A 115,343-nucleotide genomic window follows, 5' to 3' on the forward strand; every position below is an offset into this window, starting at 1 on the left:
TGGGTTATGGTAGATGGGAAACCATCAACTGATGCAAGTCTTACGGGTGGTTATGCTCCCGAGAAGTACACTTTGACTTTTGATGGAGCGCGTATTCCCAATCTAAGTATGACAACACTTGCCAAGCTGGCAAGCGGTGAAGAAGCAACTACACCGTTTGAGAAGAAAATCAAATCAGGTGTACCAGTACCTATGCTTGATGCAGCCAAGATTGTTTTGGATCAAAAGGATATCGTGTTCAATCAAATGTTTACCGGTGCACCTTCAATGACAATGCAGATGAACAATGACATTTTGACAAAGATGGAGAAAGACACCTTCTCTCAAATTGTATATGGCAAAACCTCTGTGGACGCGTTCGACTCATTTGTTGAGAAGTGGAAGTCTTCAGGTGGAGATCAGATTACGAAAGAAGTTAACGAGTGGTATGATTCCGTGAAAAGCGGAAAATAGGATGACAAAGGGCTGGCTGAATTGATTCATCCCGGCCACATAAGCACCAAAAAGGCATTGCCGGAGATCTTCTCCTGCAATGCCTTTTTGTATTCGATATGGGGAAGGGAAACCGGAGAGATTACCAGAATGTCAAGGCTGGCAAGAGTTATCTCTTAAACCGGCAGATTTTCCCGATATTCTTGCGGTGTAAGATCATAAAATTTCTTGAAAACTCGAATGAAATATGCGGTATTGTTGTAACCGACAAGTTCTGCAATCTCAAACACTTTGGCGGTTGATGTTCGCAAATGATAGGCTGCTTTCTCCATTCTTAACCGGTACACATAGGCAGTAAGTGCTTCACCTGTCTCCGCCTTGTATACCTTGGACAAGTAGACTGGGTGCAGATGCACATGGTCGGCAATTGCAGGCAGTGATACATCTCCAGCCAGATGAAGGTCGACAAAACTTTTGACGCTGCGCACAATGGTGCTGTGATTGTCTCTAAGCTCTTGTTCAGCATCATCTCGTATGTAATGAAGTGTACGCACGGACCAGTCCTGTAGCTGCTGCGCAGTGGAATAGCTGGGAGCTTGAAAGTAACGATAGGACTCTGCTGGTATCAAAGAAGAGATTTGTTTGCCATTTTTATGAATGATGTACGCAAACGCGCCCGCAATAGCAAAATACACCTCAAAAGTTGACTCAGCAATATCATGATGTTCATTGGAATGCAGCAGTTCCTCAAAAATGTGTTCGATTTTCTGTTCCACATCCTCAAAGCGACCAGCTTCGAGCAGGCTAATCAACGTTGGTGGCTGATAAAGCGACCTAATCGTATGTAGAGGATTGGCATCCGTTTCATCGGAAGCGGTGACAAACAAACCTTGCACCTGACCCATCCGTTTACGCATGGACATAACTGTTCGCTCATAGAGTTCTCCAATTTCGTGGGGAAACTTGCCCCAACTGGAGACGGAAATGGAGATTGCACCTTTCAGGTATAACTGAACATTGGTTTGAATCTGGGCAGCGTACTGCTCAAGCAATGTCTGAGGCGTCTCGCTCCTGCTGTAACTCATCGTTGGCGGATGCTTCATGCTAACCAGAACAACAATGTAATCGTGAAGGTCACGTGTATGCCAGATATGAAAATGATTATGCATCACTTCACTAATGATATTACATATTGCATATTCCATTAGGGCCAGGTCGCCGTGCGCCATCTCGGATAGATGTTTCTCCATACGGATAATCAGCATGCCGAGATCCTCTCCTACGGAGTAGGGGAGTTCCAGCAGATCAAGCTTGTCTGCCAGCGTCTTCTGATCATAGACTTTTCCAGTCAGCAACTCATGCAGCATCGTGGATTGAAGCAATGGCAGATGATCCTGAAAGGCGTGTAAGGCTCTTTGATGAGATGCTGCGGTTTCCCACTTTTCTTTAATTCGATGAACAAGACGTTGCACGGATTCGATCAGATCTTCATCGCTAACAGGTTTCAGCAAGTAATCAAAGCTTTCCTGCGCAATGGCCTGTTTCGCATATTCAAAGTCGGCGTGGCCTGATAACAGAATCGTCTGCACATGCGGCCACTTTTCATGAATCGCTGTAATCAGTGCAATGCCTGACATTTCGGGCATACGTATATCCGTAATTACAATGTCAATGTCGTGGTTGTCCATAATTTCCAGCGCTACTGCACCGGATAAGGCTTCATGAACTGTACCGATCCCGCAGCTTTCCCACGGAATGGTCTCTGCCAGCGTTTCCACGACGGAACGTTCATCGTCAACTAATAATATTTGCAGCATGGGTCGTTCACCTACTTGTCTGTATTGTCGTGCCACGTGATGTTAACTTTAATCCCACCCATTGAAGAATGATCATAAGATAGTCCAGATCCTTCACCGTACAGAAAAGATAAACGCTGATGGACATTCCATGTACCACATCCCATATTCTCATCCAGTGGTTTAAGAAGATTATCTCTCAGATGATCAAGCTGTTTCTCAGACATGCCAAGCCCGCTGTCCTCCACGATAATTGTGTACACATCATCCTCGCAGTCCGCATAGATTTTAATCTCACCATCTACCGATTTGGGCTCCAGACCATGAATAATAGCGTTCTCAATAATAGGCTGGAGGGTTAGTCTGGGAACTGTTTTATCTAAAATATCATGGGGCACGTCGATTGTAAAATGCATTCGTTCCAGACGAAGTGACTGGATTTCCAAATAATTTTTGACCATTGTCAGCTCTTCACGAAGCGTGGCTTGATCCTTTTCGGACCTGGTTATGTATCGGTAATACTCTCCCAGATTCAGTGCCATGGCTACTACGGCCTTTTCATTTTTCATTCGGGCCATGTTCTTGATATAGAACAGGCAGTTATATAGAAAATGCGGATTAATCTGCGATTGCAACTGTTTGAGCGTGGCTTCCCGACTTCGTAATTTCTCCTCATATACATTCTCGATTAACTCTTGAATTCGTTGAGCCATGATGTTGAAACGTGCAAATAACAGGCTGAACTCATTGCGTGCAGAATGATGAAGCCGAACGGAAAAGTCTCCGGTGGACAAGCGATTTGTCCCCTTAACCAACTGTAAAAGTGGAAGCTGCACACTTCGGTAGAGTGTATATAATACAACAACGCTCATCACGATCAGAACGGCAATTGAAGCGTAAAAAAGATTTCGGCTGCTCGTAATCGGTTTCAAAATTTGCTGCATAGGCACATAGTCAACATAATACCAGCCGAGGCTCTTGGATTGAATATAAGAGACGTAATATTCCGTTTTGTTCAACGTTGTACTGAACCCACCGCTGGCCTGCAGTTTTGCTTCTTTCAGGGAAGGCAGGATTGCGTTCAAGGTTTCCTTTCCAGAACTATTGCTAATTAATCCATAATCGGGATGGAACATGAACGGGTCACCTTTATTATTTAACTTGTTTTGATTAAGAAGTGCAGTTAAGTGATGAACTGGAAAACTGATTTTGGTAATCAATCTGGCTTTGCCAGGTCTCGCCATCGCTGTCGTTGGATCGGTGGTGTACCAGATAAACTGATTGTCGGCATAGGTCCAGGATTGCGAGAGAGGCTCCTTAAATTCATCATCCATGTACGGAATGTAAGCATAATAATCCGTTGATATCACTTTTTGCATCCTTGGGAAGTATAGTGTGATGGTCGAATGCCATTTGCTTGCTGCGTTGTACAGATTCATTTTCTCCAGAATGGCGCTTCCAACTTTCACACGTTCATAGGGAATGTCCTTGTAGTCGGGACGTTGATATTCCTGAATACTCGAATCTTGCCCAATAGACATCCCATACAATGACAATTGGTAAATATTGGATTCCACTGAATCAGCAAATGTTGAGAGATGATTCATCGTATTGTTCTGAATCTCGTGTTCGATAACACGCACGCTTTCCCGGTTCGAGTATGTATAGAGAAACAGCACCAGAATAAGCAGCATCACAAACAACAGTGTAATTTTGGTAAAGACATTCAAGCGTGTGAACAAAATCCAACCTCCTTAATCTTATTAAAATATTGATATCGTTGTTGCAATATTAGGATATAGATCACAAATTTCCATTGCTATAATTTTAATATACAAGTTCACGATGACTTGTAAAATACAAAATTTAGAACATGGGGGATGCAGGAGTGAAGGAACATACGTTAGAAACGCCGCATAAACGGCGCTCCACCAGGGTTAAACAGCGCTGGAATATGCAACGGAACTGGACCTTGCATATGATGCTCATTCCAGCTGTATTGCTGGCACTGGTGTTTCAGTACATACCGATGGGCGGCATTGTAATTGCTTTTCAGGATTTCAAACCATACTTGGGATTTTCTGAATCCAAATGGGTGGGTTGGGACAATTTCCGATATTTATTCTTATATCCGGACGTAGGTCAGGTGATCTGGAATACGCTGGTCATTGCATTTTTCAAAATCATCGCAGGACTATTCGCTCCATTCCTGTTTGCCATTTTGCTCAATGAAGTACGCTTGACGGCATTCAAGAGAGTAAGTCAAACGCTTGTGTATCTACCGCATTTCCTATCATGGGTTATTCTCGGTGGTATTCTGCTCGATATCCTGTCTCCACAGGGCGGCATGGTGAACCAACTTGTCGAAGCCTTTGGCGGAGAACCGATCTTTTTCCTTGGAGATGGTACATGGTTCCGGATAACACTGATCGTCAGTGATGTGTGGAAAGAATTTGGTTTTGGTACGATCGTATTTCTGGCTTCTCTCTCAGGGATCAATCCAGCGCTTTACGAGGCTGCGGAGGTGGATGGGGCCAACCGATTTAAACAGACGCTGCACATTACGATTCCGGCATTAATGCCGATTACAATCGTACTGATGACACTCTCTATCGGTAATATCCTGAACGCCGGTTTTGATCAGGTGTTCAACTTGTATAATCCACTTGTGTATGACAAAGGCGACATCATTGACACGTTTGTATATCGACTCGGGATTCTGAACGGGAAGATGAGTTTTGCCACAGCAGTAGGGTTGTTCAAATCTGTGGTTGCTACCATTTTGATTGTTATATCTTACAGAATGGCTTACAAACTAGCTAATTATCGAGTTTTCTAGAGAGGAGAAAAGGGCTTGTATTATAAAACAAAAGGATACCGCATATTCAGCATCGCTAACTATACTTTTCTTGGGATATTATCGATACTCTGCATTTTACCAATTATTCATATATTGGCTGTTTCATTCAGCAGTATGGCGCCAGCATCATCAAACCTGGTTACCTTCTGGCCCATCGGGTTCACAACCGACGCATATGTGAAAACATTCGGGAATTCAAACTTCATCAACTCCTTGATCGTATCACTTAAACGGACTGTAATTGCGACGATCATTGGTATAGTCATCATGCTCTTAACCGCATTTCCGTTGTCGAAGGAAGATATCAGTTTTAAAGGTCGCTCCTTATATACGTGGTTTTTCGTATTTACCATTTTGTTCAGCGGCGGTTTGATTCCAAGTTACATTCTGATCCAGAAGCTTGGCTTGATGAATACAATCTGGGCACTTATTCTGCCTGGCGCACTGTCCGTGTGGAACGTTATTCTCATGATGAACTTCTTCCGCGGACTGCCCAAAGAACTTGAGGAAGCAGCTTATTTGGATGGAGCAGGTCATATCAAAACGTTGATTCTGGTCTACGTACCACTGTCGCTTCCAGCTATCGCAACCTTGTCCTTATTTACGATGGTGTATCAGTGGAACTCCTGGTTCGACGGCATGATCTATATGTCTGATATTAAAAATTATCCACTTGCTTCTCTGCTACAAACTATTATCGTTCAGCAAGATCTCAGCAAAATCAACGTCGATCCTTCCATGTTGGAGAATATCTCGCAGCGAACTGTACGCGCAGCACAGATCTTTATCGGCGCGCTTCCGATCCTGATGGTATACCCGTTTTTACAACGTTTCTTCGTTAAGGGGATCGTTATTGGAGCAGTCAAGGAATAGGCTATGCAAATGCAAGGATAACTGAGCTGAGGGAGGAAGAAGGATGAGAAAAGGACTGGCCTGTATGATGGCATGGAGTTTAATGGCTTCTCTCGTTTATCCAGCAACTGCTGGAGCAGAAAGTGTACAGGGTCAAGCGGAGGTGGGAAATGTGCAGGCGAAAAGCCTGCACTTCTCTGTTCCCTATACAGACCTGACCGGGCATTGGTCACAATCTGCAGTTACACGTTTGCAAGACTTGAATCTATTGAAAGGTTATACGGACGGTACATTCAAGCCCAGTCAGGTCATTAGCCGAGCTGAATTCGTTATGATTCTGGATCGGGCCTTTGGTTTCACCGGTAATGCAGCGACTGGCCCATATGTGGATATGACTTCAGACGATTGGTACTATGACGTCATGGTACGAGCGAATGGTTCTGACATCATCGAAGGAACAGACCGTGAACATCTGTCACCACAACAACCGATTACACGTCAAGATGCAGCGGTTATGGTAGATCGAGCTTTTCAACTTTCAGCGGCTACCAATGAAGATAGTGAACAATTGAAATTTCAGGATGCAGATGAGATCTCCGGTTATGCAAAGAAAGCGCTTACCTATCTGGTGGACGAAAATATTCTTAAAGGTTTCCAAGGCAAATTAAATCCCAAAGCCCCGATTACACGAGCGGAGACGGCAACAATGTTGTCGGCGATGATTGCAGATGTGAAAAGTGCTCCTGGTATATATGAGTCCCGAGTGGATGGCAACTTGATTATTAATTCAACGGATGTCACGTTAAAAAATATGATTGTTAATGGAAATCTGCTGCTGGCCGAAGGCATTGGCGAGGGATCTGTTGTTCTTCAGGGCGTAACGGTTACAGGAAGTGTCATTATTAAAGGCGGAGGCAGCCATTCCATCAACATTAACAACTCCAAGCTAAATCGAGTAGTCGTTGACAAACGTGGGGAACCCGTCAGAATCTCCATTACGGAAGAAAGCAACATTCAGGAGATGCATGTAAAGCAAAAATCCATTCTGGAGATCTCTTCAAACAGCCTGATTGATTCCATGAATATTCATGCAGAAGCGAGTCAGACTCAAGTGGATACCAAAGGTACAATCCAAAAATTGAGTGTAGATGCCGATGATGTTGTGATCAACGGAGAGAAAGTAAAACAAGGATTGCGCACATCCATGGTGGGTGAAGCCCAACAACCTGTTTCTTCGCAGCCTGGCGGTTCAACAAATGTGACAAGCACATCCACACCATCTTCTCCAGACGGGCAATCACCGTCTACACCATCGACACCAAGTAATCCTGCGGGTGAAAAACCGGTTCCAGCAACAACAATTCCGCATGATCAATGGGAGCTGGTCTGGAATGATGAGTTTAACGGGCCTGCGATTGATTCTTCCAAATGGACCGTGCAGGATACAGGACTCGTTTATAACAATGAAATGCAATATTACAGCCCGGATAACACTCGCATTACGAAAGATCAGAATCGTAGCGTGTTGCAGATTGAAGCGAAAAAGGGGCCGAAAAATGGTAAGGATTACAGCTCTGGCAAACTGATCTCCATGGGAAAAGGCGACTGGACCTACGGTAAAGTGGTGGTACGTGCGAAGCTTCCTATAGAAAAAGGCATGTGGCCTGCCATATGGATGATGCCAACAGATGAAGCGCATTATGGAGGATGGCCTGCCTCTGGAGAAATCGATATTATGGAGCTAATTGGTGGCAAAGAGAGTAATAACAAGGTATATAGCACATTGCATTATGACAGTGTGAAGCCTGACGGTTCCCATGGACATGATCAGGGAAGCCTTACTCTTCAGAAAGGAGAAACTTTCGCTGACGATTATCATGATTTCCAGGTAGAATGGTTGCCGGGTATGATTCGTTTCTATGTGGACGGTAAATTACATCATGAAGTGACTAACTGGCAAACGAAGGCCGCGGGCCAACCCGAGTATTATACGTTCCCTGCACCATTTGATCGTCCATTCTATCTGATTCTGAATCTGGCAGTTGGAGGAGACTGGCCGGGGGCACCTGAAAGCAACTTCACTTCCGAAAAGATGAATGTTGATTTTGTGCGAGTATATTCTTACAAAAATCTAGACACATGGCCTGATGTAACAACAAATCCCATCGAGCCTGCGCAACAGCGTGACCCACAAGCCGATGGCAATCAAATCTACAATGATCGTTTTTCGGAAGGGTCTGCAGACAATGGAGTGCCTCTGCAGTGGAAATTCATCACAAATGCTGATGGAGCTGGCAGTGTCAAAGTTGTAACGGATGAGCAGAAAGGGAAAGCAGCAGAAGTTACCATTGATGCATCGGGTACTGAAAACTACTCGGTTCAACTCACTCAGATGCCGATGTACATTAAGAAAAACAAAAAGTACAAAATACAGTTTGATGCGAAGGCATCTGCTGACCGTACAATCATGTCCAAAGTGAACCAATTCGAAAAAAGCTGGACCAATTATTCGGGCGATAACACCTTTGCACTCACGACAGATTGGCAATCCTATGACTATACCTTCAATATGCGGGATGGCACGGATAACAATGCCAGATTCGAATTTAATCTGGGGTTGGATGATACAACCGTTTGGTTTGCCAATGTCAGACTGATCGAGGTGGGTGAAGCTGATCCGTTAACTGTCGAACGAAACGCGCTACCTGATGGCAACTTTATTTACAATGGCACATTCGATCAAGGCAAGGAGCGTCTGGGATTCTGGTCAAGCAGCATTCAGGACAGTGCGGCAGCCAATATAAGTGTAAATAACTTTTCGAAATTCCCAATTATGGAGCGTCAGCTGGTTGTTGATGTTACTCAAACGAATGGAGACCCACAGCAAGTTTCGGTGAACCAACCGGATTTGAAGCTGGAAGCGAATACAACGTATGGTTTCTCCTTAGATGCCAAGGCAGACACACCGCGAAGTATCGACATAGATGTTGTCAGCAGTAATGGGCATACGGTACAGGTTCATCAAGGGCAAAACCTCTCCTTGAACCAAGAAATGAAAACATTCACTGGAGAAATCATCATTGGAGATGGAGCATCAATCGCACAATCCGAGCTAAGACTGTTATTTGGCAGTTCTAAAGGTAAGGTATACGTGGACAATGTTCGTCTGACGAAACGCGGAAAACCTCTGTCAGTGAATGGCTACGCACATGTACCTGCAACCGAAGCCTGGATGATGCAGGGCTTACAACTGGAGGACTCCGTAGAAGGAGGAAAACATGTCAGTTACATGGACCAGGGAGATCTGCTGCAATATAAAATCGATGTAGCTCACGACGGAGTATATGTTCTGTCTGCCCGAATGGCCAGTGGAAAGAGTGATTCCAAGGTTCAGTTCAGCATTCAGGATGAACAAGGTACAACCGTTGCACAATCAGACCTGAGTCTTGGAGACACGGGTGGATGGCAAGCATATCAAACGGTGTATTTTCCAGGCGTCAACTTAACAGCAGGCAAACCCTATTATGTGAATTTTGAAGGAGCAGATTATAATACACGTTGGGTGGATATTTCACAAAACAAAATTCAGAACAGTGAGCTAACAGCTGATCTGAATCATTGGGAGCTAACTCCTAATGATCTGACAGCCTCACATGACGAGGGCGCAGGATTAACGATCCACTTGCCTGGTACAAGTGAACATTGGTGGGATGCTTTGTTACAACAAGGTCAGGTCAAACTGGATGCAAACAAAACGTACCGACTTACCTTCGAGGCATCTGCTTCAAGTCCTAAATCCATGCAAGCGGTTCTTTCTCAGAATGCAGGGGATTTTGTGAAGTATTTTGAAGAAGAAGTGGAATTAACCGCGGATCAAAAGTCGTATACTTATACCTTCACCATGGGAGATACCTCCGATTCGGCAGCCATGCTTGCATTTGGATTAGGATATCCGCTATCTACAGGTGAACACTCGATTCACATCAAAAACGTTCAATTATATGAAGTTAATCCAAATGCAGATCAAGGAGGGCAGCCAGCTCATGTTAATCTTATCCCCAATGGCGACTTCTCCAAAGGTGAGGAAGGTTGGTTTACCCACGCGGATGGTAATGCAGCGGACCTTGAGATGCAAGTTAACAATCAACAGCTTCAAGCCAAAATTGGTGATGCAGGACAGCATCCATGGGATCGTCAAGTCATCAATGAAGGATTTGGCATACAGCAAGGTTTTAAATATAAATTAACGTTTAAAGCCAAAGCGGAGAAGTCCAGGAAATTGGGATTGGGGATTGGATGGGTCGATGCAGCTGCCAACTATGAATGGCATGGTTTCTTTGGGGCACGAGTTGATTTGACTCCAGAAAAACAGGAGTTCACGTTTACATTTGATGCAACAGAAGACAGCTATGCGAATACTCGAATCTCATTTGATCTGGGTAACATTGATGGTGTGCAAGATGGCAACACAACCGTCTCATTATCCGAGGTCAGCTTGATTAATCTGGGTCCTGCCAATTAACTTCTGAATTCTCTATATTATTGAGGCTACAATAAATGAAGAATCCGATTCCGTGATGCCGGAATCGGATTTTTTGATCTCTCCGTGAAGAGAAAGGACTAGATTGTTATCGGATAGATGGGATTAAATATCTAGTTTGCGAGTACTAATCCATTTGACCATTTCAGGATCATTATGGGAGAAGAAAAGGCTCTGTTTGGTATCTAGCGCAGTAATCGACTCAATATCTGCTTGGCTTAATTCAAAATCAAAAATATTGAAGTTCTCAATAATTCTTTCTTTACGCACCGATTTTGGAATAACCACGACTTCACGTTGGGTCAACCAACGCAAAACCACTTGAGCAACCGATTTGTTGTACTTTTCACCTATAGATACCAATACCTCATTCTGGAACAAGTCATTTTTCCCTTCAGCAAAAGGTGCCCAAGATTCGATCTGAACATTATTTTCTTTCATGAATTGTCCAGTTAAGATCTGCTGGTTGAAAGGATGTGTTTCGACCTGGTTTACAGCAGGGGTTACTTCGTTTTGCAGAATCAAATCGATCAGACGATCCGGCTGGAAGTTACTTACTCCGATTGCACGTATTTTTCCTTCACGATACAACTCCTCCATTGCACGCCAAGAACCATGTACGTCTCCAAAAGGTTGATGAATTAAATATAGATCCAAATAGTCCAATTGCAATCGTTCCAAAGATTTTTCAAATGCTTGTTTGGTACGTTCATAACCCGTATCCTGAACCCAAAGTTTTGTCGTGACAAATAATTCTTCTCTGGCCACACCACTACGTTTGATCGCTCTGCCCACGGCTTCCTCGTTTAGATAAGAGGCAGCAGTATCAATGAGACGATACCCAGCCGATATGGCATCCATAACACTTTGTTCACATTCGTTTGCATCTGCAATCTGAAACACACCAAAGCCTAGAACAGGCATCTCAACACCATTATTTAAAATTACTTTTTGCATATATTAACCTCCAGTTGTGGCATGTCTATATTATTGCATTCCTGCTCTAAAAACCGATATCTAATTTGTCTTATATGCTTGCCTAATTCTCTTATTACCTATGCATGCAGAATAAAGTTGTCCAGAAATGACATCATAAAGAAGTAGTATACATCTCAGTTTCCAGAGGAGGATATCTTGTATGGCTGACCAGAAGAAACGCAAAGAAGCTGCCTGGAAGTCACGTAAGCAAGAACAGCATCCCCATGGCAAAATCAAATCGCTTAAAGAATTATCCAGCGAATATGAAGAGAAACCTACTACGAATTAAGCAAAAGACTGTCAGTGAATATTGCTGGCAGTCTTTCTTCATATATTGCAGACATTGAGCCATACGTCTATATACTCTATTCTAAAAACGAATGAACACAAGATATAATGTCTGAATAGTTCGTAAATAACTGTGAACAAATCGTTAATTCATTGACATTGCATGTGATTTTAATTAGAATACGAAATGGACTTCAGGTTGATAACAGATATGAGTATCTTTATGTTTAGTTTAGAGCTTAGCTGTTGAATCTTTAAATCCTAACAACGAATATAGGAGCGACAATATTACAATCCTATATGAAGATTAGGATTTTTTGTTTTTAGCTTTGGAGTATAATTTGAAAGTTGGAGGCTGGCTTTACCATGGACAAATGGTTCAAACTTAAAGAACGAGGCACGACCATCCCCACAGAAATTATCGCAGGGGTTACAACATTTTTCACAATGGTATACATAGTTATCGTAAACCCAGGAATCCTCAGCAGCACAGGCATGGACTTTAACGGAGTATTCATAGCAACGGTACTGGCAAGTATTGTGGGAACTCTGATTATGGGAATATGGTCCAATTATCCAATCGTCATCGCGCCGGGTATGGGCCTGAATGCATTCTTTGCCTATAGCGTAGTTGCCGGATATGGCGTGTCTTGGCAGGTTGCACTGGGAGCCGTATTTATAGCAGGGATTTTGTTTATTATTTTATCACTGACTTCATTCCGTTACATGTTGCTTGATGCAATTCCTGCTAGCTTAAAACATGCCATAACCGCAGGGATCGGATTGTTTATTACAACGGTAGGTTTGCAAAATGCCGGGATTATTGCCGATTCAGAATCGAATTTGATTACGATCGGAAACTTGGCTGAGCCAATGGCTTATCTGACCATTATCGGATTGATTATTACCGTTGTGCTGATGGCTTATAATGTGAAAGGTTATCTGTTCATCGGAATGGTGGTAACAGCGATACTTGCCTGGATCATGGGACTATTCCAAATGCCGGAATCGATTGTATCCATGCCGCAAGGTCTTACTTCAACGGCTTTGCAACTGGATCTGGCAGGTGTATTCTCGAATGGTTTGTATACGATCATATTTACGTTCCTGCTGATCACGCTGTTTGATACGACAGGCACGATGCTCGGCGTTGCTGAACAAGCAGGATTGCTTAAGGATGGTAAATTTCCACGCTCGCGTGGCGCATTATTGGCAGATGCCGTAGGAACAACCAGTGGCGCTTTGCTCGGAACAAGCCCAACATCAGCTTATATCGAGTCCAGCACAGGAGTCGCTGCAGGAGGAAGAACGGGACTGACAGCGGTAACGGTAAGTGTGCTGCTTGCGCTGACCTTGTTCTTCACACCGATCGTAAGTGTAATATCAAGCATTCCGGCGATCACTTCTCCGGCACTGATCATTGTTGGATACTTTATGATTAACGTCATCAGCAAAATCAAATGGGATGATCTCGAAGAAGCATTTCCTGCCTTCCTGATTATCATCCTTACTCCATTGACGCATAGTATTGCGACAGGCATCGGCGTAGGTTTCATCTTTTATCCGGTACTTAAGCTGCTTCGTGGAAAAGGAAAAGATGTTCATCCAATCTTCTACATTTTTGCGGTATTATTCTTCATTCAACTTGTGTTCCTGGACCACTAAAACTGTCTAATCAACAAGAGAACTGCCCTAACAAGCAGCTCTCTTTTTTTGCTTGTTCATACTCCGTTCATATTCCCGTCACGAAGGGGACATCTTCGATGGTTACACTAGACCTATGTCGCAAGAGCGGCTCTACAGATATAATGGACAGGAGAAGATGGATTTGGAAAAAACAGTGGAAGCAACAACAACGGGGACTAAGGGCCGTAAAAAACGGAACTTATGGTTAAAAATAATAGGTGGTATTGTCGGCGCGCTGGTGCTGTTCATGGGCATCACGTTTGTCGTTCATACGATAAGCAATGGGGCAGAGAAAAAGAAAATCGAATCGTACGGCCAATATGTCAATGTCGACGGAAAAAATATGAATGTATCCATTCAAGGCAGCGGCGAACAAACCATCGTGCTACTTCCCGGACAAGGGACCCCGTCGCCAGTGCTTGATTTCAAATTGTTAATCGATGAATTAACTTCTGATTACAAAGTTGTGGCGATTGAGCCTTTCGGTTATGGGTTAAGTGACCAAACCGAAACGGAGAGAACCACCGAGAATATTGTTAGTGAAATTCATGAAGCTGTAGAGCAGCTCGGTTTAGATCGTTATATTCTGATGGGGCATTCCATCACGGGACTGTACGCAGCGACGTATGTGAACACGTATCCGGATGAAGTTTCTGCTTTTGTCGGTATTGACAGCAGTGTTCCGAATCAACCTGGCATGGATGTTAAATTACCTTTGAACCTCATGAAATTCCTTCAAAAATCAGGCTTAATGAGAGTACTCAATAAAGTGAGTGGTGATTCATATGCATCACTTGACTATGATGAACATACCAAAGAACAGATGAAGTTGATTTCGAATCAAGTCTCGACAAATCCGACATTAGTAAATGAGCTTAAACACCTGGGTTCCAATTTCAAAAATGGAGAAAAACTCACGTATCCTCGTGATCTGCCAGTGCTTCTCTTTGTTCTTTCCAATAACGAGAAAAACCCGCAGTGGATTCCGCTGCATGAGGAGCAAGTGAAACAATCCGCGCAAGGAAAAATGATTCCAATGGAAGGTTCACATTACCTGCATCATACGAAATACAAAGAAATCGCCGAGGAATTCAAATCTTACATGAAACAAATCCAATAAGATGATCGATCATTGAACAGCGGTGTTGCAATAGTTGAAGGCAGGATTGAGGGGATACCCTTATCCTGCCTTCTTTCGTTTTTTTGGATAACTACTGTACCAAATGTTCCAGATCCGGCTGCAATTTGGTCCGCAAAGCATATAACATGATGGCCCCAACTAGGAACGCGACGGCATCAGCAATAACAAGTGACCAGATCACTCCATGAAAGCCGTTCATCTGATTAGCGACATACAACACAGGAATTAGTGTAATCCCTTGAATTATGGACATTACAAACGCGGCGGTTCCTTGGGCTGTTGCTTGGAAGATACCCATAAACAAAGAAGTCATTCCTGTAATGAACAAGGATAAAAAGGTTACATGAAGAATATAGCTACCCATTTCAATTAATTGCGGGTCAGTCGTAAATAAACCAATCAAGTGGTCAGAGATCAGATAAACGATAATACCGAACAGGACGGCTAAGCCCAAAATAGCTTTGATCGTAAATCCAATCGTTTGTTTCATGCGTAATTTGTTCGCTGTGAATGAGAAGGCAATCAACGGCACAACTCCCTCGCACAAGCCCATCAGAATAAACTCAGGAAATTGCAATAAACGTGATGAGATTCCATACCCCGCAACGGCCTGATCCCCATATTCGACAAGAAAAAGGTTAAGAATAAGCGACATTGCTCCCAAGAAGACACTCATAACAAAGACGGGAACACCAATTTTGAACACATTGCTCAGGATGTCCTTCGTCACCTTGAACCATTTGAGGGAGACGGTTAAGAATGGACTCTTATAACTCATATGGTAAGCGTAAAATGCACTCGCAACCAAGTTGGAGATGACGGTAGCAGATGCAACGCCAATCACACCCCAATGGAAGACAAAAATGAATAGTGCATCAAGGATAATATTTATAACAACACTGAGAATCATACCTGTCATAGAAGTGATTGCTGAACCTTCTGAGCGCACGATATTCTCCAGCGTGAAGAATAAGATGACGAAGGGTGAACCAATAAGCATAATCGTGACATACTCTTTCGTAAATCCGAAGGACTCTTTCGTTGCCCCCAGCCCATGAACGATTGGTTCAATCAGAGGGAGCCCAACGGCCATCACGATAATTCCGAGAACTAAACTACTGTAAAAGGCAAATGAAGATACATGCTTCAGATCATCTACTTTTTTCTCTCCCAGCAAACGAGAGATGAATGTACCGCTACCTATACCAATTAAATTACCAAGGGCCATGATGACCGCGAATAAAGGTAAAGTTAGTGCGAGTGCGGTTAACATTGCCGTATTACCCAGTGTGCCAAGGAAATAGGCATTCAAGAGGGAGTAAATAACACTCATTGACGTGCCTAGCATCATTGGGACAGCAAAATGAGCTACGGCTTTGGCGATTGGTGCTTTTTCAAAGTAATGGAGGTTTTCTGCATCCATGTGGGTCACTACTTTCTTCGTTAATATTGATCTAATCTAACACCGTTAGATTGAACCTTACAGTGTTAGATGTTATCATGAACGTATGAACCTGTAAAGCATAAACTTACACTGTTAGATAAAAGGGCGGATAGCGATGAAAAAACAACAGCCTCAGATTTCGGAAGATAAGATTTTGGAATTCTCGTGGGAGCTTCTCGGAGAAGAGGGCATCGAGAAATTCAGCATGAGACGCTTGGCAGACAAGTTGGGGATTCAGGCTCCATCTCTATACTGGTACTTTAAGAGCAAGCAGACGCTCTACCAGCGTCTGGCTAACCAGATATCGAAAATTATTCTGGACGAGTTTCACACTGAAGGGGACTGGAAGGAACAGATGGAGGGGCTTGCGGTGACGGTGCGAAGTGTACTCAGCCGGTACCCGTGCTCTACACAGCTCATGATGATGACGCTGCCCCATGAACCGGACATGATCCGCTTCACCAACCGCATGTTGCTCTGCATGGAATCAACACCACTAGAGCAAGAGCAGAAATTACAGGCCGTTCTTACACTGGTCAACTATGTATTCTATTTCGTACTGGACGATTATCAGCATCAGCGTAATATATCTGCTGCCATCAAAGAGCAGGAAGTACTTCAAGGTGAAGAGATGGTTAGCCTTCTGGATTCTATGAGCGAGAAGGAAGTTGGTCTGTTCAGCAGGATGTATAAAAACGGTATGTTTGAGGTGATGGGAACGGACAGTGCGTTTGAGTTCGGGTTGAAGATTATTTTGCTCGGGATCGAACAAGTGGTTAAGGAACATGAGAAGTAGAACGCCACGATCTGAGTAGATTAAACTCAACCATGTAGGAGAAACATTAGTTCTATGTAGAACTAATGTTTTAAAACGACAGATTGTAATATGAAGTGCGACACCCGCTGGAAATAAATAAAAAATGGCCCATGGCCGGATTCGTGTAGAATGAAGTCACCACAACAACCATTCACACAAGGAGAATCCACCATGAGCTACAGACATCTTAGCATAATCGAGCGCAGCAAGCTAGAAATCCTCCATCGGCAAGGTCAAAGTTCAAGAGGCATCGCAAAAGAATTAGGAAGACATCCTTCGACGATTTGTCGTGAATTGAATCGTGCTACTTCATCGCAAGCCTATCAGGCAGAACAGGCTCAGAGCGCGTATGAGGAGCGTCGTAAGGCTTCTGTCTCACCTGGTAAATGGTCCGAAGTCTTAGCTATTTCCTTGGAGGAAAAACTGCAGGCAACGTGGTCTCCGGAACAGATCACAGAACGTTTCCGCATCCAAGGTCTGCCGTCGGTCTCCTTTAAAACCATCTATCGTTGGCTCTATGCCGGACGTCTAGTTCGAGGCGTGTTACAGGTCCTTCGACACAAAGGGAAGCGTCAGAAACCCACAGAAACTCGCGGTAAATTCGCTATCGGCAGATCCATTTCGGATCGCCCCAATGAGGTTCGTTCCCGAGAAACGTTTGGGCACTGGGAACTGGATACCGTCGTATCAGGTCGTGGGAAAAGTAAAGGATGCGTAGCCACGCTCATTGAACGCAAAACCCGGCTGTATACCGCCATTCTCATGCCGGATCGTACCGCTTTGTCCATGGAAATTACGCTTGGTGTAGCCATCTCCCAGTACCCTAAAGGCACCTTCCTTACAGCCACGGCTGACAGAGGCAAGGAATTTGCTTGCTATGCAAACCTGGAAGACACACATGGCTTTCACGTCTATTTTGCTGACCCGTATTCTTCCTGGCAACGCGGTTCCAACGAAAATGGGAATGGACTACTGCGGGAGTTTCATCCCAAGGGCACCGACTTCGCTCAAGTAGAGGATGAAGATCTCGGCCACTCACTGGATCTGATTAACCACAGACCCCGAAAATGCTTGGGCTGGAGAACCGCTCACGAATCTTTCACAGAGGAACTGTCGCACTTGGTTTGACAATCTGTCAAACAAGAAACCCACCGAGTATAAAACTCCGGTGGGTTTCTTCTTATCATCCGATCGAAGTACCATTTGGTAGCTCGAAATCAGGTTTCAACAAAACAACATCTCCTTGTTCGGGCAGCCCGCCAAGCACCAACACTTCTGAATTGAATCCTGCTATACGACGCGGAGGGAAATTAACTACACCAATAATCTGCTTTCCGACAATAGATTCGGATGAATACCTTTTGGTGATTTGTGCACTGGATGTTTTTAATCCAATTTCGGGTCCAAAATCAATCTCAAGTTTGATAGCGGGTATTTTCGCTTTTGCAAAAAAAACGGCTTTGGTGACCGTGCCGACCCGCAGATCTAATTTTAAGAAATCATCAAAAGTTGCCATTTAAAATTCACTTCTTTCTTTATTATCCTAATTTCCTAAATCGATTAAAGCGCAGGAACTTGGACAGTTGAACATGGTAAGATTTCAGCCCAAAGTACATCAGCATGCCTAACAATGTAATTAATCCGCCTAGGAATTGAAAAGCAGAGATGGTTTCTCCCAACAGTAGATAAGCCAGCATAATGGCCAGAACGGGTTCACCGATAATGCCTACTGAAACCGTTGTTGCACCAATGGATTTGAGCAGCAGATTGAAAATATACTGACCAAAAATAGTGGGTATGATCGCAAGTAGGAGGAAATACAGCCAATCGGATGATTCGTAATTGGTCAACGAAAAGTTATTCAATAAACTGTAGACCAGCAGGACACTTCCGCCAATCATAAAAACAACAACACTGTATATATTCGCGTCGATTTTTCGACTTACTTTCTGTCCCACCAGCATATACGCCGACACCAGAATGGTTCCTACCAGTGACAGCGCGTCACCGATCAGAGCCTCTCTTGAAATGCCTATATCTCCCCAGGCGATAATCACCGAACCGAATAGGGCGGTAATTAAACATAGAATGGTAGGTATACTTACTCTTTCCTTAAACATAAAGTATGACCCGATCATCACAAACAAAGGTTGCAGCGCCAGAATGACCATGGAACTAGCGACTGAGGTGTATACCAGCGATTCCATCCAGAACAAGAAGTATAGACCCAGAAGCAGGCCAGCCAGAAAAACGGTGCTCCAATCCTTTGAATTCAGTTTTAAGAAACGAATCGTTTTCCAGGGGATAAAAGGAAGCATAATAATGGCCGATATATATAGCCTGTACATACCGGCTATAGCGGTCGGAGTATCCGAAGACTTGATCATGATTGAAGAGACGGATACCGACAAAATGGCGATAAAAAGTAGTACATAAGGATGAAAAAGTAGCGATGGTTTAGTTTCTTTCACATATAAGCCTCCAAAAGTTCTTATCCGGTCGTCTGTGCACAGGCTCTTGTGATAAGTCAAAGATTTGATATAATAATATCATTATTTTTGTGGATTTCGTGCAATTAAATCGCTGGATAATATAGATATATCGTCAAAGAAAGGAATATCATAACATGGCGAAGCAACTTTATGAGGATATTCTGTATTCCGATCATTCGTTTCCCTATATCATGTACACACATACACGTCATACAAGTATCCCCGAAGGCAGAGGGTTCAACGATCTGCATTGGCACGAAGAGCTACAGATCACTTTAGTCACAAAAGGCAAGCTGGTTATTCAGATTAACGGAATTGATTATACATTGGAAACAGGTCAAGCGATCCTGATCAACAAGAGAATTCTTCACATCGCAACTGAGCTGAGCCATGACGGTCAATATGTTAGTTTCAATTTTCCCGAAAAGCTATTAGCCTTTCATGTAGACAGTGCAATGGAAAAAAATTATGTATTGCCGTATACCAATTCTTCCTTGGTTTCGCTTGTGATTACAAAAGATTCGGAGTGGGAAACGCAGATATTAGACATGCTTTGGGGAATGAGGGAGACGTTTAATGCAGAGAAAACATGGGGATGGGAATATGAAATTTCAATTAAAACAGTACAACTATGGTTTGTATTAATATCCAACATTTCGATTCCTTCCGAGGAAACCCCGAGAAGCGAGAAGCGTCAGCAGGAAAGACTACAGTTAATGCTCAGCTTCATCCATCAAAATTACGCTCATCCGGTTACCCTTCGTGAGATTGCTGATGTCGCGCATTTGAGCATTTCAGAGTGCACGAGATGTTTTAAGAAAACGGCTCATATGACGCCATACGAGTATCTAATCAAATATCGGATTAAGAAGAGTAAAGATCTCTTAATATCAACAAATGATACAATAACCGAGATCGCTCAGAAAGTAGGGTTTAATCACGTAAATCACTTTATCCAGTCTTTCAAAAAGCACGAAGAAAGAACACCGAAAGAGTTTCGGTGCTCTCCATACCCTGTATAAATGCTAAACGAATGCTCTTTTACGTTTTTAGCGAATCTTAAAATTTAGCCTGAATTTCTTTTAAAAACAAATCCGCAGCGGTCGAAAAGACTTGATGTTTTTTCCAAACCATACTTAAACCAGATTCAAGTCTTGGCTCCAGGGGTCTGAAACAAAGGTCGCTTTCACTGGATGTATTCACTATTTTATCAAGTGTTAATGCATAACCAATGCCTTCTTCAACCATAATGGCAGCATTATATGCAAGATTGTATGTAGTAACGACGTTTAATTTGTCAAAATCTTCCCCAAACCAATCCGCAAACTCATTTTTCGAAAATGTCTGCTTCATCGACTGTCTTGAACAGATCAGTGGAACATGTAATAAGTCTATGGATTGAATCGTAGCTTTGGAGGCGAGTGGACTTTCTTTTCTCATAACCACTCCCCAAACATCCTTGTCGGAGAAATTGATATAGTTATATTTGGAGACATCCGCTGGCTGGATTAGAATACCGAAGTCAAGGAGTCCCTTGTCAAGCCGCTCAGTTACATCATCTTCGTTGCCGCTGTATAGGTGATAGCGTATATTGGGATATTTGTTCTGCACGTCTTTTGCCACTCTTGCAATCTGTTTCATGGCTTCTGTTTCTCCACCGCCTATATAAATATCTCCACTTATGGTTTCTTCCATGGATTCAAATTCTGCCTCTAATTTATCAACCATACCCACAATTTCTTCAGCCCTATTTCTTAAAAGCATACCTTCATCTGTGAGAATAATTCGGTAACTACTGCGAATAAATAATTTCTTTCCCAACTCTTGTTCAAGGTCTTTCAATTGTCTGGACAAGGTTGGCTGCGTAACATGCAGGAAATCAGCAGCACGTGTAATGCTTCCTTCTCTGGCGACCGTAAGAAAATAACGCAATACTCTAATCTCCATCGTAACTCCTCCTTTATCCTTTATATTCTACAATAAACCTTGCAGAAATGCCTTTCAAGCATAACTTGTTATAAGATATGAGTATTTGCTATGTGGTGTATAAACGCTAAACTAAAAAGCAAGGCAACTGGAGAAGAAATGGAAAGGAATGAATGATATGGATAAGACAAAAGTATGGTTTATCACTGGCTCTGGTCGAGGTATGGGCACAACTATTGCTAAGGCTGCTTTAAATGTTGGACACAAGGTTGTGGCTACCGGCCGGAATCCCGATGCAGTGGCTCGTGCGATCGGTGATTCCGAGAATGTAATGGTTGTCCCATTAGATGTTTGCGAGCCTGCTGATGCACATGCCGCAGTTAAGGCGGCAATTGAACGGTTCGGGGCGATCGATGTACTCGTAAATAATGCGGCACATTTCTGTGGAGGGTATTTTGAGGAACTGACCCCTGACCAGATTGAACATCAGCTACAGGTGGCGTTGGTGGGTTCCATGCACGTTACCCGGGCCATATTACCTGTGATGCGCAACCAACGTTCAGGACATGTGATCTCGATCTCTTCGGGTGCTGGCCTTTCAGGATTTGAGTTTAATTCGGCATACAGTGCTGCGAAGTTTGCGCTTGAGGGATGGATGGAGGCACTGGCTCCTGAGGTAGCTCCATTCGGTATTTATACGACTATAGTCAATCCCGGATTTTTCCGGACGGAATTTCTTACCGATGCATCCTCAACTTTTGCTAAGCCCTCGATTGAAGATTATGATGACCGGAGAGCTGGTCATATGGAATTTTTCAAGAATCAGAACGGGCATCAGCCTGGAGACCCAAAAAAACTTGCCAATGCCCTCCTCAAGATTGCAAACGAGGCCCAACCGCCGAGACGTTTTATTGCAGGAGCCGACGCGATAGGCATTGCAGAGCAGAAAATTGCCAACCTTCAGACAGAGATCAATGCTTACCGGGATCTCTCTAGATCCATGGCATATGACAACTAAACGAAATCACCTGCTTGTCTTCATACTGACCTTTGGTGTATTCAGTATTTTAAATACGGAGATGGGCGTAATCGGAATCTTGCCTTTGATTGCAGACCATTACCAGGTCAGTATCTCAACCGCTGGTTTGATTGTGAGTCTTTTTGCGCTTGCGGTTGCTGTATCTGGTCCCATTTTGCCCTTATTATTTTCGGGCATGAACCGCAAGTATGTCATGTTGTTCGTACTTGGCATTTTTATTGTGGGCAGCCTGGTCTCCGCTATCACATCAAACTTTACGGTATTGGTCATTGCACGTGTCGTTCCGGCTTTTTTCCATCCTGTCTATTGCTCATTGGCATTTACGGTCGCAGCGTCGTCAGTCCCCAAGGAAGAGGCGCCGAAGGCAGTGGCTAAAGTATTTGTAGGCGTCTCGGCAGGCATGGTACTCGGAGTCCCCCTTTCGAGCTTGATTGCTACCAGCACATCGTTGTTCTATGCAATGTTGTTCTTTGCCGCCGTAACGATCGTTGCATTTGTAGCAACACTTCTTTTTGTGCCCTCCATGCCAGTTACGAAAAGAATCTCTATGGGTACTCATCTGTATGTATTGAGAAGATCGGTGATGTGGCTATCCATTGCTGGCGTGATTTTCATGAACGGAGCTGTATTTGGGGTCTATAGTTACCTTGCCGAGTTTCTGAAAACCGTGACAAGATATGACTGGAACACCGTCAGTGTGTTGTTATTTCTATATGGCTTGGCCAATATGGTTGGAAACATGATAGCAGGGAAACTGCTCGCTAATTTCCCTTTAAGAACGATCAAGATGTATCCCATTGTATTAATAACGGTATACATCTTGTTGTTCACCTTCGGACAATTCAGTGTGCCAACGGCCTTCCTTATTTTCATTTGGGGGATCATAGGAGGCATAGGGGGCAATATCACTCAATATTGGGTGGTATCTGCAGCACCAGAGGCACCAGAATTGTCAAATGGGATCTTTCTAACCTCTTCCAACCTGGGAACAACACTTGGTGCTAGTGTATGTGGACTAATCGTAACTGGAATAAGTACACAATATATTGTAGTTGGAGGAATCGTATTTCTACTATTTAGTATCGTAACGAACTACTTCAGAATCTCCATGACTGGCCGATTGAAGGGTTCAAATGTTGAAAGATAAGAGGCGGACGTGGTGATAAGCGTTATACATCACCGTTTCGGCATTTTGCTCTCATCCATGTAGAGCAGATTCCAGCGGTGACCGTCCAGGTCGGCAAATCCCGCGCCGTACATCCAGCCGTCTATTTCACCAGGCTTGCCAAAGATGGTTCCTCCAGCTAACTCGACTTTTTTAATAAAAGCATCAACTTCTTCTCTGCTGTCAGCACCAATGGAAAATATCACTTCTGCGCTATGGGATGTATCTGCGGTTTTGGCACCTGTAAATTTCTCAAATGTTGCATCCGGAAAAAGCAGAATCGTTGTTGAGCCTATGACAAGTTGGGCTCTCTCGTTACCAACATTCTCCCCATGGAATCCGATCTCATTAAAAAAGGCAGTGGATTTCACAACATCTTTCACCGGCAGGTTCATCCAGATTTTTTGTGACATGGCTGTAGCCTCCTTGAGTATATTTTCAACACTCTTACTATACTCTACCTCAATTCAAAATTACATAATCGGGTACATATGAAGGATGATTTAGGGAAATCCGAATCGTTTTAGTCAATTCAAAATCCAAATTAAAAGAGCAATCTCCAATGAGGTTGCTCTTTTGGTTATGGCTTATTTTTCCAAACAGTGTACACACAGTTTCTTCCTCCGGCCAGAATGTATTCTCCACGTTCAATATGAACATTATCGCCTAGAACCGTTTTGAATAAATGTAACTCATTCTTGCATAACCCGGTACATACCGCGGCCGCTTCACAGATCGGACAATGTTTCTCAATGAGTAGGAGACTACCATCATCCTGCTCCTTAACCTCGGCCATATAACCTTCATTGGTACGAATTTCGGCCAATTTCTCCAATCTCTCTTTAACTCCTGATGAATCACCAAGATGCTGAAGATATTGTTCTTGCATATTTTTATTTCGAACATCCAGCAGCTTGTCCAGCCCTTCAGTACCAAAAGCTTCTTTCATCGAATGGATGAGACTGACGGATAAATCGGAATATCCACTTGGGAAAAAACGATTAGCCGCGGGAGTTAATATCCATAACTTGGTGGGTCGACCCATGGGACGGGACTCTTCCACAGTGGTAACCAATCCTTCTCCTTTTAGCGCATTCAGATGTTGACGAATAGCCATTCCGGATAACGAAAACTGAGAGGAGAGAGTGACAACATCCATTCCCCCGCGCTCTTTTAACAGATTAATAATTGCTCTCCGGGTACTGGTCGAGACATCCTTTTTGGTTTGATTTCCGCTCATGGTTTACCTCCTTGTGACGCAACTGAATCTACATGACTAACTACATTTTAAACAAAAATGTTGACAAAGTCAAAGCCGAACTGTAGCTTAGACATTATAAACAAAAATGTTTACTAAGTATCCGGATACGATGTATACATACCAATTTTCTTGGAGGTCACATTTCATGCCATGGGTTTCCATCTCTTGTTGATCGTCACGAGTATCATTGCCAGCACTCGGATCTCACCACGAAGATGAATAAGGAAGTGGGTGTACAGACCATTGCTCACTGAGGATCCGAATAAACTATTTACAGCTTATCGCATCATCGGAACGAAATGGACGATCCATATTTTATGTGCTCTGTCTCAAGGCCCGAAGAGATTCGGTGAAATATTCGATAACATTCCTTCCATTTCCGAAATGATCCTCTCCAGACGTTTAAAGGGTCTTCAAGATGATCATTTGGTCAAAAGAACAATACGGACACGCCCTACACAAATTATTTATGAACTTACGCCAAAAGGAGCTGCTCTTGCAGCATTCATACCCTGTCTAATGGACTGGGATACCAAATTTCAAAATGATACCACCGGGAGGAATAAAGATGATCATTGAGGTCAGTGATACAGCATCGGACAAAATCGTTGAGATCTTATCAAGTGCGGATATCCAAAATGCCTTTCTTAGAGTAGGCGTTGATGAAGGGGGATGCAGTGGTTTGTCTTATACCCTTATCGTGGATGAACAGCAGGCAGAAGAAGACATTGTGTTAAATAAAAAGCAATTTAAAATATTGGTTCACGCAAACAGTATTCCATATATTGATGGGCTTGAGATTGACTATGAAGAGAGCGGAATGTTAGGCGGATTCACCATGAATAATCCAAATGCCAAAGTTTCATGTGGATGCGGGGCCAGTTTCAGAATGGCCAATTATCGTGGCGAAGTGAAAAAATGTGATTAATGAAGGAAAGAGTGCAGAGCAATGATCTCATTTGTAGTATCTGAACAAGCAATCGATTCATTTAAGAATGAATGGGAATTGGAAGAGGACCAATATGTAAGGATTTACGCAAAATATGTCGGAGGAGGCTCCGATGCTTTTACAATTGGCATCAATGCGAGTGCTACACCGGTCGATCCCGCACTGGTTCAATCCATTGGAGGATTTCATTTCTTTGTTGAAAAAACAGATGCCTGGATCCTGGAGGATGAACTCTCCAAATTGACTGTAATGAACATGGCATATTTTCAAGCAAAATCTCCTATTAAACATGGGAATCCTATTCTAAATCATGGTCTTACTTTTTAAACATTTAACTTTACAAAGTATAACACTTCATGTATATTCAGGGAGTAAAAAGGTTTATTTTACCATAATATCCATCAAATTATGGAGGTGTGGAAGACAAACAACAATCAGATTGGGATTTTTGATGCTCAGTACAGGGCGCCTACAATTGGGATTATGCTGGTTCTGGCAACCGTAGCTTTTGAAGGACTGGCTATCACAACGATTGCCGCGAAAATGGCACAAAGTTTAGATGGTATTCATTTATACGGTTGGATCTTCAGCGCATTTTTGTTATCTCAGCTTATTGGAACTTTGGTTATGGGTCAGCAGATTGACAAGCGCGGCGTTTTTACATCCATGCTGATATCTTTTAGTGTTTTTGTGTTAGGAACTGTGGTCTCCGCTATTTCTTTCGATATGCACATGCTTATTGCCGGAAGAGCCCTTCAAGGTTTTGGAGCAGGGGGCCTGATCACATGTGTTTATACCTGTGTGACGTTACATTATCCAGATACACTTCGTACTCAAATCCTGGCCGCATTCTCCATGGCATTTGTCCTGCCTACCTTAATCGGACCTTATGCAGCAGGCCTTATAGCTTCCTACATCTCGTGGCGATATGTTTTCTGGATCGTTTTACCCTTGATTGGAATAGCGCTCAGTCTCACATTCCGTTCTTTCCGTCATTTGCAGCTTCAGCAAGATCTGTCAGGTCCAGCGCGAGCAACCGACTCAAAGATTATGTATGCGATTCTGCTTGCCGTTGGAACGGGGCTGTTACTCACAGGACTTGGTATGATAACCGATTGGAAAGGTATAGTACTCACTTTGGCTGGATTAGCCGTCATGATCACACCAATGCGTAAATTGCTGCCTGTGGGCACTTTTTCGGTAAAAAAAGGATTGCCTGCTACTTTGGTAACGAGGGGTCTATATGTTGCTTGTTATTTTACAACGGAAAGTTTTGTGATCTTGGCGCTAACCGAAGTGAAGGGGTTAGCGGCTGACCTTGCTGGCCTCATCGTAGCAGCAGGTTCTCTGAGTTGGTCCGCCGCAGCGTGGTTGCAAGCCAAGCTTGATGCACGAGATCAAGGTCGTGCCCGAAAGGGTAGGGTCATGACGGGCATTGGGATTATGATCGTTGGAACTGTACTTGTGATCCTGGCTCTTATTTTGACGGACGGCGGGATTATACTCATCCTTCTCTCACAAATGATTACAGGGTTCGGTGTTGGATTGGCCAACCCTACAACAGCAGCCATTGCTTTACAACATGCCTTGCCCAGGAAAGAGGGAGAAATGTCCGCGAATCTGCAATTTGTGGATTCCTTCTACATGGGAGTAAGCATTGGCGTTGGTGGCGCTCTAATTGCCTTGTCTGAAACGTTACAGTGGGGCATATCGACAGGTGTTTTGATCGTGTTAACACTGCAATTATTATGGGTCTTGTTAAGTTTCTTGGCATCACTACGAATTACCAAACTCGTTCATCAAGAACATCATCCATTCAACCAAGTGAAGGATAACGTCTCCATGTAACGGATGACGACCGCGTCGTTAAATACATCACGAAGAACGGGGGGACTAATTGCATTGGGAGGTGGGTAAGATGGCACGTGTATTAGTAGTCATTACTCCAGCTGAAGGACATGTGAATCCATCGTTAGGATTAGTTACTCAGTTGATAGACAATGGTGAGGAAGTCATCTATGTGTGCACGGAGGAGTACCGTTCCCGAATTGAACAAACCGGTGCCCAGATCATTACCTATCCGTTTCCACAAGATGCCTTCTCTCATGATCCGGTGTTGAAACCCCAGGAATACAAGCATCCTTATCAATTCATTTATATGATGGTAAGCGGTATTATCCGGAGAATCATCCCCAATGTAATGCAGGTGATAGAGGATCAAAAGTTCGATTATATGATCTTTGATTCCCTGATGGGATGGGGAGGGACTATTCTTGCAGAAAAACTGGGAATTCCTGCGGTGTGCTCGATTGCGTCCTTTGCTTTTGTGGAGCCTCTCGGGTCTAGCTCAGTTCTGAATGAGACGGAGACGAAGGAGCTTTATGAGGCTACGATGAAGATCACAACGGAGTTAGCCGAAGAGTTTCAAGTGAGTATTCCAGCCATAGAAGAGATTCCAGCACATGCAGGTCAGTTAAAGCTCGTGTACACCAGCCGTTATTTTCAGCCGCAGGCAGAAAAGCTGGACGATCGTTTTATTTTCACGGGTCCTTCGATCATAACACGGCAAGATGCACCGGGCTTCTCGTTTGAGTTGCTTCGTGAACGATACCCGCAAACCGTGTACATTGCTATGGGTACGATTTTAAATAAAAACTTGGATTTCTATCAGCTTTGCTTTGAAGCATTAGGGGATCTACCCGTGAATGTTGTTTTATCTTCGGGAAAATACACGGATATGGAGCCGCTGGCTGATCAAATACCTCCTAATTTTATCGTCAAGCCATACATTGCCCAGTTGGACATGCTGCAGCATACCGATGTTTTTATCACACATGCTGGAATGAACAGCACAAGTGAGGCGTTATATTACAACGTTCCGATGGTGATGATTCCATTAACATCGGATCAGCCTCTTGTCGCCAATCGGGTACAGGAGTTGGGCGCGGGTATTACTTTAAATAAACATAACCTTAGTGCAACTAACTTGAGAGAGGCATTAACAGAAGTACTACACAATTCACTTTATAGACGGCAGGCTTACCTCATTGGCGAATCTTTAAGGCAGGCTGGCGGTTACAAGCGAGCTGCCGAAATGATCATGAGTCATATGGGTTCAGGCCGGGGAAGTTACACAATTTAATGGTTTTCCATTCAAAGTCGCTTAATAAGCGGCTTTTTTTGGTTTTAATGGTCTCAAGACTTGACCTACAGTTAACTCTATGTCTTATACTCGATTAGTCTTGCAAATTATATAAGGAATTGGAGATTTTATTTATTATGGCGAAGAGCACGAATTGGAATGTTTTTGGACTCGCAATACTACTAGGTTTATTTTCTACATTAGGTCCATTTACGATTGATATGTATTTACCGGCTTTTCCGGAGATTGCACAAAATATGAATACAACGGCATCACTTGTACAATTCAGCCTTACTGCTTGTTTATTAGGACTGGGTGTAGGACAACTCGTTATGGGTCCTTTGAGTGACGCGTACGGTAGACGTAGACCATTATTGATCTGTATGGCAGCCTATATTATATGTTCCTTGGCCTGTGCTTTTGCTCCGAATATCGGACTATTGATTTTGTTTCGTTTCACGCAAGGATTTGCGGCTTCGGCTGGCATTGTCATTTCCCGTGCGATAGCTAGAGATCTATATAGTGGACATGAACTCACTAAATTTTTCTCTTTGCTGTTGCTTGTAGGGAATTTGGGGCCTCTGGCAGCTCCCATCGCGGGAAGTGGGGTTCTTTCATTCACAACATGGATTGGCGTATTTATCTGCCTTTCATTCTTGGGGATTTTCTTATTAATCATGACCAAGTGGAGCTTAAAAGAAACACACCCCGTCGAAAGACGTATGGTTCCTGACTTCAAACAGCAATTGGGTAATTACAGAATGCTTCTGCGTGACCGCAAGTTTGTTGGTTACATGCTGGCACAGGGAATCATGACAGCAGGGGTTTTTGCTTATGTGGCGGGAACACCATTTATTTACCAAAATATATATGGAGTCACACCCACAGTATTTGCTATACTGTTTGCTTCGAACGGCATCAGCTTGATCATCGGATCTCAAATCGTGGGTCGATTGGCCAAACGTATCCCTGAGCAGACGCTTCTATTATCCGGGCTGTGGCTTGCTATAATAGCAAGTGTTGCTGCTTTGGTCGTAACCCTTGCTCATGGTCCGCTTTTTGCTTTGGTTATTCCGTTGTTCTTCTTTGTTTGCTCGATCGGCATTACGTCTACAGCGGCATTCCCGCTGGCCATGGAGAGTCAAGCTAAGATGGCCGGAAGTGCAGCAGCACTGCTCGGCGTTGTTCCTTTTCTTCTGGGTGCACTGGTTGCTCCTCTGGTCGGCATCGCAGGTGAGGACACTGCCGTCCCGTTAGGACTCACTTTATTAATGACCAGTATCATTGCCATTGTTACTTATTTTCTGCTTGTTAAAAAAAATCTCACATCAACCAAAACATGCCCAGACTGATCCTAACTTTTAGATTAGAAGTAGCAAAAGGTCGATTCCAGATTGGAATCGGCTTTTTTGGCATTATGAAGTATATTAAATTCAATGAGCCGATCTGCTTTGCAGATAGATTTCCAGGTCTGGGCTCGATCCTCAATTGGCTGGTTATGAGCGGGTAAGAGCTAGTTAGCGTAGCATTTTTTTCGACCTTAAAATCGCTATTGGCTGCTTCCATGCGTGAAGGCACTGAATACGAGGCCAACGCCCTGTATTGCGTTCCGAACTTTATTGATAGATGTACTATTACAAGAACTATAGGATGTCATACATGCTTCTTGTTAGAGATGTGTTTTTGTAGGGACACAGGGTTTGACACGAGCTATTCAAATTTAAAACAACTAATGGCTTCCATATAGAGTGTGTGGAGGTCCTGGTTCTTTACGTCATTCAATACTAATTTAAAATGTGTTAACTGATTGCTCTGAAAGGCTGTCAATTCGTGAAGTTCCATCGTTTCGTGCCAAGCGAGATGATGGTTTTGTCGATTTGGTTCGTAAGTATACACATGAATCCCTCCTAAAGTTATGTGTTAGCCTATGCATGCGCCTATAAAAGGTACTGTGAACGAGACGTAAAAAAATAAAAATTAATCTGAATATATTGGGTCCATGAAATTCATAATAACCACAGACTGCGGATAGAAAGAGCCACCATTTGCAGGAAACAATTAATAGGAGGAAATACAAAAATGCAACTGCAAAACCATCAAAACATTGAAACAGGTACTGTTCCACCTCAACTGAACCATGGCGGGCATGAAATGTTTGATGTCCATGAAGTATTGGCAGGAGCGATCAATACCATGAATACGTATACCATGATGAGTGAACATGTAAAAGATCCGGAGCTTCGGGATATTTTACAACGTCAGAAGCAATTTATGACGGATGAATATAACATTACATTGGAATGTTTTAAAACCGGTCAGGATCCTTCCAAACCGACTCAAAGTTATAAAATGAATCAGGGTAACGATTTTACTTATGGCATGAAACCAAGCCAACCGAAAAAGCCAATGCAAACTGCAGGTGAGATATGCGACCAAAGCATCTCTCTTAGTATGTTAAATGCAGTAAAATCAGGGCTGTAATGAAAACAACAGCAGCATTGGAAACAACGAATCCTGTTGTACGCCGTGTGCTTGCGGATTCCTTACCAAACTGTATTGAAATGGCATATGAGATCTCGATTTATCAAAATAAGAATGGCTTCTACCAAGTACCACAGCTTGCCCAGCAAGATATGCAGCAAATGCAAAATGGATATGCTCCTGCACCGCTTCAGCCGCAAATCCCTGGTAACCTTCCCCACTAAAAATGAAGCGCCGTATCTCATTTCGAGATACGGCGTTTTATTTGTTACCATTTTGAAACAGGTCTGCAATGAAAGCCGTCATCTATACTAAGGATGTTCAGTCAAACTGGACAAAGGAACTGTCATTTCCTGCTCTGAGTCTCCGACCGGATAGATTCGGGCCGTTTCATCCTCATTGACATGCTGGATAAAGATAGGGGTATCCTGATAAGTTACCTTTTTCATAATGGTCGATTCAGATATTTCGATCGCTCTTTGTTTGTTCATAACGTTCTCCTTATCCCGAATGGTCATTTGTTGATCAACAAGACGGTGAGGTTTTTAAAACTCTGCATCACTACAATGCACCAAACCGTGCAAGTTTATGCAAAGTTTGTAGAGAAAGATTGGTGGAGTAAGCATTCCCCGACAGTACATGTTATTATTCTTGTTGAAAAGAATATAGCATTTACATCATTGAAAGATTACGAGGAGGTTTACTTCTATGGAGTTTAATATATTTGTAGTTGAAGATGATAATGCATTATTTGAAGCGTTGAAAAAAGGACTGGAAGCATGGGCTTTACAGGTTACAAGACCTGATGATTTTCATGAAGTCATGCGGTCATTTCAGGATCAACAACCACATCTTATTATCATGGACATTACGCTCCCTAAGTATGATGGTTTTCATTGGTGCAGAGAAATCCGTTCGGTATCCGAGGTACCTATCATTTTTCTATCTTCCCGTGATCACCCTTTGGATATGGTCATGGCACTTAATATGGGTGCGGATGACTTTGTACAAAAACCCTTTCATACGAATGTGCTATATGCCAAAATCCAGGCGCTTCTTCGCAGAACTTATGCTTATGGGGAAGGCCAGACAGATATTCTCGAATGGAATGGTGCCTTAGTTGATCTGAAGCGAGGTGTTATCCGAAAATCAGACGAGGAAGCAGACCTGACCAAAAATGAATTCTTCTTGTTGATTGCGCTCGTGAAAGCTAATAATGTCATTATCTCCCGTCATGACTTGATCCGTAAGCTATGGGAGGACGAGCAGTTCGTAAACGATAATACCCTTACAGCTAATATCACCCGGCTAAGGCAGAAATTAGAACCACTTGGACTCTCGGATGCGATTGTCACAAAGAAAGGGATGGGTTATATGGCCGTCACTTTATAGGGGGTATAGCCGCATGTTAATCCGTTACATCAGAACAAGAAAAAGCTGGATCCTGCTTTTTGTTAGCTTGCTAGGTCTGACCGATGTACTTATCCTTATTGAGCAGGGAATCCATGTAGAATTGACATCTCTCCTATATTTAAATGGTCTGTATATAATTATATTTCTTGTATTTTTTCTATGGCGTTACAAGAAAGAAACCAAATATGCAGCAGCGCTCCTCGAGCTGCAAGAAGTCATGGCCTCGGATTGGATGGAGAGTCTTCCGGAACCTGAGCATGAACTCGATAGTATAACGAACGATGTATTACGAGAGGCCTTTTATCAGTTCAACCGCAAGTTATCTCATGATAAGGAAGTCCAACTGATCGAGAACGACTTCACTGCCTCCTGGATTCATGAGGTTAAAACGCCTCTTACTGCTATGAAACTGATTCTGGACGCACGACCGAGTGATCCGGATCTAAGTAGAATTGAATCAGAATGGCTGAGGATCCATCTTCTCATAGACCGTCAGTTGTATATGACACGTCTTCCTGCCTTGGAATCAGACTTTGTGCTTGAACGAGTTTCGTTACATCGTCTTGCGGCAGAAGAAATCCGGGAATTGGCTCCATGGTGTATGGAAAAAAATTTGGCAGTCAGCATCGAAGGAAATGATGTCATGGTCGTTACGGATCGCAAATGGTGCCGCTTCATCCTTCGGCAGTTATTAACCAATGCCATTAAATACAGTCCATCCGGCAAGGCGATTACATTCATGACAGTGATGTCTGAAAAAGAGAACATTATCCTAGATTTAATTGACGAAGGTCCGGGGATACAACCGCATGACCTACCACGTATCTTTGACAAAGGATTCACAGGCGAGAATGGAAGAATTCACAATGCCGCTACCGGACTTGGGCTCTATCTTGCCCAAACTGTAGCAGGGAAAATGGGCATTGCACTTCATGTCCTAGCGGATCAGAGGCAAGGGACGACGATGCGGATCACCTTTACGGATCCCAATGCATTCGAAATGGTTAGAAGAACTCAAGAGGAAAATATCCCACTATAAACAGCCAAGATTATTCTTGACTGTTTTTTTTGTGAACATGACAAATTTGTCATCTACCTAATCAACTCGTCACCCAGAACGTACGACAAGTAGGGGAGATCAACGTACACTTAAGCTACAATCATTTTTGGGAGGTTCAACATGGATGAATGGAATGAACAAGAAACGGTTTTACACGCTCGAAACGTCCACAAATCATATGGTTCAAAAGGTGGTGCCCAACAGGTATTAAAGGGAATAGATTTACGTGTTCTCCGTAAAGAATTTGTAGGAATTATGGGTCCGTCCGGTTCGGGGAAGACAACATTGCTTAACGTACTTGCCACGATTGACCGGACAACAGATGGCACAATCTTAATCGAAGATGAAGATATCTCTACCATGAACAATACGGCTCTTTCTGCATTTCGTCGAAACAAGCTTGGATTCATCTTCCAGGACTATAATCTTCTTGACACATTGACGGTAAAGGAAAATATCCTCTTACCTATATCACTTAGCAAAAAAAGCAAACAGCAGGCAGAAAACGAGTTCACAGCGATTGCCGACGTGTTAGGGATTCAGGAACTTTCGCAAAAATACCCATTCGAAATATCAGGGGGTCAAAAACAACGCACTGCTGCTGGGCGGGCCCTCATACATCAGCCTTCCATCATCTTTGCAGATGAGCCTACTGGTGCACTCGATTCCAAATCCGCTTCATCACTGTTATCAGTAATGGAGGAGGTGAACCGGAAAAGAAAGGTCACGATTATCATGGTTACGCATGATCCAGTCGCATCCAGTTACTGTAATCGTGTGGTGTTCCTAAAAGACGGAAAGATATATTCCGAACTGTACAAGGGAGAGAAATCCAGACAGTCGTTCTTCAAAGAAATCATCGATGTGCAGGCTGTTTTAGGGGGCGACCACATTGACAGTATTTGAATTAGCACTTCGCAGCATGCGGCAAAATGTGAAACATTACTACTTGTATTTCTTCGCGCTGATTTTCAGTATGAGTCTGTTCTTTGTCTTCGCTTCCTTGTTACACGATCAGCAAGTTCAGTCCATGTTGGAATCAAGCGACAAATTTCTAATCGCTTTTCAGTCTGCAGCAATTCTGCTCATTGGGATTATTGTAATCTTTACTATATCATCTAACCAAATTTTTCTACGCCGGCGCAGCCGTGAGATCGGATTATATCAGCTCATCGGTCTATCCAAGGGCTGGGTAGCCCGCTATTTAATCATTGAGAATGTACTACTCGGTTTAGGTGCACTCATCGCTGGAATTATCTGTGGAGCATTGGTATCACGTTTGTTTGTCCTCATTCTAATGAAATTGCTCCGTTTGGATGGGATGCCTGCCATTGACTTTTCGTTACTCGCAGCCTTTGATACGGTAAAAGTCTTTGTTCTCGTCGTTGTTATTACTTCCTTACAAATGATATTCATGATATATCGCAGTACACTGTTACATCTATTTCAAGCAGATCAGCAGCCTGACTTATCCAGCCAGCCTCCAACTATCCTTGCATCTATTCTTACGGCTATTTATGCCGTGCTTGGTATTGTACTTCTTGGCTACGGCTATGAATTATCGGGTCGGATGGTAGATGAACAATTAATCTTAAATGCATTCCTGGTGCTTTTATCTACGATTACAGGAACATATATATTGTTTCGTGTGACGATCAAATGGTGGTTCTCATGGATTCGCAAACGAAAAAATGGTCATCTTGGCTTGTATAATAGTTTGTCACTTGCTCCGCTGATGCACCGGATGAAAGGTAATGCCAACTCGCTCACCTTGATTACAGTGTTGTCTGCTTTAACCATAACTCTGGTTACCATGGCGTATTCTGTGTATTACTCCACCGAGAATACGGTCCGCATGGAGATTCCATATGATTTTTCATTTGAGAATAGGCAGTCGGATGCACAATCGTTCGTAACCGAGCTTGAGCGGGAAGGAATTAACTTCAGCTACCTGTCCATCGAGGCCGTCCGGACTAAGGGTGTTATTCTTAATCCACTTGATGAATCCAGCCATATCGAGGAGAGAAACTTGTTGTGGCTTCCAGCTGAACAGCTTCAAAGGGCAGATAAAAAGCTATCGGTGCCTTCACACGGTGAAGCTGTAGAATACAGTGTATCTGCACAGACTGCATTTGACGACAGTGATTTCTCAAAGCGTTACCCGACGAAAATTGAACTGATATCAGAGGGACAGACAGTTAGTTATCCGTTGAAAGAACTAGTTGTCGAGAATCTTGTGAATTCCGATATATCTGGAAATCAGATTTTGGTGTCTGAAAAAACGTTAAGAGAAATTGAGGATAGCATGTCCAGCACTGCCGATTACGAGAGAGTACACATAGATACCTATCGTATTCCAGACAAAAGTGAGCTTGCTTTAGCTTCCTCCCTTTACCAGAAATATAATCTTGACGAATATTTTACGACCGATTTCTATTCACGATATAGACAGACACTTGAGATTTCCGGATTATTAATTTTTATCGCTGCCTTTCTCGGACTCGCCTTTCTCGCCTCTACCGGCAGCATCCTGTATTTCAAACAAATGACTGAGGCCGAGCAGGAGAAACAGAGCTTCAAGACACTGCGCCAGCTCGGATTTGAAGAGAAGATGATTATGAAGGGCATTGTGCGAAAGCAGATGGTTGTGTTTCTTCTCCCTCTATTGATTGGTGTACTGCATTCAATCTTCGCAGTAAAAGCGGCTTCAATCATCATTATTTCGGACATTACTGCTCCAACAATTATTTCGATAGGAGCGTATGCATCCATCTATTTTCTATTCGCTCTCTTCACACTGGGTTACTATCGGAAAATTGTTAAACATGCGATGTTGTAAGACTATTTTCAGGAGGTGCATGTATGAAGAAAAAATTTATTTTTATATTAATTGTAGTAGTAGTTTGCTCAGGTCTATATGTAACATTCAAACGTGAGTTTGATCAATTCAACCCATTGTATAAGGAGCAATATGTTTATGCTTTAATTAATAAACCAGCCGAGAAGGAAGATAAAAATGAATGGATCCGGTACAGATATAATCTGACCGGTTACACAGCACAAGGGGAGGAAACAAAGGTCACTTTCTCGTCAAGTAAAGAATTGGAACAGGACACATATGTGAAAGTACTTGCCAAGGGAGCCTATACGAAACAATGGACATTAATACAAAAGGAAGAGATGCCAAGTAATTTCTTTCATTGAAAATGGGATTGAATTGGGGGAGTACGACCAGCATCATCTCATAGAAGAAGAGTTACCATTTGGGTTTTGTTAGAATATTTGTATTCGAAGTCGCCTCTTTGGCGACTTTTTACTGTACGTAACTTTTGTTTATATCATTCGAAATTGCTGCACCATCCATAATTTACAATTCAATTAGAAACTTTTTCCTAAATCTAGCGTCTAATACTTTTTGAGGGGTTATACATTACTAGAGAGTAGAAGGAGCCAAAGACAACACATGAATATGAAGAAGAAATTATCCATTTTTACCGCTTTAGCCGTTTTTCAAGCATTTGCAGTCGGTTCTGTGAATGCGCAATCAGCACCGCAAGGTGACTCCGCGTCAGTAAACACGGCCAATGTAGAATCAGTTGAGGTGTTAAAGCAAGAGCAGCCGATTGCAGAGCGTGAAGTGAAGACGGAGAGCAACAACAAATCTACCAATACTCCGCCCACTGAAGCCAAGGACACTCAAACCTCAACCGGCACTGAGGCAACACCTAAAACAGATAGCGAGAAACCTGCATTGGATGTGGGAGAGACCACTGCAAACGAAACGGGTACGAAACCTGTGGCTCAAGAGGAAGCACCTGAGGAGGAAACGCCAGCTACACCTGCTCAAATAGAGCAACCATCCATTGATGGGACGTCTCCTGCAGCAGCAGGTGGAAATCTGACGTTGTACATGAATAGCAACAAAATGGAGCAGGATGGAAAAACGTATCTTGCTGGACAGCCAATGGCTGTAAAAAACGGTGTATCCTATGTTGCAATCCGTGCGCTGGTTGACCGTGTGGGATATGGCGTCAAATATGATAACAAAACCAAGGAAACCATCATTATTAGTGGTGAAGATGAACTCCGATTCAAAACTAACAGCAAGGACTATACGGTAAATGGAGAGACCAGAACGATGAAAGGCCCTGCTTATCAGCAAAAAAGTACATTCATGGTGCCGTTAACTTCCATTACTCAAGCTCTGAACATCACCTATAAAGTGAATCAGTCGGCTAAAACGGTTGTGTTGAATCTTAATACAAAACCTGTTGCAAGCTTTACCATTTCCCAAAAGGAAATTTTTGCGGGTGATCAAGTAGACTACGTGACTTCTTCCAGTTCACCTAATGGAATGGATATCGTTGACGAACGCTGGACTGGTCGCCAGGATTCATTTGATCAAGCAGGTACATATACGATTTCATATCAAGTACAGGATTCCAATGGTCAATGGAGCGATCCCTATTCAACTACGATTGAAGTTTTGGCTCCTAATCTTCCTCCTGTAGCCATGTTCGCCACGGATAAAGAAGAGTATAAAATGGGCGAAAAAATAACATACACAGACCAAAGTACAGATGATGAAAATAATATTGTTAAAGCGGCGTGGGAGAACAATTCACTTGCGTTCTTTGAACCGGGTCCAAAAACGGTGACTCTTACGGTAACTGACAATCACGGTGCTACGAACACGTACTCCAAAGTCATCACCATAACCAATGAGACCTTATATTCATTTACCGATTTTAATTTACTCTTCACGCCGGTAGGACAGAAATTCACCTTTAATGGCGGCGAAGTGACTACGATGGAGAAAGTGCCTTATACGTACATGGATGAGCCAAGTTTGCTGATCCGCAGTAACAGTCCGGAAACTGTGAATACGGAAGGCATTGTATATAAAGAATCATCTTCGGGGCAGACCCGTTTCATGATTCACCACGTGAACAATACAGGCAAAAGAGTAAAAATGTATGTGATTGCAACCAATAACAATCCGAATCCAGCCGTATTTGAACAACAGAATATGGGCTTTGCCGGACCTACACCGTATGCTACCGTAGCTGGGAAATTGTCTATTGATAAATGGTTCAAGTCGATTCAGACTGGAGCGGATCAAAAGAAAGAGTACCTTCAACCTGGGGAAAGCAAACTGATTTTGACAGAACTTAATAAAACGCCGATGAAAGAAGGACAAGTAATCTCTCTCTATTCGGACGCTTATAGTGATTATTCCTTAGACTATAACGTTATCCTGGTGGAAGAAAATAAAGATCCGTTCGAGGCTCTGCCATTGCTACCTGTGCTTGATCGTGACGGAGTGCACAACCGTGGTACGTACCCGAATGCGACTCGCATTATAAAATACGATGAGCACGTGGGAATCAAACCTGCCCGTCTGCCACTTGGTGACAATTCAAGCGATCCCAATCTGGTAGGAACAGATCCAATGGCATACACAGACGCATCCAATGCGGGTAATTTCGGCGTATTGTACAAAATCACGCTGACCAATGTTGCACCGCGTACACTTATCTCCTTTAACCCTCGTGGAGGGAAGTACTCCGGAGTAGCTCTGGTGAACAATCAGTTGGTATCGATTGCCGAAGGTAACGTTGCGGTTGCCAATTCAAGTGAACAAAGCGTGCTTTACCGCACCGGTTCAACTGGAGAGAGCGTAACCATTCTATTCTCTGCCGCACCAGGAAGCAACCTGCCGGTCAATCTGCTCTTTACACCACTCCCATCGGAGAAGTAATGTAGGTTTCTCTTATAACGAATGGTTTGGTGGCACTTTAATCATCGACAAAAAAGACTCCATATGGAGTCTTTTCTTTTCACAACTTATTTCTACTAAGGAGGAATCAAATTCCGATGAATGTAGTCGTCAAGTTGATACGTGAATTCAAAGAGCGAGATAACCGGCGTTTGTTGAAGGATTATCGAGACAAAGTGGAGCTTATCAGGAAACGGAACTTGGAAGTTTGGGATGATCAGCACCTGCAAGCGGAATCTCTTCGGCTGCAAGAAGAAGCAAGATCAGGCAAGCCTTTGGATGATCTGCTTGTTGATGCTTATGCTTTAGTCTGCGAGGCTGCGAAGAGAACACTCGGATTACGCCCTTACGATGTCCAGATTATGGCTGCGATTGCTTTGCACGAAAGATTTTTGATCGAGCAGCATACCGGTGAAGGAAAAACACTCTCTGCTGTTATGCCTGCTTATCTCAACGCATTGACAGGCAAAGGTGTTCATGTGCTTACTTTTAACGACTACCTGGCAAATCGAGATGCAGCGTGGATGGGCCCGATCTTTCGCTTCCTCGGGTTAACGGTAAGCTCGGTTCAAGCGGGCATGAGTCTGTTTGATAAACGGGAAGCTTACGCCAAGGACATAACCTATGTTACGGCTAAAGAAGCAGGGTTTGATTATTTGCGTGACACAATAGCATTCAATGAAGCGGATACCGTACACCGTCCTTTCCATTACGTCATCGTAGACGAAGCAGATTCATTGCTTCTTGATGAAGCACGGGTGCCGTTAGTCATTAGTGGCGATTCGAGTGCTTCCAAGAGTGATGGCGTTCTTTTCGCAGAAGTGGCCCGGCAGCTGCGGCAAGGAGAGCATTACGATTTTGACGAGTTCCAGCGGAACGTTTACTTGAATGAAGCGGGTGCTGCAAAAGCGGAGTTGCTGCTGGGATGCGGCAACTTGTACGATAGCCATAACAGTCATTGGTTAACTTCATTGAATTGTGCGCTGCATGTGGAATCGTTATTAAAAAAAGACGTTGATTACATCGTCCGGGACGGTGGAATCGAGCTAATCGAAGAACACACCGGCCGTGTGGCCGAGAACAGGTATTTGCCGGACGGGTTGCAAGCTGCGCTGATGGCAAAAGAAGGGTTGCAGTGGAAGGCCGGTGGGAGAATTCTCGGTACGATCACGATTCAACATTTCATTAGCCTGTATTCGGGAATTTGCGGAATGACGGCTACGGCGCACGCTTCAGCAATGGAATTTGAGGATATCTATGCGTTACAAGTCGTGCAGATCCCGCCAAACCAGCCAAACATACGGATCGACCACAAACACCGAATTTACACCCATAAAGAAGCCAAATATAAGGCGCTTGTACAAGAAATCTCTTCGGTCCATAGGATGGGACGCCCCATTCTTATTGGTACGTCAAGCGTCGAGGAATCTGATATGCTGGCGAAGGCGCTTGCCGCTGCTGGTGTACCTTGCCAGGTTCTGAATGCCAAAAACGATGCAAAAGAAGCCGAAATCATCGCTAAAGCGGGAGAAATAGGCGCGGTAACGGTATCTACGAATATGGCAGGGCGCGGCGTCGACATTCGTCTCGGCGGTGGTAATCCCGCTCAGGCAGAAGTGGTTGCCAAACTGGGCGGATTATACGTGATAGGTACATATGTGAACGAAAGCATGCGGATTGATGATCAGTTGCGCGGACGTTGCGGACGCCAAGGTGACCCTGGGTCCTCCGTATTTTATATTAGCCTGGAGGACGAGTTGATGCTTCGCTTTGGCATTCATAAACTGTTTCACGCTCCTAGGCAGGACGAGGTTCTTGATGAACCTGCGCTCCGCAGCAAAATCGAGCATATCCAGCGCGTTATTATAGGTCAAAACTTCGATATTCAGCGGGAATTGAACTGTTATTCGGATATGGTGGAGGATCAGAGGCGAATTCTATATGAAGAACGGCTCGGAATTTTGAAAGCTGAGAGACTGATGAGTCCATCGGAGCGGCGAGTACGGCTTTTTTATATCGACGAGTTCTGGGCTGACCATCTCGCATACGTTTCTTACATTCGTGAAAGCATTCATCTCGAGAGCATTACCAGTCGTAACCCAATCGACGAGTTTCATACGCAAATCACCCAAGCATTCGAGCGAATTCCGGCTAAAATAGATCATGAGTCGGCAAATATGCTTAGAAAACTTGGAGGTTCGAATGATCCCGAGAAATGGGAACAGTTCGGTCTGAAGAGTCCTATTTCGACTCGGACCTATATGATCAACGATCAGTACAGCCAAGATAAGCGCAGCTCATGGACCGGAACGACGGTATTTGCTTTTTGGGGCAGTAAGATTTTGAAGCTATTACTGAAGCCAGTATATAGGATGTCAAAATAGTGATGGGAGCGTGACGATCGATGAACAATAATTGTTGAATTCGATTGTGAACTGAGATTTTTTGGGGAGAAGTATAAATACGGCATTTGAAAGTCGCTATTATAGCGGCTTTTTTTTATTTTAGTAGAAAAGTTCTTGTCTCACCTGCTGGGATTAGCTGTTGGAACGAACCCAAGCACACTTCCTTAAAATCTTATAAGAAATTCTTGATATTTCAGAAATTTATCCGATAGGCGGGTGCTATTATACAAATACAAACAAAGACGAGGTGATGAAATGCAAGCAAAATTGGCAGCGGACGCCATTCCCATCTCCAAAAAGCGAAAGACATGGATAAGGACGATACAAAAGCACAAAGTGATGTATGCTCTCTTATTACCAGCTTTAATTTACTTTGCGGTATTCAAATACATTCCTATGGCGGGAATCATGATTGCTTTTAAAAACTACAACCTGGCTTTGGGACTATGGGATAGCCCATGGGTGGGATTCAAAAATTTTACCGATTTTATGAACGGCGTTTATTTCTGGGACATCATGAAAAATACGATTGTTATATCGCTGTATAAGCTATTGTTCGGTTTCTCCGCGCCCATCGTACTTGCTTTACTCCTCAATGAAGTGTATAGCCAATGGTTTAAGAAAATCGTACAGACCATCACTTATTTGCCTCATTTTCTATCATGGGTCATCGTGTATGGAATTATGGTAGCCTTACTAGCCCCTGGCGATGGTCTCTTTAACATGATTTTGAAGGATTTTGGTGTTGAACCCATCTCGTTTCTAACCGAACCTGCCTGGGGCAGAATGTTGATCATCTTATCTGAAGTATGGAAGGATATTGGATGGGGGGCGATTTTGTACCTTGCCGCCTTGGCAGGAATCGATCCAAGCTTGTATGAAGCGGCTCGAATGGATGGTGCATCCAAATGGAGACAGCTCTGGCATATCACGTTACCTGGTATTCGAGGAGTCATTATTCTGATGCTGATTCTTAAATTAAGCCATATCCTGGATGCGGGTTTTGACCAAATATTCATGTTTGCCAACACCTTTAACCAGGAGAAGATCGATATTATCGACACATGGGTATACCGCGAAGGGTTGGAACGTCTTAAGATTGGCTTGGCTACGGCTGTAGGATTGTTTAAAGCTGTCATCGGATTTGCTTTAGTGTTGGCAGCGAATAAGCTCGCCAAAAAATTCGATGGGCAAATCTGGTGAGGTGGTCTTTAGAATGATCCATATGACAATCGGGGAAAAAGTCTGGCAAACCGTCGTTTATGTAGTTCTTATTATATTATCCCTACTGTGCGTGCTGCCCTTTCTATATGTGGTTGCTGTCTCCGTAACACCAGAATCGGAAGTATTAAGAAGAGGGATTGTGATTATACCAGAATCCTTTACCTTTCTGGCCTATAAAGAAGTATTCATCTCGCATGGGATCTGGCAGGCGTATAAAATTACGTTATTTCGAACGATTGTAGGCACTGCGTTAAATGTGTTTTTTACGGTAATCGCGGCCTACCCGTTATCCAAAAAATATTTGCCCGGAAGAAGTCCGTTTTTACTCTTCATTGTGTTTACCATGATGTTCAGTGGGGGATTAATTCCGACTTATTTACTAATCCGCTCTTTGGGATTGTTAAACAGTCCTTGGGTATTGATCATTCCAAATCTCATTAGTGCATTTAATCTGGTGATCATCAAAGGTTTTTTTGAGCAATTACCTGGTGAAATCGAGGAATCAGCGAGGGTAGACGGTGCAAGTGAACTTCAGACGTTATGGCGGATCATTTTACCCCTGTCCTTACCTGTCCTTTCCACCATTTCCTTATTTTACGCAGTCGGGCATTGGAACAGTTATTTTGATGCCATTGTATATATCAATGATTCCAACTACATGCCACTTCAAGTGATTTTGCGCAACATTCTGCTTAACGTTGCAACTCAAAGCGCTGATTCGCTCGCCAATTCCGGGGCTGTCAGTACGTTCGCAGTGCAGATGGCTACAGTTGTTGTAACTACAGTTCCGATATTGATCGTTTATCCATTTTTGCAAAAGCATTTTACCAAAGGTGTACTCCTGGGATCCGTTAAAGGTTAAAAAGTGTTCCAACCTAACTTATTACGGGGAAACCGTGATAATATACAAGCAAAGGAGAGGTCAATATGCAGCGTAAAAAGATTTCATTTGCTATTCTGTCGGCAATCTTAGGACTTGGGACGCTATTGTCAGGATGTGGGGGAAATGAAGAAGTTACATCGACAACTTCGAGTAATTCGCAAGGCCAGTTTGCAACCAAAATGAAAATCTCAATGTTTAACCAAGGCACTTTTAATGCTGCTGCTCCGGTACCTCCACGTGAAGAAGATATTCAACGCCAAATGTTGGAAGAAGAGATGAACATCGACTTGGAGATGATGATTCCTCAGGCTGGTCAAGCAACAACCAAACTGAATACACTCATTGCAGGCGGGGATATTCCAGACTTGATCTTCTTGAAAAGTCGTGCTGATCTCGCGCAATATTACGACCAAGGTGTTCTTGCGGATTTGACACCGTATATGGACCAATTCCCTGAACTACAGAAACGGTTTGGCAACGACTCCTGGGAGGCGATGTCCTATCAAGGAAAAACGATTGGAGTTCCAGGCTATGATAATGTAAACGGTATCAGTCGAAGCTTCTTTATCCGTAACGATTGGCTGAAAAAGTTGAATATGGAGGTACCAACGACACCTGACGAGCTGTTCGAAGTTATGAAAGCCTTTACAGAGAAAGACCCGGACGGGAATGGTAAAAACGATACGTACGGATTCATCGGTGGTATGAATAAAGAAGGTAATCTGCAAACCTACGGCTTTGATAGCTTGATGTGGATGTTTGGCGTCAATCCTCCTTCAGCCGTTGAGATAAAAGATAATGAACCGGTATTTCTGTTTATCGACCCCAAAATGAAAGAGGCGCTTGCTTACATTAATAAAATGATGGCAGCCAAGGTGGTTGACCCGGACTGGGTGACGATGAATTCGCCTGATCTGTTGGACCAAAAGATGTTTAAGGGTAGAGTTGGCTTCATGATCAGAGATGCTCGTAGACTAGAGCCGGATTATCAACAGAAAATGAAAGAAATTAGTGGCGAGGTGCCGGAATGGATCGTTATCCCTCCGATGAAAGGTCCTTACGGGGATCAAATTGTAGAGAGAAAATCGTTCCAGGGCAACTCATGGGCCATATCCGCAAAAGCGGACGAGGATAAAATCATTCGGATCTTGTCCATGCTAAATTATCTTTTTACGGATGAAGAAGCCTATCCGAACTTTGCATACGGTATCAAAGGGATTCATTGGGATGTCGTAGACGGCAAGATCAAAAATAAAACCTCCGAGTTATCGAAGGAAATGAAAGAGAAGTATCTGTGGGTCGATCATTATAGAATGCCACGCCGTGGTGATGATGCGGAGTACTTCAGTTTCCAGAATCCGAAGACGGCGGAAGCTTTCAAGGACAATCAGCAATATGTGGGGCCAACGCTGCCCGGAAATTTATTGACCCCAGACCCTAGCGATACCTTGGATGCTGACCGCACACGTTTCATTAATGAAAGCTTAGTTAAATTTATGACGGGCAAAGAGCCTCTTTCCAACTGGGACAATTTCCTACAGACGCTGGATACCAAGTTTGACATGCAGAAATATAAAGAAACCGCAATCCAGCAATTTAAAGAAGCCGGCCTTATCAAGTAAAAATAAACGAAGAGAGAGTGGCTATTCGTAGCCCCTCTCTTTATTAGCATATGCTATTCTTAGTTTAAAACGGAACTAAAAGGAAGATGATCGATGCGAAGAAGAATCAGCTTGCCTTTAAAATTATTTTTTATCGTGTTTGCCTTTGTATTGGGGTGCATCATCTTGATAAGCCAATTGTCTTATCGCTATGTGCAAAAGGAAATAAGAACCAATGACATTTTTTACACCAATCAAATACTAGACAAGGTAGACCAGTATTTCACTGTTAATTTCTCCTCCTTCCAGACGATTCTCTTCTCAGTTGAAACATCAGTGAAAGCCAACATTAACAATACCGAAGTGATTAAAAAGCAATTAAGGGAGCTGTATGAACTCAACAGTATCTATGTCAGTAATATTTATTTGATCAAAAGCGACTTATCCATTCTGGGTGGAAGTACACCTACTCGAATATTTGATGAACCTTTATCTGAAAGAGCACCTTTATTTGATGCGGCTGACAAGAATAGAAGGACTACCTTTGTTAGTGAACCTTACAAATCGAAGTATTCCGGCTGGACCGTTACGATGGTTCGATATCTGAATGGTACTCCGTTTCCTATGGCCATTGCGGTTGATTTGGATCTAAATGCCATTGAAGAAACCTTGTTCAAGATTAATAAACAGGAACAAATGAATCTGGCTCTGATCACTGCGTCAGGTAAGATCATTGCCGGATTTTCCGAAAATAAAGGACCTATGAATATTCAAGATCATTCTTTTTCAATCGGGGAGACGTCAGCGGAAGAAATTCTGGATACGACAGAAACAAACCTTCAACTGTTTACCAACGACGGTATTCCGGTCTCCCTTTTGAAAAAACCAACGGAGAAATTCAACTGGACCATCATCTCGATCAACGATGAATCACGCTTAAAAGCAGCGTTGTCCAGATTGGAAACCTATTACCTCGAGCTTCTCGCTGCAGGTCTTCTTTTAAGTTTGTTCATTTCTTTTTTGGTTGCAAAATATATAAGAAAACCACTCTATACGCTCAAAACAAAAATGAAGCAGGTGGAACAAGGCATCCTCACAACGACTATAACAATTAATCGAAACGATGAGTTTGGCGATCTTTCACGGGCATTCGATCGTATGCTTCAGCAGATTGTTGAACTTATTCGCCGAGCCGAGCATCATAATGAACTTGAGCGGAAGTTGGAAATCCAGGTGTTACAGTCTCAAATCAATCCACATTTTCTGTATAACACGCTTGGTTCAATCAGCAATGTGATACGTCTCGGACAAATAGAGAAAGTAGATGTGGTGATCGGGTCGCTCATTTCTTTATTGGAGTACGGGGTAGACGATGCTTCTGAGAAGGTTTCCCTACGCCAGGAATTACGCAATGTAGCGGACTATATCGAGATCCAGAACATCCGGTATAACCGAAACTTCCACTTGGTTGAAGATATCGAAGCAGGACTGATGGATTTTCCAGTTTTTCGAATGCTGCTGCAGCCCCTTGTGGAGAATAGTATCTTCCATGGTTACAACGGAGGGGGAATTGAGGGGCCAATTACGATTCATGCGTACAGGGAGGACAGTATTGTTATCATCGAAGTTGTTGATCAAGGCGAGGGAATTCCAGCTGATCAAATAAAGCATATTTTAATCTCAGAACCGAGTGAAGAGGAAGTAAAAAGAAAAAGAATTGGGCTGAATAATATTCATGGTCGAATAAGACTTCACTACGGAGATCAATTCGGACTGCAAATCAATAGCATACCTAAGGAAATAACCCGTATACGCGCTGTATTCCCGGCAGAATTGCCAAAAGGAGATGCATAATGGGGAGAGACTATACCTGCTTCATTGTTGACGATGAAGACCTGATCATTCAACGATTGGAATTGTTTTTTAATGAACTCTCTCATAGGGATAGACGATTTGTTCTAGTGGGCAAAGCGAATAATGGGCTGAATGGGATCGAGGAGATCATAAAACTTAAACCGGATATTGTCATATCCGATATTGTAATGCCGCGAATGGACGGAATCTCCATGATTGAGCAGCTCAAGCCGGAGCTCCCCCATACCCAGTACATACTGCTGACCGCCTATTCATCCTTCGAATACGCTCAGCGAGCGATTCAAGCCAACGTATTGGAGTACATTGTAAAGGTTCCGCTAAGGGAAGCGGATCTGAATCGAGCGTTGGATAAGGCAGCCGGAATTTTAAATGAGTTTGAGAAAAAAGAGGCGGAATTTCACTCGTTAAACGTATCCGTGCTTGAAAATAAATACAGAGTCCGCAAGCAATTTTTTAACGAATTGATCCGAGGGGAGATTCCTTCTCATCGGGCATCGGATTTTGCCAATCGCATGCAGTTTCATTTCTTTCAATCCAACTATTGCTGCTTCATCGTTGAAATGAATACGTATGAAAGTTTCCGAAACGAATACGCGGCCGCAGATCAAAACATCTTGAAGTATGCGATAACAAATATCATCGAAGAAACAGTGATGAATGGTAGTAGTGGGGTAGCTGCGGATCTGTCGGATAATCGTTTTATTGGCTTTTTATCCTGGGAAAATAACCGCAGTGATATGGAAACGGAATATGCTTGCCTATCCTTGGGAGGGCAGATCATCTCTCATTTGCATCAATATTTGAATAAAAGAGTATCTGTCGCTTTTGGAAGTCCGCACCGAGGCTGGGAATCGATCAAACAGGCGTACACGGAAGCAAAAAATGTGAGTGAGGATTTCTATTATCATACCGAGAAAGTTGTAAAAACACCGATGCATCGGTTCCAATACCATAATGACAAAAAAGCAGATTTTCAGCAGAAGCTGGCTGATTTTCTTATACGCCTGAAGAGGAAGATTTCCAAGGAAGAGCTGGACAATGCACTTGCCGATCTGTCGCAATTTGTTACGGACCATAAAATCCACAAGTCCATCGTGGCGCCAATGATTAGAGACTTGTACAGAGACATCACCGTGAAATTTAAATCGGGGAATAAGATGGCCACGGAAGTTCCAGACTTCCCCATGGAATTTATGGCTTTTCAGGAGCAGCTCGCCTATATTGGCGACTTCACATTCGAATACGTGCATGCGGGCCAACTGTTACATCGTGCAGAAATTATGAGTGCAATGCATTATATAGAGACAAACTTGAAACAACGCTTAACGCTGGAAGCAATTGCGGAGGAAGTGAATCTAGCGCCATCATATTTTAGCAGCTTATTCAAAAAAACAATGAACGAAGGCGTGATCAGCTACATTAATCGCAAAAAAATCCATCTCGCCCTCGAGTTGTTAAACGGGCGGGATTATTCTTTATTGGAATTGTGCGAGGAAGTAGGTATCGTCAATGAAGGGTATTTTTGCAAACTGTTTAAAGAATATACGGGGGATACGCCTAAGCAATATCGGATAAAAATGACACGTTAGGAATCCAAATAAGGATGCAAAAAATGTATGATTTTTTCGCGAAATCCTGTAAAAATAAAGGGACCAAAACCATTACCATGATAGGAGCATCTAATCATGGAGGTTATCAAAATGGAGCTTATGAAAGCAGATGTAACCGTCATAGGTGGAGGAATTGCCGGGATATGTGCTGCCATTGCTGCCGCACGCCAAGGGCTGCAGGTTTCACTTATCAATGATCGGCCGGTGCTTGGGGGAAATGCGAGCAGTGAGGTCAGAGTTCATATCAATGGGTCTGCATATCTCGGAAACAGTCCATCCTATTATGCTCGCGAGGGCGGGTTGGTGGAAGAACTCAAACTGAAGATCTTTCATTACAACCCGTTATACAACAAGAAACTTATGCTTTCACTTTCGGATACGGTGTTATTGGACATGGTTTATGATGAGCCCAACATTTCTCTATTCCTGAATACATGTGTGCATGAAACAGGCATGGAGAACGGCAGAATCAAATGGGTGGAGGGCCTTCAATTGGCTTCCGAAAGAAAATTTCGTTTTGAAAGCTCAACCTACATCGATTGCTCCGGGGATGGAATTGTTGGATACCAAGCAGGTGCTCACTTCCGATGGGGAAGAGAGGCGAAGCATGAATACCAGGAGGAGCTCGCTCCAGAAGTGGCGGATCATTACACCATGGGTGATACGATTCTGTTTCAAGCCCGTGACGTAAACTATTCCGTTCCTTACACAAAGCCTGGCTTTGCGTATGATATTACGAAGCTGGAGTTTTTTGATAGTATCAGAAAAGGATTAAACCATCGGTCTTTTCCAAGGAAAATTAACGGGCTTGGCGGATTGTGGTGGCTGGAATACGGCGGACATATGGATATTATCAAGAATAATGAAGACATCGCATTGGAACTGCGGAAATTGGTGTACGGGATCTGGGATTATATCAAAAATAGCGGTGAGTTTGATGATGTAGACAATCTCATTCTCGATTATGTATGCCCGATTCCGGGAAAGCGAGAGTCGAGACGGTTTATAGGGGAACACATGCTGTCTCAGAACGATCTTACAGCAAAGCCTCATTTCGAAGATGCGGTATCCGTCGGAGGCTGGTATATGGATCTGCATGCAAATAAAGGCATCTACGATGAGGGACCGGCCACAGCGTGGAATTTTGTGCCGGGATTGTATAATATCCCGTTTCGCAGCTTGTTTTCACGTAATATCCCTAATCTCATGTTCGCTGGCCGTAATATAAGTGCTACCCATGTTGCTTTTGGGTCTACAAGGGTCATGGCAACTTGTGGTTGTATGGGGCAGGCGGTAGGAACGGCTGCTGCGTTATGCGTAAAATATGATACAGACCCTGCGGACATAGTCAAAGCCCATATGGTTGAACTTCAGGCGCAGCTGCTTCGAGACGGGCAAACGATTGTAGGCTTTCAAGAGCCGTTGGATCCATATTTCGCTGACGGATTAACGATTCGTGCCTCGTCTCAGCGAAGCTATGAACAACTTCATCCAACCGAAGAGATCTCCTTGGAAAAAGCGTTATGTTTGGTCTTGCCGATCCAGACATCCGTAGCAGAAAGCGTGCAGATCAAAATTAAAAATAGTTCCGGGTATTCGGAAACGTTGCATGTGAAGCTGTTTGGCGGGGATCGAAAGGAAAATTATATTCCCACCAGCGAGCTGAAAGGTTACAATTTGGTGATTTCAGCGGGTCATGATGACTGGATTACACTGGACCTCCGCTGCAAGAAGCCAGCAGACGACAAAATCTACATCGTATTGGAAGGTACGGAGGGCCTTACTGTACACAGCAATGAAGAGAGAATGACTGGAACCGTTAGCTTTCTTTATAGACCGGAAGAGCCATCCAGGCTAAAGAAGCTTAATAAGAGCATTTGCTTCAAGGAGCTGATTCCATCCCAGAATATGTATAATCCTGCGAATGTCGTCAACGGCTTCTCCAGACCTTATGGTCTGCCGAACGGCTGGATTTCGGAACGTACGGAAGGACAGGAATGGTTGGAATTTGGTTTTGCAAGCCCCAAGAATCTGGATGAAATCCATCTTGTTTTCAATTCGCAGCTTAATTTGGAGCATTTCGACGATCCAATCGAACCACTGATCCAAGATTATGATGTGACCCTAACGTTAGAGGATGGAACCGAGAGTGCAATTAAATTCCGCGGGAATTATCTTTCGTTGAACAAACATCAGGTGCATGCACAAGGTGTAACCCAAATCCGGTTTGATTTTTGTGCTACCTATGGTTCGCCTTATTATGAAGTGTTTGCTGTAAAACTTTTTGCTCCTAAAAACGCTAGGTGAGGGCGGGTGAAGTCACGATGAAGGAATTTTTCCCTCGAAGAGGGCTGCCTAATGTCATTCAAAAGTTGGAAAATGGAGAAACAGTAACCATTGTCTATTTTGGCGGCAGTAATACACGTTCGAAAGGATACAGGGTCATGACGGCGGATTGGCTGCGAGGGCAATATCCGCATGCCGATATTCGCGCTGTGAACGCAGGCATTGATGGGACAGGATCGGACCTCGGCTGTGCCCGTTTGGAGACAGATGTACTGAGTCATCAGCCTGATCTCGTATTTGTTGAATTTGTTGGTAACGATGGCGGAGTTCCCGAATCCAAGGCGCGGATCGAAGGCATTGTCCGACAGATTCGCAAGCGGAGCCGGTTTACCGATATCCTGTTTGTATATACGGTTAAGGAGCGGGATTTGATCTCATTTCAATCCGGCGAATACCAGAAGGGCGCTCTTATGCAAGAGGAAGTCGCCGACTATTACGGCATTCCTTCGATTCATCTGGGCGTAGCGGTCAGTCGATTGGTTTCGGAAGGAAAACTTATTTTTACTTCAAGAGCAGACGTGTCTATCCCCGGAGCCGTTATTTTCACGCATGATTCGATCCATCCAACGATTCCCGAAGGACATCAGATTTACACAGATACAATCACCAGGTCATTTGAGAAAATGAGCGAACTTCGAGATCACCCGGGAAAAGTGGAACATCATTTGCCACAAGACACTTTGGTACCGGCCAATCCTTGGGAGTATGCAACCATGCAGCCACTGGATTATCTTACTCATTTTTCCGCAGGGTGGTCTTACATGACCTCTGATGATTTTCCTTTAGTGCGTGAGTATGATTGGTTGTTCCCCGGTTTATGGCGAGCAGTTGATGCCGGAGAGGCGATCACAGTGGAGTTTGAGGGAACCCACATCGGCTTATTTGATATCGGGGGGCCAGATTCTGGCAGATTGAAGGTGTCGGTGGATGGAGGGGAACCCTTCCTTATTGATCGATTCACGCCCTACAACGATCATAATCGAAATCAATATGTTTTCTTGCCGGATCTACCCAATGGGAAACATACAGTTCGCTTCGAGATCGATCATGAGAAAACTGACAAAGCGGCCGTGTTTGAAGCTAGCGGCAATGAACGAAGTATGGAACATGTTCGACAGCATCCAGCTTGGTATGATCAAACGGTCATTCAGCTTGGAAAGTTGTTATTGGTGCAGCCGCCATTATAATTGATTAGTCCTCATGGGACACTCGGAAGACCTATATTCTATCTGACTGCAACTGAGCAATCAATTAGGATGTAGGTTTCTTTTTTTACTTAAAATCGTATAAGAAATTCTTAAAATGAAAGAAATTTCACCGTGATGTAACATGCTAAGATAAAAACGACAGAGTGGGACTAGGCAGAAGGCAACTTTCTTTGGAAGCGTTATCATTATGAGGAGAGGCTGTGAATTGTATGGTCAAAAGGAAGCTGTTTTTCTTCATCGTTTTCATGTTGACGATCGTAGTTCCTTTCAGCCTGATCGGTATAAGGGCCGCTTACGCGGAGACCTTACCTTATCAGACCATTATCATCGATGACGGGAGTATTAAGATTAATGATGTTGTGACACCTGATGCGGGTAACGAGAACAATGGATATTCGGCTCCAAATTGGACCACAAGCACAGGAGTGAAGGGGTATGATCTTTCCAGCACCAAATATACAAGTACAGCAGGCAGAACGATAACATGGAATCCACGCTTGGAAGCAGGAACGGCGAAAATATCTTTCTATAAGCTGGATTGGGCGGATAAGGCTGATAGCAATGTGAAAATCGAAATTGTTCATAATGGAACGACGGATGTAGTCTTTATGGATCTGAGACCCTCATCTGGCGCACCAACGGGATGGGTTGATTTGGGAGAGTACTATTTTTCTGGAGTTGGTGAAGAATTCGTTCAATTGACCCGATCTACCGGCACCACAAACACGATCCTTACACGTGCGGATGCGGTCAAGTTCGAAGGGAATATAAGGCAGAAAGAGCCACATAAGACAATCATCATTGATGATGGGAGCCTCACAATTGATCATGTCGTCACTGTTGATTCAGGCAACGTCAGTAACGGGTTCTCCGCTCCTTATTGGACGACAAGTGCAGGAGTGAAGGGATACAATAATTCCAGTTCCAAATTTACAGACGCTGTAGGTAGAAGCATTACCTGGAATCCACGCTTGGAAGCAGGGACGGCGAGAATATCGTTCTATAAGCTGGATTGGGCGGATAAAGCAGATAGTAATGTGAAAATTGAGATTGTTCATAACGGGATTACAGATGTTAAGTTTATGGATCTTAGACCTTCGTCAGGTCCATCGGTTGGATGGGTGGATCTGGGGGAGTATGAGTTTAGTGGTGATGATAGCGAATTTGTCAGGCTGACTCGAACGCAGCCTTCTACGGGTACAATTATTACGCGGGCTGATGCAGTCAAGTTCGAGGGGAATATCCGTCAACAGGCACCACCGTTGCCCCCGCTGCGGAGCCGCACATTAACGAATCTCAGTTACACAGAGAAAGGCAGCATCGAAAATGCAAACTACAAGGCAACCTTCTATGATGCAGTATGGGACGAAGGTAAATCCATCGTTCGTGACATGTTCTACAAAAACACGGAGACAGGGAACTGGGTTCCAATCAATAATGAATCGGAAAGACTTGAGGAACAATGGGTTTTATTGGACGGGAATGCGGGGAGCCGAACCAATTACTATGATACGATGAACAAACGCTGGATTACATTCGACGGGGTCCATTTTCCCGACAGCCAGACGGCGGTATTAACCGATTCTACGCACGGCAGTGATTACGATTTTGAAGTGAACTGGTCCATGGCAGGGGATAAACCAGATGTTTCTTTTGCCTTTACACCTCGTCGCGACGGCAATTATGTGATTGGATATCAGTCCTTCACAACAGAGGCAGTCTCGGGTATCAATGAAGTGTTAAATGGATTCAGGTCACATGCCAAAATGGTAGGTACGGTGGAATCAACAAGTTTAAGAGAGCTGAGCGCTCCGATGAGCCTGGTTGAGAAAAATGATGGTGCGGGAAATCTAATGACGTATGGTATATTTGTACCTTCGGCAGAGCTTCCGGTTGAATTTGAACCGACGGGAGGCGTGACGAAACAACGGCTTGGCATGAGCCTGGTCAACAACGAAGGCAGTGTGCAGCCCATCCTTTACGCTCCTCAATTAGGGACTTATTCGCAAATGACCGCAGAAAGCACCTATCAATTTCATATGGGGCTAATCGCTCAAAAAAGCAATCTGTATGAGTCCTACGCGGATATACTTCGCAATGAGTACGATTATTCGGCATACCGGGAAAATGTGTCAGATCAGTCGCTTACTGACGCGATGTTTAATATGATTGATCTCCTTAAAATTGAGCCGCAAGGGGATGACTCTGTTAATTATGTCCCATCACCCAGCGGGTGGTGGAGCCGTGCCAAGGGTTTTATAGATATCGAAAACGAAGATAGCGTCCGAACAAGCTCAAATGCGGTTCTTTTGGGAGCTTATTATTTAACTGGGGATGACCAGTTATACGATACGAGAGCACTGCCGTCCGTCCAGTATGGCGTATCGCGAAATGGTATTGGTTGGTCGCCAACGCAGAAGAAAGTATACGGTGTGCCTTCCTTATGGAAAATGGCTACTCTGCCGTTTGATGTTTCAAGCGTAGCCGCTGTCAATCAGATGATGAGCACTTCGGCAGGAATTGGGGCGCTGGCACAGGAAGAGTACCTCGTACGTGATCCTGACCAGAAAGACCGTGGGCCTGTCATTCAGCCTCTGATGATGTATCGGATGACGGGAGATGCGCAGTATTTGCAAGCTGCGAAGGATGCAGCCGATAGTTATATCACGCAACATATCGATACGCCTGCATCTGTCGATGTGAGTAAAAATGAGTTCATTTATTATTATAGCAAGCTGTGGATGGAGATCTTGGAGCTATATGAGGAAACGCAGGATCCCAAATACTTGGATGCCGCCTATAAGGAAGCCAAACGGTATGCAACGATGTTTGTTGCTCGTCCAGTTCCTGAAGGTAACGTTACGATTCCTCAGCCGGAGACATATAATTACGCGGAGTCGTTCCATTGGCCGGAAAGTGGGAAATTTCAATATCCTAGGCTCAAGCTTCCAGAAGATATTGCCGGAGGCGTTCAAGCGGAGCGTTGGCTTGTTTCACCGAGCGGACTGACGTTTGAAGCAGGAAGTACCACCGGCTATTATCGGATGAATGCTCAGGAAGCTCCGTTCATGCTGAGATTGTCGCTTTATACAGGGGATGAACTGCTGCAGGATATTGCTCATAATGCGGTTATTGGACGATATTCCAGTTATCCAGGTTATTATTATAAAGGCTTCGCCGTTAGCCAACTTGAACCGGACTTTCCTCTGGAAGGCCCAAGCGGGGCTACATCCATCTATTATCACCATATCCCGGGGCAGCTCGGGCAAACGATGGATTATTTGATCAGCGAACAATCATTGAAATCGAACGGCAGTATTACGTTTCCTTCCGTATTTGAAACGAATTTTTTATGGTTCAAATATCACCTCTATGGGAATAAACCAGGTCAATTTTATGGTAACTCCGACGTTTGGCTATGGATGCCCAAGGGGATTATTAAGACCAATCATCCTCAATTAAACTGGATAACCGGTGAGAGCGGGGATAAATTCTACATCGGGTTAAGCAACGCATCTTCAGATGAAGTTCAGACTCCAATTGAATTAAATGAACAAATTATTGGGTTCAACCCGGCACAGGATTACACCGTAACGATCATCCGCGACAATGGTACACCAGAACAAGCAGTTATGAGTGGTGGAATCATTCAAGCCACGGTTTCAGGCAAGGGCATCACCGCGATCATTGTAGAGGGACTTGATATTGATGTACCGTTGCATCAGGTCAGAACGGCAGATACATCGGATGCAAGTTATTTCTTTGATACCCACAGTCCAATTGATGCGGTTAAAGGCATGCTGATCGTTAAGCCTGACGAAACGGTTTATGATGCTTATGTGCAGGCCAAAACGACGAAACCAGCGACAATCCATTATTCCCTGGATGGCGGGGCAACGTACACAACCGTGCCAGATACGATATACCCGATGGAATGGTCTATACGGGTGAATGATTTATCCCAAACTTTCACGTATTACGTGGAATCGGAGGGGAAACAGACCCGTAAGCGGACACTCTATCTGCCGGATCAGGTATCGGAAACTCCAGTTCAACCCGATGGGCAGGATAGTTCAACCATCATCGTGGATAATACGGAGGCGGAGACAGAAGGCGTCTGGATAAGGGATACGACGGCTAACGATTATTATTATGATAACTATGTGTATGCCAAATCTACGACCGGCACAGCGACAAGCAAAATGAGATGGCGGCCTGAGCTGCCGGAAAGTGTCACTTACAGTGTGTATTATAAGATTCCGCAAATCACGGCTGCGAGTGAAAATTGGGCAACAAATGTCTCATTTACCGTTTATCATAGCGGAGGCTCCGATACGGTGACAGTTGATGAGACAACAGCGAATGGTACTTGGGTGCACCTGGGGGATTATCCTTTTGCTGCAGGCGATAGCGGGTACGTGGAACTAACCAATAAGGCCAATAAGTCCAGAGTCGTTGCCGATGCAATCATGTGGGTGGACCCAAACAGGGTACCGCAATTGGAGTCTGCTGTGATCCTGTCCGATCGGAACGAACTGCAGATGACTCAAACCGCACAACTGAGCGTAACCGGTTATTTGGATAACGGTTTGGTCGGTGATCTTACACAGGCCGATGTGCAGTATTTCGTTGATCGTACGGATCTGGCCGAAGTGAATAGCAGTGGGGTGTTGACCCTTCTCGATCTCGATGGGGACACGGATCACATTGAGGTATGGGCTACGGTCACGATTGACGGTGTGACCTTAACCACACCGCCTTTGAACATCACGATCAGGGACCTAACGGTTATCGTGGACAGTACAGATACAACTGGGTTATACACGACAGAAGGGTCGTGGAGCCAAAGCAATTTAGCCGGATACAAAATTGGGGTTAAATCCCGCTATTCAACAGTTCAAGGTTCATCAGCAACGTGGAAAGGCCAGTTCCCAGAGGGGAAATATACGGTCTCGATCTACAAGCTCGTCCATACGACGGGAAACGATAATAATGTCAAAGTGGAAGTGAAACATAAAGCGGGTACCGAGGTCACCTATATCGATGCAACGGTCGGCTCATCAGGTTGGGTTAATCTAGGGACGTTCGACTTTACGGGTGACGGCAGCGAGTATGTCCGGTTAACCAGGGTTACGCCTACAACGGTAGACCCGCCAACACTTCCTGCGGATATGATCTATACGAGGGTTGACGCTGTTATGTTCGAACGACATTCCGAGGATTCGGAGCCGCTTGCCAATGAGGTGCCAGTTAAACCGACACTTTCTGAATAATGGCAGTGAATTATGAATGGAAGTGGAACAACGGTAAGTGACGTTATACAAATGATTGTAAAATAACGCTAAGAGCCGAGTGGATCAAAACGATCCATTCGGCTCTTTATGTCTAGGTGCAAGAAAGTGTGTTTACAAGGAAATGCAGTCGGCCGCCTTCCTCTTACCACCCATAAATCACTTAAGTTTGCCAAATCCAACTTTTTTGGATTCCCGTAAAAAAATTGCCGCTTTCAGATTATGTTTCGTCACACTCAAAACGTTTCTCTAGACCCACACAAATCATCAATGATACCATCATAAACGTGCTAGAATTGAAGATTGCAGGAGGATATCATGTGGATCAACTTAAATACGATAATCTAAAGCTGGGGGAGCGCGGAGCTATCATCAGCATTATCGCCTACATATGTTTGACCGTATTAAAACTGATTGTTGGCAATATGGCCGGATCAGAAGCGCTCAAGGCGGATGGATTAAACAATGCCACCGATATTGTGGCCTCAATAGCTGTACTGATCGGTTTGAAGCTTGCCCAACGCCCAGCCGACACAGATCATACATATGGTCACTGGAGAGCAGAGACCGTTGCGTCACTTGTTGCTTCTTTCATTATGATGGCAGTAGGTTTACAAGTACTGTTTCAAGCCATTGGTTCTGTGTTTCAGGGTAAACATGAATCTCCGGATATCATCGCTGGGTACACAGGCATTTTCTGCGCAGTTATCATGTATCTGGTCTATCGCTATAACAAGAGACTTGCTACTCGTATTAAAAGTCAGGCAGTCATGGCTGCAGCTCGAGATAATATCTCCGATGCCTGGGTGAGCACCGGTACGGTCATTGGGATCGTGGGTTCCCAGTTCGGCCTCCCATGGCTGGACCCTGTAACGGCTGTCATCGTAGGTTTTCTGATCTGCAAGACCGCTTGGGACATTTTCAAGGAAGCCACACATCATCTCACGGACGGTTTTGATGTTGAACTGATTCAGGAATACAAAAAAACGATTGCCGGAATTGACAGCGTAGAGACGGTTAAAGACGTGAGAGCTCGGAACTATGGCAATAACGTTGTAGTAGACGTTGTCATAACAGTTGATGCAGAGCTGGATCTTCAACAAGCACACGATATCTGTACAGATGTGGAGAATGAGTTGATGGAGGAGCATGACGTATACACCGTTCACGTTCATGTGGAACCTGATATGTTGGAAGAGTGCATTTAAACTCAGGATTATAAAAGAGAGACTCGGCAAAGCAAAAAAACCAGTGAGCTTTACTCATTCACTGGTTTTTTACTGCTTTCAATTGTTCATTTTTAAAAGAATACGCGCGTTATTCATCCCATACATGACTATCTCGGCAAATTGTAGGTAATCAGATTGTTATATTTATCCGCATGTTTCTGTTCGTCCAGGATGATTCCCCACACCGTATCCTTATAAATGCCATAAGGGAGACCAAACCATATTTTTCTATACTTTTCCACGGCGGCCAATTCACCATGAAACGCCTTTTGCAGTCCGGCAAGATAAGAGGTGACCGTCTCAACCGGCTCACTGCTTATGCCCGTAATCTCCTGACCTGTCAGATCCTTGTACATTTGGCGGAACATTTGATTATGTCCTCGTTCATCATTGCGGATGCTCGTGATGATGGCAGCCTGATTGGCATCGGGTGACAACTGAATCAGTGAATCATAGAACACCTCATCGTTTCGTTCTCCTCGCACAGCTGTTTTGATTAATTCAAGTGCTTCGGCTGATGATGTTGCCCATACCGGAGTAAAAGTGTACCTGTAACCATAAGGATATGCCACATACATTACGAATCCCTCCAAGACGAATATGAGTTAAGATATGCACGTATGCCCATCAGCGTTAACCCATATCATCTGTCCTGCCTTATTAGGGGAAAGCTTCAGTAAAACTTCACTTGGTATACCTCAATATTTTACTGTAACCATAAGCAAGAACAAATGGCAGGAGGTATGACAAAAAGGTCCAAAGGATGTTCCATCCATTAAAATAAATGACATGCCCCATCATTTTGGCAACCCATTCGATTAATGTCAGCGACAATGATGCAACAAGAATCGCCAACCATGGCTTGGCACCTTTGACGATAATGGCATACATCATCAAGCAGCCGGCAATCGGATAGATTCCAAGATCCATTGGGAGAGCAGCCAAGGATTGATTATGAGTATTCGGAAGAATATTCCAGAAGTAATTGAACCCGATATTGTTGATGCATGCTGATACAGCCACACCAAGTGGATAATATAGAATAAGGATTTTAAAGTTCCGACGCAGAATCCATACACCCAATATAATGGGAATGACCATACCGAGCAGAATGTTCCCTAACATGCTTTTCTCCTCCAAAGCTTGTTACTTCTATAGCTCACAATAAGTAGCATCACTCCGTTGTTTTCTCCTCCAGAAGACGATCGACCTTATCTGTGAGTGCATCCAATTTTTTGTCATAATGCTTGTACGTATAGAACCCAATGACTGCTTTGACTGCAAAAAAGAGCACCGCAGCAATGACAATGAGAATATAGTTGTGGGCAATCTGCCTTAACCAATCGTTAACTGCATTTATCGGATTTCTCTCCCTTCAATGCGAGCGTGTTTTGTATAAGGTAACCAACTCCATGGGATATAATGCATATTAGCAAATTCCGAACAGGCGTACGCCATACTCGAAGTGAATGGACAAGTTTCGGTCATGAAAATATGAAAAAAATCCCTTCTCTTCGGATGAAAGAAGAGAAGGGATGATCCTAAACTATTGAATTATTGGTGCTTGCTGAGAATATCAAATATGATCTTGGCATTATCTGTGTTGTCGATCAAACCGGCGAAGCGATGACTTGCCGGACCGTAGGCATAGACCGGAACATCTTCACCTGTATGTCCACCTGTTGTCCAGCCCGTAAATGAACGGTTATCAATAATCGCTTCAATGGCATTATCAATCTTTGTTACATCCGCACTTTTGGCCGCTTCTTTCACCCATTGAATCTCTTCCGGTTTCAACTCCAGTTTGAGATAACTTTTCAGTGTTTCTTCAACCGAAGCACCTTTTGCAATTTGTGCTGCCATGAAGTCAGGTGTGCGCAGTGCAGCTTTGATTGGATCTACGAAGAAGTTGTATTCTCCGTCTTTTCCAAGCGTAAGCCCGCCCGTGGAGTGGTCGGCAGTAGCTACGACAAGTGTTTCACCGTCTTTTTTGGCAAAATCAATAGCTGCCTGAAATGCTGCTGCGAAATCATCCATTTCACTCATAGCACCAACGATATCATTATCATGTCCTGCCCAGTCGATCTGGCTGCCTTCGACCATTAGAAAGAATCCTTTGTCATTCGAACTGAGACGATCAATCGCTGTATTGGTCATCTCAGCCAATGATGGAGTTGCAGCAGTACGATCAATCAACTTGTCCAGACCTCCGTCCGCAAACAGTCCAAGAACTTGTTGATTCTTATCAGCAAGGAGAGAGGAACGATCCGTCACATAGCTGAAACCGGCCTTCTGGAACTCCTTCGTCAGGTCACGACCCTCGCGTACAAAATTGGATTTCCCTCCACCAAGAAGTACATCCACCTTATGCTTGCCATTAATCAACTCATCATAATAATCGTCCGCAATTGCATCCATATTTTTTCGACTGATATCATGGGCACCAAATGCAGCTGGTGTGGCATGAGTGATCTCCGATGTAGCCACGAGTCCGGTGGCTTTGCCGTTTTCTTTGGCCTGCTCAAGTACGGTTTTGACTTCCTTCTGCTCAGGGTCAACCGCAATGGCCGCATTGTATGTTTTCACACCCGCCGACATAGCCGTTGCTGCGGAAGCGGAATCCGTCACATTTTGTTTATCATCATCCGGATAGGTCATTTGTGCCCCAACAAGATAAGGGTCAAATACGGTTTTGTCCATGCCCTTCGTTGAAGGATCATCTTTCATATAACGGTAGGCGGAAGTATAAGAGGTCCCCATGCCATCCCCAATGAGGAAGATGATGTTCTTGATTTGTTTTTTCTCCACACTTACAGCTTGAACCGCACTTGCTTGTCCTGCAGACAAGAGAGTAGAAGCCGATACAGCCAGAGTCAGCGCTACCGCTGGTAATACTCTTTTGGATAATTTCACAATGATTCCTCCTCGTAATATCTCAACAACAAAAATGAATGCATGAGTCTATATTCATTTGTTCATCATTAAGAAGATTAGCATTTATTTGTAAATGAAAACCAAGAATTTTGTATACCTGAGGTAAAATAAAGGCGATATTTTAATATTCTTTGCATGAGGAGTAAGCCAAACATCCCAATCAAAGTAAAATGATCCCGGCGAAAGATTCACATGATCTGTGCCATACCAAATCACAAAAATATACTCATTCCGCTGGTTTTGAAGTATGATACAACATATGTAGAACGCTTTCATTTTTATATTTACTGTTAGTATAAAATCAATTTCACTTTCAGGAGGCTCTTTACCATTGACCAAAACAACTCCAACTTATGATGGGTATCTCTTTGTACATTTTATTGGCGAACAACCAGACGGAGAGCAGGTTTATTTCTCCTATAGCGAGGATGGTCTTCACTGGAAGGATCTTAATGGCGGATCTCCTGTGCTGTTTTCCGACCTTGGAGAAAAGGGGGTACGGGACCCGTTTCTGGTTCGTTCAGTCAAGGAAAATAAATTTTATCTGATTGCTACGGATCTCCGCATCGCAAGCGGCAAAGGGTGGACTCATGCCGTTAATGCCGGGAGTCGTGACGTAATCATATGGGAATCCAGCAATCTCGTGAACTGGTCATCCCCATGGAACGTTACACTAGGTGTTGAGGGCGCTGGATGTGTCTGGGCACCGGAAGCTGTGTATGATGAAATGGCAGATGAGTTTCTTGTATTCTGGGCTTCTGCGACGCAGGAACCTCAGGAGCAAGAACAAAAACAAAAAATATACAGCGCTCGCACAAAAGACTTTCGTACGTTCTCCGCATCGGAAAAATACATTGAGCGGGATAATCATATTATTGATACAACGATTCTTCCAGCGGATGGCTCTTATTATCGATACTCCAAGGATGAAACAACCAAAAACATACGGGTAGAAAAAGGAGACTCTCTCGACAAAGGGGCGTTTGTTACACTTCAAGCTCCGGTACTGGAGGCTGTGGCAGGTGTGGAGGGACCTCAAATCTTTAAATTCAATGACCGGGAGGAATGGTGCCTGATTGTTGATCGATTTGCTGAAGGAAAGGGTTATCTTCCTCTGCTGACTACAGATCTAAGAAGTGGAGAATTCCGAATCGTCCCTGATGGTGAATTCGATATGGGAACGACTCAAAAGCGGCATGGAAGTGTCCTGCCAATCACAGCTGAGGAGTGCAGCCGGCTTCTCGCGGCTTTCGGGGATGGTCATCAAGTGCTCCCCGGACAATATGCCGATCCTGATATCGCACAGTTTGGGGATCGTTACTATATGTATCCCACAACAGATGGCTTCGAGGGGTGGTCGGGGACAAAGTTCAAAGTGTTTTCTTCTTCAGACCTGAAGCATTGGCAAGATGAAGGTGTTATCCTTGATCTGGGAACAGAGGATGTAGCTTGGGCAACCGGTAATGCCTGGGCACCGGCAATTGCCAGCCGAAACGGAAAGTTCTATTTTTATTTCTGTGGCAAAATGCTGAACGGCGAGAGTGCCATTGGCGTTGCTGTAGCAGATACACCGATTGGTCCATTCCTGGCCGAGTCACAGCCTTTAATCACAATGGAGCAGTTGAAACGTCTGGGCATCACCATGGGTCAGGCCATTGATCCCTCCATCTATGTCGAAGAGGATGGAAGAACGTATCTGCTATTTGGCAATGGACATGCTGCCATTGTGGAGCTTGGTGAAGACATGATAAGTGTCGTAGAGGACACAATGAGCAATCTGGCGGGCTTGCATGATTTTCGTGAGGCTGTAGCCGTGTTGAAGCAGGGTGGACTTTACCACTTTACGTGGTCCTGTGATGACACAGGCAGTGAAGACTATCATGTTAATTACGGTACGGCAGAGCAGCTATATGGTCCAATTACCTATCGATACCCAATCCTGAGCAAAAATGTGGAGAAGGGCATGCTGGGCACAGGTCATCACTGTATATTTAATGATTCTGAAACCGGTCAATACCAGATTGCCTATCACCGTTTTGTAACACCACTGTCCAGATTCTCCTCTGGAAAGGGGTATCACCGCGAAATATGTATGGACCCGCTTCTTTTTGGTAAGGACGGACTGATTCAGCCTGTTATACTCTAATATAAGACGTTCAGTTAAATCACTATTTTATGAAGATCTGATACAACATGATTGCCTGTCAGGTATCGCTTTTAGCGGTTTTGGCAGGCATTTTTATCATCCACCTGAATCAAATCAAAGCCGTAGGGTTGAGCGGGTATGAACTTATTGAACGCATTCACTCGAGAATACATTTGACATGAGAATCAATAAATCGTATTATTACGATATAACGATTTAGGAGGAATACCTTTTGAACACTCCCGCTTTTGACAGTAATAACATTAAACAGTTCGATGAACCTGCTAATCTGCTGAAAGCTTTATCTCACCCCATTCGTTTATGCATTGTGCGGGGACTGATGATGAAAAAAAAATGTAATGTTTCTTATATGCAGGAATGTCTGGATCTTCCCCAATCAACAGTCTCACAACACCTCCAGAAGCTTCGTAGTGCAGGTATTGTTGCTACGGAGCGGAATGGACTTGAAGTGAACTATGTGCTTGCCGATCAACGGGTTGAACAGATTATTAAAACTTTATTTGAAAAGGATGATTGTGAATCATGAGCAAAAAAGTACTTATTGTTGGCGGTGTAGCTGGAGGTGCTTCTGCAGCTGCACGTCTTCGCCGTCTGGATGAACATGCCGAGATTATTATCTTTGAGAAGGGACCCTATATCTCATTTGCCAATTGTGGCTTACCTTATTATATAGGTGGCACAATCGATGATCGAGAGCGTCTGCTGGTGCAGACGCCAAAAGGGATGGCAGATCGCTTTTGTATCGATGTGCGTACAAGAAGTGAGGTCGTAGCTATTGATTCGCAGCAGCGAGTGGTTAAGATACAATCCCAGGAGCGCGGTGCATATGAAGAAAGCTATGACGAGTTGATATTGTCACCAGGTGCAAAACCGATGATTCCCGATCTGCCGGGTAAGGACAATCCACTAATCTATACCGTACGAAGTATTCCTGATATTGATCGGATCAAAGAACAGGTAAGTTCTTCTAACAACCAGTCTTCGATCGTCATAGGTGGTGGATTTATAGGCGTAGAAATGGCTGAGAATTTAAAGGAAGCTGGTCTGGATGTAACGCTTATTGAGGGGAACGCACAAGTACTCACACCATATGATCCCGAGTTAGCAGCCGCATTGGCACAGGAAATGGAGAATCATGGTGTAAACCTGCTGTTTTCCAAGCGTGTTCAGGGATTCCATTCCCTAGAGCAGGGCATAGGGGTTGAACTTGCGGATGGTCACACGCTGACTGCTGACATGGTTATTCTTGCGATAGGCGTAACACCAGACACCTATTTTTTGAAAGATAGCGGCGTTTCGCTGGGTGCACGTGGACATATTATCGTAAATGAAGCCTTGGAAAGTAGTGTGCCACATATCTATGCTGTTGGGGATGCGATCGAAGTAACGGAAACCATTCATGGTACGAAGGCAACGATACCACTTGCCGGACCTGCCAACAAACAAGGTCGTATTGTTGCCGACCGTATCGCAGGGCTTCAATCTACCTACAAAGGAACACAAGGTACGTCCATTATCAAAGTATTTGGAATGACCGCAGCTACGACAGGCAGTAATGAAAAAACACTACAGCGTCTCGGCGTGGACTATCAAACCGTTATCGTACACCCTGCTTCTCATGCATCGTATTATCCGGGTTCAAGTGCGATTACTCTTAAACTGCTGTTTACTCCGGAAGGCAAAATTTTAGGCGCACAAGCAGTCGGTTATGATGGAGTGGATAAACGAATTGATGACATTGCTGTAGCCATTCATTTTGGAGGACATGTCCGGGATTTGACAGAGCTTGAACTGAGTTACGCGCCACCTTATTCTTCTGCCAAAGATCCCGTGAATATGGCTGGATATGCAGCAGAGAATATGATCACCGGACGTGTTCAGACGTTCACCTATAATCAACTGGCTGATCGTCAGCCGGGGCAGTCGATACTTCTGGATGTTCGCAGTGAAATCGAGCATCAAAATGGTCATATTCCAGATTCACTCTCTATTCCAGTTGATGAGCTTCGTCAACGTTTAGATGAATTAGACCCTTCCAAAGAAATCTGGCTATACTGTCAAGTCGGCTTACGTGGTTATACAGCTTCGCAAATTTTGCATCAGCATGGTTTTAGCGTAAAAAACCTGAGTGGTGGTTATAAAACATACCGACAAGCCCAATTTAAGCCTGCTCCATTTACTGCTACAACACAAGAGCAGCATGATCCTGTGATAGACGCGAACGAAAAGGAGTCTATTCCCACTGACTCAGTACAGCCGCAACGTATTGATCATGAGTTGAACGTATGCGGATTAAGTTGTCCTGGTCCCCTGATTCAGGTTAAGCAGAAAATGGATCAACTCTCAAACGGAGAAACCCTTCGTGTGAAAGCTTCCGATCCAGGCTTTTATGAAGATGTCAAAGCCTGGGCCACGATGTCGGGTTCCACAATCTTGCAGTTGGAAAGACTGAAAGGCGGTACGATTGAGTCTGTCATTGCTAAAAATACAGCACAACCCGTATCCGAATCCCCCATCAGTGATCCAGCCAGCACGATGGTTGTGTTCAGTGGCGATCTGGATAAAGCGATCGCTTCACTCATTATTGCAAATGGGGCCGCAGCCAGTGGACGGAAAGTAACCCTATTTTTCACGTTTTGGGGATTGAGCATTATTCGCAAGCAGCAGCCGCAGAAGTTATCCAAAACAATGATCGGCCGTATGTTTGATATGATGTTACCTCGTGGGAGCCAGAAGCTTGGCATGTCCAAAATGAATATGCTCGGAGCAGGCCCGAAGATGATCCGTGGTTTGATGAAAAAACATCATGTGCCTTCATTGGAAGAATTGATTGAGAGCGCAATTGCACAAGGAGTAGAGATCGTTGCCTGCCAAATGTCCATGGATTTAATGGGAATTCAGCGTGAAGAATTAATAGACCAAGTTAAAATTGGTGGTGTCGGTTACTATCTTGGACAAGCATCACAAGCCAATCATAATCTGTTTATTTAAAAAATATTCACAAACTCCAAAAATCGTTGATTCGAATTCGAACCAACGACTTTTGGAGTTAATCATCAAGTAAACATTGACTTCATTTTTTTGATATTATAATATAAGCATACACTTATATGTAGTTGAAGGAGGAAGTGCTATGGATTCTATGCAAGAGGTAGCGGATAAGCTTAAATTGCTGGGTGATAAAACACGCCTTACGATCCTTACACTCCTCAAAGAACGTGAATGGTGCGTGTGTGAATTTGTAGAGATTTTAGACATGTCACAACCTGGAATTAGTCAACATTTGCGCAAGCTGAAGGATCAAGGCTTGGTTAAAGAAAATAAACGTGGTCAGTGGGTATACTACTCTTTAAATGTAGAGAATACACCATATATTACATCTGTCCTGGATTTGATGCCGGATACAGCAACTATTCTTAAATCGTTAAATAAAGAAAACTTTACTTCAGAGTGTAATTAATTTTTGATCATTATATAAGTATATCATTATATACAAATATAAATAAAGCTGAACTGAAAGGGGGTGTATGGTTTTGTTTTCTACGCTGTTAGCCTGCATCATCTTTTTGATTACACTTGTACTCGTTATTTGGCAGCCTAAAAACCTGTCCATTGGTTGGTCTGCTTGCGGAGGAGCAATCCTTGCTTTACTTGTGGGTGTGGTCAATTTGGAAGATGTATGGGATGTGACACAAATCGTATGGAATGCCACGCTTGCTTTTGTCGCAATCATTCTGATCTCATTAATTCTGGATCGTATTGGCTTTTTTGAATGGGCTGCCTTACATATGGCCAAAGCCGCTCATGGCAATGGTGTACGAATGTTTGTTTACGTCTCCATCCTGGGAGCGGTGGTTTCTGCTTTCTTTGCCAACGATGGAGGCGCACTGATTCTGACACCGATTGTTCTAGCCATGGTACGTGCACTGAATTTCGATGAGAAAAAAGTATTCCCATTTATTATCGCCAGCGGATTTATTGCGGATACAACTTCCTTGCCGCTGGTTGTAAGTAACCTGGTCAACATTGTGTCTGCCGATTTCTTTGGTATTACGTTTATGGAGTACGCAGGAAGGATGATTGTTCCAAATCTGTTCTCGCTGGCGGCGAGTATCGGTGTACTGTATCTCTTTTTCCGCAAGAGTATTCCCAAACGTTTTGATGCCAGTGAATTGAAGCCTCCGTTATCTGCCATTAAGGATATGAAAATGTTCCGGTTGTCGTGGGTGGTGTTAGGGGCTCTGGTTATTGGATACTTTACCAGTGAATTTATCGGCATTCCCGTATCTTTTGTGGCAGGTATTGTCGCGATATTCTTCCTGATCATGGCTTCCCGCAGTTCAGCTGTACCAACTACATTGGTTGTCAAAGAAGCGCCGTGGGCCATCGTATTTTTCTCCATCGGCATGTATGTCGTGGTTTATGGTCTACGTAACGTGGGTTTAACGGATCTTCTAGCCGTGGTCATTCAGGTTGTGGCGGATCAGGGATTGTTTGCTGCAACGATGGGTATGGGCTTTATTGCGGCAATCATTTCATCCCTGATGAATAATATGCCTACCGTGTTGATTGATGCGCTTGCCATTGATGCAACAACGGCTACAGGAACGGTTCGGGAGGCACTCATTTACGCCAATATTATTGGATCAGACCTGGGTCCCAAGATTACCCCGATTGGTTCACTTGCGACCCTGCTTTGGCTTCATGTGCTGAGCACCAAAGGTGTCAAAATCTCATGGGGCACTTACTTCAAGACAGGTATCTTAATCACCATTCCGACTCTGCTTATTACGCTAGTGGGTCTGTATCTGTGGTTAAGCATTCTATAAAAGCAATCTATAAAAGCAATCTATAATTCAAACAACGAGGAGACGATGGACATGAGTAAAAAAACACTGTACTTCCTGTGCACAGGCAACTCTTGCCGGAGCCAAATGGCCGAAGGCTGGGCCAAGAAATATCTAAGTGAGGACTGGAACATCTATAGTGCAGGAATCGAGGCACACGGTCTGAATCCAAAAGCAGTGGAAGCCATGAAAGAAGTTGATCTGGATATTGCTACTCAAACTTCCGATATCATTGATTCAGAGTTGTTGAACAATGCTGATTTCGTAGTCACGTTGTGTGGGGATGCCGCAGATAAATGTCCAATGACGCCTCCACATGTGAAACGGGAACACTGGGGATTTGATGATCCTGCCAAAGCGCAAGGGTCTGATGAAGAGAAGTGGGCCGTATTCCAAAGGGTTCGTGACCAGATCGGGGAGCGTATTAAAACATTTGCTGAAACCGGAAAATAATACAAACCTGCCTGAGCAGGATAATTGAATGCGTACCGAGAGAATGCCACAATCAGTGGCATTTTTTTGTTCAAAAAAAATGAACGTTTCATTCAGAAACGGTTTTTGACTTGCCCATAACAGCAACATAGAGTGATGACAAGGACGGTGGTTAATTTTATATAAAAATGAGAAGCATATACACCCTTGACTTTCCCCTGTACGGGAAACTATATACTCGCATTATGTTAATAGATTGGAGATGATATGTTGTTCAAAATCAGTGCGTTTTCCAGACTAAGCAGGGTCTCATTAAAAACACTGCGTTATTATGACCAGATTGGCATACTTAAGCCGAGAAAGGTAGATCACGATACGGGTTACCGTTACTATTCCGCAGATCAGCTCCTCGAGCTCAACCGAATCTTCATTTATAAAGAATTGGGGTTCACATTGCCACAAATCACACAGCTGTTACAGGAACATATTACATTGGACAATATTCAAGGCATGTTTAAGCTAAAAAGAAGCGAAATTCAGCAAATTATCGATACGGAACAAGCCAAACTCGTCCGAATTGAGGAACGCATGCAGCTTCTAGAGGAAGAGGGGCACATTGAAACCGGGCAAGAAATTCGAATTAAAGAGGAAGGTGCTCGGCAGTTTCTTTTTCAGACAGGGTGCGGGAGGGAAGAGGAGATCTCGAGTTTATTTCATCAGTTTGATCAGTCATTAACAAAAGAAATGCGCCAACTGATTGACGGACCTCAGGTTGTTTTGTGGAAAGAAATCGCAGGACAAGAGGAAGAATTCGAGTTTGAAATAGGTTACTTCTTAAGCTGTGATCTGCGATCACCTCTCGCCCCATTTCAACTGCGGACTCTTCCTGCCGAGCCCATGATGGCCACCATAGCTTATCGTTCCAATGCCGCCTTTGCCTGTAAAGCCTGTGTTCATCTAGCTACATGGATTGAGAATAATAACTATCAGATCAAGGAGAACGGAGCTGGTAGGGAATTATATTTACCCTTATCTCAAGAACAAGATGTACAGTTTATAGAAATACAAATTCCAATACTAAATAGATAACTAGAGAAGACGGAGTGGATTAAAGTGAAAAATAAATGGATTATATATATCTTGGCATTGGCTGTTTTTCTGATCGGAACCCTTGAATACATTATTACAGGAGTCATTGAAATGATCGCCTCAGACTTGAGTGTATCTACTTCCGAAGTGGGTTTACTGGTGACTGTATTCGCTCTGGCAGCGGCCATTATTGCTCCGATTCTCATTGCAATTACAATAAATATGGATCGCAAGAAGTTACTGTTGTCCACCCTCAGTGTGTTTATTGCCAGTAACGGACTTATGTTTGTTGACCTTTCTTACGAAACTTTACTATGGGTGCGAATTATTCAAGGGGCTAGCGGAGGAGTGGCTACCGTAGTAGCGATGGCCGTATCGACACGACTGGTTGAAAAGGAAAAAAGGGGCAATGCCATCGGCATCATTCTGATGGGGCTCAGCAGTTCGCTAGTGCTCGGTGTCCCATTGGGCACATTTTTTAGTGAAATGTTTGGATGGAGAGTTCTATTTGTAATCATTGGATTGTTAAGTGTTCTTCCATTACTTATTATCTACAAAAAGGTTCCGGCAATCAAAGAGGAAGAAAAGATCACCCTCAGTATGCAGGTCTCCATTTTAAAAAATCCACTCATTCTGACTGCCTTGCTTATTACATTATTGTATATCGGAGGCTATTCAACACTGTTCACGTATATTACGCCTTTCTTGCAAGCTACATCCACTCTTACCATGACCGAGATAAGCGGTGTTCTGTTTCTCGCGGGAATTTGCAGCTTTGTCGGATCAAAAGTGGGCGGACAATTGGCAGATGCAAAGGGATCAAAGTTTACAATTTGTCTAGGCCTTCTGTTACAAGGCGTAACTCTTCTTTTGTTTGCTCTAGCTGGAGTTAATCTTATCATGTTAATCTTGGTTTTAATGATTTTTATGTTAGCAACGTGGAGCATATCTCCGGCCCAGCAACTATATCTGGTTACACTGGCACCTCGTAATCCTGACATCGCCCTAAGCGTAAATACATCATTTATCCAATTTGGTTTTGCACTGGGATCTGGATTAGGTGGGTTTGTGATCAGTCGTTCATCTGTCATGTATTTGAATTGGTTGGGGTTTGGAGCTGTAAGCGTAGCTTTATTTCTTGTCCTAATTCTATTCAAAAGGATGAGAAGTAGGACTGAAAACTCTATGGTTACTGGTGAATAGGTAGGTGGACTGGTTAAGTTACACAGGAGATCTATCTGGCGTTATAGTCCTAATTAGAAAGAGGGAATGTACAAGTCGTACATTCCTTGAAAAATCCTGCCAGATCAGGATGGTTTAACGCATAAACATGATATTGTGCTGCATCCTCGGAGCTGATCCATGGGATCGGTTTATCCGCTGGCACTGGGTAGAAAAGCATCCCATTATGGATGAGACCCGGAATCAAGAAGTTCTCCATATAGATTTACAAGACTGGGGTCTACAGCATATGTAAGCACCTTAAACACGTGGGCAAACAACAATTAAAGCCGCGAAGCACCGCAAAAAACCGGCATGCGCGTAGGCGAGATCAGGATGAAAACACATCTATCCCGACCGACCGTATCCCATCATCTGAAAATATTAAAAGAATCGCAAATTGCGCAAGTCATTTTGCGCTGGCATCTGCAATGCGGAATTATGGTCATTCCCAAATCAACGAACCCTCAACGGATTAAAGAGAATATCGAAATATTCGACTTTGAACTGAATGAGGAGGACATGGACCATATACGGCGGTTGGACACAGGTAAGAGATATTCCATAAGCCCGAATGGCTACATGATCAACCCAATTTATATAAATTTGATGAAACTGTTTATTCGCTGATAATCCTGTTAAAATAAAGGGCCATCCCGATCAACCTAAAGACAATAACAATAGTTTTCCAATCTTCAATAAAACTTTCAGCTGCGCCCAGCAGATAATGATTGAAATGACCATAACGATTACAAAGAACAGAAAAACAATAATTTTCATTATGATCAAACGTTTTCCGTCCGGATGTTTGGAAGTTCTGCTGGAAGAGTTATCTTTAGACTTAATCATAGCTCGTATACCGACTATGCAGGCAGTAGCCAGCATTATAAAAAGCATTAAAGTTGCCATTCGTTCAGCAGTGAAAGCGATGAGATTTGATCTTCCCGGACCAGAACCCGTGCGCAAAAACCAATGGCAGAAGGCAACAACAGAAAGAGATGACAGGAACAAGATAAATATAATCTTCCACATCCAGTCGAACAGCTTGAAGAAAGGACCGGGTGGATTGATTTTCTGTTCCCGGCGAACCCGACGCTCGGCGTTTCTTCGATCGATTAGTGCTCGTTTGGATTTCATGGATGTTTAACCTCCTGCAGTTTCACTGTTCTTCCTCGTAACATTAAGAATATCACAGTACTGACAATCAAGTCCCATGTTGATTTGAAACCTTTTAGTTAAAAACTGCGTTTAAAAGCTAGAAGGCAATGAACTTGAATTCAGAAAGGATGTAAGAAAAAAAATGAATAGAAACAAGAAGAGAAATAAGTTAATTGTAAGTGCTATTATGACAGCATTACTGGCATCGCCCCTGGCACACTTCATGGCCGAAGGCCAACCGGTAGCCGCTGCAGCTTCCGTTTCCAAATATAAAGTTACCGTACAACCGTTCAGCATTGAAGGAAAGAAATCAAGCATTGGTACAATTAATAAAAACGGATCGACCTATATAGCTCTTAGGAACCTAAATACAGCCCTGGGTTTAACCACCAATTTCAATCAGACTAATCAACTTGTTGAAGTGTCGGGAAATGGACGATCGCTTCAAATTAATCTCTCTAACAATACTATTCATTTGAACGGACAACCGGTCTTTGGACCTCAAGTCATTCTCCAGGACAATACAACTTATTTGCCACTTCGCTTCCTATTGGAGCGGATGGGCTATGTAATTTCATATCAGAATAGTACTAAGCAGGTCGGTATTCAATCGATTAAGGAAAACGACTTGCAGGTTCAAGCGGAAGAGATCGGTGCCGACGGAGATGGCAAATCATTGCTCGTCTACTATCCGGTAATTAAGGGCTATGCAAGAGAGAAAGTACAGGATAAGATCAACGCCTTTTTGAAGCAGGAGACCGACAAGCACATTGCAGCGGGATCGAAGGAAATGGATACAGTCGTAAAAGCGAATAATCAATTACTAATCAAAAATCCAAAGGCTGAAATTCGGCAACCGAGCCTCGATGGCAGATTTACAGTTATGTATAACGAGAATGGAAAATTGAGCCTATATGTGGATTATGATCTTTATATGGGGGGAGCGCACGGAATGACGACGAGGGTTCCTTACACGTTCGATCTCGTAACAGGTGATCTGATTTCGTTGAAGGAAGCAGCAGGTAACGCCGATTATGTCTCTATCATTAACAGCCAAATCACAGATCACATCAATCATCGCGGATTGGAGTTGTCCACTCCATTTAAGACGATCGAAGCTGATCGAGATTATTACCTGAGCCATGATGGTATCGTTATCTATTTCACAGAATATGAATATACTTCCTACGCTGAAGGAATGCCAGAGTTTATTATTCCTTATTCCGAGTTCAAATGACGGAAACTGTGGCTTCAAACTCTAAAGTCTATCGGAGCATGATGACAAGTCGTGAGTGACAGTGAGACGATAAGGGGGAAAGCGAAATGAATACGATCAAGCGCATGATGGACCATCTGTACTGGGCAGACGAACGTATTTTAGACGCGCTCAAGGAGTCCAAGACAGAGAACAAGGAGCTTCTGAAGCTGGTTCGACATGTCGCGGTTGCGGAACGAGTCTGGCTGTCCCGATTGCAAGGCAAGGGTAGCGCGCAATATTCATTGTGGGAAGAAACAGAAGACTTGACGGCGATCCGGGAGATGTTCGAAGAAAACATCGAGCAATATCGCGTCTATATGGACGGGCTCGAGGAATTCAAATTGGATGAGATCATTGATTATGCAAACCAGAGCGGGGTTCCGTTCCGAACTTCCATCCGGGACATTCTCTCGCAAGTCATCTTACATGGGCAGTATCACCGGGGACAGATTAACCGGGCACTTCGAACCGAATCGGCGGAGCCTGTCCAAGTTGATTACATCACCTTCGCACGACTCTAAAGGGCGAGGAAAATCATCAACATTGCTATGCCAAGTAATAACATAATAGTCGCAGAAATAGCCGCCAACCTGGCGGCTATTTTGTTTCGAAATTCAAAAATCTTTTACAACTACGTCGCCGCGGTAAATCTTGACGGTAATATGCTAGACGCCATGGACCAGCCCAACATTATTACCTTTTATAGAAAGAAAAGCTCAGCGGTATGAACCATCAGGACGATCGGCTGCCGTAGTCTGCTGGGAATGGCTGCGAAATTCACTTGGCGCGATGCCTGTCCACCGCTTGAACTGGCGGCTGAAATGCGCATTGGTCTTATACCCAAGCATCATCGCAATATGGTCTATGTTCAGGTCGGTTTGTTTTAAAAGCCGTTGCGCTTCGTTCAGAAGGGTTTCGGATAGAAACTTGCGTGGAGCGATGCCATATACCTGCCGAAAAATACGATTAACCTGTGACGGGCTAATGCTCAGCGATTTGGCAATGTCCTGAATCCAGGTTCGCTCACTCTCCTGAATTTCCCCGTGAAGATGGATATATCTTACCGAATCCTCAATGTGCTCGGCAATCTGATGGGCAATGGTTTCTTTTCTCGACAACGTAACGGAAGCTTGCTGAGATAACTGGCCGACCAGGGAACCAAGCAGTTCAAACACGGCGGCATGTACCTTCATTTGTTTGGAGGAAGATAACGAGTTAGACAGATGCTCTGTAGCCAGACCATACAAGGTAGACAGGGAAGAGGAGAGCCCCAGAGCCAAATTCGAATTTGCCGGATAATAGATGTCTTTGCAACGGTTAAGTTCTCTGCAAAAGGATGTATCGTGTATGCTGAAATGCACGGAAAAATAAGTAAACCCCTCCGGTCCGGCTCCGGTGCAAGAGTGAGTCATACCCGGCCGGATGAACAGAAGGTCGCCAACCGACTGACGATAAGACTGCCCGTTGACCACCATGTTCATCTGCCCGTCCATCATCCAGTGCACTTCATACATTGAATGTTCATGGGACGGATAAGTCCAGCTGGAATCTACTTTTCTTGCATGCAGCCCCAATAATTGAAAAGACATGCGAACATCGGGCAGACGCCCTAAATACACAGCATCCGAAAGCTTGGTCACAGCAAACCAACCCCCTTGTACGATTCTATATTCCAACATCCTGTCATCGGAGTGTCCTCGTAAATTATTTTCAGTTCAACGGATATAACCTCATCTTAACAGAAAAAAAATGCGTGAAAAGGGTAAATCGTCGGAGTGATTAGAACATCGTCATGAACCATAGCCGGTGCTATGGTAGTATTATCAACCCGATGGGGAAAAATGGAGGCAAGCTTGAATGAGAATTATTCGATTTCTGGACGGACAACAGAAGTGGCTGGCAGCCGTTACGGATGATGAACAAGCGTATCGTTTGCCACAAGCAGATTTTATGACTTTGATCCATCAAGCAAGAAAGCAGGGGATTTCTCCAGTTCAACTTGTTGAAAGCGCTTTTAAACCGTCAAACAAGTTAACTGACGATTGGACTTCCCTGCATCTAATCACTCCATTGGAAGCTCCGGAAGTATGGGCGGCGGGTGTAACTTATCAACGCAGCCGCGAAGCGCGAAATTATGAAGCAACCGAAGGCAAGCTGGATGCAAAAACCTTTTACGATAAAGTTTATGATGCCGAAAGACCGGAGATCTTTTTTAAATCTACAGCAGCCCGCACCGTCGGGCCCAATGAGGCTGTCACACTTCGCAGCGATTCCAATTGGCAGATCCCGGAGCCTGAGCTGGGGTTGGTGCTTGCCGCAGATGGCAGCATTGTGGGATACATCGTTGGCAATGACATGAGCTGCCGCGATATTGAAGGGGAAAACCCGCTGTATCTGCCGCAAGCAAAAATGTGGCGCAATTCCTGCTCGATAGGTCCATCCATTCGTCTGGCGGAAACGGTGCAGAATCCGTATGCGTTCAGCATCGTCTGCGAAATATATCGCGAAGGTGAAATAGTTGTCAAAAGCGAGGCAAGCACAAGTGAGTTAAACCGAAAACTCGATGAACTGGTCTCCTTTCTGGCCAGAGATAACGATTTGTTTGACGGTACGGTGTTATTGACAGGCACAAGCATCGTGCCACCCAATGATTTTACACTTGCACCCGGGGACCGCATTGAAATATCCATTAGCGATATCGGGACACTTATTAATCCAGTCATTTCAAACTAATGTACAAGGAGGATGAATGCGATGACCACATTTCAGGTAGAGCAGACATACAGCAATTACATTAACGGAGAATGGGTGAAGGCGACATCCGGTGAAACCGAACCGAGCATCAACCCGGCGAATCGGAAGGAGGTAGTTGGCTACGTACCCACCTCAGGCGTAGAGGATCTGAACCGGGCTGTTGCAGCCGCGAAGGAAGCAGCAAAAGATTGGCGGAGGTTATCGGGCGCGGAACGCGGAAACTATCTATTTCAGGCAGCCAATGTGCTGGAACGCCGGGCCGATGAAGTTGCAGAGGCGATGACCAGGGAAATGGGCAAAACACTCCCCGAAGCCAAAGGAGAGACACTGCGCGGTGTCGCGATCTTAAGGTATTACGCTGGAGAAGGCATGCGAAAAACCGGTGATGTCATTCCATCAACGGACAGCGAAGCGCTGATGTTTACGACCCGCGTACCCCTTGGCGTTGTAGGGGTTATTGCTCCTTGGAATTTCCCGGTTGCCATTCCGATTTGGAAAACGGCTCCGGCCTTAATTTACGGCAATACGGTTGTGTTGAAGCCTGCTCAGGAAACTGCGGTCACTGCAGCTAAATTAATGGAGTGTTTTGAAGAGGCGGGCATTCCGGCAGGTGTTCTTAATCTGGTATGTGGCAGAGGCTCAGTGATCGGATCTGCACTTGCTGAGCATCCGGATGTGGGCGGAATAACGTTCACAGGTTCCAATGAAGTGGGCAAACGGGTCGGCGGCGCAGCACTGGCACGTGGAGCCAAGTATCAACTTGAAATGGGTGGGAAAAACCCGATTATTATCGCGGCTGACGCTGACCTGGATTTGGCTGTGGAAGCCACAATCAGCGGAGGGTTGAAATCGACCGGACAAAAATGTACGGCCACCAGCAAGGTCATTATTGAACGAAAAGTATACGATGCCTTCAAAGAAAAGCTGCTCTCGCAAATCCAGGAAATTCGACTGGGTGACGGCATGTCTTCTGGAAGCTGGATGGGTCCATGTGCAAGCGAAGGACAGCTCAATACCGTGCTGAGTTACATTCAAAAAGGCCAGGATGAAGGTGCTGTTCTGCTCGCTGGCGGAAAAAGAGGGGACGGTCCGGGACTGGAAGAGGGATTCTATGTGCAGCCTACCGTATTTGAAGGGGTCGAATCCCATATGTCCATCGCCCGGGAAGAAATCTTTGGCCCGGTTCTGGCCTTGATTGCGGTAGATTCCCTGGAGGAAGCGATCGAAGCGGCTAATGATAGCGATTATGGCTTGAGTGCTTCCATCTATACACAGAACGTCGGAGCCATGTTGTCTTTCATCCGGGACATGGATGCAGGACTCGTCAGAATTAATGCAGAAACGGCTGGCGTAGAGCTGCAGGCTCCGTTTGGCGGAATGAAGATGTCAAGTTCACACTCCAGAGAACAGGGACAAGCGGCTATCGAGTTTTTCACGGCCATCAAAACGGTCTTTGTGAAGTCATAAACTGTGGGAGGCTATCATGTACGAACAGATTACGTCGATTATGGGAGAGACCGCTTCCAACTGCTTCGATATCATAGCACATGCTCCTGGGGCTGCCGGACGTCTGCCTTTAACGGATGATTTGCTGCGGAATGCTCCAAGCGGCGACTTGTTTGGCATGTCCCAGAATGTTGGAATGGGTTGGAAGCCCGGGGAATTGAACGGAAAACAATTTCTGATCTTGAGTACACAAGGTGGCATACGCAATGAAGACGGCAGCCCGGCAGCACTCGGTTACCATACCGGCCACTGGGAGGTCGGCCTGCTGATGAAGGCTGCCGCAGAAGAACTGTCAAGCCGGGGAGGAATCCCGTTTGCCGGATATGTCAGCGATCCGTGTGACGGCAGATCACAGGGGACGACCGGCATGTTTGACTCGCTTCCGTACCGGAACGATGCCGCTATGGTATTTCGCAGACTGATTCGCTCGCTGCCAACTCGTAAAGGCGTGCTTGGTGTCGCCACTTGTGACAAAGGTCTTCCAGCGATGATGCTCGCACTTGCTGGAATGCCTCAATTGCCTGGTGTAATCGTTCCCGGTGGCGTCACACTTCCGCCTACCGATGGAGAGGACGCCGGTAAAATTCAGACCATCGGTGCACGGTACGTCAACGGGGAAATTTCTCTGGAAATGGCGTCCGATTTAGGATGTCGAGCTTGTGCTACACCGGGAGGAGGCTGTCAGTTTCTAGGTACCGCGGCTACGGCCCAGGTTGTAGCAGAGGCACTGGGTATGACAGTGCCTCATGCCGCGCTTGCGCCTTCCGGGCAGCCCATCTGGTTTGAAATGGCGCGCCAATCGTCACGTGCACTCATCCATATGGAGTCACAGGGGATGAGGATGGCAGACATTGTCACCGATGCATCCATTCGCAATGCGATGACCGTTCATGCCGCGTTTGGCGGATCGACCAATCTGCTTCTTCACATACCGGCGATTGCCCATGCCGCCGGTTTAACCGTACCCACGGTACACGACTGGATACAGGTCAACAAAAATGTTCCAAGGCTGGTTAGCGCCCTACCAAACGGACCGATCTTTTATCCGACCATACGTGTCTTTCAGGCCGGAGGTGTACCGGAGGTCATGCTACACCTCAGACAGCTTGGTCTGTTGGATGAGTCTGTACCAACGGTTACAGGTACTTCATTGGGTCAGGTACTGGACTGGTGGGAATCGTCGGAACGCCGTCATCTCATGCGGACGCAGTTAAAAGAGCAGGACGGTATCGATCCGGACAGTGTCATCATGAGTGTAGAACACGCTCAGCGGCTTGGAATCTCATCGACCGTAACATTTCCAACCGGGAATATCGCTCCAGAAGGTTCTGTCATCAAATCCACCTCTATTGATCCTGCTGTGCTGGATGAGCATGGCGTATACCGTCATCGTGGCAGAGCAAAGGTGTTTACCACTGAACGTGAGGCGATCCATGCGATTAAGACCGGAGGTATTCTGGCTGGCGACGTTGTTGTGCTTCTCGGGCGAGGTCCATCGGGAACTGGAATGGAGGAGACGTACCAGCTTACATCTGCGCTTAAACATTTGCCTTTTGGCAAATACGTGTCACTGATTACGGATGCCCGGTTCTCCGGTGTTTCCACCGGAGCGTGTATTGGTCATGTTGGCCCCGAAGCGCTGGCAGGCGGACCGATTGGCAAGCTGCGGAACGGAGACCTGATTGACATCACGGTTGATCGTAACACGCTGGAGGGCAGCGTTAACTTTGTCGGAGAAGGCGATCTGGAGTTTTCACCGGAAGAAGGCGCTCTCATCCTGGCACAAAGGCCCTTTCATCCAGATATGAGGCCTGATGAAGCTTTGCCGGATGATACAAAGCTCTGGGCTGCATTGCAATCGGTCAGCGGTGGGACTTGGAGAGGGAATATATATGATGTCGAGCGGATCGTAACCGCCCTGGAAGCCGGCAAAAAAGCGCTGGGCTGGTACTGATATCCACCTTTTGTGTATCTGTTGTTGTACAGATCATTACTTTCATACCGGAGGTTTCTTCCATGAATAAGATCAAGAAAATGATCACCAATCCCATCCTTCCCGGTTTCCATCCCGATCCATCCATCTGCCGAGCAGCGGAGGATTATTATATCGCCACTTCCACCTTTGAATGGTTCCCTGGTGTACGGATTCACCATTCCCGGGATCTGGTTCATTGGCGGCCCATCGCTTCTCCGCTGACTCGTGTAACGCAGTTGAACATGGAGGGCAACATTAATTCCGGAGGCGTATGGGCACCCTGTCTTAGTTACAACAACGGTGTGTTTTACCTGATATACACCGATGTCAAAAGCCGGGTAGGCGCTTTTAAAGATACCCACAATTACCTTGTGACAGCAACGGATATCGAGGGCCCTTGGTCCGATCCGGTGTATCTGAACAGCAGTGGTTTTGATCCTTCCCTGTTTCATGATGAAGATGGACGCACATGGCTGGTCAATATGATATGGGATCACCGTAAGGGCAAAAACCGGTTTGCAGGCATCGTTCTTCAGGAATATTCCGTCCAGGAACATAAGCTGATTGGACCGGCCATGAACATATTTAAGGGAACAGAATTAGGCCTGACCGAAGCACCCCACCTGTATAAACACAACGACTATTATTATCTCATTACGGCTGAAGGTGGAACCGGTTATGAGCATGCGGTTACCTCAGCACGTTCCCGTACGTTACAAGGTCCTTATGAGGTCGATCCTGCCAATCCGATCCTCACTTCATACGGCAGACCGGATTTAGCACTGCAAAAGGCAGGCCACGGTAGTCTAGTCGAAACGCATACCGGCGAATGGTACATGGCTCATCTGGTCGGACGACCCGTTCATCACAAATATTGCATTCTTGGACGTGAGACCGCACTTCAGCCGTGTACGTGGAGTGAGGACGGCTGGCTGAGACTTGCGAGCGGTGACCGATATCCGGAGGTTCAGGTGTCTGCACCGAAGATCCCGTCACATCCATTTGAACCGATTACTGAAATGGATCACTTTGATCAATTTGAGCTTCGGCAGGATTGGAATACACTTCGCATTCCACCCGATTCGACTTGGCTCAGCTTGACGGAACGCCCTGGTTACTTGCGCTTGCACGGCATGGAGTCGATGAGTTCAACGCACAGGCAAAGCATGATCGCACGGAGACTTCAGGCCTTGGAGTGTGAAGCCGAGACATGTCTGGAATTTGCGTCGGACCATCCCCAGCAAATGGCCGGATTGATTTTGTACTACGATACCCAGGACTATCTCTACTTACGTGTAACTTATCATGAAGAGAGAGGGCTCTGCCTGGGGATTATTCAGTCCAAATACGGGGTATACGACGAACTGCTTGAGGATATTCCGCTAGAGTCGGTGAGCACGCTCCGTTTAAAGACTGTGGTAGATCAAGATCGCGCCCGCTTTTATTATGCGTTAAATAGTGATTCATCCTGGAATACAGCAGGCGGGTGGATTGATATCACACATCTGTCCGATGAATCTCCGGAGTATATCCGGTTTACGGGAACCTATATCGGTCTTTGTGTGCAGGATCTTGGCGGAACCCGAAAACATGCCGATTTTGATTACTTTATGTATAAAGAAACAAAGCATGCAGTTGGTATATTGGAAAACATGTGACGGTCTTTTTGGAAGGAGCAGGGGACAATCCAAAGAGGACCAAATCACATATTTATCCATGTGAAATTAAAAATCATCAGCGGATTTTAATTTTATAAAGGCACATCTTCCATAAATCAGTTGATATGGTTGGGACAATGATGGAAATAGAGGCCCGTCGGATTTAACCGCGCGAAATTTAACTCCGAACTTTTGAACCCAAAATGATAAAAAGTCCTTACGTTCACTTGAAACGATAAGGACTTTTTATCGTTTGGCAATAGAAAGATCTCAGCCTATTTTTTCAATACTCACAACCGTTCTAATGGGTGGCGAGGGTTCTAGTTGGTCTAAGCCAGCAGTGATTCTTACTCTTTGCCCTACTTCAATTGTTTCATATGTTTCTCTATTGACCAAATAATACGAAGCTTCCTGGTCTTGTGCTAGTTCTATAAAATCCTCAAGATTTCCATTCTCCAGATCTTCCTTACTTATATTTTGTAGTACAAGAAATTTGTACTTGTCATTTTCATCTGTTTTAAATACTACAGTGCCCTCGAAAACTGGATAATTCTCTTTCTCATCCTTGTTAGAACAGCCCGCAAGTATAGTCATACTAATGAAGATAAACAATATTATTTTTTTCATAATAACCTCCTTGATTTGAAATAAAGTTTTCCCCTTGCTTTAAAGTATACCCTACATAAAAAAAGCAAATTATTACTAAAAGGTAATTCATACGAGAAAAGTATGAAACATGGCTTGAGGATTCTTTTAAATAATAAGTTCCTAGAGTCGAAAAAACAAAAAAAGAGGTCACGACGATGGATAGCCTAAAATGGATTCAAAGCTGGTATTATGAAAATTGTGACGGCGATTGGGAGCATTCATACGGTGTGCGAATTGATACGGTGGATAATCCTGGTTGGTCTGTCGAAATCGATTTGACGGATACATATTTAGAAGATGTGCCATTTGATTCGATTGAAAAAGAGAGAAATGAACAAGATTGGTTCTACTGTATCGTGAGAGATGGAGTGTTTCAGAGTGCAGGGGGAGCAAAAAATTTAGAAGAGATGCTTAATTGCTTCAAAAATTGGGCTTCGAGTTTGGATAGAAATTAATGATGAACTGACTGAGGATGAGGCCTTGATTGGCTAAATGCCTTTTAGATTTTTTATTTATAAACCATGGAGAGGATCAGATGATGTATTTAAAAGAATTCAATTTAGATTTACCGTATATTGTAGATGATGAAAATATTGAATCTATAATGAAAGAGCAAAATTGCGATCGCAACGAAGCAACAAAATTAGATTATGCATTGAATTGGAAATGGCAAAGACGCTCTTTTAGCTTGGAAACTCGCTGTATTACAGCGATGTATGAACGTCTGTTGGGGAAATACAAAACGAAAGATTGTTGGAAAGTCCTAATAGAATGTGTAGAAAACATTTCGGATGAACGGATTGTTAACGATTCTGGTGTGTGCTCGGTACCGATCCAATTTAGTTTGAATGACTTTAGCGCAAAAAATGAGCTGGAGAAAAAAAAGACTACGCTTCGCCTGCTAATGGAAGGCATAGAGAAACTTGCTCTACGTAATAATTGGGAGGTTGATCCATTTAGGGAGATAGCTTTGCAAATTGAGGAGTTAGATTATGTAAATGAATGGACTTGGAAAAAGGATGTGAAGAGCCCTAATAAGAAGTACTATGCTAAAGTCATTTGCCATCATAATGTAGATAGCATGGATATATTCCTAACTATTTTACAACGAGATGGTACGCAAATACTTTTAGAGAAGATCATATCAGAACAACCAGATGAATTTGCCTATGCTAAACATCTAGGTGAAATTATATGGGTATCTGATTTTGAAGTTGCTTTATTTAATAAAACAGGCATTAAAAAGCACTCTGCAACCCTGAAATATTAATTATTTGGCCGCTAGAAAACATTGTCCAGCTGGTGTCATGGTCTCTTTTATTATTAGGCATGCTTTTATCTTGTGGTTGCATTCCTCTCGTATAAATGACAGGCCCGTTTTTATTTATGCTGTAAATTCCTTGTGATTTTGCGTCCTGTTGGTGTCTGGGCGAGGCCGCCGGCTGCTGTTTCGCGAAGAGATTCAGGCATGGCTGATCCAACCTCCAGCATGACCTGCACTACCTCATCCGAACGGCTGCTTACGGTTAGCCCTTATGAGTGCTTAGGTGTGTTGTGGAGGTATGACCCTGCGATCGACGCGTTAATGGTCAAGGCAAGAGTAACCATGCCTTTGTGGATTTTACAGAGGATTATTGGCAGAAGTCTGGGGAGATCGGAATCGTTCCTTCAACCTCCATCGTGGTGGGACTGCTGGAGTTTGAGGAGTGGACGGGATACCAGGAAGCGGACAAGGCACTTGCATACCAGAAGACAAGAAGAGAACAGGGGACGATCCGATATACGGATATCGGTGTTAACCGGTTGTTTATCCGGCAACCGGCTGAGGATTTGAATGCGTTTATGGCAGAAGTATTCACTTCGGCCTGCAAAGGGCAGACCGGTGGGTTAGAAGAAACACTGATGACGTATATGGCGTGTGGAGGTTATGCAGTCCAAGCTGCGGCAGCACTTCATATTCATATCAATGCTTTGTATCAGCGTATTCATAAAATCGAAGAGATTCTGGGCATGTCCCTGAGTAATCAGGAGCATCTGCTCCATCGCTACAGGCCTGTTATCTAAGGCAGACATATCGTTCATCGTGATGTTCAAATCAACTTACTTGAGATCATGATTCCAACTTGTCACCCACATAATGAAAAGAGTGAATATGCGTTTTGGTGAGTTCAATTACGTTTTTGATAAATGCCTCGCGTGATTCACGATATCCACTTAATATCCAATTGTTCAACAGTCCAAAAAAACCGTAGGCGGTATAGTATTTGAAATAATCCATATTAACTGGGGAGTTGTTGATCGTCTCAAAGACAAATTGCTCCTGATAGATTTTGAGTATGGTTTGTGGAAAGCCTGTATGTAGACCGGGTAACGTATCATCGTATTGAATCAGTTCGAAGAACTCACGGTGCTCGTAGATATAATCCACGATTTGAAAAGATTCGGCATCCAGCTTGTTGGTTGAAACCTTTTGACCGTGCCAATAGGGTTTGCCTACTGCGCCCCTCAATCCTTCGAGTGTCATAGTCAACAACTCTTCGGCGAGAATATATTTATCCTGGTAGTGTAAATAAAACGTGCTGCGATTATAACCCGCCTGATCAACGATGTCTTTGACAGAAACACCATGGAACCCTTTTTTCTTAATGAGCTGAATCAGAGCGGTTTTTAGGTGCTCCTTGGTTCGATTACGATGTTGAGATGTCACAGTAAGTTCATTATTCATTCAAAAAAACTCCTATAAATATAGACATAGTTTTATAAAGTGTCTACGAGGTAGACACTTGGTCACATCTTAATGATTGGATTGTTACAATTTTAAGCATAGAATTAGTTTTGTAAACATCATATAGCACTATTTATATAGGCGCTATTCAAAATATTATACTGGGGGATTTATTCATGGGCAAACTTCAAGATAAAGTTGCAGTCATCACAGGAGGAGCATCCGGGATTGGTGCAGCGACAGCTCGCTTATTCGTTTCCGAAGGAGCTAAAGTGGTCTTGGTGGATCTGAATGAAGAAAAAGGCAAGGCGTTTGAGCAGGAACTGAAAGCGCTTAAAGCAGAGGCTCTCTTTATTAAAGCAAACATAACAAGTGAAGAAGAGGTATCTGAGATTTTCAAACAAACCGTAGAAACATTTGGTCAAGTGGATATCGTGTTCAACAATGCGGGAATCGGGCGTGTTCATCCGACACATGAGCTTGATTATGCCGAATGGCGCAATACGGTCAATGTTGATCTGGACGGCGTATTCTTGGTTGCACGTGAATCGATTCGCGAAATGCTCAAAATTGGTGGAGGTACAATCGTCAACACGGCTTCCATGTATGGATGGGTTGGTTCACCTGGTTCAGCAGCCTACAATGCAGCTAAAGGTGGCGTTGTGAACCTGACGCGTTCGCTCGCGCTGGAGTATGCTGAGCAGAATATTCGGGTGAACTCCCTTTGCCCTGGCTTCATCGATACACCGATTATCCCGGAAGAGAGCAAACAAGCACTTTCTGCGGCAACACCAATGAAACGTCTGGGTCAAGCAGAAGAGATGGCGAAAGCCGTTCTGTTCCTAGCTAGTGACGATTCTTCATATATGACAGGAAATAGTCTGATCATAGACGGAGGATACACCGCTCAATAAGTGCAGCAATCATCGAAGCACACAAAGAACATAGTTCCATTAAAAGTCGCTATTCTAGCGGCTTTTTTTATTATATTGGTATAAGAGCTGTTCCCAAGCCAAGGACAACTAGCAAACAGCAAGTTTAGCTACTCATAATAGATGGCCTCATAAGGAAACTCTAACTTATTCAAGCGGTATTCTTTGGGCGACATGGACATATATTGCCGGAAAACTTTGCCGAAATAGCTGGGACTCTCAAAACCGCATTGTTGACCAATTTGGGAAATCGGAAGTTCCGTTGTACGGAGTAGTCGAACTGCAACCTCAATGCGTCTGTCTTTCAGATAGGCTAGCGGTGATGTTTTCTCCGATTTCTGAAACAATCTGCACAAGTAGTGTTTATTGATATCGCAATGGCTGGCTAGAAGATCCAACGTTAATGGAGATGCATAATTCTCTCGGATGAACTTTTTACATTTCTCGATCGTTGTTATGGATAGGGCACCGATATCCTTCTCCGCATCCCGACTCGTCTGTACCAGGATAAGCAACCACCGATAGACTTGCATGGACAAGCGATACTTGTCCGTAACTTTCTCTTGATGAATCAAATGGATAATTTGCCATAACTCTTGAATCAAGGGAGAGTCCGCGTTTCGTCGAATGACATGCCCCTCATTATCATGCATCATATCCCAGATTCGGTTAGCTTCATCCCCGCGAATGTTGATCCATATAAATTCCCATGGTTCGTTGTTTTCTTGTTTATAGTAATAGCAATGTTCTCCGGAGATTTTAACAAGTAGGGCATGTCCCTTTGGTAAAGGAATCGTTTGATTTTCAATATCCAGATAACCCTGGCCATTAAGCGTGTATTGAAAAACGACGTGCCCCGGGTCCGGTCTACCATCACTTGGACAACGATATTCCTCGCTAGAAACGATCTGCCATCCAATAGAGTCCAGTGTCATGATTGATGTATCGTCATTACGAAAAGCATAAGAAACCGTATGAACCATCGTTTCATCTCCTTCCTAAAAAAGTCAATTATCTTATATAATACGTCACATTTTTTAGATTGTCTGTCTTTTTTTAGACCTGTAAGATAAATGTAAGCGGTAACATATAAAGGAGGTGGCTATAAATTGTGTTCAAATGACAACAATCTGGGCAGGGTCGAACTGATGATTCTAAAAATGAATTTTTAGATAAGGGGGAGTTAATCGAATGATCCGAAGAACTGTTTCCATCCAGAAATCGATGTTGGTCTCTTTTTTAGCACTCCTTATGGTTATTTCACTGGCTGTTCCTCCGGCGCCGATACATGCAGAGTCATCAAGCAGCCTGCCGGGTCGCCAAGGAGAGTATCTTAACCGGGGGTTGGTTGCGGTTCTTGTAGACAACGGCGTTTTTATTAGCTGGAGGTATTTAAACAACGATCCAGATGATATCGCTTTCAATATATATAAAAATGGAACCAAAGTGAACACATCACCCATAAGCGATGTGACAAACTACGTGGACACCACTGGTTTCGACAGCTCGCAATATCAGATCTCCACCGTTATTGCAGGCAAAGAGCAAATGCAACCAGAGGTTGTATCAGTCTGGCATAACGATTATCTGCCTATTCCGCTCGATAAACCGGCCGATGGTCGGACTAAGGATGGCGGAACGTACTCCTATTATGCTGGAGATGCTTCCGTAGCTGACTTGGACGGGGATGGCGAGTATGAAATTGTCTTCCTGTGGAGTCCAAGCAATTCCAAGGACAATTCGCAGGCCGGTTATACGGGGAATGTCTATATCGATGCCATCAAGCTGGATGGCACAAAGCTGTGGAGGATTGACCTGGGAGTCAACATCCGCGCCGGAGCGCATTATACGCAGTTAATGGTGTATGACCTCGATGGCAATGGAAAGGCTGAGGTTGTTGTCAAGACGGCGGACGGCACAAAGGACGGCCAAGGCACGGTCATTGGTGACGGCACGAAGGATTATCGCAACGACGGCGGATACATACTTTCAGGTCCAGAATATCTCACGCTGTTTAACGGTGAGACTGGCGCGGCTCTATCCACCGTGAATTATGATCCGCCAAGAGGCAACGTCAGTGATTGGGGTGACGGCTATGGCAACCGTGTAGACCGTTTCCTTGGCGGCATCGCTTATCTGGACGGTACGAAGCCAAGTGTCGTGATGAGCCGGGGTTATTATACCCGCACAGTGCTTGTTGCTTATGATTATGTTGGCGGGGAACTCGTCAAGCGCTGGACGTTCGACACGAATGAAGCAGGATCACAATATCAATCACAGGGCAACCACAATCTAAGTGTGCTGGATGTTGACAAGGACGGCAAGGACGAAATTATGTTTGGCGCCTTGGCCATTGACGATGACGGCAGCTTGATGTACAGCACCGGACTCGGGCACGGTGACGCCATGCACGCCGGCCAGCTCGATCCGAACCGGGAGGGCTATCAGGTCGTAAGTGTGCACGAGCATTCCGATGCGGCATACGGGCTGGAGATGCGCGATGCGGCAACAGGTGAAATCCTCTGGGGTGAGAAAACAGGTTTTGACACCGGCCGCGGGATGTCGGCGGACATTGATCCGAACTATCCGGGTTACGAATCATGGGCCACGACCGTTACCAATGGGCAAAGTGTACCTGTAACCAATACCTATTCAGCAGCCGGAGAGGCTATCTACACTGTGGACGAAGGGCCCAAAACCGCCAATTTCGCCATCTGGTGGGATGGAGATCTTCAGCGGGAGCTGTTGGACCATGAGTGGGATAATAGCACAGCCAAAGGAATTCCGCTCATCTACAAGTGGGATTACCAAAACAAAAAGCTGAATGAAATCTTCCGGGCAACCGGTACATTAACGAACAACCATACCAAAGGCAATCCGGCACTCCAGGCGGACATTCTGGGCGACTGGCGTGAGGAGCTTCTGCTGCGGAGCGAAGATAGTTCGGAGTATCGTCTCTACACGACGACCATTCCTTCAGACTACCGCATCCCTACGCTGATGCAGGACCCTGTGTATCGACTTGGCGTAGCCTGGCAAAATGTATCCTACAACCAGCCGCCTCATACCGGCTTTTATCTTGGAGCGGAAGCTACAGCATTCCCTAAAGCCGATCTGGCGCTGACTCGTGAAGCTGAAATGCTGGAGCCGGTCTACCGCTTTAATTTCGGTACAGAGACTGCGTCGGGAAGTACGAACATACAGGATACGCTCTACGCACAAGATCCGGGATACGGCTTCAAGGATACAAATGGTGTTACGGTAGGGGCAAACCAGGTTTCGGTCGCGACAGGCACGACATTTGCCGTTGACCTGCCAAATGCGAACTATAAGGTGACGCTGCGATTGGGCAATGATGCAAATGACTCGAACGTTGGAGTCAAATCTGAATTCGTTCAGAAGCTCGCCGTAACCAATGTGACAGCAGGAGCACCGCTGGAGTATTCCTATGATGTTGCATTAGTGGATGGACAGCTCGATCTTCTCTTCACAGGGACAGCCATAGACATTCAAGATGTCATCATCGAGAAGTATCCAGAGAAAGCGGCTGGTGCGGCAACAACGATCTATATGGCTGGTGATTCAACCATGCAATCGTACAGTGAAGCGCAGGCTCCTCAAGAAGGATGGGGCCAGCAGTTCGGACGGTATTTCTCCAATGGGGCAGTCGTCGTGAACGATGCGATCGGCGGTCGAAGCAGCAAATCGTTTATGGTAGATGGTCGTCTGGATACCATCCTGCAGCGAATTAAGCCGGGAGACTTCTTCTTCATTTCCTTTGGTCATAACGACGCGAGTGCAGGAATACCGGACCGGTATGCATCCCCTGAGGATTATAAGATCTACTTAGCTCGTTATGTAAACGGTGCCAAACAGCGCGGCGCTACACCGGTATTGCTCACTCCGGTTGGACGCAGAGATTTCAACACGGTGACTCAAGAATTCAACGTCAGCTTCCCGGCATACGTTCAGGCTGCCAAAGAAGTGGCGGAGGAGCAGGACGTGCCGCTGATTGATCTCAGCAAGTTGAGTATTGCGTACTACGACAAAATTGGTAATACAGCTACGGAGAAAGTGTTCCTCTATGCTAATCCGGGTGAATATCCGAAATACCCGAATGGGATCAACGATAATACGCATTTCAGCAGCTATGGTGCACAGAAAATTGCCGGACTCGTTGCTGGTGCGGTCAAAGACATGGAGCTGAACATTTCGCCGCTGGTCATCGACCCGGATATTTCCGAACCCGAGCCAGAGCCGGAAATCCAACTATATGAGGAGGATTTTGAAGGCGACGCTGCCGGTTACCAGTATGCGATGGTCAATGCCACGGGTATTGGAGGAACCATGACGGGGACCGTTGTTGAACAGTCCGGAAATAAGGTCCTGTCCGTCGCGGGGTCAGGTTCAGGCAATCGGGCCAAAGTATTCCGTCTGTTTGATGCCGTAAACGGCGATCAGGTGAACGTGAACTTTGACTGGCAATCCGGTAATGTGAGTGCCTATCCATCAGAAGGTCATCTCACGATTCAGGATTCTAACGAAAATGCCCTGTTCACGCTGTATACCAAAACCGGAAGCACCAAAATTCATTATTTTGTCGGTGCATATAATCCGGACTATGGCACAGGGGATACAGCCATACCAGAAGGGGGAACGGCTACAGATATTACCAAGAACCAGTGGGTCAATGTGGATGCAACCGTTAATTTTGCCGAGAAAACACTGGATCTGACATTAACGAATCTGGCCGATCCGACAGTTACACAAACGATTGCTGATATCTCGCTGAGTTCCAGCGCATATGCGGACAACGTCAGATCCATGCGATTCCTGGGAACGAGAAAAGGTGGTGGAGGCACGTTGAACTGGACTACCCAGATCGACAACGTGCGAATTGAAGGCACTCAGCTCACTTCGGAGGGCGGCGATCAGACAGCCTTAATCGCCCTGTACGATGAGATCAAAGCACTGAATCTGTCGGATTATACAGATGCATCGAAGGCCGTAGTGAACCGGGCTTTGGCAGCTGCGGAAGCTATATTCAATACGGAAGCCACGCAGGCTCAAGTTGACCATGCGTTTAACATGTTAACTGTTGCGAAGGAGTCATTAACAAGTGAACCGAGCGAAGAGATAAGCGATTACAAATTTGACTTTGGTTCTGGCAGCGCAGCCGATGGATACATCAAGGTAGGTGCGAAAAGAGCTTACATTGAAGGCAACGGGTACGGTTTTGCCGATACAGCGCTGACCAAAGATGAGAACCGGGAAACCGGAGACTCTCTCAAAGAGGATTTCACACGAGTAAACGGTACCTCTTTCCTGGTGGAAATGGAGCCGGCGAATTACCGGGTAACAATGACCATCGGGGATGCAGGGGAATTGACCAGCGCAAATGTCGTTGCAGAGCAGATGACAAAGCTGCCGCTTACAAGCATTGCCAAGGGCGAATTCAAAGAAATCACGTATGACATTGCCCTGATCGATGGGGTCTTTAACTTCAACTTCACCGGAAATGCACCAAAGATCAATGCGTTGAAGCTGGAGCGTCTGCCAGATCACAGTGCAAGCGATAAACCTGTTATTTATTTGGCCAGCGATTCCACTGTAGCCAATTACGCGGAAAACTATCGTCCGCAAGCGGGCTGGGGAGAAACGTTGGGTGGATATTTTGATCCGAATGAAGTCAGTATTGATAACCGGGCAGTTGGAGGTTTGAGCAGCAAAACCTTCCTTGTCGGTGGATATCTCAACGATATTTTACTCGACATTCAAGAAGGCGATTATCTGTTCATGCAGTGGTCTCATAATGATTCCACGCCGTCCCGTCCAGAGCGTTATCTTACACCAGAGCAGTTTAAGGTATATCTGAAAGAATACATTAACGGTGCTCTGCAGAGAGGGGCGATTCCAGTTCTGGTCACGCCAGTGAACCGCCGTGACTTTACCGGAGAAGTGCTGAACAAAAGCTTCCCGGAATACGTACAGGCGATGAAAGAAACGGCGCAGGAAACGGAGACGCTCATCATTGATCTGAACCAAGCCAGTTGGGAGCATTTCCAGGAGCTTGGCACAGAAGGAACCAAATCGATATTCATGTGGGTAGGCTCAACCGAGGACAATACACATTTGCAAATGAACGGTGCAATCAAGGTATCTGAACTCGTGGCACGCCTTGTGAAGGAATTGAATATTCCGCTATCAGATTTGGTTACGTTGGAAGGGGAAACTCCGGAGCAGGAAGCGCCGCATACTACGGCAACTGTGGAAGGAGAATTGCAGAACGGCTGGTATACTTCTCCGGCACAAGTAACCTTTACAGCAAGCGATGAAGATTCCGAAATCGAAGGGACCTATTATCAAATCAATGGTGGTGAAACGGTGAGTGGCACACAGTTGACCCTAACTGAAGAAGGTACACATACCATCACCTACTGGAGTGTCGATGTTGACGGTAACAAAGAGAGTGAACAGTCTTTGTCCATATCCATTGATCTCGTACCTCCAACCATTGAAATTCATGGTCAAACCGAGTACACCATTGATCAGCATGTGGAAATTGGATATACAGCTTCCGATTCGGTATCCGGTGTGGAAGCACCGGAGGGTGTGCTTCTCGACACTTATGCGTATACATTGGAACCCGGTCTGAACCAGGTTACGGCAACGGTCTCCGATTTGGCTGGCTGGGAACAGACGGTAGAATATCGTTTTGGCGTTATTGCTACATTCGACAGCCTGATTAATCTGACCAACGCCTTTGCTGATGAATCGATCGATCCTAGTGCTGGTGTTCTTGCTAATCAACTCACAAACACGTTACAGCAGGCCAAACAGGCAGCAAACGATCATGAAGGAGCAAAAGCGCGTCAATTGCTTGCATCCTACGGTAATGACGTTCAAGCAGCTAGAGGCACCGTATTTACGGATGAGCAGGCAAGTGTTCTGATTAAGTGGGAGGAATGGCTCCATCAGACAACGCCACTTGCAAACGGTGCCCCTGGCACTCCGGTGTTATCTGATAATAATGGTTACGATACGGGGCTCAAAGACGGAGACTATACAATCACGATGAATCTGTGGTGGGGGAATAACGGCAATCAGTTCAAGCTGTATGAGAATGGTGAATTGATTAAGGATATTTCTCTGGTCGATCAATCCCCATCCGCCCAGTCTGTTCAAGTGGATATTACTGGACAGAAAAATGGCACCTATATCTATACTGGAGAATTGATCAATGCACTGGGTTCAACCATGAGTGTTCCACTGACAGTCATCGTCACAGATGCTTCCCCAGGGCAAGCGGTTCTGTCGAATGACAACTGGGACGGTGACGGCAACTTTAATGTCACGATGAATCTATGGTGGGGAATAAACGCAACCGAATACGAACTTTACGAAAATGGTGTATTGATCGACACACAATCGCTTCAATCCAATACGCCTAGTGCACAGTCTGCAGTTACCGCAATCTCTGGAAGGGCACCTGGAATCTACGAGTATGAAGCGGTACTTCGCAATTCCTCAGGGGAAACCAGATCACACAAATTAAATGTGACGGTACGAGAGTAGACTGAAATGTTGAGCATTCCATGAACAAGAAGTGATTACAACTGAAGTAAGATCCGCATATAAAAGTGCTATTCCTCATCATTTTGAGGAGTAGCACTTTTTATATACCCACAGTATGAAAGCGTTTGACTTATTTGAATATCAATCTATAATGATGAAAGGAAATTGGACTTGGACAGGATACTGACAGCGTGTCCGCTTGAATGTATATTCAGAGCAAGCTTCCATACGCAGGAGGCTTGCTGTTTCATTTTCAGAAGGAGAATAGGTCCCCATGACACTTAAAAAAAGAATCTTTTTACTGTTCTTTCTCAGTGCGTTTATCCCCTTTATCAGTATATTTGCGATTTCTTATTATACGATCGACTCCATTTTCGCAAATAAGATCGATGATGGTATCCGTAGCAATTTACAGCAGGCGACATCCTCATTGGAGAATTCCATCACCAATCTGAATCATGTGACGCAACAATTATCTTACAGGGGTACTTTAGGCAAAAGAATGGATGAATTCTTGAATCCGTCCTCCGATATCTTCGAACTGATTGAAGCTAGGGACGAATTAAAGAACGAGTTAAGTGTTGTCACCTTCACCAATCCTAATATCGGATTGACCCTGTATTACTTTCAAAAAGAAGGTACTACGCAGTTCGGCAACTTTCCGATTAAGGATCGTTTCTCTCCTGAGTCTCTGCCTGTGCTCTTCCAAACCTATGGCATTAAGTACTATGGCCCCCATATGAGTATGAACCGATTTGATGATCAACTCGTTCTGTCTGCTATGCGCAAAGTGCAACTATCCGAGAGGAACGACGTGTTCATTTACGTAGAATCAGGCTTTCGCCTCACTCAAGATATCTTGGGCTACAATCAATACAACGGCGCATTATCTCATCTCATCCTGGATGGTGAAGGCAACATTGTGTACAGCGAAATACCGGAAGCCATGAAGGTAGGGGAGAATTTCACCAGCTTAACGGCCGATCCTGCCAAGGACGGAATATCCCGCGGGTATCACTGGTTCAAAGAGGATTCCTCACAGAACTGGAGTGTCGTATCGGTCATTTCACAGTCTCAATATCAACAGGAGAAAAACCAGTGGTTGCTTCAAATTTTGCTGGTCGCTTTATTTTTCCTCGGCTTTACCGTTTTTCTTGCTTGGCTCCTGTGGAAGATGGTCTACAAACCTCTCGGTCTGTTCCATTCGGAGATCAATGGAATGTCCAAGAATCCACAAACAAAAGGGAGCCGAGCTCGCACTCAGATTCCCGAATTTGATTTTCTGTTGGGTGAATTTTCGAATATGCAGCATCAGATTGGTGACCTCTTCAAGGAAGTTCAGCAGAAAGAGAAGATACGTGCAGACCTGGAAGTGGAAAAACTGCTTTATCAGATTAATCCGCACTTTCTGATGAATACGCTGGATACGGTGCACTGGCTGGCGGTCATGAACGGACAAGGGGAGATCGACAAGCTGGTGCAGTCATTGAACAAGCTGCTCTATTACAATCTAGGCAAATTAGGGCAAGTATCCACCATGGAAGAGGAGATCGATGCGTTAAGACAGTATCTGATTTTGCAGCAAATTCGCTATGACTTTGAATTTGACGTCCGTATTACTGCAGATGAACAAGTGCTTCAGATTCCTGTGCCCCGTTTTATTCTGCAACCGCTGGTTGAAAATTCGTTATATCATGGATTAAGTGACGAAGGTTTTATTCAGATTGAAGTGACATGCACTTCAACGTTGAACATTATGATACAAGATAATGGCGCAGGTATGACGGAGGAAACCATTCATAATCTGCTGAACAATCGTGAAGCTGAACAACAAAAAGTAGGGATGGGCATCGGACTCAATTACGTTCACCGCATGTTGAAAGCACAGTACGGGGACCAAGCACAACTGGTGATTGAGAGTGAATTGGGAACAGGGACAAACATACTGCTCGTATTGCCTATTAAAGGAGAAGATATCTCGGCATGATTAAGGTATTGATTGTAGATGATGATAAGTTGGTACGCAAAGGCATTAGCTCTGCGATGCCATGGAACGAGTTCAACATGGAGGTTGTAGGAGAGGCAAGCAACGGGGCGAAAGCGCTGGATTTCCTAAAAACCCAACCGGTCGATCTGATGCTAACGGATCTTGCGATGCCCGTCATGTCAGGGATTGAACTGATGCGAGCTGCGAGGCAGCTCTATCCCGAACTTCATATCGTTGTGTTAACACTGCATCAGGATTTCGATTATATCCAGGAAGCGCTAAGACTCGGAGCCATCGATTATATAGCCAAAGTGCAGCTGGAGAAAGAGCAATTCGAACATGTTCTGCAACGGATACATTCCCGAATTAGCGGGTTGACAAACACAACAAGAAAGATGCCTTCGCAGGATGAAATCAATTTCCATTATCGAAATGTGTATGCACTTGTTTCACAGGATCGTAAATCAGAGCATAAGTGGCCAATAGAGTTAACTGCGCATGAAGATCTGATAAGGTGGGAGGTTGAGCGTAATAGCTACATGTGGGCTACACCCCCGTCCCTAGAAGATCAACTATTTCATCAATTGAAGGAAGGCCTGCAACAAGTTCCCCATAGTACGTTGTTGGTTTTGTCTGATGTACAAGAGCGAACATGGTCGCAAATCAAAAACTGGATTAGGAATTATACAGAGACGACTTTATTCTATGCGTACAACCCCAATAACCAAGTCATTGCCGTTTCGATGAATGAGGAAGACACAGGTTCAAAAGAACCGCAGGATGAGGACCTTGATCGGATTAAGCAAAGTTGGTTCCAGACACCATGGACCCACCATGACAGTTACTACAATCAACTCATTGACCAGTTTATATCCTTACGATTACATAAAGGTCAGTTGATGGGATTGCTGTACTCGATCGTCATGGAATGGAACCACCTATTTGCCCAAACTACGCTTGGAAGAATCTCGATGATCCATTCTTTCGAATCTTGGTACGAGGTTGAAGAATGGATCAAACAGACTGCTGCAAGCATTCGAAAGGCAGATGAACAGACTTCGTATTCACAGGAAATCATCGATGCGGTGAAAAAAGCAGTGATGATCGTGCAGCATGATTTGGAGCAGGCCTATACAGCTTCAGGTCTCTCCCAACAACTCAACATCAGCCGAAGTTATTTCAGTCAATGTTTCAAAGATCTAATGGGGAAAACCTTTAATGAGTACTCCCGCTTCATCCGGGTAGAGAAATCCAAAGAGTACTTGCTCAATACAAATAATACGATTTTTTGGATTGCAGAGCGAGTGGGTTATACGGATGAAAAATATTTCAGCCGGATTTTCCGCGAACTGACAGGTCTTCTGCCAAGCGAATATCGGCAGCTAGGTAGAGGAAATAAATAGCCGACAGTCTCCTGTTTTAGGAGCTGCCGGCTTTTGTTTTTGATCGAGAAGAGGGGTAGATAGACAAATGTTGGTCAGTAGGTAGGGTAAATGATTACAAGTTAACCATACTTCATAATACGGACTGAAAACTGTAACCATTTCTCTATCCAAACGGACGTGTAATCCCTATCTCGATTGGCCTTCACTTCATTTTATAATGAAAGCGCAAACAAATATATTGAACATCAGAATAAAGGGGAATCGAACTAGATGAGAACAAAATGGTCTATGAAAAGCAAGCGGGTGACAAAGCGTCTGGCCGTGCTGTCCATGTCCGCCTTGATGGTTGCAGCCCTAGCGGCATGTGGAGACTCTTCCAATCCTCCTCCTGCAGAGGAAGCAGGCAAATATGAGGTAACGCCGGGAGATCCGTTCAGTGCCTATAAAGACGAAATCACAGTAACCATGGGACGAGTAACCACAGCCAACCCAAAACTGCCGGCTGGAGATACCTATGAGAATAATGCGTATACCCGGCTGGTCAAAGACACGTTTAACGCTCAGATTACAGATCAATTTGAAGCCAATGGTGAAGATTATAGTCGTCAAGTATCGCTTGCCATCGCATCCGGGGAATTGCCTGACATGATGCGTGTTGATTCCAAAGATGAACTGAAAGAACTGGTGGATAACGATCTGATTGAGGATCTGACAGCCATTTATGATCAATATGCAACGGATAACATCAAGCAGATGTACGATTCCTATGATGGACGTGCATTAGAAAATGCAACGATTGATGGACGTTTGATGGGACTTCCGGCGACTTCCCTGGATTCCGCACCAACGATGGTTTGGGTCCGTCAAGATTGGCTGGATCTGCTGGGGATTCAACTTGATGCAGATGGAGACGGCGCCATTTCGCTGAATGAGGTGGAGCAAACAGCACTGGAATTCCTGAAAAGAGATCCTGGCCAATCCGGTAACCCGGTAGGTATTCCATTTGTGAACACGATGAATACAACAGATTATAATGGCTCTGCTTATACGATGCTGGGTGTGGCCTCAACCGAGGGAGCCTTCCCGCAATATTGGATGAATGGTGAAGACGGCAAAATCGTGTATGGTTCCACAACAGAAGAAACGAAGAAAATGCTGGGTACCATGGCGGATTGGTTCAAGAATGGTATTATCGACCCGCAATTCGGAACCCGCACGTTTGATGATATTACCGCACTCTACGCCAATGGCCAAAGCGGTATTGCCTTTGGACCGTGGCATATCCCTGATTGGGGACTGATCAGTGCAAAACAGATGGATAAAAATGCGAAATTCTCGGCTTATACGCTGGAAGATGCAGACGGCAAGGTCAACGTGGCGCATGCCAATCCATCCAATCAGTTTATCGTGGTGAGAAAGGGTTATGAACACCCTGAACTGGCCGTTAAGATTGTAAACCTGTTCTACGATAAACTGGCCAATGATAAAGATGCCGCAACAACCATGCCGGAAGCTGCCAAATATCAGGAGACCGGGGTAGACGGATCTACGAGACCTTTTAATATCGAAGTCAACTCGGCTACATCGCTGCTGGATGATTACTCTGATGTTGTTCGAGGAATCAAAGGAGAGATTTCCCTGGATGAGGTTCGCACTACCGAATCGAAGAACAATATCGGAAGCATCAAAACCTATTTGAGCGACATGGATACGGATGATGTGACTGCTTGGTCAAAATATCATTCGCGGATCAACGGAGTGGGACTAATCGACAAACTGACACAAGAAAGCAAATTTGTATGGATGACACCTGCTTTCTCTGGCACTACACCAAGCATGAAACAGACGTGGGCCAATCTGACGAAGTTGGAACAGGAATCGTTTATCAAAATCATAACGGGTTCAGAACCGCTCGATTACTTCGATACATTCGTGAGCAACTGGAAAAAACAGGGTGGTGATCAAGTCATTCAGGAAATTGAAGACGAGATCGCATCGAAACAATAATATCCATGAACAGTGGAAGGGCTGCGATACGCAGCCTTTCTTCAACGAAAGGGGTTCATCCATGAAACAGGGGAATTTGAAAGCGCGAGGGCGGCTCGGCCCAGGTGCCATGTACCATATGATGATGATTCCGGGCATTTTGTTTTTGCTTGTATTCAGCTATGTTCCAATGGTCGGTATCATTACAGCGTTTCAGGACTATATACCGGCCAAGGGCATGTTCGGCTCTGAATTTGTAGGCTTGAAGCATTTTATGTATATGTTCAAGCTGCCGGATATCGCGCAGGTCGTCAGCAATACGTTGGTGATTGCGATTGGCAAGATTTTGCTCGGAACGATGATGGCTATCATTTTTTCCGTTTTATTAAATGAAATTCGGATCAAATACGTTAAAAAATCCGTGCAGACGATTGTTTATCTGCCACACTTTCTATCCTGGGTTGTACTGGCATCCGTTGTTGTCAACATGTTCAGTCTGGATGGCATTGTAAATCAAATGTTGGCGTTTTTTGGCCTCGAAAATATTAATTTCCTTGGCAGCAATACCTGGTTCCAGCCACTGATTATAGGAACTGATGTATGGAAAGAATTTGGTTACAGTTCCATCGTCTATTTGGCTGCCATTACGTCCATTGATCCCGGTCTGTATGAAGCGGCAGGAATGGATGGAGCCAGTTGGTGGAGAAAAGTATGGCATATTACATTGCCAGGCATGCTGCCTATTATTCTGCTCATGGGCGTAATGAGCTTGACCAACATTCTGAGCGCCGGTTTCGATCAAGTCTATAATCTGTATAACCCGGTTGTCTATGAGTCAGGCGACATTCTGGATACTTATGTCTATCGGATCGGTCTCGTTGGGCGACAGTATAGCTTCGGTACAGCTGTTGGTTTGTTCAAGTCCGTAATTGGCATTGTTTTGCTCTTGTCTGCCAACCAGTTGGCCAAAAAATATACGGACAGAAAAATATTCTAAGGAGGCCAAACCTGTGTCCTATTCTGCAAACTTCAAAGATCGAATTGGCCGGTTTGTCATCTATGCCATCGTCATCATGCTGGCATTGGTCTGCCTTCTTCCGTTATGGAATATCGTCGCCATTTCATTCAGCAGCAGCGAGGCGGTATCCGCGAATGCTGTAGGTCTCGTTCCGGTCAATTTCACAACAGCGGCTTATACCAAAATTATTGATGATGCACAGTTCTGGCGCTCCTTTGGCATATCCGTTCTACGTGTCGCACTTACCCTTGTGCTTAACATGATTCTGATTATTTTGATGGCTTATCCGCTATCCAAATCAAAAAGGGAATTTAAAGGCAGAAACATCTATATGAATATCATGATTTTTGCCATGTTGTTCAGCGGAGGCATGATTCCGAGTTACCTGCTGATCAAAAACCTGGACATGCTGAATACGATATGGGCATTGGTTCTGCCAGGCGCTGTCCCCATATTCAGTGTCATCCTTGTGATGAATTTTTTCTCGGCTGTACCTAGAGCGCTTGAAGAAGCAGCGTTCATCGATGGAGCGAATCCCATTCAGGTCTTGTTCAAAGTGTATGTGCCTGTGTCCATTCCTGCGCTGGCGACAGTCGCCTTATTCAGTATCGTGGGTACATGGAATGACTTCTTCAGTGGTTTGATCTATATGACCAAAGTCAGCAATTACCCGCTAATGACCTATATTCAGTCCCTTAATGTGAATATTGCCGATTTGCTTCAAGCCGGCACCAATTCCAGTGAACTCAGCAACCTGACTGAAATTTCGAACAAAAACCTGAACGCAGCCAAAATTGTAGTTGCTGTTATCCCGCTATTGCTGATTTATCCCTTGCTGCAAAAATACTTTGTGGCTGGCATTGTTGTAGGATCGGTCAAAGAATAACCTTAGAAAGGTTGAATGGAACATGGAAAATAAAAAATGGTGGAAAGAAACCGTTGTATATCAAATATACCCACGCAGCTTTCAAGATCGTAACGGTGATGGAATCGGTGACTTAGAGGGCATTGTGTCCCGATTGGATTATTTGCAGCAACTCGGCATTGGTGCGATCTGGTTATCACCCGTTTGCAAGTCTCCTCAAGATGATTACGGATATGATATTTCAGATTATCAGGACATCGATCCGATGTTTGGGTCTTTGGAAGATATGGAAACGTTAATTCTTGAAGCCAAGAAACGAGACATTCGGATCATTATGGACTTGGTGTTGAACCATACCTCGGATGAACATCCCTGGTTTCTAGAAGCCAAAAAAGGCAAAGACAATCCGTACCATGACTACTACGTCTGGAGAGATGGCGTGGAAGGAACACCTCCGAACGACTTGGGGTCCACCTTTGGTGGTTCAGCTTGGGAATGGGCGCCTGAGATCGGGCAATATTATTTGCATCTATTTTCCGTAAAACAGCCCGATCTCAACTGGGAAAACCCCAAAGTCCGGCAGGAAATATACAACATGATCAATTGGTGGATCGAAAAGGGTGTGGGTGGTTTTCGACTTGATGTGATCGACTTAATCGGTAAAGAACCGGATTTGAAAATTACGGGAAACGGACCTAATCTGCATAAATACATCAGGGAACTGAGCAAGGAGACGTTTCAAAAAGCAGAAGACCTGCTTACGGTTGGAGAAACATGGGGCGCCACTCCGGAAATCGCCAAACTGTACAGCAATCCAGACGGCAGTGAATTTTCAATGGTATTCCAATTTGAACACATCAGTTTGGATGAACAAGATGGCAAAGGAAAGTGGGATCTTAAACCTTTGGATGTGATGGCATTAAAAAAGGTGCTGTCCAAGTGGCAAACGGAGCTCAAGGGTGATGCCTGGAACAGTCTGTTCTGGAACAACCATGACTTGCCTCGAATCGTATCACGTTGGGGAAATGATGGAGAATTCAGAGTTGAATCAGCTAAAATGTTGGCTACCCTTCTTCATGGCATGCAAGGTACGCCTTACATATATCAAGGTGAAGAGCTGGGGATGACGAATGTTCAATATGCGATCGAGGATTATCGGGATATTGAATTGCTCAACTTTTATAAGGAAAAAATGGGGAATGGTTATCCTGAACAAAGCGTGATGGAGTCGATCTACGCCAAGGGACGTGATAATGCACGCACACCTATGCAATGGGATACTTCTGATAACGCGGGTTTTACACAAGGGGAACCTTGGATTAAGGTGAATCCAAATTATAAGCAGATCCATGCCGAGGAAAGTTTGAATAACCCTGAATCCATATTTCATTATTACCGGAAATTAATCCAATTACGAAAAGATCATGAAGTCATCGTATATGGTGATTATGAGCTGATCTTTCCAGAGAACCCAGACGTGTTTGCATATACCCGAACGCTGAATAGTACGACAATTCTTGTGGTATGCAATTTCCAGGGATATACGACCGAACTCCCGCTTCAGGAGCAATTGATAGGGTCCCATCAGCTTTTGATAACTAACTATACAGGTGAACTCTCGGAGAGTGAATTACGTCCATATGAAGCAAGAATGTACGTTATTCATAATTAAAGCATAATACGTTATATGATGTTCAGTTCTCAAGAAAGAAGGATTGTATTCAATGAAAAGAGTATGGTGGAAAGAGGCAGTAGCTTATCAAATCTATCCGAGAAGTTTTATGGATTCCAACGGAGATGGGGTTGGTGACATTAAGGGGATCATCTCAAAACTGGATTATATTCAAGATCTCGGTATTGATCTGATATGGATCTGTCCGATGTATAAGTCACCCAACGACGATAATGGGTATGACATCAGCAATTACTGTTCCATTATGGATGAATTCGGCACGATGGCGGACTTTGATCAATTACTGAATGAAGTGCATCACCGCGGCATGAAACTCATTATGGACTTGGTGATTAATCATACCAGTGACGAACATCCGTGGTTTATTGAATCTAGAGCTTCGCTGGATAACCCCAAACGGGATTGGTACATCTGGAGAGATGGGAAGAACGAAGATGAACCGAACAACTGGGAGAGCATCTTTGGCGGTTCTGCTTGGGAATATGATGAAGTCTCCGGACAGTACTATCTCCATCTGTTCTCCAAAAAACAGCCGGATTTGAATTGGGCAAATCAGGAAGTTCGGAAATCCATATATGAAATGATGAATTGGTGGCTGGATAAAGGGATTGATGGTTTCCGTGTGGATGCCATCAGCCATATTCACAAAGAAGAGGGCCTCTTGGACATGCCAATAAGAGAAGGCGTCAAGTACATCTCCTCTTTTGAAAAGCATATGAATGTCAAGGGAATCCAGAGTTATCTGCAAGAAATGAAAGAGAACACATTATCCAGATATGACGTCGTGACTGTTGGGGAAGCAAATGGAGTAAAGGTAGAGGACCAAGAAGATCTGCTGGATTGGATCTGTGAAGTCAGAGGGAAATTTAATATGGTCTTTCAATTCGAACATCTGGACCTTTGGAAAAACAGCACAGACAGGCAACTGGATGTTCCCAAACTGAAAAACGTCTTGACCAAGTGGCAAAAATCACTGGAAGGCGTCGGTTGGAATGCTTTGTTTATTGAAAATCATGATCAACCTCGCAAAGTTTCATCTTGGGGAAATGATAAAGAGTATTGGTATGAAAGTGCCACAGCACTTGGAGCCATGTACTTTTTCATGCAAGGCACCCCATTCATCTACCAGGGGCAAGAGATAGGCATGACAAATGTGTCTTTCCCTTCCATAGAGGACTATAACGATATCGCCGACCAGAATTTATATCAGATCAAACGTGAAGAGGGGATGTCGCATGAGGAGATCATGAACATCATCTGGGCTTCGAGTCGTGATAACTCCAGAACGCCGATGCAATGGTCCTCGGCCAAAGAGGCAGGGTTTACCAGTGGTACGCCATGGCTGAAAGTGAATGACAATTACATCCATATTAACGTAGAGAAACAACTCCAGGAACAACGTTCCATTCTTCAATTTTATAAACTAATGATTCAGCTGCGAAAAGAGCACGATACGTTGACTTATGGTATTTATGAGCTTCATATGCCGGATCATCCGAGTGTATATGCATATACACGTACACTGGCAGACCAACAGGTGCTGGTAGTAATCAATCTTACTGAACACATGGTGGAGCTTGAGGAAGATGAGCTTGGCCTCAACTTCTCAGAGATCTGGCTTACCAACTATGAGAATGGCTTGCTGCCGCTGGTGTTGCGACCGTTTGAAACTATTGTTGGATTAAGCGATAAAGTATAAATCTGATGTTCCTACAGGTATCCAATGAAGCAAACAGAGAATTCACTCTCTAATTTCTGACATCAAGCAAGTGGACCCCTTAGAAAAGGTATTGGAATCAGTGCCGCTTATCCAATGAATTTCTAAGGGGCTTTATTTGTTATGCCTTCAGCCAGCGGAGAGCGTGAAACGAGTGAAGCCAAGTCATTTTTCTTTAAAGGGGATACATTAAGTCAACCTTTAAATTTGAGAGGGTTCTTCTTGCGTATACCGACGAGCATACCTCAGATTGATAATTTGTTAATTATCCTTTATTATGAAAGCGTTATCGTAAATTGAATACTTATTGTTCCATTCGGTCAATTGACCAACATATTAAACCTCGAGGTGAGTAGCATGAAGTACAGAAGATTGGGCAAAACCGAGCTGGATGTATCCGTCGTAGGTGTGGGCACCTGGCAGTTTGGCGGGGACTGGGGTAAAGACTATACTCAGAAGGAAGTCGATGATATTCTTTACCGTGCCAAAGAGCTTGGTATTAATTTGATTGATACAGCGGAATGTTACGGACCTCACCATATGTCGGAAAACTTTATCGGCGATTTTATGTCCCGTGACCGGCGTGAGGATTGGGTGATCGCATCGAAGTTTGGTCATCAATGGCATGATCACTGGACCAATGCCTGGAGTGTGGATCAGATCCGTGTACAACTGGAAGAATCCCTGAAAGCCCTAAGAACAGATTATATCGATTTGTATCAGTTCCATTCCGGATCAGATGAGGCGTTTGATAACGACGAGCTGTGGACCATGCTGGACAAGCAGGTACAGGCCGGTAAAATTCGAAATCTTGGTATCTCCATTGGCAGCAACGATAATCTGCATCAGACGAGCAAGGCTAGTGAGTTAAACGCGAAGGCAATACAGGTCGTATATAACCGTCTGGACCAGAAGCCCGAGGAGAGGGTATTCCCGTCATGTCAGGAGCAGGACCTTGGTGTGCTTGCAAGAGTCCCACTGGCCAGCGGCTATCTGAGCGGTAAGTACAAGCCGGGCGCCGTGTTCAATGACAATGTCAGAAAGGGACGCGAGCGTCAAGAGATCGATGAGAAACTGCAGCTGGTAAGTGAAATCCAGAAGAATGAAGTCCCTGAAGGGGTCGACATGGCCTCGTGGGCCCTTGCCTGGTGTCTGAAGCATCCAGCCGTTAGCTGCGTCATTCCAGGATGCAAAAGTCCGGAGCAGGTTGAAGCGAACGCCCGGGCTGCAGATCTGGAATTATAAGCGAGCTTGATTGGTGTAGCTTGCTGAGGGCAATATAATCGTGGATTAAAGTGAGTTAAAAAGGAGAAAGCAGCCGACCAAAGTATAAGGGGTCGGCTGCTTTTTTTGACCTGGAAGAATCATAATTAATATTTAAATTGAATCGTCAAACGCTCTAACTTTTGAGACATTTCCTGCAAGGTTGTGGATAAACTCGTGATTTGCTCCATGGAAGCCAGTTGTTCTTCTGAAGAAGCAGCTATATTTTGGGAGTTGTCTGCAGCTTGAAGTGCTAGATTGGAGACTTGCTCCTGGCCCGCTGTGATTTCTTGGACGCTTGCCGTGATCTGCTGTGTAACGCTGGCAAGTTCCTCCGTTTGTTGGGCGATAAAGTTGGTAGACTCTACGATTTTGTTAAACTGTTGTTCCGTCTCATTAGCAATCTGTATGCCGGAGTCAACGTCCTGTTTAACTCGATTCAACGTTTTGAGCGATTGTTCGATATCTGTACGCATATCTTGAATCAACGTAGAAATCTGCCCGGATGACTGGTTCGATTGTTCAGCAAGTTTTCTCACTTCAGCAGCTACTACGGAGAAACCGCGTCCTTCTTCGCCTGCACGGGCTGCCTCAATCGAAGCGTTCAAAGCAAGAAGATTCGTCTGCTTCGCAATATCCGTAATTGCAATGAGCATCGTACCGATCTGCTGGCTACGTTCATCTAGCATTCTCATAACTACATCCGTTTCATTAACCGACTTGTTGATCAGATTCATTTGCTTCGCCGTATGCTCTACGGCTGTACCACCTATGTTCGCGAGTTCCATCGCATCAACAGAAGAATCGGCAATGGTTGATGAGCTTTCCGAAATTCGCTGGATCCCGATCGATATTTCCTCGAGTGAGTTGGTTGCCCGTTGAAGCATCATTTGTTGCTCTTGTGCACCGGCTGCAGATTCTTGGATGGAAATGGTGATATTCTCAGTTGCCTGACTGGTGTGCTCCGCACCAAGAGTCAACTCTTTGGAAGATGAGGCTACCTGCTTGGTAGAGAGATCGACTTGACTAATAAGCGTTCTCATGTTTTTAATCATATGATTAAAGTCCTGTGAAAGCTCACCGATCTCATCTTTGGACTTCATCTTAACTTCTTCAACGGTTAGGTCACCGTCCGCAACGGATTTCAATCGCTTAGCGACCATAAGGATCGGCTTCGTTAGGCGTCCTGAGATGATGCTAACGATAATGGAACCAAGAACAACCGCCACAGCCATAATTATAAGAACAAGATACAATACTTGTGTGGCACCACTGTTAAACTCACTTAAGTAGGCACCCGAACCGATGATCCATCCCCAATGCGGGTCCATTTCAACATATGAAACTTTCGTTTCTACCTCACCTGTATCCGGTAGAGCCCACTTGTAGGTGACAAATCCGCCTCCGGCTGTTCCAACATTAACGAGCTCTTTTCCCAAATATACGCCATCTTCTGTAACGACATCTGTCAAATCCTGACCTTCATTTGAAGGATTCATTACGGAATGTGCATCTTTGCCAACAGCCCATGGATATCCTGTTTCCCCTACAGTATATTCACTTTTTACAGGCCGCTTATTATCTGCATTCTTTTCACCGAGCAGTTCTACGCGGAGCTTTTCCTGCGCTTGCTCCAATGTTAAACTTCCATTCTCTACCTGCTCGTTGAGGAGATTAATCATACCAATGACCATTCGGACACTATTTTCAAGTGCGGCCTTACCGGATTCATTCATTTCATTTTTTGAAACGGTATAAGAACTGAACCCTATTACGATTGTGGGCACGATAAGTATAACCAAGCACAAAGAAACTAACTTAGCCCTTAACGTTCTCATTTTTAGAATGGATCCTATCTTTGTTTTCACTTCAGTTCCCCCTAAGTATGTCAATGTACAGATCTAACTCAGAACCTGATAGTTAAAATTTAAATTAAATCTGTACCTAATATATCGAAAAAAGAGGAGCTAAAATGAAGTCTTTGAGCGATGAAAATCTCTGTAAACGAACTCGACCTTTTGTCTGCGATGTTTCATAAAACAAAGGTAAACAAATACTTTTTGTTGTATAATGATGGTAAAATATACAGGTGATATGATAGGAGCGAGGGATTTTGCACAGAAAGATTAAGATTAACCTTTTTTACTTAGCTGCTGGGATTTATCTGGGTATCGCCGTTGCAGCATTTGTTCCATGGATTGAGATTGGTTTGAAAATAACGGCATATTCAAGCATCATCGCACTATTAATAACGATCTATGACTCTTCTAAGGTTAGCCTTAGAATAACCTCACAAGAAGGCAATTTGCGTAAGCAAAGAATTCATTATGTATTTATGTTAGCTATGAAAGTGTTAATGATAGTATCATCATTCGTTCTTTTGTTCTGGATCAATTATGAGGATGATGAAGAAGTAATAGCCAAGATAAGTAATTACGTAACCTTTGCTGCAATTGGAATTGTGTTTTTTACAAGAGGCATGGAATTAAAAGGTTTAAGCAGCACTCAAAAATGATTTGAGGCATGTTGCATTATTATAGATAGGAAGGGGTGTTACCTTACGGTAATCACTCCTTTTTGTATTGTAGAACAGAATGAAAGATATCTAAAAATGAATTGTAATCTTCATCCTAATGGAGTAATATGCTAATTGTATATATCTCAAAGATATATTTTGAATGGGAGGGCATATGAAAAGAATCAATACCACCCACTTTGCGATTCTCGGCTTGCTTCGTGTGAAGCCCATGAGCGCATATGAGCTTGTTAAGTTTTCGAAGGAGAGCATCGGCCTTTTTTGGAACGAATCGTATGGACATATTCATAAGAGTATCAAACAATTGCAGTTAGAAGGCTCAGTTTCGGTGATAGAAGAAGCGAAGACGGGGAGACGTAAAATTGTCTACGGCATTACAGAGCAAGGATGTGACCAACTTGATTCCTGGCTGGCTCTGCCACCTGAAGAACCCGTAATGAGAAACGAACTGCTGATGAAGCTTTTTGTCTCCGATGAACGTCATATCCCGCAACTCATCACTTTTCTTGAAGAGGAATTAACAGCTAACGAACAGCTCATCACGATGTTGGCAGGAATTAAAGCGAGTGTTCCTAAAGGGAAAAGCAAGCAAGCCCAGCTCTGGTTGTTAACCCTGGACTATGGGGAGAGATATCTTCGGATGACTACGGAATGGTGTCAGCATGCGCTGGAAACCTTAAGTCATCCAAACAAGGGAGAATAAAATGAATAAAAAACGATCCACCCTCATTCCCATCCTATTGATCACGATCGTGGTGGTTGCCTGCGCACCTCTCCTGTTATGGTTTAGAAGTAGTCCGCTTCTCCCATTAAAGGTCTTCGACAGCGATGTATACAACCTGGAGATTAGTTATCAAATTACGGTGTTGTTATTAGCTGTTATTGTGATTGGCATTGTATACGTGTTGGCAGGTAAGGGGGGACTTAGGTATTTAAATCTGAAAAAGCGAGATGGAAAAATTCGGCCCGAACCGTGGATCGGCATTAAGCCGAAAGAAAAAGAGACATGGAAACACTTAGGTCTAAATTTTGCGGTCATCATTACGTTGGTAACATCTGTCGTTATCTACTTCCAAGTGGTGCACGGCGAAAGCGTAAGACTGGAGCTGTATCCCGGTGTTGTCCTCATCCTTGTGTTTGCACTAATGAATGCTTTTTCTGAAGAAATCATCTTTCGGTTTTCATTTGTTGCCGTTGTAGGTAAATATGGTTTGTCTTCGTATGTAGCTCAAGGACTGGCCGCTGCAATCTTTGGCGCCGTTCATTATTTTGGACATCCAGGCGGGATAGCAGGTGTAATTATGGCAGCGTTTATCGGATGGTTTTTAGCCAAATCGATGTTAGAAACGAAAGGATTCTTCTGGGCGCTGACGATTCATTTCTTGCAGGATGTTCTTATTTTTAGTGCCTTATTTATGAAGTAGCTGGGCTTGGGAGCTCATACCAAAAGTTAACCGCCCATTAAAAGGCGGTTAACTTAATCCATTGGCTATTCCTCTATAGGTGTTTCTCATAAATTACCATTGTCATTTTGTCGTTAATAACTTTGGTTACACCCGTCTTTTTATTATGGACCTGATTTACGGACTTCGATCTGAAATTGATCGGAATATGATTTGAGGTCCCCTGCAAGACCAGCGAGTTCCCCGGAGATGTTCGACAGTTCGCTCGCCGACCGTTGCTGTTCCACAGCACTAGCCGTGACTTCTTCGGCCATGGCTGAAGTTTCCTCGGTTGCGGAAGCAATATAACTGAGGTTCTGTTCCAACTCCTGACGAATAGAGTGCATATCCATTGTCCGGCTGTCCAAACTCTGAGCCAACTCATGCACTTCGGTCGATAAGCGGCTAACCTGTCTAAATGCCTGGAGGCAATCAGCGATCTGTTTCTCCTGTTCCTTAACTGCTACCATATTCGCATCAAAATGACTGCCCATCCGATGTATTTCTTGAACAAATGAACCCAGGATCTCATCAATCTCCTGGATCGAACGTTCGGATTGTTGAGCGAGCTGTCCCATTTCACCAGCAACGACTGCAAAGCCTTTACCTGCTTCTCCAGCTCGGGCTGCTTCAATTGAAGCATTCAGGGATAGTATTTGAGTTTGTTTTAAAATGTTGTGAATTTGACCGCTTATAGAGGAAGCGAGTTCGGATTGAGTCGTCAGAGACCTGGAAATATCCTGTTGATGCTCAACACGCTTGGCATTCTCTCGGCCCTTCTCAAGCAGAACCTCATGTTCACGTGTAACTTGTACTTGGACAGAAGATAGCTGCTCTGAAGTATAAGTAAACTGTTTCACATATGAACCTACTTCATCCATTATTTTGCCGAGATTCTCTGAGTGCTGGACGGAGTGTTCTGTCTCTTCAGCCTGTTTCATTGAACCCATGGCAATCTCCTCAATCGCTCTGGAAAGTTCTTCGCTCTGACGCTGGTTCGTCTGAGCGGTTTCCGAAATATCTTTGGATGAATGCTGTAACGTATTTGATCCTTGCTGTATTCCCATCAGAATGTTCGTCAATTGGGCAACCATGATGTTAATCAAATCACTGATGTCACCGAGTTGATCATTGGTCATATGTGTGGATACGACTTTGAGATTCCCATCAGCAACCTGTTCGAGGCTTGACTTAATATCGCGTACTTGTCTGAGAATGCCTCTTACTACGAATAACATCATGACCAAAGAAAGAATCAGTACAACCACAAAAATCGGGATTATGGTCTGATAAGCATTATTCACAGATGTAGCGGAGACTTGATTCACTGCTCCAGCAGAAATATCAACGCCCAGATAGCCAATGACAGTACCTTGCGAATCCTTGATTGGTGTAAAGGAGGACAATAGCTGTCCCCAGGTTGGATCATCTACAATGCCTGTTGTGACAACTTCACCGCGTAATAAGCGTTCCTGAATCTGGGGATTGAATTCCATTGCAGTGCCGTAAGGACTATACTCTGTATCATTCCAATCCGCTCCATCCACGGTGTAGATCCACCCGTCCGAAGTTTTGTTATACATATAAACATACAAGGCTCCCGATTGAAGCCTAACTTTAACGAGTTCGTCCCTAAGACTTTTATATTCCTTGCTCTCCTCTGAAACAGTAGAAGATAATGTCTTAATTAATTCCGATTCCTGACCAAGTTGAGAGGCGGTATTCACAGCCAGCTGCTGATTGTTATGCTGCATGGTCATTAATGATGCATTTTCACTGGAGTCGATAGTGGCCCACATAATTAGACCGCCCATGGCCAGTAGCGGAACCAGAATAATCAAATACAATTTGAACCTTAAATCCATCTTTTTTTTGCGAGTCTGTCTCACGTACGGTTCCCCCTTGGATGTAATAAAGTAAATATGGTTATTCATATAACCCCATACTATTTATCGTAATATTGAAGAGGAAAATGAAGACCAACACTAAACTTGTATATACATATACGCAGGAGAATGTGATCATTTGTGGTACCAGTGCACTCAAACCGAATGTAGAAGTTACTTTGCATCAAGAAACGTTGTCATTAACCAAAAAAGCTCCACCAGCTTTATGCCAGTGGAACCTTAATTTTTCTCTTAGACATTCTGTTAAATATACAAATATACTCACGGATGTTGATTACAGAAACGGTCGATATAATCAGAACATTCAAGTAGAAGCATTTATTGAGATCGTTAGAAAGCATGCCTACCACTGAAACGTTGGATTGCTTCCTCGGTCACCGGTGTGAAGAGATTAACCAGATTACCGTCAGGATCGCGAAACAGCAAAGCACGATTCCCCCAAGGCATTGTGGTAGGTGTCTTTACCCACTCATCGACAAACGGCTTCAAGCGCTCGTATTCCGCATCGACATCGTGGACATGGAACTCAATAATGATTGTACGATTGTTGGCCGCGACAGCTGAACCAGCGCCAAATAGTTGCACCGTCTGGGAGTGGCCGATCGCTAGAGTGCACGATGGCATAACAAGTTCGGCAAAGACAGGTGCAGGGCGTTCTGCTGAGACACCCGTAATTTTCTCATAAAACCCGACAAGACGATCCACATCATCAGTAATGATGCGCACAGAAGCAAAATTCACGAGATATCATCCTTCCTATATATAAGTAATACATTTTGGATCAAAAACACTTCGCATTTACTTCTACTCCTTTACAATTGCTTACTCCAACTATATAAAAACACTACTGACAACGGTATGTCAGTAGTATTTTATGAAGAAACCATAGAATAAGAGTGATCGGATTGAACTAACGAGAAACGATAACGCCGGAAGGGATCTCACAGTTGGTTGCTACTGTAATTTGTATTATTACTTCAATGATATTATCGAGCTTTGAGTTATCTACTGTATATGTGAATGTATACTTTTTTCTTATTTTTGCATTTCTGCCAGCTAGTGTGAACATTCCTTGTTCTTTTTTACTTGATGGAGAAAAAAGTAAGCCGGAATAATCCTTTCTTATGTAGTCACTGCCCTTGCCATTGCAGGGTTAAGAACATTGCTAGACTACTATATGAACATAGAAGAAAATCTCTTTTAGTATACGGAATAGTAGCTGCATTTAGTGTTGTAGTATATACACTCTCATGGATCATATGCCCAAGATGGATAAGCCGTAAAGAATTATGACCACTTGGAAAAGAACTGTATTTTTCTTGCGAAATAATCTAAGATTTACTCTTAGGTAGTGATAAAACTTGATGAGTAGGGAGTGGAAAAATATTTTCGTGGAGTCAGAGCAGTCATCGTTCAATGATTCTCGTTATCTAGGAGCTAGAATGAAAAAAATCATTGCTTTCATGGACTGGAGTATATTCTCGCTTCGTTTTTATCATTACTTGTTGCTTGCCATTCTAATTCTAACTGTACCCGGAGACTCGGCTCACGTTCAATTGGAGATCATCTGGCTTTTGGCGGCCTTCCTTGTCCCGATCTTATTTTGGTTTCCACAACTGCGGTTGAACAATCTGTGGTTTTGTATTACCGAGGTCGTTCTTGGCGGCTCATATTATGTGAATATGACTATCCATTCTGAATTCATCTCCTCGCCTGATTACTTGCTTCCCAGCCTAACCATGGGCTACTTATTGACCAGAAAGACATTTTGGATTATCCCTTCTGTTTTTTTGATACCATTCGTCTTCCTGTTCAATCAAGGATACACCTTGAACCTGAGCATGAGTATGGGGTTCGACAACTTGTTATTTTGCTTTATTGGTATATGGGTAAGCTTCATAGCTAATGCTTATCGTCAGAAAAATGCCTTGGCGGTTGAAGTTGAACATCAGAACAGGTTGTTGAGCCATTATGCCGCTCAGGTCGAGAAATTAACGTTAATGGAAGAACGAAGTCGTATGTCCAAGGAACTCCATGATACACTTGGGCATTCCTTTATTTCCCTGATCATGAGTCTGGATGCGGCCATTGCTCTATTGGATCATAAGCCTGCTGAGGTGAAAGATAGACTTATTCGCTTGAGAGCGTTAGCCGAGAGGAATCTCGACGAAATGAGAGATGTTGTTCACGAAATGGGAGAAGACGATACTAGCCTCTTTAAGCAGATTAGCGTACTTGCTGATAGCTTTGCCGAGCACACTGGAACGAATGTTACATTGGATCTGCCTATGACAGAACATGCAATGCTTCTTAAAGCGCGACAAGCTATTCTTCGCATGATTCAGGAATCGTTTACGAATGCGCTAAAACACGGAAAAGCGTCTAAGCTGAATTTGGAGCTTTCCTTTGTTGAGGAAGCCTTACATATTGTTATTCGAAATAATGGTAAGCCATTGGACAAATTGGAATACGGCTTTGGCTTGACCACGATGAAGCAACGGATTCAGGAAATTGGAGGTAAGCTTACCCTCTCATCCTCATCTGGAGCCACGTCGTTCACCGAGGTGAGATGCGAAATTCCATTAAATGGAGTGATGTTACATGCAGAAGATTAGAATATTAATTGTCGACGATCAAGAGCTTATTCTGGAAAGTCTGCATATTGTCCTGTCTCTTGAAGAAGATTTTGAGATTGTCGGATTAGCCAAAAATGGGGAAGAAGCCATTGAAGGCAGTAAACAATTTCAGCCTGATATCGTGCTAATGGATATTAATATGCCCGTCATGGATGGCGTTGCTGCAACGTCACGAATTAAGCAGCAGATTCCGGCGATTAAGATCATTATGCTGACCTCTTATAAGGAAGTGGATTATGTTTTGACGGCATTAAGTCATGGAGCAGAGGGCTATCTACTCAAAGCGATCCGTCCCAAGGAGCTGGCTGCAGGAATACGTGTGGTTCATACAGGAGGTACATTGATTTCTCAGGAAGTGGCTGCCAAATTGATAAAAAATATCCCCCCGTCTGCTGCTCCAAAGAGCAACGAGTACGGATTGAGCGCACGTGAAATTGAAGTACTTCACAAGTTGGCATCTGGCTTGCGCAATCAAGATATTGCTGAGGCTTTGTTTCTTAGTGAAGGGACCGTTAAAAACTATATTTCTTCCATCTATTCCAAATTGGATGTGAAAGGAAGGAGGGAGGCAACTCGCAAAGCCAAAGATTCAGGAATGATGGAAGAATAAACAGGTAGAATATTACTGATGTTCATAAAAAATCGGCAACTCATTGGAGTTGCCGATTTTTTATGTCATAGGTCAATTCATGACTAAATCGCACTATGTCTATATGACTTTTAAAGTCTAAATTTATAACAAGCGGAACAATCATTTCGGAAGATTGAAGCGCAGAGAGGGGTAATTCGAATGAAAAAAATGAAAAAAATATTTTT

88 protein-coding genes and 2 pseudogenes (2 of these 90 cut by a window edge) are annotated in these 115,343 nt (G+C 44.2%); 68 read left to right on the forward strand and 22 right to left on the reverse strand.

Annotation, left to right across the window (positions count from 1 at the left end):
* Nucleotides 1-453 carry the 3' end of an extracellular solute-binding protein gene (locus tag NST33_RS15295; RefSeq protein ID WP_339308555.1) on the forward strand. It extends 1,233 nt beyond the left edge of the window, so only the last 453 of its 1,686 coding nucleotides appear in the window; the start codon falls outside the window, past its left edge; it ends in the stop codon at nucleotides 451-453.
* Between the two features lie 155 nt (nucleotides 454-608).
* Here the strand turns inward: NST33_RS15295 and NST33_RS15300 are convergent, their stop codons facing one another.
* Both NST33_RS15300 and NST33_RS15305 read right to left on the reverse strand, forming a co-directional pair.
* Complete coding sequence (locus NST33_RS15300; RefSeq protein WP_339308557.1) at nucleotides 609-2,249, reverse strand: response regulator; 1,641 nt, start codon at nucleotides 2,247-2,249, stop codon at nucleotides 609-611.
* A gap of 11 nt (nucleotides 2,250-2,260) precedes the next feature.
* The gene (locus NST33_RS15305; protein WP_036671308.1) at nucleotides 2,261-3,970 is read right to left on the reverse strand and encodes a sensor histidine kinase; all 1,710 of its coding nucleotides are present in this window, start codon (nucleotides 3,968-3,970) and stop codon (nucleotides 2,261-2,263) included.
* Between the two features lie 212 nt (nucleotides 3,971-4,182).
* Between NST33_RS15305 and NST33_RS15310 the strand changes: the two genes are divergently transcribed.
* The 3 genes from NST33_RS15310 to NST33_RS15320 are packed head-to-tail and all read left to right on the forward strand — an operon-like array spanning nucleotide 4,183 to nucleotide 10,462.
* Nucleotides 4,183-5,067, forward strand: coding sequence for an ABC transporter permease subunit (locus NST33_RS15310; RefSeq protein WP_237175766.1), 885 nt, complete (start codon nucleotides 4,183-4,185; stop codon nucleotides 5,065-5,067).
* Between the two features lie 15 nt (nucleotides 5,068-5,082).
* Complete coding sequence (locus NST33_RS15315) at nucleotides 5,083-5,961, forward strand: carbohydrate ABC transporter permease (protein ID WP_221821204.1); 879 nt, start codon at nucleotides 5,083-5,085, stop codon at nucleotides 5,959-5,961.
* Between the two features lie 43 nt (nucleotides 5,962-6,004).
* Nucleotides 6,005-10,462, forward strand: coding sequence for a carbohydrate binding domain-containing protein (locus NST33_RS15320; RefSeq protein ID WP_339308561.1), 4,458 nt, complete (start codon nucleotides 6,005-6,007; stop codon nucleotides 10,460-10,462).
* A gap of 123 nt (nucleotides 10,463-10,585) precedes the next feature.
* On the opposite strand, the gene NST33_RS15325 is transcribed toward NST33_RS15320, so the two are convergent.
* A complete protein-coding gene (locus NST33_RS15325; protein ID WP_221821208.1) occupies nucleotides 10,586-11,437 on the reverse strand; it encodes an aldo/keto reductase in 852 nt (283 codons plus the stop codon).
* Between the two features lie 181 nt (nucleotides 11,438-11,618).
* On the opposite strand from NST33_RS15325, the gene NST33_RS15330 reads away from it, so the two are divergent.
* The 3 genes from NST33_RS15330 (at nucleotide 11,619) to NST33_RS15340 (ending at nucleotide 14,552) form a co-directional block, all read left to right on the forward strand.
* On the forward strand, nucleotides 11,619-11,747 hold the full coding sequence (locus NST33_RS15330; protein ID WP_219845137.1) for a DUF6254 family protein: 129 nt from the start codon (nucleotides 11,619-11,621) through the stop codon (nucleotides 11,745-11,747).
* Nucleotides 11,748-12,112: 365 nt separating this feature from the next.
* On the forward strand, nucleotides 12,113-13,411 hold the full coding sequence (locus NST33_RS15335; RefSeq protein WP_221821210.1) for an NCS2 family permease: 1,299 nt from the start codon (nucleotides 12,113-12,115) through the stop codon (nucleotides 13,409-13,411).
* 157 nt (nucleotides 13,412-13,568) lie between these two features.
* A complete protein-coding gene (locus NST33_RS15340) occupies nucleotides 13,569-14,552 on the forward strand; it encodes an alpha/beta hydrolase (protein ID WP_221821212.1) in 984 nt (327 codons plus the stop codon).
* Nucleotides 14,553-14,643: 91 nt separating this feature from the next.
* Here NST33_RS15340 and NST33_RS15345 read toward each other — a convergent pair whose 3' ends face one another.
* Entirely contained in the window at nucleotides 14,644-15,996 is a 1,353-nt protein-coding gene (locus tag NST33_RS15345; RefSeq protein ID WP_221821214.1) for an MATE family efflux transporter, read from the reverse strand.
* 136 nt (nucleotides 15,997-16,132) lie between these two features.
* Here NST33_RS15345 and NST33_RS15350 point away from each other — a divergent pair, with 136 nt between their 5' ends.
* The gene (locus NST33_RS15350) at nucleotides 16,133-16,813 is read left to right on the forward strand and encodes a TetR/AcrR family transcriptional regulator C-terminal domain-containing protein (RefSeq protein WP_221821215.1); all 681 of its coding nucleotides are present in this window, start codon (nucleotides 16,133-16,135) and stop codon (nucleotides 16,811-16,813) included.
* A gap of 192 nt (nucleotides 16,814-17,005) precedes the next feature.
* On the forward strand, nucleotides 17,006-17,962 hold the full coding sequence (locus tag NST33_RS15355; RefSeq protein ID WP_221821217.1) for an IS30 family transposase: 957 nt from the start codon (nucleotides 17,006-17,008) through the stop codon (nucleotides 17,960-17,962).
* 55 nt (nucleotides 17,963-18,017) lie between these two features.
* Here the strand turns inward: NST33_RS15355 and csaA are convergent, their stop codons facing one another.
* Both csaA and NST33_RS15365 read right to left on the reverse strand, forming a co-directional pair.
* Complete coding sequence (gene csaA, locus NST33_RS15360; protein ID WP_221821219.1) at nucleotides 18,018-18,350, reverse strand: chaperone CsaA; 333 nt, start codon at nucleotides 18,348-18,350, stop codon at nucleotides 18,018-18,020.
* 22 nt (nucleotides 18,351-18,372) lie between these two features.
* The gene (locus NST33_RS15365) at nucleotides 18,373-19,305 is read right to left on the reverse strand and encodes a DMT family transporter (RefSeq protein WP_221821220.1); all 933 of its coding nucleotides are present in this window, start codon (nucleotides 19,303-19,305) and stop codon (nucleotides 18,373-18,375) included.
* Nucleotides 19,306-19,460: 155 nt separating this feature from the next.
* Between NST33_RS15365 and NST33_RS15370 the strand changes: the two genes are divergently transcribed.
* Nucleotides 19,461-20,348, forward strand: a complete 888-nt coding sequence (locus NST33_RS15370) for an AraC family transcriptional regulator (protein WP_339308565.1) — start codon at nucleotides 19,461-19,463, stop codon at nucleotides 20,346-20,348.
* A gap of 37 nt (nucleotides 20,349-20,385) precedes the next feature.
* Here NST33_RS15370 and NST33_RS15375 read toward each other — a convergent pair whose 3' ends face one another.
* On the reverse strand, nucleotides 20,386-21,273 hold the full coding sequence (locus NST33_RS15375; protein WP_339308567.1) for a LysR family transcriptional regulator: 888 nt from the start codon (nucleotides 21,271-21,273) through the stop codon (nucleotides 20,386-20,388).
* Nucleotides 21,274-21,430: 157 nt separating this feature from the next.
* Between NST33_RS15375 and NST33_RS15380 the strand changes: the two genes are divergently transcribed.
* Both NST33_RS15380 and NST33_RS15385 read left to right on the forward strand, forming a co-directional pair.
* Nucleotides 21,431-22,270, forward strand: coding sequence for an SDR family NAD(P)-dependent oxidoreductase (locus tag NST33_RS15380; protein WP_221821226.1), 840 nt, complete (start codon nucleotides 21,431-21,433; stop codon nucleotides 22,268-22,270).
* Complete coding sequence (locus tag NST33_RS15385; RefSeq protein ID WP_339308569.1) at nucleotides 22,260-23,438, forward strand: MFS transporter; 1,179 nt, start codon at nucleotides 22,260-22,262, stop codon at nucleotides 23,436-23,438. The genes NST33_RS15380 and NST33_RS15385 overlap by 11 nt, the downstream gene beginning before the upstream one ends.
* A gap of 29 nt (nucleotides 23,439-23,467) precedes the next feature.
* Here NST33_RS15385 and NST33_RS15390 read toward each other — a convergent pair whose 3' ends face one another.
* Together NST33_RS15390 and NST33_RS15395 are read right to left on the reverse strand one after the other, a co-directional pair.
* Nucleotides 23,468-23,869 (reverse strand): VOC family protein, encoded by a 402-nt coding sequence (locus tag NST33_RS15390; RefSeq protein WP_221821230.1) that lies wholly within the window; start codon nucleotides 23,867-23,869, stop codon nucleotides 23,468-23,470.
* A 167-nt stretch (nucleotides 23,870-24,036) separates the two neighbouring features.
* On the reverse strand, nucleotides 24,037-24,696 hold the full coding sequence (locus tag NST33_RS15395) for a metalloregulator ArsR/SmtB family transcription factor (RefSeq protein WP_221821233.1): 660 nt from the start codon (nucleotides 24,694-24,696) through the stop codon (nucleotides 24,037-24,039).
* 589 nt (nucleotides 24,697-25,285) lie between these two features.
* Between NST33_RS15395 and NST33_RS15400 the strand changes: the two genes are divergently transcribed.
* The 6 genes and pseudogenes from NST33_RS15400 (at nucleotide 25,286) to NST33_RS15425 (ending at nucleotide 31,513) form a co-directional block, all read left to right on the forward strand.
* On the forward strand, nucleotides 25,286-25,645 hold the full coding sequence (locus tag NST33_RS15400; protein ID WP_017688344.1) for an iron-sulfur cluster assembly accessory protein: 360 nt from the start codon (nucleotides 25,286-25,288) through the stop codon (nucleotides 25,643-25,645).
* 21 nt (nucleotides 25,646-25,666) lie between these two features.
* Entirely contained in the window at nucleotides 25,667-25,993 is a 327-nt protein-coding gene (locus NST33_RS15405) for a hypothetical protein (protein ID WP_221821235.1), read from the forward strand.
* An 81-nt stretch (nucleotides 25,994-26,074) separates the two neighbouring features.
* Nucleotides 26,075-27,514 (forward strand): MFS transporter, encoded by a 1,440-nt coding sequence (locus tag NST33_RS15410; protein WP_339308573.1) that lies wholly within the window; start codon nucleotides 26,075-26,077, stop codon nucleotides 27,512-27,514.
* A gap of 70 nt (nucleotides 27,515-27,584) precedes the next feature.
* Nucleotides 27,585-28,808: a macrolide family glycosyltransferase gene (locus tag NST33_RS15415; protein WP_221821238.1), complete on the forward strand. Its 1,224-nt coding sequence runs from the start codon at nucleotides 27,585-27,587 to the stop codon at nucleotides 28,806-28,808.
* Between the two features lie 137 nt (nucleotides 28,809-28,945).
* Nucleotides 28,946-30,160, forward strand: coding sequence for a multidrug effflux MFS transporter (locus NST33_RS15420; protein WP_221821240.1), 1,215 nt, complete (start codon nucleotides 28,946-28,948; stop codon nucleotides 30,158-30,160).
* A gap of 727 nt (nucleotides 30,161-30,887) precedes the next feature.
* Nucleotides 30,888-31,513, forward strand: a pseudogene (locus NST33_RS15425) (spore coat protein).
* An 87-nt stretch (nucleotides 31,514-31,600) separates the two neighbouring features.
* Here NST33_RS15425 and NST33_RS15430 read toward each other — a convergent pair.
* Nucleotides 31,601-31,780, reverse strand: a complete 180-nt coding sequence (locus tag NST33_RS15430; RefSeq protein WP_145325494.1) for an H-type small acid-soluble spore protein — start codon at nucleotides 31,778-31,780, stop codon at nucleotides 31,601-31,603.
* Nucleotides 31,781-31,997: 217 nt separating this feature from the next.
* On the opposite strand from NST33_RS15430, the gene NST33_RS15435 reads away from it, so the two are divergent.
* From NST33_RS15435 to NST33_RS15510, 16 genes are all read left to right on the forward strand, one after another.
* Complete coding sequence (locus NST33_RS15435) at nucleotides 31,998-32,681, forward strand: response regulator transcription factor (RefSeq protein WP_221821242.1); 684 nt, start codon at nucleotides 31,998-32,000, stop codon at nucleotides 32,679-32,681.
* Nucleotides 32,682-32,694: 13 nt separating this feature from the next.
* A complete protein-coding gene (locus NST33_RS15440) occupies nucleotides 32,695-33,741 on the forward strand; it encodes a sensor histidine kinase (RefSeq protein WP_221821244.1) in 1,047 nt (348 codons plus the stop codon).
* Between the two features lie 141 nt (nucleotides 33,742-33,882).
* On the forward strand, nucleotides 33,883-34,668 hold the full coding sequence (locus NST33_RS15445) for an ABC transporter ATP-binding protein (RefSeq protein ID WP_221821246.1): 786 nt from the start codon (nucleotides 33,883-33,885) through the stop codon (nucleotides 34,666-34,668).
* Nucleotides 34,655-36,601: an FtsX-like permease family protein gene (locus NST33_RS15450; protein WP_339176712.1), complete on the forward strand. Its 1,947-nt coding sequence runs from the start codon at nucleotides 34,655-34,657 to the stop codon at nucleotides 36,599-36,601. Before NST33_RS15445 ends, NST33_RS15450 begins: the two co-directional genes overlap by 14 nt.
* A gap of 23 nt (nucleotides 36,602-36,624) precedes the next feature.
* Nucleotides 36,625-36,966, forward strand: coding sequence for a YxeA family protein (locus NST33_RS15455; RefSeq protein WP_339303888.1), 342 nt, complete (start codon nucleotides 36,625-36,627; stop codon nucleotides 36,964-36,966).
* 259 nt (nucleotides 36,967-37,225) lie between these two features.
* On the forward strand, nucleotides 37,226-39,523 hold the full coding sequence (locus NST33_RS15460) for a stalk domain-containing protein (protein WP_221821251.1): 2,298 nt from the start codon (nucleotides 37,226-37,228) through the stop codon (nucleotides 39,521-39,523).
* Between the two features lie 116 nt (nucleotides 39,524-39,639).
* Nucleotides 39,640-41,925 (forward strand): DEAD/DEAH box helicase, encoded by a 2,286-nt coding sequence (locus NST33_RS15465; RefSeq protein WP_339303891.1) that lies wholly within the window; start codon nucleotides 39,640-39,642, stop codon nucleotides 41,923-41,925.
* A gap of 276 nt (nucleotides 41,926-42,201) precedes the next feature.
* Complete coding sequence (locus NST33_RS15470; protein WP_036671347.1) at nucleotides 42,202-43,149, forward strand: ABC transporter permease subunit; 948 nt, start codon at nucleotides 42,202-42,204, stop codon at nucleotides 43,147-43,149.
* Between the two features lie 13 nt (nucleotides 43,150-43,162).
* Nucleotides 43,163-44,032: a carbohydrate ABC transporter permease gene (locus NST33_RS15475; RefSeq protein ID WP_036615551.1), complete on the forward strand. Its 870-nt coding sequence runs from the start codon at nucleotides 43,163-43,165 to the stop codon at nucleotides 44,030-44,032.
* A gap of 65 nt (nucleotides 44,033-44,097) precedes the next feature.
* On the forward strand, nucleotides 44,098-45,675 hold the full coding sequence (locus NST33_RS15480) for an extracellular solute-binding protein (protein WP_339303893.1): 1,578 nt from the start codon (nucleotides 44,098-44,100) through the stop codon (nucleotides 45,673-45,675).
* A 93-nt stretch (nucleotides 45,676-45,768) separates the two neighbouring features.
* Nucleotides 45,769-47,508, forward strand: coding sequence for a histidine kinase (locus tag NST33_RS15485; protein WP_221821259.1), 1,740 nt, complete (start codon nucleotides 45,769-45,771; stop codon nucleotides 47,506-47,508).
* Nucleotides 47,508-49,118 carry a response regulator gene (locus NST33_RS15490; protein WP_339303895.1) on the forward strand — a complete coding sequence of 537 codons (1,611 nt, stop codon included), beginning with the start codon at nucleotides 47,508-47,510 and terminating at the stop codon, nucleotides 49,116-49,118. Before NST33_RS15485 ends, NST33_RS15490 begins: the two co-directional genes overlap by 1 nt.
* Nucleotides 49,119-49,214: 96 nt before the next feature.
* Nucleotides 49,215-51,446, forward strand: coding sequence for an FAD-dependent oxidoreductase (locus NST33_RS15495; RefSeq protein WP_221821263.1), 2,232 nt, complete (start codon nucleotides 49,215-49,217; stop codon nucleotides 51,444-51,446).
* 17 nt (nucleotides 51,447-51,463) lie between these two features.
* Nucleotides 51,464-52,672 (forward strand): SGNH/GDSL hydrolase family protein, encoded by a 1,209-nt coding sequence (locus NST33_RS15500; RefSeq protein WP_221821265.1) that lies wholly within the window; start codon nucleotides 51,464-51,466, stop codon nucleotides 52,670-52,672.
* A 230-nt stretch (nucleotides 52,673-52,902) separates the two neighbouring features.
* Entirely contained in the window at nucleotides 52,903-57,966 is a 5,064-nt protein-coding gene (locus NST33_RS15505; RefSeq protein ID WP_339303898.1) for a hypothetical protein, read from the forward strand.
* Nucleotides 57,967-58,304: 338 nt separating this feature from the next.
* A complete protein-coding gene (locus NST33_RS15510; protein ID WP_221821269.1) occupies nucleotides 58,305-59,192 on the forward strand; it encodes a cation diffusion facilitator family transporter in 888 nt (295 codons plus the stop codon).
* Nucleotides 59,193-59,320: 128 nt separating this feature from the next.
* On the opposite strand, the gene NST33_RS15515 is transcribed toward NST33_RS15510, so the two are convergent.
* From NST33_RS15515 to NST33_RS15525, 3 genes are all read right to left on the reverse strand, one after another.
* Nucleotides 59,321-59,791, reverse strand: coding sequence for a ferritin-like domain-containing protein (locus NST33_RS15515; protein ID WP_339303900.1), 471 nt, complete (start codon nucleotides 59,789-59,791; stop codon nucleotides 59,321-59,323).
* Between the two features lie 106 nt (nucleotides 59,792-59,897).
* Nucleotides 59,898-60,338, reverse strand: a complete 441-nt coding sequence (locus NST33_RS15520; protein WP_339176722.1) for a hypothetical protein — start codon at nucleotides 60,336-60,338, stop codon at nucleotides 59,898-59,900.
* Between the two features lie 429 nt (nucleotides 60,339-60,767).
* Nucleotides 60,768-62,129, reverse strand: coding sequence for an alkaline phosphatase (locus NST33_RS15525; protein WP_221821748.1), 1,362 nt, complete (start codon nucleotides 62,127-62,129; stop codon nucleotides 60,768-60,770).
* 349 nt (nucleotides 62,130-62,478) lie between these two features.
* On the opposite strand from NST33_RS15525, the gene NST33_RS15530 reads away from it, so the two are divergent.
* From NST33_RS15530 to NST33_RS15570, 9 genes are all read left to right on the forward strand, one after another.
* A complete protein-coding gene (locus tag NST33_RS15530; protein ID WP_221821274.1) occupies nucleotides 62,479-64,293 on the forward strand; it encodes a family 43 glycosylhydrolase in 1,815 nt (604 codons plus the stop codon).
* Between the two features lie 232 nt (nucleotides 64,294-64,525).
* Nucleotides 64,526-64,840 carry a metalloregulator ArsR/SmtB family transcription factor gene (locus NST33_RS15535; protein WP_036615511.1) on the forward strand — a complete coding sequence of 105 codons (315 nt, stop codon included), beginning with the start codon at nucleotides 64,526-64,528 and terminating at the stop codon, nucleotides 64,838-64,840.
* The gene (locus tag NST33_RS15540; RefSeq protein ID WP_339303903.1) at nucleotides 64,837-67,305 is read left to right on the forward strand and encodes an FAD-dependent oxidoreductase; all 2,469 of its coding nucleotides are present in this window, start codon (nucleotides 64,837-64,839) and stop codon (nucleotides 67,303-67,305) included. The genes NST33_RS15535 and NST33_RS15540 overlap by 4 nt, the downstream gene beginning before the upstream one ends.
* Nucleotides 67,306-67,447: 142 nt before the next feature.
* A complete protein-coding gene (locus NST33_RS15545) occupies nucleotides 67,448-67,774 on the forward strand; it encodes a metalloregulator ArsR/SmtB family transcription factor (protein WP_221821278.1) in 327 nt (108 codons plus the stop codon).
* A gap of 73 nt (nucleotides 67,775-67,847) precedes the next feature.
* Entirely contained in the window at nucleotides 67,848-69,143 is a 1,296-nt protein-coding gene (locus tag NST33_RS15550) for an arsenic transporter (RefSeq protein ID WP_339303905.1), read from the forward strand.
* 51 nt (nucleotides 69,144-69,194) lie between these two features.
* Nucleotides 69,195-69,614 carry an arsenate reductase (thioredoxin) gene (gene arsC, locus NST33_RS15555; protein ID WP_339303907.1) on the forward strand — a complete coding sequence of 140 codons (420 nt, stop codon included), beginning with the start codon at nucleotides 69,195-69,197 and terminating at the stop codon, nucleotides 69,612-69,614.
* A gap of 249 nt (nucleotides 69,615-69,863) precedes the next feature.
* Nucleotides 69,864-70,682 (forward strand): helix-turn-helix domain-containing protein, encoded by an 819-nt coding sequence (locus NST33_RS15560; RefSeq protein ID WP_339308705.1) that lies wholly within the window; start codon nucleotides 69,864-69,866, stop codon nucleotides 70,680-70,682.
* Nucleotides 70,683-70,706: 24 nt separating this feature from the next.
* Nucleotides 70,707-71,885 carry an MFS transporter gene (locus tag NST33_RS15565; protein ID WP_339303909.1) on the forward strand — a complete coding sequence of 393 codons (1,179 nt, stop codon included), beginning with the start codon at nucleotides 70,707-70,709 and terminating at the stop codon, nucleotides 71,883-71,885.
* A gap of 333 nt (nucleotides 71,886-72,218) precedes the next feature.
* Complete coding sequence (locus NST33_RS15570; RefSeq protein WP_339303911.1) at nucleotides 72,219-72,533, forward strand: aldo/keto reductase; 315 nt, start codon at nucleotides 72,219-72,221, stop codon at nucleotides 72,531-72,533.
* Between the two features lie 30 nt (nucleotides 72,534-72,563).
* Here the strand turns inward: NST33_RS15570 and NST33_RS15575 are convergent, their stop codons facing one another.
* Complete coding sequence (locus NST33_RS15575; RefSeq protein ID WP_339303913.1) at nucleotides 72,564-73,040, reverse strand: hypothetical protein; 477 nt, start codon at nucleotides 73,038-73,040, stop codon at nucleotides 72,564-72,566.
* 163 nt (nucleotides 73,041-73,203) lie between these two features.
* Between NST33_RS15575 and NST33_RS15580 the strand changes: the two genes are divergently transcribed.
* Both NST33_RS15580 and NST33_RS15585 read left to right on the forward strand, forming a co-directional pair.
* Complete coding sequence (locus NST33_RS15580; protein WP_339303915.1) at nucleotides 73,204-74,298, forward strand: stalk domain-containing protein; 1,095 nt, start codon at nucleotides 73,204-73,206, stop codon at nucleotides 74,296-74,298.
* Nucleotides 74,299-74,384: 86 nt separating this feature from the next.
* Complete coding sequence (locus NST33_RS15585; protein WP_339303917.1) at nucleotides 74,385-74,840, forward strand: DinB family protein; 456 nt, start codon at nucleotides 74,385-74,387, stop codon at nucleotides 74,838-74,840.
* Between the two features lie 195 nt (nucleotides 74,841-75,035).
* On the opposite strand, the gene NST33_RS15590 is transcribed toward NST33_RS15585, so the two are convergent.
* Nucleotides 75,036-75,959: an AraC family transcriptional regulator gene (locus NST33_RS15590; protein WP_339303919.1), complete on the reverse strand. Its 924-nt coding sequence runs from the start codon at nucleotides 75,957-75,959 to the stop codon at nucleotides 75,036-75,038.
* 217 nt (nucleotides 75,960-76,176) lie between these two features.
* On the opposite strand from NST33_RS15590, the gene NST33_RS15595 reads away from it, so the two are divergent.
* The 4 genes from NST33_RS15595 (at nucleotide 76,177) to NST33_RS15610 (ending at nucleotide 82,212) form a co-directional block, all read left to right on the forward strand.
* A complete protein-coding gene (locus NST33_RS15595; protein ID WP_339303921.1) occupies nucleotides 76,177-77,052 on the forward strand; it encodes a fumarylacetoacetate hydrolase family protein in 876 nt (291 codons plus the stop codon).
* Between the two features lie 21 nt (nucleotides 77,053-77,073).
* Nucleotides 77,074-78,540, forward strand: a complete 1,467-nt coding sequence (gucD, locus tag NST33_RS15600) for an alpha-ketoglutaric semialdehyde dehydrogenase GucD (protein ID WP_339303923.1) — start codon at nucleotides 77,074-77,076, stop codon at nucleotides 78,538-78,540.
* A gap of 16 nt (nucleotides 78,541-78,556) precedes the next feature.
* Complete coding sequence (locus NST33_RS15605; protein WP_339303925.1) at nucleotides 78,557-80,533, forward strand: YjhG/YagF family D-xylonate dehydratase; 1,977 nt, start codon at nucleotides 78,557-78,559, stop codon at nucleotides 80,531-80,533.
* Between the two features lie 62 nt (nucleotides 80,534-80,595).
* The gene (locus NST33_RS15610) at nucleotides 80,596-82,212 is read left to right on the forward strand and encodes a glycoside hydrolase family 43 protein (protein ID WP_339303927.1); all 1,617 of its coding nucleotides are present in this window, start codon (nucleotides 80,596-80,598) and stop codon (nucleotides 82,210-82,212) included.
* A 270-nt stretch (nucleotides 82,213-82,482) separates the two neighbouring features.
* Here NST33_RS15610 and NST33_RS15615 read toward each other — a convergent pair whose 3' ends face one another.
* Entirely contained in the window at nucleotides 82,483-82,839 is a 357-nt protein-coding gene (locus tag NST33_RS15615; RefSeq protein WP_339303929.1) for a DUF3221 domain-containing protein, read from the reverse strand.
* Nucleotides 82,840-83,015: 176 nt separating this feature from the next.
* Here NST33_RS15615 and NST33_RS15620 point away from each other — a divergent pair, with 176 nt between their 5' ends.
* Both NST33_RS15620 and NST33_RS15625 read left to right on the forward strand, forming a co-directional pair.
* Nucleotides 83,016-83,315: an immunity 53 family protein gene (locus NST33_RS15620; protein ID WP_339296837.1), complete on the forward strand. Its 300-nt coding sequence runs from the start codon at nucleotides 83,016-83,018 to the stop codon at nucleotides 83,313-83,315.
* Nucleotides 83,316-83,395: 80 nt separating this feature from the next.
* Nucleotides 83,396-84,130: a hypothetical protein gene (locus NST33_RS15625; RefSeq protein ID WP_339303931.1), complete on the forward strand. Its 735-nt coding sequence runs from the start codon at nucleotides 83,396-83,398 to the stop codon at nucleotides 84,128-84,130.
* 110 nt (nucleotides 84,131-84,240) lie between these two features.
* Here the strand turns inward: NST33_RS15625 and NST33_RS15630 are convergent.
* Nucleotides 84,241-84,372, reverse strand: a pseudogene (locus NST33_RS15630) (L-serine ammonia-lyase, iron-sulfur-dependent, subunit alpha); the annotation flags it as partial.
* A 102-nt stretch (nucleotides 84,373-84,474) separates the two neighbouring features.
* On the opposite strand from NST33_RS15630, the gene NST33_RS15635 reads away from it, so the two are divergent.
* Entirely contained in the window at nucleotides 84,475-84,924 is a 450-nt protein-coding gene (locus tag NST33_RS15635; RefSeq protein WP_339303933.1) for a helix-turn-helix domain-containing protein, read from the forward strand.
* 46 nt (nucleotides 84,925-84,970) lie between these two features.
* Here the strand turns inward: NST33_RS15635 and NST33_RS15640 are convergent, their stop codons facing one another.
* The gene (locus NST33_RS15640; RefSeq protein ID WP_221821308.1) at nucleotides 84,971-85,585 is read right to left on the reverse strand and encodes a TetR/AcrR family transcriptional regulator; all 615 of its coding nucleotides are present in this window, start codon (nucleotides 85,583-85,585) and stop codon (nucleotides 84,971-84,973) included.
* Between the two features lie 176 nt (nucleotides 85,586-85,761).
* Between NST33_RS15640 and NST33_RS15645 the strand changes: the two genes are divergently transcribed.
* Nucleotides 85,762-86,499: an SDR family NAD(P)-dependent oxidoreductase gene (locus NST33_RS15645; RefSeq protein ID WP_074095227.1), complete on the forward strand. Its 738-nt coding sequence runs from the start codon at nucleotides 85,762-85,764 to the stop codon at nucleotides 86,497-86,499.
* Between the two features lie 128 nt (nucleotides 86,500-86,627).
* Here NST33_RS15645 and NST33_RS15650 read toward each other — a convergent pair whose 3' ends face one another.
* Nucleotides 86,628-87,500 (reverse strand): AraC family transcriptional regulator, encoded by an 873-nt coding sequence (locus NST33_RS15650; RefSeq protein ID WP_221821310.1) that lies wholly within the window; start codon nucleotides 87,498-87,500, stop codon nucleotides 86,628-86,630.
* A gap of 208 nt (nucleotides 87,501-87,708) precedes the next feature.
* On the opposite strand from NST33_RS15650, the gene NST33_RS15655 reads away from it, so the two are divergent.
* The 9 genes from NST33_RS15655 to NST33_RS15695 all read left to right on the forward strand — a co-directional run bounded on the left by NST33_RS15655 (nucleotide 87,709) and on the right by NST33_RS15695 (nucleotide 105,988).
* Nucleotides 87,709-94,092 carry a GDSL-type esterase/lipase family protein gene (locus NST33_RS15655; protein WP_221821312.1) on the forward strand — a complete coding sequence of 2,128 codons (6,384 nt, stop codon included), beginning with the start codon at nucleotides 87,709-87,711 and terminating at the stop codon, nucleotides 94,090-94,092.
* A 274-nt stretch (nucleotides 94,093-94,366) separates the two neighbouring features.
* Nucleotides 94,367-96,079 (forward strand): histidine kinase, encoded by a 1,713-nt coding sequence (locus NST33_RS15660; protein ID WP_221821314.1) that lies wholly within the window; start codon nucleotides 94,367-94,369, stop codon nucleotides 96,077-96,079.
* Entirely contained in the window at nucleotides 96,076-97,482 is a 1,407-nt protein-coding gene (locus NST33_RS15665; protein WP_221821316.1) for a response regulator, read from the forward strand. Before NST33_RS15660 ends, NST33_RS15665 begins: the two co-directional genes overlap by 4 nt.
* A gap of 252 nt (nucleotides 97,483-97,734) precedes the next feature.
* Nucleotides 97,735-99,471, forward strand: a complete 1,737-nt coding sequence (locus NST33_RS15670) for a sugar ABC transporter substrate-binding protein (RefSeq protein ID WP_221821317.1) — start codon at nucleotides 97,735-97,737, stop codon at nucleotides 99,469-99,471.
* Between the two features lie 61 nt (nucleotides 99,472-99,532).
* On the forward strand, nucleotides 99,533-100,447 hold the full coding sequence (locus NST33_RS15675) for an ABC transporter permease subunit (RefSeq protein ID WP_076253174.1): 915 nt from the start codon (nucleotides 99,533-99,535) through the stop codon (nucleotides 100,445-100,447).
* Nucleotides 100,448-100,460: 13 nt separating this feature from the next.
* Entirely contained in the window at nucleotides 100,461-101,354 is an 894-nt protein-coding gene (locus NST33_RS15680) for a carbohydrate ABC transporter permease (RefSeq protein ID WP_221821319.1), read from the forward strand.
* Between the two features lie 22 nt (nucleotides 101,355-101,376).
* Nucleotides 101,377-103,005, forward strand: coding sequence for an alpha-glucosidase (locus NST33_RS15685; protein WP_221821321.1), 1,629 nt, complete (start codon nucleotides 101,377-101,379; stop codon nucleotides 103,003-103,005).
* 52 nt (nucleotides 103,006-103,057) lie between these two features.
* Nucleotides 103,058-104,725, forward strand: a complete 1,668-nt coding sequence (locus NST33_RS15690) for an alpha-glucosidase (RefSeq protein WP_221821323.1) — start codon at nucleotides 103,058-103,060, stop codon at nucleotides 104,723-104,725.
* A 375-nt stretch (nucleotides 104,726-105,100) separates the two neighbouring features.
* A complete protein-coding gene (locus NST33_RS15695; protein WP_336758054.1) occupies nucleotides 105,101-105,988 on the forward strand; it encodes an aldo/keto reductase in 888 nt (295 codons plus the stop codon).
* A 125-nt stretch (nucleotides 105,989-106,113) separates the two neighbouring features.
* Here the strand turns inward: NST33_RS15695 and NST33_RS15700 are convergent, their stop codons facing one another.
* Entirely contained in the window at nucleotides 106,114-107,874 is a 1,761-nt protein-coding gene (locus NST33_RS15700) for a methyl-accepting chemotaxis protein (RefSeq protein WP_221821327.1), read from the reverse strand.
* Nucleotides 107,875-108,119: 245 nt separating this feature from the next.
* Here NST33_RS15700 and NST33_RS15705 point away from each other — a divergent pair, with 245 nt between their 5' ends.
* The 3 genes from NST33_RS15705 (at nucleotide 108,120) to NST33_RS15715 (ending at nucleotide 109,966) form a co-directional block, all read left to right on the forward strand.
* Nucleotides 108,120-108,521 (forward strand): hypothetical protein, encoded by a 402-nt coding sequence (locus tag NST33_RS15705; RefSeq protein ID WP_339303940.1) that lies wholly within the window; start codon nucleotides 108,120-108,122, stop codon nucleotides 108,519-108,521.
* 175 nt (nucleotides 108,522-108,696) lie between these two features.
* The gene (locus NST33_RS15710; protein ID WP_221821331.1) at nucleotides 108,697-109,245 is read left to right on the forward strand and encodes a PadR family transcriptional regulator; all 549 of its coding nucleotides are present in this window, start codon (nucleotides 108,697-108,699) and stop codon (nucleotides 109,243-109,245) included.
* A gap of 1 nt (nucleotide 109,246) precedes the next feature.
* Complete coding sequence (locus tag NST33_RS15715; protein WP_221821333.1) at nucleotides 109,247-109,966, forward strand: CPBP family intramembrane glutamic endopeptidase; 720 nt, start codon at nucleotides 109,247-109,249, stop codon at nucleotides 109,964-109,966.
* 143 nt (nucleotides 109,967-110,109) lie between these two features.
* On the opposite strand, the gene NST33_RS15720 is transcribed toward NST33_RS15715, so the two are convergent.
* Both NST33_RS15720 and NST33_RS15725 read right to left on the reverse strand, forming a co-directional pair.
* Nucleotides 110,110-111,873 carry a methyl-accepting chemotaxis protein gene (locus tag NST33_RS15720; protein WP_221821335.1) on the reverse strand — a complete coding sequence of 588 codons (1,764 nt, stop codon included), beginning with the start codon at nucleotides 111,871-111,873 and terminating at the stop codon, nucleotides 110,110-110,112.
* Between the two features lie 348 nt (nucleotides 111,874-112,221).
* A complete protein-coding gene (locus tag NST33_RS15725; RefSeq protein ID WP_221821337.1) occupies nucleotides 112,222-112,632 on the reverse strand; it encodes a VOC family protein in 411 nt (136 codons plus the stop codon).
* A 701-nt stretch (nucleotides 112,633-113,333) separates the two neighbouring features.
* On the opposite strand from NST33_RS15725, the gene NST33_RS15730 reads away from it, so the two are divergent.
* From NST33_RS15730 to NST33_RS15740, 3 genes are all read left to right on the forward strand, one after another.
* Nucleotides 113,334-114,506 (forward strand): sensor histidine kinase, encoded by a 1,173-nt coding sequence (locus tag NST33_RS15730; RefSeq protein ID WP_221821339.1) that lies wholly within the window; start codon nucleotides 113,334-113,336, stop codon nucleotides 114,504-114,506.
* Nucleotides 114,493-115,137, forward strand: coding sequence for a response regulator transcription factor (locus NST33_RS15735; protein ID WP_221821341.1), 645 nt, complete (start codon nucleotides 114,493-114,495; stop codon nucleotides 115,135-115,137). Before NST33_RS15730 ends, NST33_RS15735 begins: the two co-directional genes overlap by 14 nt.
* 180 nt (nucleotides 115,138-115,317) lie before the next feature.
* Nucleotides 115,318-115,343 carry the start of an alpha/beta hydrolase gene (locus NST33_RS15740; protein WP_221821343.1) on the forward strand. The gene runs 1,006 nt beyond the window's last position, so only the first 26 of its 1,032 coding nucleotides appear in the window; its start codon is at nucleotides 115,318-115,320; its stop codon lies off the right edge, out of view.

Origin of the sequence: Paenibacillus sp. FSL L8-0435 (assembly GCF_037965655.1) — a bacterium.
GTDB lineage: Bacteria > Bacillota > Bacilli > Paenibacillales > Paenibacillaceae > Paenibacillus.

Excerpts from the sequence above, each read along its gene's own strand:
- NST33_RS15300 (WP_339308557.1), bottom strand. The coding sequence starts at position 2,249 with ATGCTGCAAATATTATTAGTTGACGATGAACGTTCCGTCGTGGAAACG.
- NST33_RS15310 (WP_237175766.1), top strand. The coding sequence starts at position 4,183 with ATGCAACGGAACTGGACCTTGCATATGATGCTCATTCCAGCTGTATTG.
- NST33_RS15320 (WP_339308561.1), top strand. The coding sequence starts at position 6,005 with ATGAGAAAAGGACTGGCCTGTATGATGGCATGGAGTTTAATGGCTTCT.
- NST33_RS15325 (WP_221821208.1), bottom strand. The coding sequence starts at position 11,437 with ATGCAAAAAGTAATTTTAAATAATGGTGTTGAGATGCCTGTTCTAGGC.
- NST33_RS15330 (WP_219845137.1), top strand. The coding sequence starts at position 11,619 with ATGGCTGACCAGAAGAAACGCAAAGAAGCTGCCTGGAAGTCACGTAAG.
- NST33_RS15335 (WP_221821210.1), top strand. The coding sequence starts at position 12,113 with ATGGACAAATGGTTCAAACTTAAAGAACGAGGCACGACCATCCCCACA.
- NST33_RS15340 (WP_221821212.1), top strand. The coding sequence starts at position 13,569 with ATGGATTTGGAAAAAACAGTGGAAGCAACAACAACGGGGACTAAGGGC.
- NST33_RS15345 (WP_221821214.1), bottom strand. The coding sequence starts at position 15,996 with ATGGATGCAGAAAACCTCCATTACTTTGAAAAAGCACCAATCGCCAAA.
- NST33_RS15350 (WP_221821215.1), top strand. The coding sequence starts at position 16,133 with ATGAAAAAACAACAGCCTCAGATTTCGGAAGATAAGATTTTGGAATTC.
- NST33_RS15355 (WP_221821217.1), top strand. The coding sequence starts at position 17,006 with ATGAGCTACAGACATCTTAGCATAATCGAGCGCAGCAAGCTAGAAATC.
- csaA (WP_221821219.1), bottom strand. The coding sequence starts at position 18,350 with ATGGCAACTTTTGATGATTTCTTAAAATTAGATCTGCGGGTCGGCACG.
- NST33_RS15370 (WP_339308565.1), top strand. The coding sequence starts at position 19,461 with ATGGCGAAGCAACTTTATGAGGATATTCTGTATTCCGATCATTCGTTT.
- NST33_RS15375 (WP_339308567.1), bottom strand. The coding sequence starts at position 21,273 with ATGGAGATTAGAGTATTGCGTTATTTTCTTACGGTCGCCAGAGAAGGA.
- NST33_RS15380 (WP_221821226.1), top strand. The coding sequence starts at position 21,431 with ATGGATAAGACAAAAGTATGGTTTATCACTGGCTCTGGTCGAGGTATG.
- NST33_RS15385 (WP_339308569.1), top strand. The coding sequence starts at position 22,260 with ATGACAACTAAACGAAATCACCTGCTTGTCTTCATACTGACCTTTGGT.
- NST33_RS15390 (WP_221821230.1), bottom strand. The coding sequence starts at position 23,869 with ATGTCACAAAAAATCTGGATGAACCTGCCGGTGAAAGATGTTGTGAAA.
- NST33_RS15395 (WP_221821233.1), bottom strand. The coding sequence starts at position 24,696 with ATGAGCGGAAATCAAACCAAAAAGGATGTCTCGACCAGTACCCGGAGA.
- NST33_RS15400 (WP_017688344.1), top strand. The coding sequence starts at position 25,286 with ATGATCATTGAGGTCAGTGATACAGCATCGGACAAAATCGTTGAGATC.
- NST33_RS15405 (WP_221821235.1), top strand. The coding sequence starts at position 25,667 with ATGATCTCATTTGTAGTATCTGAACAAGCAATCGATTCATTTAAGAAT.
- NST33_RS15410 (WP_339308573.1), top strand. The coding sequence starts at position 26,075 with ATGGAGGTGTGGAAGACAAACAACAATCAGATTGGGATTTTTGATGCT.
- NST33_RS15415 (WP_221821238.1), top strand. The coding sequence starts at position 27,585 with ATGGCACGTGTATTAGTAGTCATTACTCCAGCTGAAGGACATGTGAAT.
- NST33_RS15420 (WP_221821240.1), top strand. The coding sequence starts at position 28,946 with ATGGCGAAGAGCACGAATTGGAATGTTTTTGGACTCGCAATACTACTA.
- NST33_RS15430 (WP_145325494.1), bottom strand. The coding sequence starts at position 31,780 with ATGAACAAACAAAGAGCGATCGAAATATCTGAATCGACCATTATGAAA.
- NST33_RS15435 (WP_221821242.1), top strand. The coding sequence starts at position 31,998 with ATGGAGTTTAATATATTTGTAGTTGAAGATGATAATGCATTATTTGAA.
- NST33_RS15440 (WP_221821244.1), top strand. The coding sequence starts at position 32,695 with ATGTTAATCCGTTACATCAGAACAAGAAAAAGCTGGATCCTGCTTTTT.
- NST33_RS15445 (WP_221821246.1), top strand. The coding sequence starts at position 33,883 with ATGGATGAATGGAATGAACAAGAAACGGTTTTACACGCTCGAAACGTC.
- NST33_RS15455 (WP_339303888.1), top strand. The coding sequence starts at position 36,625 with ATGAAGAAAAAATTTATTTTTATATTAATTGTAGTAGTAGTTTGCTCA.
- NST33_RS15460 (WP_221821251.1), top strand. The coding sequence starts at position 37,226 with ATGAATATGAAGAAGAAATTATCCATTTTTACCGCTTTAGCCGTTTTT.
- NST33_RS15465 (WP_339303891.1), top strand. The coding sequence starts at position 39,640 with ATGAATGTAGTCGTCAAGTTGATACGTGAATTCAAAGAGCGAGATAAC.
- NST33_RS15470 (WP_036671347.1), top strand. The coding sequence starts at position 42,202 with ATGCAAGCAAAATTGGCAGCGGACGCCATTCCCATCTCCAAAAAGCGA.
- NST33_RS15475 (WP_036615551.1), top strand. The coding sequence starts at position 43,163 with ATGATCCATATGACAATCGGGGAAAAAGTCTGGCAAACCGTCGTTTAT.
- NST33_RS15480 (WP_339303893.1), top strand. The coding sequence starts at position 44,098 with ATGCAGCGTAAAAAGATTTCATTTGCTATTCTGTCGGCAATCTTAGGA.
- NST33_RS15485 (WP_221821259.1), top strand. The coding sequence starts at position 45,769 with ATGCGAAGAAGAATCAGCTTGCCTTTAAAATTATTTTTTATCGTGTTT.
- NST33_RS15490 (WP_339303895.1), top strand. The coding sequence starts at position 47,508 with ATGGGGAGAGACTATACCTGCTTCATTGTTGACGATGAAGACCTGATC.
- NST33_RS15495 (WP_221821263.1), top strand. The coding sequence starts at position 49,215 with ATGGAGGTTATCAAAATGGAGCTTATGAAAGCAGATGTAACCGTCATA.
- NST33_RS15500 (WP_221821265.1), top strand. The coding sequence starts at position 51,464 with ATGAAGGAATTTTTCCCTCGAAGAGGGCTGCCTAATGTCATTCAAAAG.
- NST33_RS15505 (WP_339303898.1), top strand. The coding sequence starts at position 52,903 with ATGGTCAAAAGGAAGCTGTTTTTCTTCATCGTTTTCATGTTGACGATC.
- NST33_RS15515 (WP_339303900.1), bottom strand. The coding sequence starts at position 59,791 with ATGTATGTGGCATATCCTTATGGTTACAGGTACACTTTTACTCCGGTA.
- NST33_RS15520 (WP_339176722.1), bottom strand. The coding sequence starts at position 60,338 with ATGTTAGGGAACATTCTGCTCGGTATGGTCATTCCCATTATATTGGGT.
- NST33_RS15540 (WP_339303903.1), top strand. The coding sequence starts at position 64,837 with ATGAGCAAAAAAGTACTTATTGTTGGCGGTGTAGCTGGAGGTGCTTCT.
- NST33_RS15545 (WP_221821278.1), top strand. The coding sequence starts at position 67,448 with ATGGATTCTATGCAAGAGGTAGCGGATAAGCTTAAATTGCTGGGTGAT.
- arsC (WP_339303907.1), top strand. The coding sequence starts at position 69,195 with ATGAGTAAAAAAACACTGTACTTCCTGTGCACAGGCAACTCTTGCCGG.
- NST33_RS15570 (WP_339303911.1), top strand. The coding sequence starts at position 72,219 with ATGCGCGTAGGCGAGATCAGGATGAAAACACATCTATCCCGACCGACC.
- NST33_RS15575 (WP_339303913.1), bottom strand. The coding sequence starts at position 73,040 with ATGAAATCCAAACGAGCACTAATCGATCGAAGAAACGCCGAGCGTCGG.
- NST33_RS15580 (WP_339303915.1), top strand. The coding sequence starts at position 73,204 with ATGAATAGAAACAAGAAGAGAAATAAGTTAATTGTAAGTGCTATTATG.
- NST33_RS15585 (WP_339303917.1), top strand. The coding sequence starts at position 74,385 with ATGAATACGATCAAGCGCATGATGGACCATCTGTACTGGGCAGACGAA.
- NST33_RS15595 (WP_339303921.1), top strand. The coding sequence starts at position 76,177 with ATGAGAATTATTCGATTTCTGGACGGACAACAGAAGTGGCTGGCAGCC.
- gucD (WP_339303923.1), top strand. The coding sequence starts at position 77,074 with ATGACCACATTTCAGGTAGAGCAGACATACAGCAATTACATTAACGGA.
- NST33_RS15605 (WP_339303925.1), top strand. The coding sequence starts at position 78,557 with ATGTACGAACAGATTACGTCGATTATGGGAGAGACCGCTTCCAACTGC.
- NST33_RS15610 (WP_339303927.1), top strand. The coding sequence starts at position 80,596 with ATGAATAAGATCAAGAAAATGATCACCAATCCCATCCTTCCCGGTTTC.
- NST33_RS15615 (WP_339303929.1), bottom strand. The coding sequence starts at position 82,839 with ATGAAAAAAATAATATTGTTTATCTTCATTAGTATGACTATACTTGCG.
- NST33_RS15620 (WP_339296837.1), top strand. The coding sequence starts at position 83,016 with ATGGATAGCCTAAAATGGATTCAAAGCTGGTATTATGAAAATTGTGAC.
- NST33_RS15625 (WP_339303931.1), top strand. The coding sequence starts at position 83,396 with ATGATGTATTTAAAAGAATTCAATTTAGATTTACCGTATATTGTAGAT.
- NST33_RS15640 (WP_221821308.1), bottom strand. The coding sequence starts at position 85,585 with ATGAATAATGAACTTACTGTGACATCTCAACATCGTAATCGAACCAAG.
- NST33_RS15645 (WP_074095227.1), top strand. The coding sequence starts at position 85,762 with ATGGGCAAACTTCAAGATAAAGTTGCAGTCATCACAGGAGGAGCATCC.
- NST33_RS15650 (WP_221821310.1), bottom strand. The coding sequence starts at position 87,500 with ATGGTTCATACGGTTTCTTATGCTTTTCGTAATGACGATACATCAATC.
- NST33_RS15655 (WP_221821312.1), top strand. The coding sequence starts at position 87,709 with ATGATCCGAAGAACTGTTTCCATCCAGAAATCGATGTTGGTCTCTTTT.
- NST33_RS15660 (WP_221821314.1), top strand. The coding sequence starts at position 94,367 with ATGACACTTAAAAAAAGAATCTTTTTACTGTTCTTTCTCAGTGCGTTT.
- NST33_RS15665 (WP_221821316.1), top strand. The coding sequence starts at position 96,076 with ATGATTAAGGTATTGATTGTAGATGATGATAAGTTGGTACGCAAAGGC.
- NST33_RS15670 (WP_221821317.1), top strand. The coding sequence starts at position 97,735 with ATGAGAACAAAATGGTCTATGAAAAGCAAGCGGGTGACAAAGCGTCTG.
- NST33_RS15675 (WP_076253174.1), top strand. The coding sequence starts at position 99,533 with ATGAAACAGGGGAATTTGAAAGCGCGAGGGCGGCTCGGCCCAGGTGCC.
- NST33_RS15685 (WP_221821321.1), top strand. The coding sequence starts at position 101,377 with ATGGAAAATAAAAAATGGTGGAAAGAAACCGTTGTATATCAAATATAC.
- NST33_RS15690 (WP_221821323.1), top strand. The coding sequence starts at position 103,058 with ATGAAAAGAGTATGGTGGAAAGAGGCAGTAGCTTATCAAATCTATCCG.
- NST33_RS15695 (WP_336758054.1), top strand. The coding sequence starts at position 105,101 with ATGAAGTACAGAAGATTGGGCAAAACCGAGCTGGATGTATCCGTCGTA.
- NST33_RS15710 (WP_221821331.1), top strand. The coding sequence starts at position 108,697 with ATGAAAAGAATCAATACCACCCACTTTGCGATTCTCGGCTTGCTTCGT.
- NST33_RS15715 (WP_221821333.1), top strand. The coding sequence starts at position 109,247 with ATGAATAAAAAACGATCCACCCTCATTCCCATCCTATTGATCACGATC.
- NST33_RS15730 (WP_221821339.1), top strand. The coding sequence starts at position 113,334 with ATGAAAAAAATCATTGCTTTCATGGACTGGAGTATATTCTCGCTTCGT.
- NST33_RS15735 (WP_221821341.1), top strand. The coding sequence starts at position 114,493 with ATGCAGAAGATTAGAATATTAATTGTCGACGATCAAGAGCTTATTCTG.